The organism is Mesorhizobium sp. B2-3-12 (assembly GCF_006442205.1).
Lineage (GTDB): Bacteria > Pseudomonadota > Alphaproteobacteria > Rhizobiales > Rhizobiaceae > Mesorhizobium.
Window position 1 is genome coordinate 111949 of record NZ_VFVR01000003.1, and the last position, 113721, is coordinate 225669.

The window sequence follows — 113721 nt, forward strand, 5'->3', positions numbered from 1 at the left end:
GGCGTGAAAATCGGTCCAGGCCGGCATTAGCAGCAAGGTCGACGCCGCGCCATCCAGCCTTTCCACCGCGTGATGATGCCTGACCGGCTGCACCGCGCCGTCGCGAAAAGCGGTGCGCAGCGTTTCGACCAGTCCAGGAAAGGTCAGCGCGCGATCGACCTCGGCGGCCGAAATGGTCAGCATGAAAGGCTCCGTGAAAAGAATGCGCCGGCCCGCGGCTCAACCGGTCGGCTTCGGCAATGCCGGTCCCTGGGCCGGTCCCTGGGCCGGTCCTTGGGCCGACCCTTGGACCGGGGCGTGCGGCGCCGTCGGCGCGCGGCTGACCGCTTGGCGCAGGTTTTCCGCCTCGACGCCACGCTGGCGCGCCAGCTTGCGGTAGCGGCCCTGCTTGACCCAGGTTGCCAGGCTGCCGACGATCATGCCGATGGCGAGCGCCACGAACAGGAAGATGAACAGCGGCAAGGTCAGCGTCAGCTTCGGATTGCCGGGATTGAAAGGATCCAGCGTGAAGGCGACGAGTTCGCGGTTGGCAACAGCCAGCGCGATCAGAATGATCGCCAGGGGCACGAAGACCACGATGAGCATGAAACGATTGAGCATGATATTTTCCGTCGCAAGCGGGCCGCGATAAGGCCGTCCGGCGCCGACGCGCCTACTTGCCGCCGTTCAGCCTTTCACGCAGTTCCTTGCCGGTCTTGAAGAACGGCACCCATTTCTCCTCGACCTCGACGGATTCGCCGGTGCGCGGGTTGCGGCCGGTGCGGGCGGGTCGGTTCTTCACCGAAAAAGCGCCGAAACCGCGTAACTCGACCCGGTTGCCCTCGGCAAGCGCGTCGGTGATTTCATCGAAGATCGCGCCGACGATGTTTTCGACGTCGCGCAGGAAAAGATGCGGATTGCGCGTGGCAATAATCTGCACAAGCTCGGACTTGATCATCAGACGGGTCCCCGTGAAAGCAGTTCGGTCAATTTATCAGGATGATTTTATTTGCTTTTTCAGCTGTCCCAACGCGTCTCAAGGGTGCCAGACGGAAACGAGACCGTCAAGAAACAAGCGGTCGGCGCCAAGTTCATGGATGACGTCGCCGCCGGAGTCCGGCAGGCCGAGCGCGCCCGCGACCGTGCGTGCCATCGCCTTCGAGAACAGGAAGCCGCCGCGCCGTTCCGTGTCCTTCCACTCGACAACCTTGAGTTTGGCATCGACACCCTTGGTCGCCAGCCAGTCGATCGCCACGGACTCGCCGCCGACAGCGTCGATCAGCCCGTTGGTAACACCCTGGCGGCCGGTGAAGATCGAACCGTCTGCGAGCGCCAGCGCCTGTTCGCGGGTCATCTTGCGGCGCTCCGCGACGATGCCGACGAACCAGTCGTAGCTGTCGAGGATGAGCTTGCGGACCATGGCGCGCTCATCGTCATTGGTCGGCTTGAAGGGCGAGGGTGAGGCTTTCAGCGGCGAGGATTTAACCTCCTCCAGCTTGACGCCGAGCTTGTCCATCAGGCCGCTGACGTCAGGATACTGGATCAGCACCCCGATCGAGCCGACGATCGAGGTCTTGCGGGCGACAATATGGTCGGCGGCACTTGCGATCATGTAGCCCGCCGACGCGGCGAGCGTGCCGACCTCGGCCACGACCGGCTTGTCGGCGGCCACCTTGCGCACCTCCTCGTAGATCGATTCGCCGCCGACGGTGGTGCCGCCGGGAGAATCGATCACAAGGATCACGCCTTTCACCTTCGACGACTGACGGATCATCTCCAGCCGCTTGATCAGTTCGTCGTCCTCGGTGATGGTGCCTTCGATCCTGACCTTGGCGATGTGGTCGACGGCGGAGCCGCCGAGATCGTCGCGATAGAACCAGGCCGACAGTGCAATCACGCCGAGCGCCACGACGGCAAAGGCCGCGACGCGCCAGAAAGTCAGCTTGCGCCGCAAGCGGCGTCGGTCGATCAGGTCGTCGGCTCTCAATGCCATCGTCAGCCTCACAGTCAGCGGGAAGAGACGCTTTTAGACCATGATGTCCTCATCGGGAAGCAGTTCCGTCCCGCGCATGGCGCGGCAATCCGCGCGCGAGTGTTCCCATGCTGTCTGTTTTGTTACTGGCCTGTACGAGGGACGCAAGGTAAGTGGGAAGAACTTCGGTGAGGAAAAATGACGCAAGGGCGTCGATTTCTGCTATGAAGCACTGGCTGTTGCGCTGACCCGGGTTTCGTTTGTGCAACGGCAGCTGTCACATTTTTGCGGTTTTCGTCGGCTTGTGCTTGCTTGAGGGCGCTGGCGTCCCACCTATAGGCGGTGCTCCCGGGGGCAGGGTTTTAGAAGAAAGCAGTCATGTTAGCGCGACCGAACGAACCGACCAGCCCGGAGACGGAGTTGGATCCCCCGGCGGATGGCTGGACGCGTGGCGAGGCCTTCGACCGCGCGCAGCGTCATTCGCGCCGCGTGCGCGTGCTCAAATTCGCGGTGCCCTTGGCCGCGGCGCTGATCGCCGTCGCCTTTCCCGTCTATTCCTATCTCGCCGCGCCCGCCTCCGTCGCGGTGCAGGCGGAAGGTACGGCCTTTTCCAATGGCAAGCTGGTGATGGCCAATCCCAAGCTCAACGGTTTCACCAAGCTGAAGCAGCCCTATTCGATGACGGCGCTGCGGGCCATACAGGATGTGAGCACGCAAGGCATCATCGAACTCGAGGGCATCGACGCCAAGGTGCCGATCGCTCCCGACAATGTCGCCGCCGTGAAAGCCTCGCGCGGCACCTACGACCGCGACGGCAATACGATGAAACTGAACAGCGACGTCACCATCACCACGACCGACGGGCTGCAAGCCAAGTTCAAATCGGTCTTCCTCGACATGGGCAAAGGCACTATGAAGACGGATGATCCGGTCGATGTCAGCCGTGGCGGGTCACAGATCACGGCGGCTTCGATGTCGGTCCAGGACAATGGCAAGATCCTGGTGTTCGAGAACAAAGTGCGTGTCAACATTGATCCCGCCGTTCTGAAGGCGGCTGAGGCAAAGGGCGAAGAAGCGAATGTGGCTCAATAGTTCGACACGGCTTGCGGCCGCAACTTCGGCGCTGTTCCTGCTCAGCCTGGCGCCGTCGCTGGCGCAGTCCGGGGCGGCCAGCCAGGTGTCGGGTCTCAAACTGGCCGGCGACAAGCCGATCCAGATCGAAAGCGACAAGCTGGAAGTCCGCCAGGCCGACAGCGTCGCCATCTTCACGGGCAACGTCACCGTCGTCCAGGGGCCGACGCTGATGAAAGCCGGCAAGATGCTGGTCTACTACGTCAAGGATCCCAACGCGGGCGCCAAGGGCGCTGAAGCCGCCGGGGCGGCCGCCATGACCGGTTCGGCCAACATCGACCACCTGGAGATATCCGACAAGGTCTACATCAAGTCGGACCAGCAGGTCGCCACCGGCGATCAGGGCAGTTTCGACATGAAGAGCCAGGTGCTGGTGCTGTCGGGCAAAAAGGTCGTCCTGTCGCAGAACGACAATGTCCTGGTCGGCTGCAAGCTCACCGTGCAGATGAAAAGCGGGCTGGCCCAGGTCGATCCATGCGCCGGACAGCGTGTCCAGATGTCGATCACACCCCCGCCGAAATCGGATGCATCGAAATCGGGAGCGACGAACCCCTGATGGCCAGCCTGTCATCGCTGACGGCGCGTCTTCCGGGACGTGCCGCCGGCAAGGTTTCTGCGCCGGCCACGGTCACCGTCGATGCAGGAAAATTCAAGGGAACCCTGATCGCCAAGGGCCTGACCAAGAGCTACAAGGGCCGCAAGGTCGTCAGTGGCGTCACCATCGGCGTGCGCGCCGGCGAGGCCGTCGGTCTGCTCGGCCCCAACGGCGCAGGCAAGACGACCTGCTTCTACATGGTCACCGGCCTGGTGCCGGTGGATGAAGGCACGATCGAGATAGACGGCTTCGACGTCACCTCGATGCCGATGTACCGCCGCGCGCGCCTCGGCATCGGCTATCTGCCCCAGGAGGCCTCGATCTTTCGCGGACTCAACGTCGAGCAGAACATCCGCGCCGTGCTCGAAGTGGTCGAAAAGGACCGCAAGGTCCGCGAGCGCAACCTCGACGAACTGCTCGAGGAGTTCCACATCAGCCATTTGCGCAAGGCGCCATCCATGTCGCTCTCCGGTGGCGAAAGGCGGCGCCTGGAAATCGCGCGCGCGCTGGCGACGCGTCCGGCCTACATGCTGCTCGACGAACCCTTCGCCGGTATCGATCCGATTGCCGTCGCCGATATCCAGCAATTGGTGCGTCACCTGACGGCGCGTGGCATTGGTGTCCTCATCACCGACCACAATGTGCGTGAGACGCTCGGCCTGATCGACCGGGCCTATATCATCCATGCCGGCCAGGTGCTGACCCATGGCCGCGCCGACGAAGTGGTGGCAAATCCCGACGTGCGGCGGCTTTATCTCGGCGAGGGCTTCACGCTCTGAGCGGTTCACTGCCTGAAACGGCGAACGGCTCCGTCTCTTTTTAGGGAATTCCGGTCGGAGTTTTCCCGCCGCCGGAATCGGCCTGAGCGTGAAATTTGTTTCCTGACACGATTTTTTGGGCGGTGCGGCCTGTTTTCCCACGATTTTGCTCCGCGATAACGCTCCGGTAAGCGGGTTTTGCTAGGCTTTGCCTTGACAAGCAAAAGCCGGGCCAGTTTCTATGCCCGCCGTGAAATTCATTCCGGAAGTCCGGACGCGTTCAGGAGGCGTTTGAAACCTAGCCATGGCGTTGGCGGCGAAACTACAGCTCCGACAGTCGCAGTCGCTGGTGATGACGCCGCAGCTGATGCAGTCGATTCGACTGCTGCAATTCACCCATACGGAACTCGAGCACTTCATCGACGAGGAGATCGAGCGCAATCCCCTCCTGGAGCGTGCCGAGCCGCAGGACGATGCCGCGAGCGATCAGGCGCAGAAGCCCGAGGCGCAGCCACAAGCGGCCGCCGATGGCGGCGACTGGTTCGAGAGCGAGGCTGGATGGAGTGCCGAGGCAATCTCGGAAAAGCTCGACACATCGCTGGAAAATCTGTTTCCCGACGATCCAGGCACCAGCGAGCGGCTCGGGCCCGACCTGACGGCGCAATGGAAATCGGCTTCGGGCAATGGCGGCGGCTCCTCGTCCGAGGGGCTCGACGCCGGCGACATGGCGGCGAGCGCCATTACGCTGCGCGACCATGTCGGCGAGCAGGTCGCGCTCGCCTTCACCAATCCTGCCGCGCGACTGATCGCCGGGGAACTCGCCGATGGCCTCGACGAAACCGGCTACATGCGCGCGGATACTGCGGAGATAGCCGCGCGCCTGGGCACCGACGCCGCCGCCGTGGGCAAGGTGCTGGCGGTGTGCCAGACGTTCGAGCCGTCCGGCCTGTTCGCCCGCGACCTTGCCGAATGTCTTTCGCTGCAGCTTGCCGTGCGCGACCGTCTCGATCCGGCGATGAAGGCGCTGGTCGCCAATCTGGAGCTGCTGGCGCGGCGCGATTTCCAGGCGCTGAAGCGGCTCTGCGGTGTCGACGAGGAGGATCTGCTCGACATGCTGGCCGAAATCCGGGCGCTTGACCCGCGGCCTGGCATGGCGTTCTCGGGCGGTGCCAGCGACGCCATTGTCGCCGATGTCGAGGTTCGCGCGGCCAATGACGGCAGCTGGACCGTCGAACTCAATGCCGAAACGCTGCCGCGCGTGCTGGTCGACCATATCTATTTCGCCCAGGTGTCGCCGCAGGCGAAGAACCAGGCTGAAAAGGACTTCCTGGCCGAGTGCCTGCAGAACGCCAACTGGCTGACGCGCAGCCTCGACCAGCGGGCAAAGACGATCCTCAAAGTGGCCTCGGAAATCGTGCGCCAGCAGGACGCCTTCCTTGTCCATGGCGTACGCCAGCTGAAGCCGCTCAACCTGCGCACCGTGGCCGACGCCATCGGCATGCACGAATCGACCGTCAGCCGGGTCACCGCGAACAAATACATGCTCACCCCGCGCGGCGTGTTCGAACTGCGCTATTTCTTCACCGCCTCGATCGCGGCCTCGGGGGGCGGCGATGCGCATTCCTCCGAAGCGGTGCGCGACCGTATCAAGCAGATGATCGACGAGGAGAAGCCGGTCGACGTGCTGTCGGACGACGCCATCGTCGACATGCTGAAGGAAAGCGGCGTCGATATCGCCCGGCGCACGGTCGCCAAATACCGGGAAGGCATGAATATTCCCTCGTCGGTACAGCGCCGGCGCGAGAAACGGGCACTCGCCAGCGCCGGCCGCTAGCAATTCAATTGCGCCAAGACAAAGAGATGGAGCGGTTCTGCGTTTCCGTGAAACGATGGACAGCTCGATACGCTTGCGATTTCCACAGCTTTCGAGTTTCATTGACAAGCTGCGGTGAAGTGGCTAGAAGCCCGCCCGCATGAGACGGGCTGTTGCCCGCTAGCGGATGGTCCGTCACGACAATGGCCTCGGGACGGTCAAGAAGGCGGCTTGTGATCAACCGGAAAGTTCGGATTTAAATCGGCGCGAGTGACGCCGCAAAGCTTGTGCGCACGGATCACGAGTATAAACTCGGGCCAGTTTGAAGCCTGAGCAAGGAAGGTCAGTTTTCAGATGAATCTGCGCATATCGGGAAAGCACATGGATATCGGCGATGCGTTCCGCACACGCATCAACGATCGTGTCGGTGAAGCGATCGGCAAATATTTCGATCGGGGCTTCGCGGGGCATGTCACCGTCATCAAATCGGGCTCGCGCTATCAGGCGGACTGCATGATCCGGCTGGATTCCGGCGCCTCGCTGCAGGCCACCGGCGATGCCCAGGATCCGACGCTCGCCTTCGAGGCCGCGGCCGATCGGCTGGAGACCCGGCTTCGGCGCTACAAGCGCCGTCTGAAATCGCACAATTCCGGCAATGGCAATGGCGAGTTGACCGACATCGCCTATACGGTGATGGCGCCGCTTGCCGATGACGACGAGGAAATCCCGGAGGATTTCGCGCCCGCCATCGTCGCCGAATCGACCATGACGCTGAAGACCATGTCGGTGGCCTCGGCCGTCATCGAGCTCGACACCAAGGACAGCCCGGTGTTCGTTTTCCGCAATGCCGGAACCGACCATCTCAACATCGTCTATCGCCGGCCCGACGGAAATATCGGCTGGATCGACCCGTCCACGACCAAAGTCGCACAGGGATAAAAGCCAGCCGCACGAGGGGTGGGGACTGGCGCGGCAGGCGAACAAGGATTTTCAAGCATGGATCTGAGCGATCTTATCAGCGTCCCGGCGATTTTGCCGGCGTTGAAGGCGAACTCGAAGAAGCAGCTTCTGCAATTGCTCTCCGAAAGGGCCGCGGCGATTTCAGGCATTCCGGAGCGGGAAGTGTTCGACACCATCCTGCAGCGCGAGCGCCTGGGCTCGACCGGCGTCGGCAATGGCATCGCCATCCCGCATGGCAAGCTTGCCGGCGTGAAGCGCATCGCCGGCGTTTTCGCGCGGCTGGAAACGCCGGTCGATTTCGAATCGCTGGATGACCAGCCGGTCGATCTGGTGTTCCTGCTGCTGGCGCCGGAAGGCGCGGGTGCCGATCACCTCAAGGCGCTGTCGCGCATCGCGCGCGTGCTGCGCGACGCCGACACGGTGGCTAAGATCAGGGGAACGCGTGATGCCACGGCGATCCACGCGCTGTTGTCGGACACGCAGGCCTCGCACGCGGCCTAAAGCATCTGATTTAAGATATCAGCCCAAGGGCCGCCGTGAGCGGCCCTTTCGTTTCCACCCCGCCTTAATGAATGGCGACGGTGGTCAGGTCGTTTTCCATGGCGCCGGCGAGAGCACGGTCGCGCGCATCGGACAGCAGGATCGGCTGGCCGTTGGCGGCAAACAGGGCCCACAGTTCCATGCCGGGCGCAATTTCGCCGATGTTGGGGAAGCGGCCGAGCAGTTCGTCGCTCGAGACCTTGCGCAGATAGGCGACAGAGCCTTCGCCGAGATGGGCGAACTCGCCGCTGGTCATGGTGATGGTTTCGTCAGTTCTGGTCATTTCAAGCCTCCTTGGCGCGAGGACGCCGCTCAAGGCCATCCCGCATGAGAGCCATCGGTGAAGATCAGTCTTTCACCGATATATTTATTTTCCGTACCAGCCGTTCGGACTCCGGCCGATCGAGGTCGATCGACAAAAGACCGTTCTTCAGTTCCGCCGCGATCACGCGCATGCCGTCGGCCAGCACGAAACAGCGCTGGAACTGGCGTGCGGCAATGCCGCGATGAAGGAATTCGCGCTCGGTGTCGTCGGTCTGGCGGCCGCGCACGACCAGCTGGTTTTCCTCCGTAGTCACATCGAGATCGCTTTCGGCGAAACCGGCGACGGCGAGTGTTATACGCAGCCTTTCGGCCTTGCCGTCGGCACCGCTGAGGCGCTCGATGTTGTAGGGAGGGTAGCTGTCGCCGGACTTCGCCAGGCGCTCCAGCGTCTTTTCCATGGCGTCGAAACCCAGGAGAAGCGGGCTGGAGAAAGGCGTCATTCGGCTCATGTTACACTGTCCTCTCAAGAGCGACATAAACTGGAAAAACCCAAATGGCATTTTTCCCGATGGTCTTGATATGGTCCGCCCCGCGACCAAGTTCAAGCCATCGGAAGACCCGCCCAAAAGTCCCGGCCTTGGACTCACAGGAATAACCAAAAAAGGATCAGGTCGTGGACTCACAGGAATAATCGACATGGCGCTTGAAACGGCGCTCGGATGCAAGGAGAAGCGCCAAGGTCGCCCTCCAGGCGTGCGACCGGCCCGGTGATCTCGCGGCCAGCCAAACAAGGAATTGAAATGCCCCAATCCCGAAAGATCATCATCGACACGGATCCCGGCCAGGATGACGCCGTCGCCATTCTGCTGGCGCTCGGCAGTAGCGAACTGGACATCGTCGGCATTACCGCCGTTGCCGGCAACGTGCCGCTGAAACTGACCGAAAAGAACGCCCGCAAGATCTGCGAACTGGCCGGCCGGCCGGCCGTCAAGGTCTATGCCGGCGCCATCCGTCCGTTGGCGCGCGAACTGGTCACCGCCGAGGAAGTGCATGGCAAGACCGGCCTCAACGGGCCGGAATTGCCGGAGCCGACGATGAAGCTTCAGGACCAGTATGCGGTAGACTTCATCGTCGAGACGCTGATGCGAGAAGAGAGCGGCACGATTACGCTGTGCCCGCTCGGGCCGCTGACAAACATCGCGCTGGCGCTGATCCGCGAGCCGCGCATCGCCCCGCGCATCAAGGAAATCGTGCTGATGGGCGGCGGTTTCTTCGAAGGCGGCAACGTCACGCCGGCCGCCGAATTCAATATCTATGTCGACCCACAGGCCGCCGACCTGGTGTTCAGATCCGGTATCCCGATCGTGATGATGCCGCTCGACGTCACCCACAAGGCGCTGACCACCACCAAGCGCATACAGGCTTTTCGCGCGCTGGGCACCAAGGTCGGCACCGCGACCGCCGAGATGCTGGAATTCTTCGAACGCTACGACGAGGGCAAATACGGCACAGACGGCGGGCCGCTGCACGACCCCTGCGTCATCGCCTATCTCTTGAAGCCGGAGCTGTTCAAGGGGCGCCACTGCAACGTCAGCGTGGAGACCGCCTCGGAACTGACCATGGGCATGACCGTGGTCGACTGGTGGGGCGTCACCAAGCGGGAAAAGAACGCCATGGTGATGCGCGACATCGACCATGATGGGTTTTTCGCGCTGCTGGTGGAGAGATTGGGGCGGCTTTAGAGCCCCATTCTCGGCGATTGAGTAGTCTGACCTGGTAGTTCATGGCGTGTCGGCACACGACGAACCGCCCCTCAATCGGCAAACCGGTAGAAGACGGAGCCATTGTCGCGGGTGACGCGCTCAATTTTGACACGGGAGCCAATCAGGCGGGGTCGATCGTCGTCAACGAAAACCAGAGCATTGTTCTCTAGGAACAATCCATATTGAGACGTGCTGGTCCTGTGCCAGTAAACGCCCTCGATCGTAGCGTCGATCGGGTCAATTGATCGAATCGGCGCTGCGTCATTCTCCCACTGACTCTGGGCCAATATGAACATTATCGCAAAAAAACCGGCGAAGAAGACCACGCTAGGCGCGTTCCTCTTCAAACCCTCATAAGTCGACGGTGGATGCATGAATCCTCAATGTCGATTCATGTGGTAGCTGGAAAGTAGACTTTCAATCAGCCGGCGACGCAGCTTTAACGCGGCGCCGGCCTCGGCTGCCGTCACTTCGACTTTGAAAACGCCAGCCACAGGCCGCCGCCGATCATGAAGCTGCCGCTGATCCTGGACAGTAGCTTGATGCGGCTGGCCGACAGCATGCGGCCGGCGCGGCCGGCGGCCAGTGCATAGGTCGAGTCCGACATGGCGGCGAAGATCATGGCGGTGAGGCCCATGATGACGATCTGCAGCGGATAGTTGCCGGCGGGAGAGATGAACTGCGGGAAAAAGGCGCCGAAGAAGATCAGCGTTTTTGGATTGCTCAGCGCCACGGCCAAGCCCTGCAGGAAGAAGCCGCCACGCGGCTTCCTGGCGGTGCCGTCGGCGTTCAGCGTGCCCTTGGCGCGGAACATCTGAACGCCCATCCAGATCAGGTAGGCGGCGCCGATCAGCCGCACCCATTCGAACCAATGTCCCATGCCCGAGATCAGCGTGTTGAGGCCGATGCCGACGATGGCGATCATGACGGCAAGGCCGGCTTGCGTGCCGGCGACATTGGCGAGACCGGCGCGGGAACCGTGGCGGATGCTGTTGGCGATGATCAAGGTGACCGTCGGCCCCGGCACCAGGATGATGACGATGCAGGCAAGAACATAGGCGGCGTAGAGTTCCAGCGACATGATTTTCCCTCGCAATGCCGCGTCGCGGCCTGTCAGGCGACAATCAATGCATGACGGCGAGGACGACGCAAGCTGGCGCGACGCGCTGGGTTCAAGCCCCTGCCGGCCAGGGCAGCGTCGCCTCATAGGCGGCCGCGGCCTGCAACACGGCGAGGTCGCCGCGGGGGCGGCCGATGAGCTGCATGCCCATCGGCCGGCCGCTGTCGTCGAAGCCGACCGGGACGTTGACCGCCGGACAACCGCCCAAGGTGGCGAAGGCCGAAACCTGCATCCAGCGATGATAGCTATCCATTCCCCGCCCGGCGACCTCGCGCGGCCAATGGGTGCCGACATCGAAGGGGAAGACCTGCGCGGTCGGCAGCGCGATGAGGTCGAAGCGTTCGAAGATCGATAATAGCGTCCGGTGCCAGGAGGTGCGCACGACCGAGGCCGCGCGGATTTGCGGCGCCGTTATCCGCATGGCGTTTTCCACTTCCCAGATGGCTTCCGGCTTCAGCAGGCCACGCCTGGCCGGATCGTCATAGTGCACTTTCAGCGCGCAGCCGCTGCTGGCCTGGCGCAAGGTCACGAAGGCCTGCCAGAGCGCTTCGAAATCGAAGTCCGGCAGCAAGGGCTCGGTCACGAAGGATGCATCCGCGAACCGTGCGAGCGCCGCCTCGCACAGGTCGAGGATGCCGGGCTCGACCGGCAGATGGCCGCCGAGATCGCCAAGCCAGGCGACGCGGCCGCCAGTCGCCGCCGTCGCGAGCCCGTCAAGGAAGGATCCCGGCTTCTCATAGGAGAGAGGCGCTTGCGGATGGTACCCGGCCTGCACGTCGAGCAACAGCGCCATGTCACGGACATTGCGGCCCATCGGCCCTTCGACGCCCATCTGCGCGTGGAAGACCTCGACGTCGGGACCGCCGGGCACCAGCCCCTGCGAGGGCCGAAAGCCGTAGACATTGTTCCAGGCCGCCGGGTTACGCAGCGAGCCGCCGAAATCGCTGCCATCGGCGACGGGCAGCATGTCCAGCGCCAGCGCCACCGCCGCCCCGCCGCTCGAGCCGCCAGCGGTGAGCGCCGGATCGAAAGCGTTCAGCGTCGGCCCGAAAACGGTGTTGTAGGTGTTGGAGCCAAGCCCGAATTCGGGAACATTGGTCTTGCCGATGATGATGGCGCCGGCGTCGCGGATGCGTTGGACGAAGAAATCGTCTTCTTGCGGGATGAAATCGGCGAAGATGGGCGAGCCGAACGAGGTTCTGAGGCCCGTTGTGGAGGCAAGGTCCTTGATGGCGATGGGAAGGCCGAAGAGGGCGCCGGCTCCTTCCGTGCGCCCGGCATCGGCGGCGTCGGCCTCGCGCAGCATGTCGTCGCGGTCGCGCAGCGAGACGATGGCGTTGACCAGCGGGTTGACCGCATCGATGCGATCGAGGAACGCCGTCACCACCTCGCGCACGGAGAGCTTTTTTCGGCGGATCGCGCCGGCGAGTTCTACAGCCGACAGGCGGCAGATATCGCTGGCCGCGGGCACGGCATGCTTCGTGCGGGGGCGCATCAACCGGCCTCTTGCAAGGCCTGGTCGACGTCTTTCGCCAGCGGGATCGCCGGCTGGGCGCCGGGCTTGAGGCAAGCGAGCGAGCCGGCGGCGCCGGCACGCGCAAGTGCCTGTTCGAGCGCGAGGCCCGCCGAGAGGCCGGCGGCGAAATAGCCGCAGAAAGTGTCGCCGGCGCCGACCGTGTCGACCGGCGTGATCTTCAACGCGGGAACAGTCAGGAAATCGCTCGGCGTCGCCGCCATCACGCCTTCGCCGCCAAGCGTGACGACGATGGTGCGTCCGGTTTTCCCCGCAAAATCGCGCATGCGCGCCGCCCGGTCGCGGCCGCTAAGCGCCAGGGCCTCGCCATAGAGGTCGAACTCGGTTTCGTTGGCGACGACGTAATCAGCCTTGCCGAGGAAGCCGGACGCTTCGGCGTGGAACGGGGCCGTGTTGAGCACGGTGACCGCCCCGGCCGGCCTTGCCTGGTCGAGGGCCGCATCGACCGTGGCGAGCGGAATTTCATGCTGCAGCAGCACGACGTCGCCCTTCTTCAGAAAAGCCTTGGAGAGGTCGCCGGGCACTACGGAAGCGTTGGCGCCGGGCACCACGGCGATGATGTTTTCGCCGTCATCGCCGACCATGATCAGGGCCGTGCCTGTCGAGGCGAAGGTTTCTCCCACGCCCGACAGGTCGACCTTGGCCTCGCGCAGCAACGCCAGGGCTTCGGATGCGAAATTGTCCTTGCCGACGGCGCCGACCATGCGCACCGGAGCGCCGGCACGCGCGGCGGCCAGCGCCTGGTTGGCCCCCTTGCCGCCAGGCGCCGTCGAGAAACCAGAGCCGCTCACCGTTTCACCGGGGCTCGGCAAGCGCTCAACTTTGGCGATGAGGTCTAGGTTGATCGAGCCGACTACGATAATCAAGAAATGCCTCCTGCTGAATGCACGGAAGCTATCCTGCCAAGCGGTTCGATGCCAGACCACTCGAATGGTCCAGCACGATTACCGCCTCACTCGCAACGCACGGTGACCGTGCCCTGATAGCTGCCGGAGGGAAAGATACCGCTCGACTTGGTGGCCGTGAGATCGATCTGCATGGGGTGGGTGCCGTTGGTGACCCTTTGCGGCACGCTGCCGTTGTTGTCGACCCCCGAGCCATCGAGGCGGAAGACCGAGACGAAGGTCACGTTGGTGCCGCCGCCGCTCGGCGCGGACGAGAATGCGGCAGGCGCCGGCGCTGAAACCGAATAGCAGTCAAGCAAGTTGAGGATCGAGCACAGCAGGGAGCTTGCCACCACGGTGGCGCTGGCACTCGATCCGCCCGCCTGCTTGGAGCCCAGTATGCCGATGGCCGGATTCGTCGTCATCGTGCCCGATGCGCCGACCATGATGGTGCAGGTGCCGATGATCGCCGCATGCGCCGGAAAGCAGAAACCGGCAAGTACCGCCACCGCGAGCTGCGCGTGGTTATTTCTTCTTCTTTTTCTTGCCATCGCCATTTCCGGTCCTGATGCTCCAGCCTTCGTTGGCCCATCCGGGCGACGCGGCCGTGGGCGCGGCAGCGGGAGCGCTGGTGGTCACGCTCGCCGTCGGACCGTCGGCACCGAGGCCCATCTTGAGGAGCTTCAGCTCCAGTTGCAGGCGCTCGACCTCGAGCTCGTAGAGGCGGCTGCAATCGACGCGCTTCGGCGTCCGCCCGATCGGGATCACCACGCGGCCATATGTGGCGACGTCATTGTTGGACTGGTTGTTGCCTCTGATGATACCGAGGTCGAAATAGGCGCCGGTGCCCGATACGGCGGAGCGGCAGGTGGTGCCGTCCGATGCGTGGACCTCGTCCTGCCCCTGGGGCAACGTCACTCCAGGCAGGTTGAAGCCGCTCTCGTTCTGATTGAGATTGTAGACATCCTCGGCCAGAGCCGGCGAAATCCCCACCGTCATCGCCGCAAACGCGGCCGTCAGGACTTGCGGTGCCCAAAAAACTTTCCGCATATTTGTGCCCTTATCTGCGTCTGTTGATTGGGAAAGGGGATGCTCTCGGTACAGATACGCACTTTACGCTCGGCGGCGCCGCCGAAGGGCACGACCACAAGGACTGGGCGGGAAGCCTGCGACCCCAGTTGGAAGACACTCGGAGAGATCTTGGCGTCCACCGGCTGAAAATCCTGATCGTAGACGTGGATCTCGACCTTGATCTTCTGGTCGTATGGATTGGCGGGAAAAACGCGGACCGCGAAGACGTCGGTGAAACTGTTGACCTCGCCGCGCATCGGCGACATCGACTGGGCCTTGGCGGCAATGGTCGGCAGGCCGACAGCCAGGGCCGTCGCCAGGATTCGGGCATATTTCAAGGATCCCTCCTTCGCGACCGCCTATTCGCAGCGCAGTGTTACCGTTGCCTGGTAGTTTCCGGAGGCGAAGCGGTTGCTGCCGCCCTTGGCGCCGGCAAGATGGACCGAGACAAGGTCGGCGCCGGGGGCAGCCAGGGCGGTGGCGGATCCCGTTTCCGCGATCGTGTGGGCGCCGCTGGCCGAATAGGTCGGTGTCCAGGTGGTGGCCGTGCTGTCGGCGGCAGGCACGGTGGTGAGGGTCACCGGATCGACGCTCAGCGAGACGCCCCCGGTGGTGGTAAGCGTGACAGTTCCAGCCGATCCGCCACTGTTGTGAGAGCTCAGCGACTGCAAGTCCGCGCTTACCGTCATCGTGCCGTTGGTGCCGACAACAAGGGTGCAGGTCGCGGTGACCGTGCCGTTGAAAATGACGTTCTGCGTCGTGGCCATCGCGGCGTGGTCCAGGCACGCGGCCAGCAAGGCCGCACCGACGGTGGTGCGAAACAACTTCATCGAGACCCTCCTATTAAGTCGGATCGCCCGAATTAATATGGGTCATCATCGCTTTATCGTGGTTAATTTAGCGTAAACTGAAATAACGCTCTGGAACAAAAGCGACAAATAAACCGATGGTTGTCCCCGGTTGTATCCAGAAAATCCGAATATAAGCCGCACGAATACTTCGTAACGGGGAAGATTGATATATTTCTTGAGTGAAAATACAAATATCGACATTCAGGCCGAAATCTGCCCCGCTTCCCAGCCCAGGATGGCGCGCTTGCGGGTAAGGCCCCAGTGATAGCCGGTGAGATCGCCTGATTTGCCGATGGCGCGGTGGCAAGGCACCACGAAAGAGAGCGGATTGGCGCCGTTGGCGGCGCCGACCGCGCGGCTGGCGCTCGGCGCGCCGATGCTGGCGGCGATCGAGGAATAGGTGCGGGCCTTGCCCATCGGGATTTGCAGCAAGGCTTCCCAGACACGGACCTGGAAGTCGGTGCCGATCATGACGACGTGCAGCGGCTGGTCGGCGCGCCACAGCGTCGGCTCGAAGATGCGCGCGGCATAGGGGCCTGTCGCTTCCCTGTCCTCGGCATAGAGGGCGTTGGGCCAGCGGCCCGACATGTCGGCGAAGGCGGTGCGCTCCTCGCCGGCGTCGCAGAAGGCGAGGCCGGCAAGCCCGCGGTCAGTGGCCATGATCAGGGCGGTGCCGAACGGGGAGGGGTGATAGCCGTAGCGAATGGTGAGCCCAGCGCCGCGCGTCTTGTAGTCGCCAGGCGACATCGCCTCATGGGTGACGAACAGGTCGTGCAGCCGGCCGGGACCGGACATGCCCAGTTCAAAAGAGGTTTCGAGCAGCGGCATGCCGGAATCGAGCAGCTTGCGCGCATGGTCCAGCGTCACCGCCTGCAGAAAGGCCTTGGGCGACAGGCCGGCCCAGCGGGTGAAGAGTTTTTGCAGGCCGGTCGGCGTCTCGCCGACCTCTTCGGCCAGTTCTTCCAGGGATGGCTGGTCGCGATAGTCGAGGCTGATCTTCTCGATGGCGCGGCGCACGATTTCGTAGTCGCTGCCCTCGGGCGTGATGTCCTTCCTGAGGACTGCCGTGTGTGTGCTCATGGACCTGTCTCCTTGGGCTGGAATATCGCCCCTTGGGGCGCCGATCGCCACCCGAAACTTGCCTTCTTGCGGCGATGGCTGACGAACGAGCAAATTCCATCGAGGGATAAAAGGGCCGGTGCGCACGCGTGCAGGGATCAGCGCGCCTTGGCGGTCGCCAGCGCGCGCGCGAAGGCGGTGGCGAAGCTCTCGCGGGACTCGGGATCGAGGAAGCCGCCGATCGGCACGTTCTGGCCCTGTGCTTCCACGGTCATCCTGGTGATTCCGATCTCTGCGTGCCGGGCGACCGAAAACCGTGCCCAGAACGGATTGAAGCGGTGCGCTTCCGACTTTCCCGAGGGGGCGGTCTTGCGGATATCGAGGCTGGTTCGCGAGACCGATACTTCCTCGCGGGCGCGGGCGGCCCGATAGTTGACGCGGAAGGCGATGTAGACGGCGATCACATCGAGGCCGAAGAAACCGAACACCGGCCAGGCGCCGCGCGACAGGAAAAACGCGCCCGTCACCAGCCAGCCGAACATCAGCGCGCCCATCAGGATCAGGAAGCCCGTCCTGCCCAGCGACCGGTGTGGGGTCAGCAAGGCGTGGAAGAAGGGCTCGTCAGCCTGAAACGAGGCGTTTGTGTCGCTCATGACAGAATATTATAGGAGGGAAATGGCGCGCCCCAAGTCCAAAGATTCGTCCCTGCCCAAAAGTGAACCGTTGCCCGGACGCCGTGACGGCTCGAACGCCAAACCGCGCCCCAGGCCCGCGCGGTCAAGTTCGCTCTACAGCCCGGCGGAAGTGCACGAGATATTCCGGCGCTTTTCGGTGCAACGGCCGGAGCCGAAGGGCGAGCTCGAACATGTCAACGCCTTCACGCTGCTGGTGGCGGTGGTGCTTTCGGCGCAAGCAACCGATGCCGGCGTCAACAAGGCGACGCGGGCTTTGTTCAAGGCCGCCGACACGCCGCAAAAGATGCTGGCGCTGGGTGAAGCCGAGGTTGGCGACCATATCAGGACCATCGGCCTCTGGCGCAACAAGGCCAAGAACGTCATCGCGCTATCGCAGGCGCTGATCCGCGACCATGGCGGCGAGGTGCCGGACGACCGCGATGAGCTGGTCAAGCTGCCAGGTGTCGGGCGCAAGACCGCCAATGTCGTGCTGAACATGGCCTTCGGCCAGCATACGATGGCGGTCGACACGCACATCTTGCGCATCGGCAACCGGCTAGGCCTGGCGCCCGGCAAGACGCCGGAACAAGTCGAGCAGGGATTGTTGAGGATCATCCCGGACGAATATATGCGCCACGCGCATCACTGGCTGATCCTGCATGGCCGCTATGTCTGCAAGGCGCGCAAGCCGGATTGCCCGGCCTGCGTCATCGCCGATATCTGCAAGGCAGCGGTGAAGACGACCAGCATTCCGGCGCCGCTGGTGCCGATCGCTCCGCTCGAAACGGCCGCCGAAGATCAGATTCCGTAGCCGCGCGCCATCGCCGCGGCGAAGACGGGGATCAAGAGGAAGATGGCTCCTTCGGCGCGGATATAGGACTTCACCGAGGCCAGTTCGGCCGCCGGCACGGCGAAGGCGGGATTGGTGCTGGCCTGCCTGTTCCAGGAGATAAAACGCACGGTCGGGATGATCGACAGCAGGCCGACAATGCCGAACGCCGCCATCTTGGCCCAGAACACCCAGTTGTGGACGTAGAACTCCCAGCCCTTTAGGCCCCAGAAGACGCGGCCGATGCCGACGATGATGATGAGCGCGGCGATGATGCCGTAGTGGCCGTCGATGCCGGCGAGCCGCTTGAGCGTCGCTGCGGGCAGGTCGCCACGGATCAGCACGAATTCGGCGCCTATGATGGCCGCCAGCGAGAACACCAGCAGATGGTGGATGATGGCGAGCACGAGGTCCGTGGTGTCCATGCGGATTTCCCTGGATCGGCGGCACCGGCCGGCGCCTCAAAATTCGGGCGTGCTGAATCAGCCCACGTCGAAAATAACACCCCCGCGCAAAAATCCCATAGCGTGGCTTGGATGTCGTGAAGCGCTGCCGGAGTTTGCGTTTGGTGCTGGATGATGGTCCCCTGTTCCCTGGCTCTTGCACCGCGCCGGCGATTTGCTAACCGCAGGCGGCAACGCGAGGCAATCCAATGAGCACGACGCAGGCCGTCATCGCCCCGGTCATCGAGACGCCGCGAACCATCCTGCGGGCACACCGGCTGGGCGATTTCGACGCCTATGTCACGATGTGGGCCGATCCGGTCGTCACCCGTTTCATCGGCGGCAAACCGCGCACGCGTGAGGAAAGCTGGATGCGCTTCCTGCGTCACGCCGGCCTGTGGTCGCTGCTCGGCTACGGCTTCTGGGCCATCGAGGAGAAAGCGACCGGCCGCTTCGTCGGCGAGGCCGGGTTCCACGATCTGAAGCGCGACATGCAGCCGTCGATCGAAGGGGTTCCGGAGGCCGGCTGGGCGCTGGCGCCGTCGGTGCACGGGACGGGCCTTGCCACCGAGGTGGTCGGCCGTGTCCTGGCATGGGGCGAAGAGACGTTCGGGCGCTCCAGAACCGTTTGCATCATCGATCCCGAGAATGCCGCCTCCTTGAACGTCGCGACGAAATGCGGCTACCGGGAAGTGGTGCGAACCCTCTATCACGACGCCCCGATGATCCTGCTGGAGCGGCTGTCCTGAATATCTAGCTGGCCTTGCGACGCAGCTTTTTGGCCACATCGCCCCACGGGTCGGCGCTGGTCCGCGCGGCGGGCGCAATGGTTTGGCACAGCAGCACCGTCGAGGCATCGAAGGGCCGAGGCCTGGCGATCCCGTAGCCCTGCGCGTAGTCTACGCCGATCTCCTTCAAGGCGGTGGCGATGTCGTCGCTTTCGACGAACTCGGCGATGGTGCGCTTGCCCATGACCTTGCCGATATGATGGATCATCTCGACCATGGCCCGGTCGATGCGGTCGTCCAGCATGTCCTTGACGAAGCCGCCGTCGATCTTGAGGTAGTCGACGGGCAGGTGCTTCAGATAGGTGAAGGACGACATGCCGGAGCCGAAATCGTCGAGCGCGAAGCGGCAGCCCAACCCGCGCAGGTCGGCCATGAAGCGCATGGCGCTGGTAAGGTTGGCGATGGCGCTGGTTTCGGTGATCTCCAGGCAGATCATGGACGGCGAAATGCCATGGACAAGGAACTGCTCGCGCAGGAAGCCGAGAAATGTCTCGTCGCCGAACGTCGCCCCGGAAAGATTGATGGCGCATGTGGCGATCGGCGCCATGCGCTGATCAGCCTGCCGCGCGGCCAGGATGCGGAACGTATTGCGCACCACCCAACGGTCGATCGACGGCATCAGGCCGTAGCGCTCGGCGGCGGGAATGAAGCTCTGCGGGGTAACGAAGCCGCCGTCTTCATCGGTCAGCCGCAACAGGATCTCGATATGCGCTCCCGTCTCGGCGACATCGTCGTTGAGCGGCCAGATTTCCTGGGCATGGAGTCTGAAGCGATCTTCTTCGAGTGCCGCGTGCAGGCGTTGCACCCAGGCCATCTCGCCAAAACGCTCGCGCAAGTCCATGTCGCCGTCGCTATGGATCTGGACGCGGTTGCGGCCCTTCTCCTTGGCCATGTAGCAGGCGACGTCGGCGGCACGCAGGGCCTCCTCGATCGTCACATGCGCATTGGCGATCTCCACCATGCCGACACTGACGCTGGTGTTGAAAGGCCTGCCGTCCCAGGCGAAATGCAACTCCTGCACTGCGGCGCGCAGCCGTTCGGCGATGTCGGCGGCATTGTCAGCCTGGCAATCGATCAGCAGCACGCCGAATTCATCGCCGCCCAACCGGGCGAGCACGTCGCCGGGCCGCAATTCGTTGGCCAGCAGGGCGGAAATCTGGCGCAGCAACTCGTCGCCCGCGGCATGGCCGCACGTATCGTTGACCAGCTTGAACTGGTCGAGATCGAGATACATCAGCGCGTGGTGCCGGGACGCACCCTGCGATTCGACGATCGTGCGCTCCAGCCGGCTCTCGAAATCGCGCCGGTTGGCGAGCCCGGTCAGCGTATCATGCGAAGCCTGCCATGAAAGCCGCTCGATGTAGTCTTCTTCGCGCGTCATGTCGTGGAAGGCGAGCACGGCGCCGACGACCTCACCGGAAACGAGCAGCGGCGCGCCGGTCAGCGCGACCGGGACGACGGAGCCATCCGGCCGCTGCAGCATTTGCGGGCGGGCGCTGGAACGGCGTGGCTCACCCGCCAGGAGGCGTTCGATCAAACGGGGCTCTTCGACGCTGGTGTCCTTGTCGACCAGCCGAAACAGCGACGCCAGCGGCTTGCCTCTGGCAGAACCGAACGGGCATCCCAGCAATTTCTCGGCAACCGCGTTCATGTATTCCAGCCGCCCGTCTGGGCCGGTGCTGATGACGGCCTGGCCGATCGAAGCCAGGGTAACCTGTGCACGCTCGCGCTCGGCATTGAGCGCCAGCTGGAAGGCCTGGCGCTGCGCCAGCAGCTTGCGGGTGCGCCAGACGGCAAGCAATATCAGCAAGGCGGCGGTAACGAGATTGGCTGACGTGAGCAGCATCTTGATGAAGCGCGACCCTTCGCCGAGACTGTCCGAGAAGGCCTTGGAGAGCGGGCTGATCTGATGGTCGAGCTGGCGGATTTGCGTCTTCCAGCCACTGATCTGGGTCGCGGATGCCGGACCCTTGCTCAGCTCGTTGTGCATCGTGTCGGCGAGCTGCTGGATGGCGAGGATCATGGTGTCGGCCGCCGTCCAGTGCCGCACGGCGGCGTCGAGATAGCTGAAGCTGCGGAAATTCTGGAACAGCCAGATCATCCCGGCGATGTCCTCGGGATCATTTCTGCCGCGCAGAAAGCCCGTGCGGGCAGCCTGGGTGTCGGGCTCGGACTGCTCGAGGGCCAGGCGGGCCGACCGATCGGCCAGTGGAACGGCGATCGCCGTACGATACTCGCCGAAGAACTCCTCATTGCCGGTGTCGGCATAGAGGCTGAGGAAGTAGATGGCGTGCTTCTGCCCCTTGGACCACTGGCTTTCGCCGCCGACATAGGCGCGGACGGCCGAAAGCGTATAGAGGCTCAGGCTGGCGACCAGCGCCTGAATGAGGACGACGGCGATAAACGGCCACACAAGCCCCAGAAGACGAGGACTTGCGTTCATCGACGACAGCTTCATCGAATTCATGGACGTGCCATGATCCTGTGCGCGCCTGTCCGGCTGTTTTCATCCGCCGGTTGAGACGATGTTGTTCCCTCATGTCGCTCGGATGGCGACACAACCCGGTTATCATGAGGGGCTTAACAGCAAATAAATCGTTCGACTTTCGACAAGACTTTTTCTTGCCGTGCCGGCCAAATATTACGCGACGTCAAGTAATTGCTTCAAGTTGAATCAGTTTGTATTCGATACTTGGCGGGCGCTAGACCGCGAGGCTCGCCTGCTCCAGCATGGTGGCATCCTCGCCGAAGGCGCGGGTGGCGCGGGCCGCCGCCTCGAGCAGCGGGCGCTTCATGCGCTGCAGGAACGCGGCGTCGACGCGCGTGCTTGGACCAGCCAGCGTCAAGGCGCCGAGGAGCACACGTCCCGGCCCGAAAACCGGTGCCGACACGCCCGCCGTCTCGGGGTCGCGATCGCCCACGGCGAGGCAGTTGCAGGTTTTGCGGATGGTTTCGTAGGGTTCGCCCTGCTGTCCCGAAAACGCCGCCAGCACGCGGCCCCCGGAGCCGACCAGCAAAGGCAATACGTCGCCTTCGCGTATCGTGTAGCGGATCGGATGCTTGGATTCGACCCGGTAGAGACAGGTGCGCACGTCCCCCGAGCGGACGTAGAAGGCAACGCTCTCCCAGCTTCTTTCGGAGAGATCGCGCATGATCGGCAGCAGGATATCGACCGCCACGACCGAGCGCTGGTAGAGCGCGCCGAGCCGGAAAGTCGCGGCTCCGACACGGTAGCGGCCATCGTCCAAGCGCTCGAGCAATTGTCCGCGCAGCAGCGAATTCGCCAGCCGCAGGATCGTGCTCTTGTAGAGACCGGTGCGCGTCGCGATTTCAGCCAGACTGAGCGAGCGGTCTGCCGTGGTGAAGGCGTCGAGGATGGCGATCGCCCGATCGAGTGCGGCAACGCCTTCGGCGGGCGCTCGCCGGATTTCCGCGTCAGCCGATTTGCCTGCCAAGTCCATTGCGGTTCCCAATTCGAAGAAGGCCGAACGGAGCGACTGTGTCGCGCCGCCTGAACGTTCTGTCCAGCAGAATATCGTTCCCGTTGACAGAACTTGGTAACATCTGCTTGAACTCGATCACGGGCCTGAACTCAGGCGCGTTTTGGCAGGCACCGGAGGAGGTGTCGTGATCTGGAGGAATCCCATGCTGAACAGACGCAGATTTTTGACGGGGACGGCGGCCGTCGGCGCCACCGGCCTCGCAGGACTTCATTTCACGCCCGCTTTCGCCGAAGGCGCGCCGCAGATCCAGATTTTCGTGCCGGCGGCACCCGGCGGCGGCTGGGACCAGACAGGGCGCACGATAGATCAGGTGCTGCGCAGCGAGAAGCTCATCTCCGGCTCGCAGATCACCAATGTCGGTGGCGCGGGCGGCACGGTCGGGCTGCCGCAGTTCATCAGCCAGTGGAACGGCAAGGGCAATTCGCTGATGGTCGCGGGCATGGTCATGGTGGGCGCCATCATCGCCAACAAGGCAGCCAACAATCTGACGCAAGTCACGCCGATCGCGCGGCTCACCGGTGAGTTCGAGGCACTCGTCGTGCCGGCGGACTCGCCGTTCAAGACGGCCGCCGATTTCGTCGCCGCGCTCAAGGCCGATCCGACGAAGGTTCCAGTCGCGGGTGGTTCCGCCGGAGGCTCGGACCACATCCTGTTCGGCCTGATCGCCAAGACGGTTGGCGTTCCGGCTCCCAGCCTTTCCTATGTGCCGTTCGCCGGCGGCGGCGAGGCCTTGTCGGCGCTGCTCGGCAACCAGGTGGCGGCCGGCATTTCCGGTTTCGGCGAGTTCTCCGAACAGGTCAAGGCGGGCGCGCTCAGGCTGCTCGCCATCTCGGCCGACAAGCGCCAGGACGGCATCGACGCGCCGACGCTGAAGGAAGCCGGCATCGATGTCGAACTGTTCAACTGGCGTGGCGTTTTCGCGCCGCCCGGCGTTTCCGACGCGGACAAGGCGGCGATGATCACCCTGGTCGAGACCATGGCCAAGAGCGATGCCTGGGCAACCGAATGCAAGAACCGCAACTGGACGCCCATCCTGCTCACCGGCGACGACTATGCGAAATTCGTCACCGAGGACACGGCTCGCATCGAGGCCATTCTCAAGGATCTCGGCCTCGCCTGATTTTCCCCAGGGGGACGGCGCGAGCCGTCCCTCATTTTTCAATCGCAGCCGGCCGCAAGGAGGCGATCGGTCCACCGGCGAAGGTGCGGTGAAGGCTGGCCGTATCGGGCCGACCACAACGGGGAGGACGTTCATGAGCACCATCAACCAGCCGGCGGCGCCTTCTCGCCTTGCCGTGCCGGAATTGCTGATCGGCATCGGCCTTCTGGCCTGTGCCGGGGCCGTCGCCTGGCAGACGCTGGCGATCCCGATATCGCCGCTCTATTCCAAGGTCGGTCCGACCGTCTTTCCCTATCTCACCATGGTCGGCCTGATTGTGCTTTCCCTGCTGCTGATCCTCGCCGCATTGCGCGGCGGCTGGCAGCCGGAGGAGGAAAAGGAGACGCCGACCGACTGGAAGGCGATGGGCTTCGTCGTCATCGGTCTTGTGGCCAATCTTCTGCTCATCCAGCCGCTCGGCTTCACGGCCGCCTCGGTCATCATGTTCGTTCTCGTCTGCTACGGCTTCGGCAGCCGGCACACGCTGCGCGATGTGCTGACCGGCCTGGTGCTGGCGCTGGCCGCCTATTTCGGCTTTGCCAAGGCGCTCGGCGTCAATATCGGCGCCGGTTTCGTCGAGAACCAGCTGAACACGGTGATCGATGCCTTCACCAGCACGCTGGGAGGCTGAGACCATGGATACGCTCAGCCATCTCGCACACGGTTTCGCCGTCGCGTTCACCCCGACCAATCTGATGTGGTGCCTGCTTGGCACCACGCTCGGTACGGCCATCGGCGTGCTGCCTGGCCTGGGGCCGGCACTGACCATCGCGCTGCTCTTGCCGATCACCTATCAGGTGGCGCCGGAGGCGTCCTTCATCCTGTTCGCCGGCATCTATTATGGCGCCATGTATGGCGGCTCGACGACGTCGATCCTGCTCAACACGCCAGGCGAGAGCGCAACCATCGTCACCGCGCTGGAAGGCAACAAGATGGCCCGCTCGGGCCGCGGCGGCGCCGCGCTCGCCACCTCGGCGATCGGCTCCTTTGTCGCGGGCACGCTCGGCACGCTGGGCGTCGCCTTTCTGGCGCCGGTCGTGGTCAAGTTCGCGCTGGCTTTCGGTCCGGCCGAATATTTCTCGCTGATGGTGCTGGCCTTCATCACCGTTTCGGCCGTGCTCGGCTCGTCCTCGGTACGCGGCCTTACCAGCCTGTTTGCCGGCTTTGTCATCGGGATGATCGGCGTCGATCTGCAGACGGGCCAGCCGCGATTCACTTTCGGCATGACCGAGCTGCTCGACGGCGTCGACGTCATCATCGCCGCCGTTGGCCTGTTCGCGGTCGGCGAGACACTCTACATGGCCTCGCGCCGCTATGCCGGCAAGGACGAGATCGTGCCGCTGAAAGGCTCGCTCTACATGACGGCGGCCGAATGGGGGCGCTCCTGGAAGGCCTGGCTGCGGGGTGCGGCGATCGGCTTTCCGATCGGCGCCATGCCGGCCGGCGGCGCCGAGATCCCGACCTTCCTGTCCTATGCCATCGAGAAGAAACTGTCGAAACACAAGCAGGAATTCGGCACGGTCGGCGCCATCGAGGGCGTTGCCGGCCCCGAGGCCGCCAACAATGCATCCGCCGCCGGTGTGCTGGTGCCGATGCTGACGCTCGGCCTGCCGACCTCGGCGACGGCGGCGATCATGCTGTCGGCCTTCCAGAGCTACGGCATCAACCCCGGACCGCTGCTCCTGACGACACAGGCCAACCTTGTCTGGGGCCTGATCGCCAGCCTGTTCATCGCCAACGTCATCCTGGTCATCCTCAATTTGCCGCTGATCGGCCTGTGGGTGCGGCTCTTGAAAATCCCGGCGCCGCAGCTCTATGCCGGGATTCTGGTGTTCGCCACCGTCGGCACCTATGGCATTTCGCAGTCGCCGATCGATCTCGTCATCCTCTATCTCCTGGGGGCCGCCGGCTTCCTGATGCGGCGCTTCGATTTCCCGACCGCGCCCGTCATCATCGGCATGATCCTGGGGCCGCTCGCCGAAACCCAGTTCCGTCGCGCCATGACTATTTCGAACGGCGACTGGTCGGTGTTCTACACACACAAGCTGTCGCTGATCCTGTTGACTCTTGCCTTCATCGGCCTCGCCGGCCCGCATATCTGGGCCTTCATCGAGCATCGGCGTCGGCGCGGGCCCGAACATGTGCCGGGCGATGCCTGAGCGATTTGAGAAGATATGACAGACCTGCTTTCCGGTATCCGCGTGCTCGACCTGACCAATGTGCTCGCCGGACCTTATTGCGCCTATCAGCTGGCCTTGCTGGGAGCCGACGTGATCAAGGTCGAAGGTCCGCAAGGCGGCGACCTGGCGCGCCAGCTCGGCGGCTCGCCAAAGCTCAACGGTGCCGGCATGGGCGCGTCGTTCCTGGCGCAGAACGCCGGCAAACGATCCGTCATGCTCGACCTCAAGCAGGCGACGGATCGCGAGCGCTTCCTCGACCTGGTCGCCAGCGCCGATGCGCTGGTCGAGAATTTTCGTCCCGGCGTGATGAAACGCCTCGGCCTCGGCTATGACGAGCTCAAGTCGGTGCGGCCCGGCCTCGTCTATTGCGCGATATCGGGTTTCGGGCAGAGCGGGCCGATGCGCGACAACCCCGCCTATGACCAGATCATCCAGGGCCTTTCCGGGATCATGAGCATAACCGGCACGCCGGAAACCGCGCCGTTGCGCGTCGGCTATCCCGTTGCCGACACGCTGGGCGGCCTGGTCGGGGCGTTCTCGATCGCGGCCGCGTTGGTCAGGCAGAAGACGTCGGGCGAGGGTGCGTTCCTCGACGTGTCGATGCTGGAATGCACGCTCTCCGCGCTTGGCTGGCCGGTCTCCAACTATCTGACGGCAGGGGTCGATCCCAAGCCGATGGGCAATGAGAATATGACGGCGGCTCCATCAGGCGCTTTCCGTACCGGCGACGGGCTCATCAACATCGCCGCCAACAAGCAGGAGCAGTTCGTGACGCTGTGCGTGCTGATCGGGCGGCCGGAACTGGCGTCGGACCAGCGCTTTGCCGAGCGCGAGACGCGCAAGAAGAACCGCGCCGCACTCAAGGTCGAGATCGAGGACGCTCTGGCAAGCGCTCCGGCGGCGGTTTGGGAAGAAACGCTCAATCGGGCCGGCGTGCCGGCGGGCAGGGTTCTGACGATCCCGCAAGTGCTGGCCGAACCACAAGTGCTCGAACGCCAGGTCACGGCTCGTTTCGACGATGTGGCCGGCATGGACGGGCCGCTGACCGTTCTGCGCGGTGGCTTCATGGTGGATGGCACCGCACCGTTGCCGACACGGCCGCCGCCGGTGCTGGGGGAGCATATGGACGAGGTGTTCGCCGGCCTGCCGCCACGCACCAAGGCAAAGGCCAGGGCATGAGCGGCGTGGAGAGGAAAACAGGCCGCGAGCGCGGCGAGGAGTGGTGGCGGACCGACATCATCGAGATGAGCCCCGGCGTGATCCGGCTGCGCGGCTATGAGATCCAGGACCTGATCGGCCGTGTCAGCTTCCCCGCCATGATCTGGCTGATGCTGCGTGGCGAACTGCCCAGCGAGGACCAGGCGGCACTGCTCGGCATTGCTTTGGGGGCGGCCGTCGACCACGGGCCACAGGCGCCGTCGATCGCCATTGCCCGCATGGCTGCGACATGCGGCGTCGGTATCAACAGCGCCATGGCCTCCGCCATCAATGTGCTTGGCGACGTGCATGGCGGCGCCGGCGAGCAGGCGCTTTCCTTCTATGGCGATGTTGCCGTGGCGCTCGAGGGCGGCATTGCCCTCAACGAAGCGGTCTCGACACGTCTTGACCGGTTCTTCGCCGAGGAAGAGGGCTACGTGCCAGGGCTTGGCCACCGCTTTCACCCGGTCGATCCGCGCGCGCCGCGTCTGCTGGGACTGGTCAGAGATTTTGCCGCGCGCGGCGTGATCAATGGCCGCTTCGCCGACATCGCCGAGGCGGTCGAGGCCGACGTCGGGCGGCGCAAGGGCAAAAAAATCCCGCTCAACATCGATGGCGCCACCGCCGTCATCTATGGCGAACTCGGTTTTCCGCCGCCGCTGACGCGCGGGCTCTTCGTGCTGGCGCGGTCGGTTGGCATCCTGGCGCATGCCTGGGAGCAATCGCAGCAGGCCGAGCGGAACAAGGGGCCGCTGCCGCGCGAATGGCTGTGGGCCTATGGCGGCCCGCCGGCGCGGCCTTTTCCGGAAGATGACGGCAAGGGCGGATAAGCCTGCCTCAGGCAGCGCCGATCGGCGCAGGTCCGGGAATGGTCAATGTCGCCACCAGCGTCGAGAGGTCCGGCTCGTCGATCAGCATTGCTGCGTCGGCGGGCGCCAGCCAGGCCCGCTGCCGCCGCCTGGCTTCCTGCCAGTTGGCGAGTTCCTCGGTCACCTCGAGGAGATAGACGATGACGTCGACACGAATGAAGTTGTTGGCCAGCCGTTTCCAGTAGGAGTAGGTGCCCGCGGGCTCCTTCAGGGTCTTGCCGAGCACGCCGGCTTCTTCCATCGCCTCGATGGTGGCTGCCTTGCGGCCGCTCTTGCCTTTCATCGGCCATCCCTTGGGGACGATGAAGCGCTGCGTCGTCCTCGATGTGACCAGCATCACCTCGATGCCGCCATGCGCATTGCGCCGAAAGGGGATCGCCGCCACCTGGCGGATTCGTTCGCCCTTCTTGGCGCGGCGTACAGCCTTTTTCTTGGTGGCTACCATTCGCAAAAATCCAGACGGTGCAATGCCCCATAGCGTGATGCGGCGCCTTTGCAAAATGCAAACTGCCGCAGGGATACCCAATGGCCCCTATCATGTAAGTCGGCTAAATAAAAGTGGACCTACCTGTCAGCGGCAGGTGCTGACGGCGGTGTTGCCGATTATCTGCGTCTGGCAGCTCGGCCTGACCCGCGGAACGACAGGCGGCGGCTGCTGGACGATGACGCGATCCTGGGCACGATACTGCTGCTGCTGCTGCTGAAATTGCTGCCGCTGAACCCGGTTTTGCAAAGCCTGCAGGTCGTTCTGCTGCATCTGCGCATTGCCGTTTGCCGAGGGAATGAACACCTCGGCGGAGGCGGGCACACCAAACCCAGCCAGAACCAGCGTAGCCAGCACTGCCGATGCCAGAATCGTCGATGGGCTACGCAAAGACATCCGCTCGTTCCGCGAAAAGATCCTATTCATCCCTAGTATATAGGGCGCCTGTCTGGCGATGCGATGTTTCATGGCTAAAAAGAATGGAATTGATGCCGCGCACCGGACGGCAAGCCGTTGCCGTCATATTCGGACGTATAATCCGAGCATTACCGTCATATGACGACTATGAACCGACGGATGTGGCCATAGTATCTTCAGCTGCGGAGATCTCCACCAAATGGCTGATGCCAGCCGCCCGCGTATCGCCTAAACGCAACTTTCGGTTCCATCTGTTGCAAGTTAGTATATTCTAAAAAGGCCTGCGCTCCTCGACCACTCGCAAGAGCACCGGCCTTGATGCATCGAGCTTACTGCAGATTGCCAGCATTCTTATTGCATATCCATTGCATACGTAGATGTGGTTGCGGCGCCAAGCCCGGGGGCGGGTCAGGATGTCTGCAAACGGGGGCAAGTGTATGGCTTTGTTTTCAGGGCGCGTGGATGTCGTTGTAGGCGAAGCGCGCCCGGGCGCATGGATCGAATTTGGGGCTAACGGTGCCGGCAATTGCGGGCAGGCCGACGGGCAGACCGCTGGCCTTCGTGAAACGTTGCCTCCCCTTGCACCTTGCCGGTCCCATGCTGCGCACTCCAGGGTTTTGGCCGCTGTCGAGCCTGCTACGCGAGCATCGTCGACAGAGCGGGAAATTCGGCCATGGCGGTTATCTCGGCTGACGGCCTACACGGCGTTGGCCGGACTCGTCTGCCTGTTGCCGGCTCCGCTCCATGCCCAGGTTACGACCGTCGTCGGCACTGCGGGAAGTAATGGCTCCAATGTCGTGGTCGCGGGCACGAATGGTGGTACGGGTCATGCGCCGTCGCCTGATCCGCTCATTGTCAACAACAATCTGGTGATTTCCAGCGGGGGCCCCGTCTTTGGTGGGAGCTCGACAGGCGGGGCCGGCGGCACAGGCGGCAATGCCATCGGCGTCGGAATCTGCCCATTCTGTACCCCGGTGGCGCTTGGCGGCGATGGTAACAATGGCGCGGCAGGTGGAGGCGTCATTGCGGGCAATACGGGTGATTTGACCGGCAGTGCGGCCGGCGGTCACGGGTTGCTCGCAGAATCGATTGGCGGCCGGGGCGGCGATGGCGGATCCGTCACCGGCATAGGCAATGCGCTGGTTTCCTCGGGCGGCGACGCGGGCAACGGTGGCAATGGCGGTTCGGCGGAAGCCAATGCCGGCGTGGGAAGCGTCATCAACACTACGGGACCGAACGCATTTGGCATCCTGGCTCGTTCGGAAGGGGGATTGGGCGGTGACGGCGGTGGTATCAGCGGTCTCAGCCCACTATCGGCTCAGGATGCCGGCAATGGCGGCGGCGGAGGCTCAGGAGGCAGCGCCAGCGCGACGAACGACGGCGATGTGACAACCATCGGGAACTTTTCAACTGGTATGCTGGTCCGATCGGCCGGCGCATCCGGCGGTAGCGGCGGCAGCGCCGGCGGCATTATTCCCGGCATCATTGCAAGCGGTGGCAATGGCGGCCCGGCCACAATAGGCGGGACGGCGACCGGCACCAATAATGGCAAGATAGAGACCAGCGGTGACCATGCTAGCGGCATGGTCGTCCAATCGGTGGGTGGCGGTGGCGGCGACGGCGGAGGCGCCTTCGGACTGTTCGGCGGCGGCGGGGCAGGCAAGGGCGGCAACAATGGCGGTACGGTCACGGGCACGAATACCGGGACCATTATCACCAGGGGCGTCGGCTCGATTGGTATGCTTGTCGAATCCGTCGGTGGCGGTGGCGGTGACGGCGGTGGCGCGATTGGGTCAATCGCATTGGGCGGCTCGGGCGGCGGCGGTGGTAAGGGCGGTGACGTCTTCGCAGATATAGGCGGCAGCATCACGACCGGTGCCGATGGCAGCGGCGATGGAGCTCACGGTATCGTCATCCAGTCGGTCGGCGGTGGTGGCGGCAATGGCGGCTTCGCGATTGGTGTCGGCCCGGTCGCCGCTGTCGGCGTCGGCGGTTCCGGCGGAGCCGCCAGCAATGGCGGCAACGTCAACGTCCAGCAGGCCGCGGCCGGGCCGACGGTCGAAACGAGCGGAACCTCCGCTATCGGCATTCTGACGCAATCGGTCGGCGGCGGTGGCGGTAATGGGGGCGGAGCCTATACCGTCAGCGGCGCCGTCTCGGTTTCGGTTGGCGGTAAGGGGGGCGCGGGCGGCGCGGGCGGCGACATCATCTACAATGTCGGCACGTCGCATGTGACGACACACGGCTCCGACTCGACCGGAATCATGACCCAATCGGTTGGCGGCGGCGGCGGCAATGGCGGATTTGCCCTGTCCATCTCGGCGCTTGTCTCGGTCGGCGTCGGAGGCGAAGGCGGTCCAGGCGGCAAGGGCGGCACGGTCAGCATGACGACCGGCGGCAGCGTGGAAACATTTCAGGATCGCTCTACGGGCATCGTCGCGCAGTCGATCGGCGGCGGTGGCGGCAATGGCGGCGGCAGCATCGCGGGCAGCGCCGGCGTCAGCGTCGGCATCGGTCGCAAGGGCGCCGGCGGCGGCATCGGCGATGCTGTCACCTTCAACGGTACACAATCCGATGTGACGACGCATGGCGCGGATTCGGCAGGCATCATCGTGCAGTCGGTTGGCGGCGGTGGCGGCAACGGGGGCTTTTCGATCGCTGTCTCGGCAATCGTCTCGGTCGGTGTCGGCGGCAGCGGTGGGGCGGCCGGCGACGGCGGCGTTGTCGATGCGCGTTCCAATGGTAGCGTGACCACGTCCCAAGACCGCTCCGCGGGCATTATCGTGCAATCGATCGGCGGCGGCGGCGGCAATGCTGGCGTGGTGATCAGCGGCAGCACCGGTGTGAACGTCGGCGTGGGCGGCAGCGGCGGTGGCGGCGGCAAGGGTCTTGCCGCCAGCTTCGAGACGGACAATTCGGTCGTGAAGACGGACGGCGCCGATTCGATCGGCATCCTTGTCCAGTCTATCGGCGGCGGCGGCGGCAATGGCAGCTTCGTCGGTGGCATCGGTCTGGCAGCCTCCGTCGGTGTCGGCGGCAGCGGCGGCACGGCTGGCGATGCCGGCGCGGTCAAACTCACCGACAATGGCGGCTCCGTCACCACCACACATGACCGATCTTCAGCCATGGTGGCGCAGTCGATCGGCGGCGGCGGCGGCAATGGCGGCGGTGTCGTAGGGCTCGGCCTGGGCGTCAACATCGGGATCGGCGGCAAGGGTGCCGGTGGTGGCACGGCAGGCACCGTCGACGTCATCAACGCGGCTGCGTTGACCACCGGCGGATACAATTCGCACGGGCTGCTTGCGCAGTCGATCGGCGGCGGCGGCGGTTCGGGCGGCTTCAGCGTCACCGCCGGGGGGCCGTCCTTGTCGCTCGGCGGCTCGGGCGCGGCGGCCGGCAAGAGCATGAAGGTTTTCGTCAACAATTCGGGCAAGATCATTACGGGTGGCGACCTGTCCAACGGCATTTTTGCGCAGTCGGTCGGCGGTTCAGGTGGTGATGGTGGTTTTGCCTTGGCTGCCGGGCTTTTTGCCGCTGTCGGCGTCGGCGGCGCGGGTGGCGCTGGCGGCGAGGGCGGGATTGTCGAGGTCCTCAACAACAACAACATCAGCACCTCAGGCGCGCTCTCGAACGGCATCCTGGCGCAATCCATCGGCGGCGGCGGTGGCAATGGGGGCAGTACGGGAGCCCTTGCCGCCGGTGTGTTTGGCGCAGCCAGCGTGGCTATCGGTGGCGGTGGTGGTGACGCCAACCTGAGCAAGGAAGTTACCGTTACCCACAAAGGCGACATTCACGTCGCCGGCGTAGGCTCGAAGGGCATTCTTGCGCAATCGGTGGGTGGCAGCGGCGGCAATGGCGGCGCTGCTTACTCCGGGGCCTTCAGCGGCGGCCTCTACGCTTCCGCCGCCGTCGGCGTGTCTGTCGGCGGTGCCGGCGGTAATGGCGGGCCAGGCGGCAAGGTTACCGTCAAGGCGGATGGCAATATCCTCGCCGACACCGACGCGGTTGGCTCTGGTGGTATTGTTGCACAGTCCATCGGTGGCGGCGGCGGCAATGGTGGCCGCGCAGTCACCATGACCGGCGCGGTCAGCACCAACGCCAGCATCAGCCTCGGCGTGACGGTTGGCGGCTGGGGCGGCGACGGCGGCCTCAGCGATCTGGTGACGGTCGAAACTGGCATCAACGGCGGCGGCAGCATCGTTACGAAGGGCTATCAGGCCGTCGGCATTCTCGCCCAGTCGGTCGCCGGAAGTGGCGGCAATGGCGGTGATTCCTGGGCAGCAGCGGGCGGTTTCGGGTCCGATGTAAGCGTCAACGCGACGGTCAGCATCGGCGGCGGCGGCGGCAAGGGCAATGTCGCCGGCAACGTCGATGTCACCAACGCCATGACAATTCAGACCGCGGGCGACATGAGCGCGGCGATCATCGCGCAGTCGATTGGCGGCGGTGGCGGCAATGGTGGCTCCACCAACGGCGCTACGGCGGATCTCAGTGGCAGCGAAGTCAATGTCGCGGTCAATGTCGGTGTCGGCGGCGGCGGCGGCTCGGGCAATGTGTCGGGCGTGGTCGATGTGATCAACAGCGGCAAGCTGACGACGACGGGCGATTTCTCCTCGGGTATCGTGGCCCAATCGCTGGGCGGCGGCGGCGGCATGGGTGGGTCCAGCAACGCCAAGGCGTTCCACGTCGGCGGCACCAGTGACACCAGCGTCAGCGTCAATGTCGGCATTGGCGGCAAGGGCGGTTCGGGCAACGACGCCGCCTGCTCAAAACTGGACGGCGGCGGAAATATCATCTGCACCGGCGTGCATGTCGACAATTCGGGCGAGATACGGACCCACGGCTTCAATTCGATCGGCATCCTGGCGATGTCGGTCGGCGGCGGCGGCGGCGGCGGCGGTGCGGCCTCGACGGATGAGGAGATCGTTGGCGGGGGCAGCGAAGGCGACACGTCCGTCGGCATTGGCGCGGCCATCGGCCTTGCCGCCGGCGGCGCCGGCAATGGCGGCACGGTTTCGGTCACCAATAGAAGCCTGATCGTGACGGACGGCGCGGACTCGTATGGCATCAGCGCAAACTCCATTGGCGGTGGCGGTGGCGTCGGCGGCTCGGCGACGTCGGGCGTTATTGGCAAATATGCCATCGGCGGCGCGCTCGGTGGTGCCGGTGGCGGGGGGGGCAACGGCTTGCAGGTCGATGTCACCAATCTTGCCTCGGGCGAGATCTGGACCAAGCAGGAGCGATCCATAGGCATCTTCGCGCAGTCGGTGGGCGGTGGCGGTGGCGCCGGTGGCGCCGGCCAGAGCACCGGCAAGACGGACGCCTCGGAAGTCAGCGTCAACCTGTCACTGGGCGGATCAGGCAACGTCGGCGGCAATGGCGGCAAGGTCAACGTCACGAACGGCGGCTACATCCTTACCGAGAAAGCGTATTCACACGGCATCCTGGCGCAGTCGATCGGCGGCAGCGGCGGCGTCGGCGGCGCTTCGGGCACCTCGGCCAAGAACGCCAATGTGGCCATAACACTCAGTCTCGGCGGCGCCGGTGGCGACGGCGGCAAGAGCGATACCGTTCATGTGACCAACCAGGCGTCGGGCGAAATCCTGACGAAGGGAGACAATTCGCACGGCATCTTCGCGCAATCCGTCGGGGGCGGTGGTGGTGCGGCCGGCGCGGGCTCGACCGAGACCGGCAGCGCAGAGACGGCGGTGACGCTGGCGATCGGAGGCTCGGGCGGTTTGGGCAGCAGAGGCGGGGACGTGATCGTCGACAACCACGGCAAGATCACGACGGAGGGCTATCTTTCGCATGGCATTTTCGCGCAATCCATCGGCGGCGGTGGCGGCGCCTCTGGCGCGGCCGCGAGTGCTTCCAAAGCCGACATGACCATCGGCGGAGGTGCAAGCGGTATCATTCCTCCAATAAACGGCGATCCCGCCGAGAAGGCCAATGGCGGGTATGTCGAGGTCAACAATGACGGCGTGATCATAACGCACAAGGCTGGATCCTACGGCATCTTCGCACAGTCGGTCGGCGGCGGCGGCGGGTACGGCGGAACCGTGACCTCCGACGCGGCGGGCGACGATTCCGTGACGATCGGTCTAGGCGGCAAGGGCGGCAATGGCGGCGACGGCGGCGATGTGAAGGTCACCGTCTCCGGCTCGATTGAAACATTCGGCGACCGCGCGCATGGCGTTGTGGCGCAGTCGGTCGGCGGCGGCGGCGGTGTCGGCGGCGACGCAAAAGGCAAGACCTCGAACGCGCTCGGCATCGGTGGCCTTGGCGGCAAGGGTGGCGATGGCGGCGACGTCACCGTGATCCGCACCGGCACCATCACCACGCACGGTGTCGATGCGGTCGCCATCATCGCCCAGTCGGTCGGCGGCGGCGGCGGCATCGGCGGCGCCGGCTTCGGGCGCTTCGGTGCCACGGCCGACGGCGGCAGCGGCATCGACAACAACACTATCGGCTTCAACACGTTTGCAGGTGCCAAGGGCAATGGCGGCACGGTGATCATCGAACAGGATGGTGAGATCGTCACCGATGGCGAGCGGGCACATGGCATCGTGGCCCAAGCGGTCGGCGGCGGCGGTGGTCTGGCTGGCACGCTCTCTACCGGCGCTGCCGGTTCCGGTGGCGGCATCGGCGATGCGGCTGCGGCGTCGGCGACGGCGATGAGCCAGGTTTGGGTCAAGGGCGCGAGTTCCTATGCCATGTTCGGGCAGAGCGCGACAGGCAATGGCGACGCTCATACGGTCGACCTGACGGCGGGTGACAGCCTGTTCGCACAAGGCGCGGATTCGGTGGCTGTCTATGGCGAAAGCACTGCCAAGGGCGCCAAGGGCAACATCACCATCAATCTCAATGGGCAGTATACGATCGGTGGCGCCGGAACGGGTGTCGCGGCGATGCTGGTCGGCGGGGCCAACAACACGTTGACCAACCACAGCCTGCTCTATGCGATGGGCGCGAATCCGACATTCGACATCCAGGCATCGCAGTTCCAGGCATTTCAAGCCCTTCTGCTGGCGCCAGGCCCGGTGGTGCCGACAAACGCGATCCTGGAATCGCTGCTGGACGATTTCAGCCCGCTCGCCATCACCGGCACGTCGGGCGATGATCATGTCAAGAATTCGCCGACGGCCGACACGCTCGGGCGCGTCATCGGCAATATCGATCTGGGCGGCGGCAACAACAGCTTTGAAAACTTCGCCGACTCCTCGATGGTCGCTCTTAAGACCATCGATCTCGGTGGCGGGCTGTTCACCAATGACGGGCTTTATACCAACCAGGGCATCGGCGTGGTTGCCAAAGTCGATGTCGGAGGCGGTTTCACGCAGGACGCCAGCGGCAATTTCGTCACCGATATAGATCTCAACAACCAGATCACGGATGCCGTGGCACTGACGGGAGCCGGCGATTTCGACGGCACGGCGCCTCTCAACTTCCTTTCCATCGACAAGCTGTTTACCGCCTATACGGTGGCCAAGGGCGCTTCCATGACGGACGCTGGCATCGTTGCCGCGATGCCCGTGGAGCATCCGGCGGCGGGTTTCAATTTCATTTTCCAGGTCGAAAACGGCACCGATCTGGTGCTGACCACCGACAATGACACATTCCTGGAACTCGCGCAGGATCCGCAGTCCGGCGTCAACGATCCGGGCGTGTTCCAATTGGCGCAATATCTCGATGACATCGAGGCGGCGTCCACGCCGGACAACCCGATGGCGCGCCTGATCAATCTGGTTCGTTTCCTGCCAAGCAAAGCCGAGATCGGCGCGGCGTTGACGCGGCTGACGCCGCACTATGCCGTGCATACGTTCGACATGATCAACCGCGAAACCGACATCATGCTGGAAACGGCGCGCGAATGCACCGGCGTTCCCGCCTACAAGAACCCCGACGGCCGTTGTGTCTGGGCAACGATCAGCCCGCAGGCCGAATACACCCGCGATGCGGGTGCCGGAACCACGACCCGCGACGACGTGCTGAAGACGATGTCGCTCGGCGGCATCGGCGAGGTCGGCCAGAACTGGTCGCTTGGCGGCACGATCGGCCGCACGGAGTTCGATTCCCGGATCGGCTTCAATGGCGAGCCGCTGTCGCAAACCAGCGGCGAAGCCTGGCAGGCTTACGCGCTGGCGAAGTACGCCGACAAGAACTACTTCGTCGATTTCGCGCTCGGCGGCGGGACCGGTTCGTTCAAGGGCGAACGCGATACCCATATCGATCCGGCGTTCTTCGTTCCCGGCGAAACGCTGGAAGGCATCTATCTGGACGAGGAAATGCTGCCCGGGATCGGTAACAGCGTCACCTACACGCAGAAGACCGCGCAGTTCGGCGGCTCGGCGCGGCTTGGCTTCACGCAACAGATGGGCGCGTTCTACCTGCAGCCGACCTTGCAGTTCGACGCGCGCTGGCTGCGTGTTTCGGGCAAGGAGGAAGGGTCGGTTGCCGGTTTCAACTTCGACGGTTCGGCAAACACCTTCTATGCGGCGACGCCGGCGCTCGAGATCGGAACCGACATCCCACTCAGCGACATTGCCAGCATCCGCCTCTATGGAAAGGCCGGGGTGGAGTTTTCCACCAAGGAGTGGGAAATCGAAGGCCGCTTCGCCGCGGCGGAGAATCTGCCCGGCAACCCGGCATTGCACTTGACGGAAGCGATCGATTCGCCGCTCTATCGGGTCGGCGCCGGCCTCGAGCTGAATGGCGTCAATGGCGTCGGCATGTCCGTCAGGTATAATGGCGCCTTCGGCGAAACAGTGAAACAGAACGCAGTCAGCGCGTCTCTCAAGGTCAGTTTCTAGCTGGCTCGGGGCGGTGCCGGGCGGGAGGGTCTTGATGAGGAAGTACGCGTATTTCGCAGCAGTGCTGGGTGTGGCCTGTATCGCAGGCCTGCCGGCCATGGCGGCGCAAACCAAAGGCGACAAAGTGGCGGCAACGCCGCCCGCCGCGGCTGATGCGCCGCAACTGCCCGGTGGTGCCTCGGCATTGTCGGAAACCCATGGCGACTGGACCGTCAATTGCCAGATAGCGGGCACCAACAAGGTCTGCAGCCTGTCGCATCAGCAGTTCAACAAGCAAAACAACCAGCGGCTTCTGGCGATCGAGCTGTCGAGTAAGACTGGCGAGGATGCGACCGGAACGCTTGCCTTGCCGTTCGGTCTGGCGCTCGCCAAGGGCGTCACCCTGACCATCGACGACCAGAAGCTCGACGGCAGCCTGCCGTTCAACACCTGCCAGGTGGTCGGCTGCCTGGTGCCGGTGGCGTTCGATGCCAATGTCACGCCGCTGCTCAAGAACGGCACCACTCTCAAGATCGACGCGGTCGCGGCCGATACGGGCCAAGTCGTAAGTTTTTCCATTCCGCTCAATGGCTTTGGCGGGGCGCTTGCCCGCACGGCGGAGCTTTTGGCCAACTGACGGCTGGGTCGACCGTGGTGTGGCTAGAGCGGTTCAGCGTTTGATAGAATCGCCGAACCGCTCTAACTCTTTGTTTCCAAGCAATTCCCAAGGGGAAGCGCTACGCGCTTCTCCCGGGAAAACCGCTGCACATTTTTCCTGGAATTGCTCTAGCAAGTGTATTGGCGGCAGGGGGCTGCCGCCAATACACTTCAAACGACGATCGTTTTCAACCGCTCGGCGATGAGCGCGGCTAGCCGCGTCGCCACCTCGTCCTTGGTCATTTCAGGCCATTCCTCCACGCCCGCCTTCGATACGATCCGCACCCGGTTGCGATCGCCGCCCATCACGCCTGAAGGGCCGATGCCGCTTTCGTGCGACACGTCGTTGGCGACGATGAAATCGGCGCCTTTCTTGCTGAGCTTGGCCTCGGCGTTGCGCAGGAGATCCTGGGTCTCGGCGGCGAAGCCGACGACCAGGCCTGGTCGCTGCTCGTGGTGGCCGACGCCAGCCAGGATGTCGGGGTTCTCGACCATGCGCAGCACCGGCGGACCTTCGCCCGCCACCTTCTTGATCTTCTCGCCGGCGGAATTCTCGGTTCGCCAGTCGGCAACGGCGGCGACGAACACCGCGGCGTCGGCGGGCAGAAGCTGTTCAACGGCCTCGCGCATCTCCTGCGCCCGTCCGACATGGATGGTCTTCACCCCGGCCGGGTCGGCGATGGTGACGGGACCGGAGACGAGGCGCACATCGGCGCCGAGCCTTGCCAGTGCGGCGGCAATGGCGTGGCCCTGCTTGCCGGACGAGCGGTTGGCGATATAGCGCACGGGATCGATCGGCTCGTGCGTCGGGCCTGACGTGACGATGATCTTGCGTCCCGCCAGCGGCCTGGGGCCGGCATCGAGCAGCGCCTCGACGGCGGCGACGATTTCCAGCGGCTCGGCCATGCGGCCTTCGCCGGCCTCGTTGCTCTCGGCCATCTCACCCCTGGCGGGGCCGACGAAGCTGATGCCGTCCTTGCCGAGGGTCGCGCGGTTGCGGCGGGTGGCGGGGTGCGACCACATTTTCGGGTTCATCGCCGGGGCCATCAGCACCGGCTTGTCGGTGGCGAGGAGTACGGTCGAAGCCAGATCGTTGGCATGGCCATTGGCGAGCTTGGCCATCAGGTCGGCGGTAGCCGGCGCCACCACCAGCAGGTCCGCCTCGCGCGACAACCTGATATGGCCGACATCGTGTTCATCATTGCGATCGAACAGGTCGGTGAAGACATGGTCGGCGGACAGCGCGCCGACCGACAGCGTCGTGACGAATTCCTGGGCTGCGGCAGTCATCACCACTCGCACAGCCGCACCACGCTCGCGCAGCCTTCGGATCAGGTCGAGCGCCTTGTAGGCAGCGATGCCGCCGCCGATGATGAGCAGGATGCGCTTGCCGGAGAGGGTCATGCAGCTTCCCAAGGATTAACTATGTTGATGCCGCAATCGGCAAAATCGGCAACATTTCTGGTAACAACCGTAAAACCGTGTGACCGCGCAACCGAGGCGAGTTGGGCGTCGAATTCATGGACAGGATGTCCCAGAAATCGCCTTTTCGAAACAATCTCCGCATAGGTTTCTGCTTCTCGGTCACCGAATGCGAGCACCGGAGTCTTGAGCCAGGTGGCAAAGAAGGCCCCGATTACATCGCCCAGCGCAGCCTTGCGTTTTCCACCGGGCATAGACGCAAGTCCCAAAAGCAGTTCTGCCTTGGTCATCGCCGTGACGTATGAATGGATCGAAAACGAACTGTCCATCCAGGCAGCCACTCCTGCATCGGGTATTGGTTTGAAAATTTCCGAAATGACATTCGTATCCAGCACGAACATGGTCAGTCGAATTTCGGTGGCTCGCGCGCAGGACCGCGCTCGGGCAAGTGGATATCGAAACCACCATGGGGTTCCACCAACCTACGAATTACAGCGTAAAGCGACTCGCCTCGATCACTCTGGTCGGAGCCTTCTGAAAGAACGCTGGTGGCAAGAATATTACGAACCTCCTCCTCCATAGACACTCCCCTGACCGCAGCTCGCTGCCGCAATCTCTGCTTCACCCTGTCATCGAGATTGCGGACTGTTATCGTGCTCATAAGATCGCTCCTGTGTCCTAAATCTAGGCCACCGGTAGAATGATTGCAATGACAGCACCGCTGTCATTGCAATCGCTCAGAGCAGCTTCCAGGCGATATAGACCAGCGTCAGCGCGATCACCCACAGCGCCACGCGGCCGGAGCGGCTGTAGCGGGCCTCGGCCTTGCCGATGGCGCGGGCGGTGGTCTCGTCGAAGCGCAGCCCGTGCTCGGCCATCAGGTCGATCTCGCGCGACAGCCGGTCGGTTCGTGCGGCCAGTTCGGGCGCCTGGCGGGCGAGGGTCAGCAGCGCCTTGGCGCCGTCGCGCGCATCGATCATCATGCCGCGCGGTCCGAGGTTGCCGGCGATCCAGCCGCCCACCACCGGTTCGGCCGTCTTCCACATGTTGAAGGCGGGATCGAGCGTGCGCGCCACGCCCTCGACCACCACCATGGTCTTCTGCAGCAGGATCAGTTCGGGCCGCGTCGCCATGTCGAAGAGTTCTGTCACCTCGAACAGCAGCGTCAAGAGCTTGGCCATGGAGATGGTTTCGGCCGGTTGGCCGTGGATCGGCTCGCCGATCGCCCGGATCGCCTGGGCGAAAGCCGCGACATTGTGTTGGCGCGGGACATAGCCGGCCTCGAAATGCACCTCGGCGACGCGCAGATAGTCTCGCTGGATGAAGCCATAGAGGATCTCGGCGAGGAAGCGGCGCTCCTTCTTGCCCAGCCTGCCGGCAATGCCGAGATCGACGGCGACGATGGTGCCGTTGGCCTCGACGAACAAATTGCCCGGATGCATGTCGGCGTGGAAGAAGCCGTCGCGCAGCGTATGGCGCAGGAACGATTGGATGAGGTTGGCGGCGATCGCCTTGAGGTCGTGGCCGGCGGCTTCGAGGCCGGCGATGTTGTTCATCTTGACGCCATCGACCCATTCCATGGTCAGCACGTCGCGGCCGGTGCGCTCCCAGTCGACGGAGGGCACGCGGAAGCCGGGATCGTCCCTGGTGTTCTCGCCAAGTTCGGAGAGTGCGGCCGCCTCGAGGCGCAGGTCCATTTCGATCTTTGTGGTCTGGGCCAGCGTCTCGGTCACCTCGACCGGCCGCAGCCGGCGCGAGGAGGGGATGTATTTTTCCTGCAGGCGGGCGGCGAGGAAATAGCTCTCCAGGTCCTGGAAGAAGCGGCGGCGCACGCCCGGCCGGATGACCTTCACCGCGACCTTGGTCGCGGCGCCGTCATGGAGGGTTTCGGCGACGTGGACCTGAGCGATGGAGGCGGCGGCGACCGGGTCGCCGAACTCGGCATAGAGATCGCCGATCTTGCGCCCGAGCGAGGCTTCGATCGCTGCGACGGCCTCGGCTTTGGGGAAGGTGTGCATCTTGTCCTGCAGCATGGCGAGATCGAGCGCCATGTCGTTGCCGACGACATCGGGCCGCGTCGCCAGGAACTGGCCAAGCTTGACGTAGGACGGGCCGAGCCGGACCACCGCCTTGGCCAGCCGATCGCTGCGCTCATAGGCGAGCGCGCGGCGGCGGGTGAAGAGCCGCGCCAGCCGCCAGCCGAATTTCGGCAGGCCGGACAGTTCCTCGCCGGGCAAGGCGGCAACGACGCCCTCGCGCACCAGCACCCAACCGGCCCGTACCAACCGGAACCCAGCGCTGAGGGTGCTCATGGCCGCGTCCGCCCCGCCGGTTCATCGAACTGGCACAAGGTATATCGCATGTCGGAGATGGACGACGGCTTCAAAGCTTCCAGCCCGAATGCAGGGCCGCTATGCCGCCGGAATAATTGCGGAAGGAGACGCGGTCGAAGCCGGCGCGGGAAATCATCGCGGCGAAGTTTTGCTGATTGGGGAATTTCGCGATCGATTCGACCAGATAGGAATAGGGCTCGCCGTCGCCGGTGACCATCTTGCCGATCCTGGGGATGGCATTGAACGACCATGCTTCATAAGCCTTGTCGAGCAGCGGCATCTCGACCTCGGAAAACTCCAGGCACAGGAGCCGGCCGCCGGGCTTCAGCACGCGAAACGCTTCAGCCAAAGCAACTTCGATGCGCGGGACATTGCGAATGCCGAAAGCGATGGTGTAGGCGTCGAAACTGGCGTCAGGGAAGGGCAGCTCCTCGGCATTGGCCTCGACGAAATCGGTGTTGGCGGACAATCCCTTCTTTTCGGCCCGGTCGCGGCCGACGGCGAGCATCGAGCCGTTGATGTCGAGCACGGTGGCATGGGCATGGCCATGGCTGGCATCGACGATGCGGAAGGCGATGTCGCCGGTCCCGCCGGCCACGTCCAGGACCTTCCAGCCCGCGCGCTTGGGCGGATTGAGCCAGGCGACCATGGCATCTTTCCACAGCCGGTGCAGGCCAGCCGACATCAGGTCGTTCATCAGGTCGTAGCGGTTGGCGACCTTGTGGAAAACATCGTTGACCAGAGACTGCTTCTCGCCTTCCCCTACACGCTTGAAACCATAGGAGGTTTCCATGCCGCCGGCGGCCGTGGTTCTCTCAACTGACATTTTTTTGATCCGTCATAAAACCGGCGGGACCATAGCCGATCGATGGTGCGGGCGCTATTGTTTAAGGCGCGGTGTTCGGCCGCGCTTCCAGGTGGCGGGTTTTCAAGACCTGGACTGACCGACGGGATGTTTGAATGCCTTTGAAAGCGGAACTGCACTGCCACATTGAAGGGGCAGCGGCGCCCGATCTCGTCATCCGCCAGGCGCAGAAATACGGCAAGGACACCTCGCCCTATATCCAGAACGGTTCCTTCGTCTGGCACGATTTCACCTCCTTCCTCGCGGCCTACGACTTTTCCGCCGACCTGTTCCGGACGGAGGAGGATTATGCACGGCTGGCCGACCACTATCTGACCAGCCTGGCCCGCGACGGAGCGATCTATTCCGAGGTGTTCACGTCGCCGGACCACGCGGCGAAGGCCGGGCTATCGCCCAAGGCCTACACCGACGCGCTCGGCGAGGGCATGCTGCGCGCCAAGGCCAAGACCGGCATCGAGGGGCGCATGATCGTCACCGGCGTGCGTCATGTCGGTGTCGAGTCGATCGAACAGGCGGCGCGTTTCGCCGCGCGCTGCGGGCACCCGCTGGTCACCGGTTTCGGCGTCGCCGGCGACGAGCGCATGGGTGACATGGAAGACTATGTCAGGGCTTTCGAGATCGCGCGCGAGGCGGGGCTCGGCATCACCATCCATGCCGGCGAACTGACGGGCTGGGAGACCGTCCAGGCGGCTCTCGACCACATCCGTCCGTCGCGCATCGGCCATGGCGTGCGCGCCATCGAAAACCCCGACCTTGTCCGGCGCATCGCCGACGAGGGCGTCGTGCTGGAGTGCTGCCCCGGCTCCAACATCGCGCTCAAGGTGTTCGACAGTTTCGCCGATCATCCGTTCCCGGCCCTGCGGGCCGCCGGCTGCAAGGTGACGCTCAACTCCGACGATCCGCCTTATTTCTGGACCTCGCTGAAGCGTGAATACGATATCGCCGCGGAGCATTTCGCGATGAATGAGAAGGCGCTCGCAGCGGTCACCAGGACGGCTATCGAGGCGGCTTTCGTCGATAGGAAGACCAAAACGGCACTTCTTGCCCGGCTGAATGGTGCCTCTCGCTGATTTCGGCGAAATCTGTGGTCCGGTGAAGCCAGGCGGTTCCTTGCCCGGCGCATAGTCGCTAGGGTCTCCCGAGCTGCCTGCCGCGCACGCGCGCATCGGGCGACACCGCATCAGGAGAGAACATCATGAAGGGCGTCACCGTCGTCGACCATCCGCTTGTCCAGCACAAGCTGACCATCATGCGCAAGAAGGAGACCTCGACGGCAGGTTTCCGGCGGCTGCTGCGCGAGATATCGCTGCTGCTCGGCTACGAGGTCACCCGCAATCTTGAACTGACGACGACGACGATCGAAACGCCGATGGAAACCATGGAGGCGCCGACGCTCGAGGGCAAGAAGCTGGTCTTCGCCTCGGTGCTGCGCGCCGGCAACGGCCTGCTCGAAGGCCTGCTCGACCTGGTGCCGGCGGCCCGCGTCGCCCATGTCGGGCTCTACCGCGACCATGAAACGCTGGAAGCGGTCGAGTATTTCTTCAAGGCGCCGAGTGATCTGCACGACCGGCTGGTCATCGTCGTCGACCCGATGCTGGCGACCGCCAATTCGGCGATCGCGGCGATCGACAAGCTGAAAGAGCGCGGCGCCACCAACATCCGCTTCCTGTGCCTGCTGGCCGCGCCCGAAGGCATCGAGCGCTTCACCAAGGCGCATCCCGACGTCCCGGTCTTCACCGCGTCGATCGATCGCCAGCTCAATGAGAAGGGCTACATCATGCCCGGCCTCGGCGATGCCGGCGACCGCATGTACGGGACGAAGTAGCACCAGGCAAAGTTGCCTGGCACGATTTACCAAGCGTTTACGCAAAGACATGGTTTTGGCGCGCATTAAAGCGGCAAACACCATCCAGCGCTAGTGAATCGGCTCTCTTCCCGAAAATCACTTCCGATTTTCGGAGTCATGCGCCGAGGCCGATCCATGCTGCGCAAGCTTCTTGTTCTCAGCGTCTTTGCCGGTGCATCGGCGTCGATCCCGGTCGTCTACCAGTCGAATCCGCGAATATTCGAAAACCTGCTGAAATCGGCGGTGACGGCCAAGCCGCAAGCCGAGGCACAGCCCGAGGTCAGCCTGGCCTCCGTTCCCGACAAGCCGGTGGCGCCGCTGCCGACCGGGCGCAAGGTCGTGGTCGCGGCGGACGGGCGTGGGCACTTCTCGTCCACCTTCAAGCTCAACGGCCGTCAGGTCGACGGCATGATCGACACCGGCGCGACGCTGGTGGCGGTCAACACCTCGACGGCGCGCCGGATCGGGCTGTCGCTCAATCCCTCCGATTTCAGCCATGAGGTCAACACCGCCAACGGCACCATCAAGGCAGCCGTGGTGACGATCGACCGCCTGCAGATCGGCAGCATAAGCGTCGAGGGCGTGCAGGCGATCGTGCTCGACGACAAGGCACTGCGCACCAATCTGATCGGCATGAGTTTTCTCAACCGGCTCGGCAAATACCAGGCCGAGAACGGCACATTGCTGCTGGTCCAGTAGGATGCCGCTGGCGAGGTTCAGTGTTAGATAGAATCGCTGGTCCGCTCCAGCTCTTCGTTTCACGCAATTCCGGACGGAAAACCGTTACATACTTTTCCTGGGATTGCTCTAGCCGCGCGGCAGAATCCGGCGGATGACCGACTTGTCGGCGGCCGGCTTCGACGCACCGATCGCATAGGCTGAAAGCACGGTTGCGGCGGCTGCCTCCGCATCGGATGGCGAGCGCGCGTGGATCAGCGCCAGCGCATCGCCGGCGTTTACTTCCGCGCCTATGGGCAGCAGCCTGGTGATACCGACCGAGGGATCGATCTTGTCATCGGGCCGGGTGCGCCCGCCGCCCAGGCCGACCACGGCGAGGCCGATGTCGCGGGTGGCGATGCCAGTGACGAAACCCTGCGAAGTCGCCTTGACCGCGAATTCCGTTGCCGCCTCGGGCAGGTATTTCTCCGGCTTTTCGATGAAGTCCGCCGGGCCGCCGAGCACGGTCACCATGCGCGCGAAGGTGGCGGCGGCGCGGCCGCTGGCCAGCGTCTCGGTGGCGCGGCGCATGCCGTCCTGGTTGGACGATACCAGCCCCGCCGACTGGAGCATTTCGGCGGCAAGCGCCAGCGTCACGTCCTCCAGTCGCCGGTCACGCAAGCGGCCGGTCAGGAAATCGACGGCATTGCGCACCTCCACCGCATTGCCGGCGGCCAAGGCCAGCGGTTCGTTCATGCCGGTGATCAGCGCCGAGACCTTCAGCCCCGCACCGCTGGCGACCTCGACCAGGCTGTTGGCGAGCGCGGTCGCGTCGCGGGATTTCTCCATGAAGGCGCCGTTGCCGACCTTGACGTCGAGCACCAGCGATTGGAGGCCCGCCGCGAGCTTCTTCGACAGGATCGATGCGGTGATCAGCGGCACCGATTCCACGGTTCCGGTCACGTCGCGGATGGCGTAGAGCCGGCGATCGGCAGGCGCCAGATCGGCGGTCTGGCCGATGATGGCGCAGCCGGTTTCCAGCACCGCCTTGCGGAACAGCGCGATGTCGGGCTGGCTGGTATAGCCGGGAATGGCATCCATCTTGTCCAGCGTGCCGCCGGTATGGCCGAGGCCGCGTCCCGAGATCATCGGCACATAGGCGCCGCAGGCGGCGACGATTGGCGCCAGCATCAGCGAGACATTGTCGCCGACGCCGCCCGTCGAATGCTTGTCGGTGACGGGGCCTGGCAGATCCGACCAGTCGAGCACGTCGCCGGAATCGCGCATGGCAAGCGTCATAGCCACCGCCTCGTCGCGGTTCATGCCGTTGAAGAACACCGCCATGGCGAAGGCCGCGACCTGGCCGTCAGTCACGGTGCCCGACGTCACGCCGTCGATGAAGGCGGCGATCTCGTGAGGCGCCAGCCTGTGGCCGTCGCGCTTGTGACGGATGATTTCCTGGGGAAGCATCAGCTCTCCAGCAGCCCGTCACGGAACACACGCTGCAGCACCGTCGCCAGCCGCGATCCGCCAACCGGCGCCATGTCCTTGGTTTCCTGGTGCGAAAGCTCGGCTCCGGTCATGCCCGCGGCCAAATTGGTGATGACCGAGCAGGCGGCGACGCGCAGGCCGAGGAAGCGGGCGAGAATGACCTCCGGCACCGTCGACATGCCGACGGCGTTGGCGCCCATGATGCGCGCCATCCGGATCTCGGCCGGCGTCTCGAAGCAGGGGCCCGAGAACCACATATAGACGCCCTTGTGCAGCACCGTGCCGGTCGCCTTCGCCGCGCTTTCGATCGCCTGGCGCATGCCGGCATCATAGGCTTCGGTCAGGCCGACGAAACGACGGTCGCTCGGCTCGCCGATCAGCGGATTGGTGCCGGAGAAGTTGATATGATCGGTGAGCAGCATCACCGATCCCGGCGGCATGCCCGGATCGACCGAGCCGGCGGCGTTGGTGAGGATCAGTTTCGTGATGCCGATGCCGGCAAGCACTTCCAGCACCGGCCGCATCGCGGCCGCGTTGCCATGCTCATAGTAGTGGGCGCGGCCTGACAGCATCAGCACCGGGGTGCCGGCAAACTCCCCGGCGACCACTTCGCCGGCATGGCCGCTGACGCCGCTCCTGGGAAAGCCGGGGAGGTCGGCATAGGAGACACGGATCGGATTCTCGATCCGGTCGACCAGGCCGCCCAGGCCCGAGCCCAGCACCAGCGCGGTCGGCGGCGCGAGGCCGTCCAGTCTTTCGATAAGGTGGTCGACCGTTTTTTGCGTCATGGCAGCGAGCTTTTCATTTCAGGATGTCGCCCCGGAAGCCGTAGGGCAGCATGTCGCCCATGGTCACGGTTTCGGCCACGCCTGAGGCGTCACAGAGATAGAGCTTCGTTTCCGGGCGGCAGAACTCGGCCAGCCGCTGGCGGCAGCCGCCGCAAGGCGAGCATTTGGCCATGCGTTCGGCAAGGACGGCGATTTCGACGATCTTGCCGCCGCCGCCCATGATGTAGTGGCCAAGCGCGGTGGTCTCGGCGCACCAGCCCTCCGGATAGGAGGCGACCTCGATGTTGGCGCCGGTGAAGATGCGTCCGTCCTCGGTGCGCAAGGCAGCGCCCACCGGGAACTTGGAATAGGGGGCATAGGCCTTGGCCATTGCGGCCTTGGCCGCTTCGAACAGATCATGCGACATTCAGTTGTTCTCTCCGATGATCGTGTCCAAAACCCGGCCTGTCGCGTGTTGCCTAGCGTTCCTTGACGTAGGGCACGCCGCCGGCGCGTGGCGGGATGGCCTTGCCGATGAAGCCGGCGAGCAGGATGACGGTGAGGATATAGGGCAGCGCCTGCATGAACTGCACCGATACCTTGCCTACAATTGGCAGCGGTGTCCCCTGCAGGCGGATCGAGGCAGCGTCGAGGAAGCCGAACAAAAGGCAGGCGAACATGGCGTTGACCGGCTTCCATTTGGCGAAGATCAGCGCGGCCAGCGCGATATAGCCCTTGCCTGCCGTCATGTCCTTCACGAAGCCGCCATTCTGCACCATCGACAGATAGGCCCCGGCGACGCCGGTCAGGATGCCGGTGCACATCAGCGCGCGATAGCGCAGCCAGGCGACCGAGATGCCGGCGGTGTCGACCGCGGCCGGATTCTCGCCGACCGCGCGCAGCCTGAGGCCGAAGCGGGTGCGATAGAGCACCCACCAGGTGAACGGCACCATCGCAAAGGCGAAATAGACGAGGATGGAATGGCCCGAGATCAGTTCGGCATAGATCGGCCCGATGATCGGCACTTGCCTGGCCGCGTCTGCGCCGGGCCAGATGATCGCCTCGAAGCGCTCGCCCGGCTGGAGCGCCGGCGTGCGGCCGCCCTGCTGGAACCAGGCCTGGCCAAGGATGATGGTCGACCCGGCGGCGACGAAGTTGATCGCCACGCCCGAGACGATCTGGTTGCCGCGATGGGTGATCGAGGCAAAGCCGTGCACCATGGCGAACGCGACCGAGATCAGGATCGCCATGCCGAGACCGATAAACGCCGAATGGAACACGGAAGCCGCGGCAGCCCCCGCGAAGGCGCCGACCAGCATCTTGCCTTCGAGGCCGATGTCGAAAATGCCGGCCCGCTCCGAATAGAGGCCGGCGAGGCAGGCAAGCAGCAGCGGCACGGACAGGCGGATGGTCGAGTCCAGCACCTGGATGATGGCGTTGAAGATATCCATCTCAGGCACCCTTCCCCTTGACCGCTTCCATGCCGACCGATCTCGGACTGAACGAGGCGAACAGCGCCTGGATATAGGGCCTGAACATGTGCTCCAGCGCGCCGGCGAAGAGGATGACCAGGCCTTGAATGATGACGATCATGTCGCGGCTGATCGCCGGCATCTCGAAAGCGAGTTCGGCGCCACCCTGGTAGAGCATGCCGAACAGGATCGCGGCCAGCACGATGCCGACCGGATGCAGCCGGCCCATCAGCGCCACGGCGATGCCGACGAAGCCGGCGCCGGACACGAAGTCGATCGCGACATTGTGCTGGTCGCCCATCACCGGGTTGAGCGCCATCATGCCGGCCAGCGCGCCCGAGATCATCATCGCGGTGATGATGATGCGGGTTTCAGAAATGCCGGCATAGCGGGCCGCCTTCGGGCTGTGGCCATAGGTGCGCATTTCGTAGCCGAGCCTGGTGCGCCAGATCAGCAGCCAGACCAGGAAGGCCATCGCCAGCGCCAGCAGGAAGCAGATGTTGAGTGGCGCCGAGCGGATCTTGGCGCCGAACAGTTCGATGATCCAGTTGAGCTTGGGCAGTTCGGCGCCGGCGAGGAAGTTGCGCGTCTGCGGCGCCTGCGACCCCGCCGGTTTCAGCGGACCGACCAGCAGGTAGACCATGATCGAGGCGGCGATGAAGTTGAACATGATCGTCGTGATGACGATGTGCGAGCCGCGCTTGGCCTGCAGATAGGCGGGGATCAGCGCCCACAATGCGCCGACGAGCGCCGAGGCCACGATGGCCAGTGGAAAGGTCAGCCACCAGGGCAGTGTGCTGTCGAAGGAAAGACAGACGATGGCGATGCCGAGGCCGGCGATGTAGGCCTGGCCCTCGGTGCCGATGTTGAACAGGCCGCAATGCGCTGCCACCGCCACCGAAAGCCCGGTGAAGATGAAGGTGGTGGCATAGAAGAGGGTGAAGGCGATACCTGTTCCCTTGCCGAAGGCGCCCTCGACCAGGATGACGGCGGCACGGAATGGGTTCTCGCCGACCAGAAGCACGACGAAGCCGGCGACGATGAAGGCCACCGACAGATTGATCAGCGGGATCAGCCCATAGTCGGCCCAGGCCGGCAATTTGGCATAAGGCGTGCTCATGCGGCAGCCTCCTGCTCGACACCCGCCATCAGCAGGCCAAGCTCACCCTCTGTCGCCTCCGGGCCGCGCTCGCCGACGATACGGCCGGCGAACATCACCAGGATGCGGTCGGACAACGAGCGGATCTCATCGAGCTCGACCGAGACGACCAGCACGGCCTTGCCCTGGTCGCGCATGGCAATCAGGCGCTTGTGGATAAATTCGATGGCGCCGACGTCGACGCCGCGCGTCGGCTGGCCGACGATGAGAACGCCGGGGTCCTGTTCGATTTCCCGCGCGAGCACGATCTTCTGCTGGTTGCCGCCGGAGAAGTTGGCGGTCTTCAGGCGCGGATTGCCGGGACGGATGTCGTATTTCTCGATCTTGTCCCTGGCATCGGCCATGATGGCGTCGACGTTGAGGAATGGCCCTTTGAGATAGCGGGGGTCGTCGTGGTAGCCGAGGATGGAATTCTCGTTCTCCTCGAAGGCCAGCACCAGCCCGACATGATGGCGGTCTTCCGGCACGTGGGCCAGGCCGCGGTCGCGCAGTTCGCCGGGATCGGCCTTGCCGGTCAGATCGATCGGTTTGCCGTCGAGCATCACGGACCCGGAAACGGCATGCCTGATGCCGGAAATCGCCTCGAGCAGCTCGGATTGCCCGTTGCCGGCGACGCCGGCGATGCCGACGATCTCACCGGCCCTGATATCGAAGGAGATGTCGTCGACCATGGTGACGCCGCGCGAATCCCTGACCGTCAGGTTCTTGACCGCGAGCTTGACGCCGCCGGCCTCCGCCTCGCCCTTTTCGACCCTGAGCAGGACGCGGCGCCCGACCATCAGTTCGGCCAATTCCTCGACGGTGGTCTTGGCTGTCTCCCGGGTCGCCACCATCGTGCCCTGGCGCATGACCGACACGGTGTCGGTGATGGCCATGATCTCGCGCAGCTTGTGGGTGATCAGCACCACCGTCTTTCCTTGGTCCTTCAATTGCCTGAGGATGCGGAACAGGTGGTCGGCCTCGGCCGGCGTCAAGACGCCGGTCGGCTCGTCGAGGATCAGGATTTCGGCGCCGCGATAGAGCGCCTTCAGGATTTCGACACGCTGCTGCAGGCCGACCGGCAACTCCTCGATGATCGCGTCTGGCTCGACTTCCAGGCCGTATTCGCGTTCCAGCCGGTCAAGCTCGGAGCGCGCCTTGGCAATGCTGCGCTTCAGCAGCGCGTCGCTCTCAGCGCCGAGGATGATGTTTTCCAGCACCGTGAAATTGTCGACCAGCATGAAATGCTGGTGCACCATGCCGATGCCGAGCGCGATCGCGTCGTTGGGCGTCTTGATCGATGCCGGCTTGCCGCCAACCCGGATCTCGCCGCTGTCGGCCTGGTAGAAGCCGTAAAGGATCGACATCAGCGTCGACTTGCCGGCGCCGTTCTCGCCGACGATGCCGTGGATGGTGCCGCGCGCGATCTCCAGGTTGATATCGCGGTTGGCGCGCACGGCGCCGAAACTCTTGTTGATGCCGATCAGTTCGATTGCGGCCGGTTCGATCGTGGCTTGCGCCATGCAGCCTGTCCCACTCTTATTTTTTTATCGCTTGGTCAAAATGCCTAGCATGACGCTCCGCCCATGCCAATTGGCCGGGGCAGCATCCACTCTCGACAAATCCCGGTGTGCTTGTCAATTTGCAACGTGGCTCGGGCTCGCACATTCGCTAATATGGCGAGGTCGAAATTCGCATCGCGATGCAAGGCATTGTGATGCAAGATCAGGGATTGCGAATGATCATGCCCGCCGACCGGCTGACGACGCTGGAAATCCGCGCCGCCGAGCAGGAGAAGACAATCGAGGAACTGTCGGGCCAGATCGCCGAACAGTGGACGGTGATCGAACGCATGCAGCGCAAGCTCGATGCGTTGACCGAGCGCTTCCTGGCATTGGAGGAGCAGGCGGCGCCGGATGTGCCGGTGACCAAGCCGCCGCACTGGTGAGGAAAAGGGGAGGGTCCTGGCATGGCCGGTGAAAGCGACCGCATCGCAAGGGCCGGCGATTATGTGCTCGGCCTGATGAGCGATGCCGAGCGCCAACGGGCCGAGCGCGATCTCGAGATCGACCCCGCCTTCCGCGACGCGGTGGTGCAACTCGCCGAACGCATGCATGTCTTCGATCGTGCCGAAAAACCAGCCGGCGCCAGTCATTGGGCGCTGGTCACGCAACGCCTCGCCGAATTGCCGCAGATGCGCAACGCCGGCCTGGGCGGCATCGAGGCCAAGTCGCCGACAGTGATCCGGGGCCTTTCCCGACGACCATACGGCATTGGCGTGCACGCGCTTGGCGGCCGGCGTGGACTTGTCGTTGCCATCGGGCTGATAGCGGCCTTCGCGCTGGGTTATCTCTTGGGGAAACTTTGAGCCAGCCGGCGCGACATCAGCATCATCGGTTCGCCGTCCTGCTCGCAAACCTCGACGGCTTCCCATCCGAGCGCTTTGTAGAACGTACGCGCTTCCCATGTGTAGAGGTAGAGAATCTCGACGCCGGCTGATGCCGCATGCGCTTCGATCGCCCTGACCAGCGCGGTGCCGGTTCCCTTGCCTCGATGGCCGGCATCTACGACAAGTCCGGCCAGCCACGGTGTCAGATCATGCGCCGGTTCCAGTTCATGGCGAACCAGCAGGCAGGTGCCGACGGGCACATCGTTCACGCGGGCGACCAGAGCCGTTTCAAGGCCGTCGCTGGTCAGCAGGTTGCGGAGCCCTGCCGCATCCTCTTCCAGCGTCCTTCCCGTGCCCTCGAAGAAGGCGGCAATCCGCAGTCGCGCGACGACTTCGATGTCATGCCCGCGCATGGGGTCGATCGTTGACTGCATTCCTCGCTCCATGCCATTTGCAAGCTTCGTTCGATTGCCAAAGCAAAACCGCCAGGCTTGCGCCCGGCGGTTGCGGATCATGGCTGTATGTCGCCGCCGATCAGTATGGGCAGGCGTTGTCGGCCGTGTAGTCGTGCACCTGTATCTTGCCGGAGATGATGTCGGCCTTGGCCTTTTCGACGGCGGCCTTCATCTCGTCGGTCACCAGCGCTTTGTTGTTGTCGTCCATGGCGTAGTCGACGCCGCCTTCCTTGAGGCCGAGGTTCTCGACGCCACCCTTGAAGGTGCCGTTCTTGCCATCCATGAACGTGGTGTAGACGGCAACGTCGACGCGCTTCATCATCGAGGTCAGCACCTTGCCGGGCTGCAGGCCGTTTTGGTTGGAATCGACGCCGATACCGAGCTTGCCGGCATCAGCCGCCGCCTGCAGCACGCCGACGCCGGTGCCGCCGGCCGCGGCGTAGACCACGTCGGAGCCCTGGTCGATCTGCGTCTTGGCGATCTCGCCGCCCTTAGCCGGGTCGTTCCAGGCAGCCGGCGTGTCGCCGGTCATGTTCTGGATCACGTCGGTCGCGCCGGCGGCCTTGGCGCCGCCGACATAGCCGCATTCGAACTTGCGGATCAGCGGGATGTCCATGCCGCCGATGAAGGAGACCTTCTTCGACTTCGAGGCCATGCCTGCCAGGATGCCGACGAGATAGGAGCCTTCATTTTCCTTGAAGACCAGCGAGCGGACATTGGGCATATCGACGGCATCGTCGATGATGGCGAAGTTGAGGTCGGGATAATCTTTCGCGACCGCTTTCAGCGCATCTTCCCAGGCAAAGCCCGCCATGACGATTGGGTTGCGGCCGTCCTCGGCGAAGCGGCGCAGAGCCTGCTCGCGCTGCGAGGCGTTGGACACTTCGAACTCGACATAAGGCGTGCCGGTCTCGGTCTTGAACTTCTCGGCGCCATGATAGGCAGCCTCGTTGAATGATTTGTCGAACTTGCCGCCCAGATCATAGAGGATGGCCGGCTGGACATCCGCGGCGAAAGCCGGAAGAACCATTGCGGTTGCGGCCAGGAGGCCGAGAACGATACGTTTCATGTGATCCACACCCTGTCGGTTATTTTTTCCGTTACGCACCGTCTGTCTGCCCGGTTCTCCGGCAGGCAAACGACGTTAGCCAGGAGTGTATTCCCCTCCCGCTTGCGGGCAATCTGGCACGGCCCGAAACAAAATTCACGTGGAATTTTGACCTTTTGGAAAAGCGTGCCACGGGCAAGCCACGCCGCGATCCGATCGTTGCGTGCAAGCCGTCGGGAGGTGGCTGAAACGGCGCGGGCGATATCGATGGATCAGTTAGCCGCGAACTGGCCCGTGCGTCGCTGCCGCCGGTAGCCGATGGCGTAAAGCAGGAAGGCCAGCACCGCGAAGACGGCAAAGCCCGGCTGATTGAGCACCCAGGCGATGGCGCCGTCCCACAGCAGCGGACCGGCCTTGGTACGGACATAGGTTTCGAAGGCCGCCCGCGTATCGGGCGAGACGGCAAGCCAACTGGCGTTGAGCGGGGTCAGCACAAGGGTCGAAGCCGCCACGGTGCGCGTCGTGTCGAGCACCGCCATGATGACGGAGACCGACAGCGCGACCATGGCCGCAAGACGAAAAATGAAGCGAAACATCGAGGCCCTCCCAAGGCCGATCCTGGACACTGACCAGGAGACCGCCGGCACTTGTCCCTAAACCAGAAATAGAATGCGTGCGGCTCGTCCGCAATCGCGATACGCGAATTTGAAAGACCGCGCCTTGTGAACCTATGCGACTGGCTTGCGCCCGCGGCGGTGAACCAGCCAGACGGCAAGAATGCCGCCGGCGATCGCACCGACCACCAGCCCGGCCAGTCCGATGAAGGCGGCGAAATAGCCGCAGCCGCCCTCGAAGCAACTGACCTCGGCGACATCGGCGATCACCGAGCCGGCCAGGAAGCCACCAACGGCCCCGATGACCGCGCCCAGGATGATGCCGAGCAAGGCGGCGACGATGGAAACGAAGACCGATGGCGCCTCGGTCCGCGGTCTGGAATAGACGTCCTCGGCGCCGGAACCGAGGCGCAGCAGATAGATGCAGAGCAGGCCGATGGCGATTTCGGCGCCGCCGATGAGCAGGCTCCTGGCGGAGAAGACGAAATCGGGTATTGCGAGCGCGTAGGCCTGCCTCGCCAGCACCCAGGCGATGGTCGCTGCCTGCCAGATGATGAACTGGCGCGGGAAGCGTGCCGAACGGCCAAAGGCAAGACCGAGCAGGTAAAGGCCCCACAGGATGGTTATGATGTCGACGGCGAGCCCGCCTAGGAGGAAATAGAAGATCCTGTCCGGCAGGCCGGAATTGCCGGTCAACCACCAGGCCGAGGCCAGGCCATAGACGGACCACGCCATGACGAAGATGAGCCAGCCCACAGGGACATAAGACAGGTCGCTGCCTGGGCGCCCGACTGGTGCCTGCCCACTGCCCGGTTGTTCACTGCTTGATGTCACGTCGCGACAATGCCCCCCGCAAAGCCTCCGTCACTCGACAGGTGGCCAGCGGCGAAGTCAAGCGCGGCCGGCCTGACGGCCCTGGCTGTGCACATCATTCGGCGACGGCGGCCCAAAACGGGTGCGGCTGCGGCCTGGTCGAACAGTGTGTGGCCGGCAAAGCGAATAGACTGTCGTTATGGCTTGGCATTCGGCGCGGGATCGACTAGATGAGCCCCGCGCCTGTTGCTTTGACGGCTCCGGCGCAAGGGAAGGTGTTTGCTGGTTGGCGGCACCCACGGCGCTGATATCGCGTGCCGGCTCCCTGAAGGGACCGCATTGTCCCCAACCCGCGCGGCGAAACCGGCCATCGCGAACAATGCAAGGACGGAGAGGTGGCCGAGTGGTTGAAGGCGCACGCCTGGAAAGTGTGTTTACGGGAGACCGTAACGCGGGTTCGAATCCCGCTCTCTCCGCCATCCTGCCTCGCTCTTCGAGCTTCGCAGGATTTGCGCGATCCTTTGGACGAAGCAGGATGTCCTCCAAAGCTTTAGCTCAGCAGGGCGAATTCGAAGCGTCTTCCTTTCAGTAAATCATTCCGGTTGACCGCTATACACGGGACAGCATCCTCCGCTCCGGAGTTCACTCGTGCGTTCCGCAAAGTGTCCGGCTTGCTCGGGAACCTCTCGCCGCTCCGCGCGTTTCCCGGCGTCTCATCAGCAGATCCCGCCAGGATATCTCTCCGAGCACTGCGACCAATCAGGAGCCCATTTCATGCATGACAAGCTGTTTCATTCGCCCGTCGCGTTGACCGTCGGCCTTGGCTTCAAGCGCGAAATCGCCTCGCTGGCCGAAATGCACGATTTCCTGACGAACTGGACGACCTCCCGGCGTGGTCCGCTTTACCGCAATGCCGTCGAGGCCTGCGGCCTGGCGCTGGAAGGTTGCATCACCAGGGACGAGGCACGCCATGCGCTCGTTGAATTCGCGCAAGCCACCGGCATTCTCTGGCCCGAGATCGAACCCGTCATCGTGGCGCGCGCCGTCGCGCGCGGCTATGGCGGCTACGCCGCCTGATCGTTCGTGCCAATGATCGTGGCGGCCAGTTCGTACGGCCACCACCGAAAGCCCGGCTTGACCCTCCAAGCCGGGTTTTCGATTTCTTGCAGCGGGTTCGCGCGGACAGCGGTCAATCACACCAGCCGGACGAGATGACGAGCGATGCCTCGAAGATATGGCGCCCATTCTCGTCCCGCACCTTCACGGTTATGGCCGTCCGGTCGTTCTCGATCATCTCGTCGCGAATGATGTCGGGCAGGATCAGGATTGCCTCGCGCCGCAGACGCTCACGCGAGTCGAAGACCTGACCGTGGTCATCCACCGTCAGGCCATCACCATTGTAAAGGTCGAGAAAGTATCTGGGCATGATGCGGCCGAATCCCGATTTGCAAAAGAGACTTGATCGACAATTCGCGGGCTAAGCCGTTGTTCCATCAGAGATGATCTTCGCTGGCGAATAAGAGCCTTCTAACAAATGTTAATGCCCGTCAGCGTCCGAGGACCTAGTGCTTCGGCAGCCGCCCTTGCTTCGACAGAACAGCTGGCGATCGGCTCTGAGCCCTTTCGCTGGAGATAGCGGTGCTGGAATCCCTGTATCTGAATCTTGCCCAGCACGACGCCCTTTCCGACGCCGAAAAGGCGCTGCTGGCGGAAGCCATGACGTTCGAGCGGCATTTCGCGGTCGGCCAGGATATCGTCGCCTCGGGCGCGCGGCCGACCCATTCGACCCTGATCCTCGACGGCCTGGCGGCGCGCTACAAAGTGCTGGAGAATGGCGGCCGGCAGTTCACCTCCCTGCAGGTGCCCGGCGATTTCGTCGATCTGCACGCGTTCCTGCTGAAGACCATGGATCACGGCATCGTTGCCATGTCGCCCTGCCATGTCATGTTCGCCGATCACAGCCGGCTTCGCGCGATCACCGAGGAAGCGCCGCATCTGACGCGGCTGCTGTGGCTGGACACGCTGGTCGACGGCGCCATCCATCGCGAATGGATCGTGGCGATGGGCCGCCGCTCCAAGACATCGCACCTTGCCCATCTTCTCTGTGAGCTTTTCGTGCGGCTGCAAGTGGTGCAACGCACCAACGGCATGAGTTTCCATCTGCCGCTCTCGCAAGCCGAACTGGCCGATGTGCTTGGTCTTTCCGTGGTGCACATGAACCGCGTCATCGGTGCCTTGCGCAAAATCGGCGTCGTCAATTGGGCAAACCACACGGTGACCATCCTGGACTGGCACAGGCTCCAGGAAATCGCCGAGTTCGATCCGACCTATCTCAGCCTGACGCGGGAGCCGCGCTAGCGTAAGTTCAGCAAGGCCGCAAGGCGGTTGGGCGTCCAGACCGACAATGGCGTCGAGAGTCGTTCTTCGACGCTGAGTGGCGTCCGGAAATCTTTATAGAATTCCTATTTCTTTGCGCCTCGCCCCGTCTCGAAACTTTATGGCGATCGGGTCCATATCCACACAACCAAGTTTTTGACGTCACGTCGATGAACATGCGACGGGCGTTTTCACGGTATTGCGCGCCTTTCCAGGAAAGGCACGAAGTACAAGGCACAAAGGAACGGGCAAGATGGACATTATCGTTCTCGGCATAGGGGTTTTGTTTTTTGCTTTGTCCCTCGCCTACGTCAAAGTCTGCGACAAAATTTAAGCGGAAGGGTCGAAACCATGCTCGTCGACTACATGCTCGGTGGAGGCGTGACCTTGTTCCTGCTCGCTTACCTCACCTACGCCCTCATTCGCCCTGAACGTTTCTGACCAGCGCACGGAAAGCCCGTCATGACCATTAACGGATGGATTCAGATCCTCGTCTATTGCGGGATCATCGTTTTGCTGGTGAAGCCGCTCGGCGGCTACATGCACCGCGTCTTCAATGGCGATCACACGCTGCTTTCACCGATCTTCGGTCCGCTCGAGCGGGAGCTCTACCGAATTTGCGGAACCAGCGACCGGGAAGAACAACACTGGGCCACCTATGCGGTGGCCATGCTGCTCTTCAACCTGGCGGGCTTCCTGGTGCTCTACTTCCTGCAGCGCCTGCAGGGCAGCCTGCCCTACAATCCGGCAGGGATGAGCGCGATCGATCCGGCGCTCGCCTTCAACACCGCCGCCAGCTTCATCACCAACACCAACTGGCAGAATTACGGTGGTGAAAGCACGATGTCCTACCTCGTGCAGATGGCCGGGCTGACGGTCCAGAATTTCGTTTCCGCGGCCACCGGCATCGCCATCGCGATCGCGCTGATCCGCGGCTTTGCTCGCGCTTCCGGAAAATCGATCGGCAATTTCTGGGTCGACCTGACCCGCTGCACGCTCTACGTGCTGCTGCCGCTCTGCATCGTGCTCACGCTGGTCTATGTCTGGCTCGGCATGCCGCAGACGCTTGGGCCCTACATCGACGCCACAACGCTCGAGGGCGCCAAGCAGACCATCGCTCTCGGCCCGGTCGCCTCGCAGGTGGCCATCAAGATGCTGGGCACCAATGGCGGCGGTTTCTTCAATGCCAATGCCACGCATCCCTTCGAGAATCCCGATGCCATCTCCAACCTGATCCAGATGGTGACGATCTTCGCGCTGGGTGCCGCGCTGACCAATGTCTTCGGCCGCATGGTCGGCAACCAGCGCCAGGGCTGGGCAATCCTAGCCTCGATGGGCGTGCTGTTCATCGTTGGCGTCGCCGTCTGCTACTGGGCGGAAGCCGCGGGCAATCCGCTGGTCCATGCGCTGGGCATCGACGGCGGCAACATGGAAGGCAAGGAGAGCCGTTTCGGCATCGCCCTCTCGGCGCTGTTCGCGGTCATCACCACGGCCGCCTCCTGCGGCGCGGTCAACGCCATGCATGACTCATTCACCGCGCTCGGCGGCATGATCCCGCTCATCAACATGCAACTCGGCGAGGTCATCGTCGGCGGTGTCGGCGCCGGGTTCTACGGCATGCTGATGTTCATCCTGATCGCCGTCTTCGTCGCCGGCCTGATGGTCGGCCGCACGCCCGAATATCTGGGCAAGAAGATCGAGGCCAAGGAGGTCAAGATGGCGATGCTGGCCATCCTGTGCCTGCCGCTGGCGATGCTGGTCTTCACGGCCATCGCGGTGGTGCTGCCGAGCGCGGTGGCATCGATCGCCAATGGCGGGCCGCACGGCTTCTCCGAAATCCTCTATGCCTACACTTCGGCGGCGGCCAACAACGGCTCGGCCTTCGGCGGCCTCACCGGCAACACGCCCTGGTACAACATCACCATCGGCATCGGCATGTTGATGGGCCGCTTCCTGGTCATCATCCCGGCGCTCGCCATTGCCGGCGCGCTGGCGGCGAAGAAGACCGTGCCCGCCTCGGCCGGCACCTTCCCGACCGACGGTCCGCTGTTCGTCGGGCTGCTGGTCGGCGTCATCGTCATCGTCGGTGGCCTGACCTTCTTCCCGGCGCTCGCCGTCGGACCTGTTGTCGAGCACCTGGCGATGATCCATGGACAGACATTCTGAGGCCGACATGTCCTGGTTCAGCAACAAGCGCCGCAATGCCGGGCATCGGCCCGATCCGGAGAAGGAGGGGCTGCCGCCTCCTTTCCCGACCATGTCGACATTTCTCGGACTTGCCGGCGCCATGATCGCGCTTTGGCTGCTGGCCTACGGGCTTCCCCATCTGTTTTCGGCATCCGGTCACCCGGTGCCGCACACCAACACTGAAGCCGGAGCTTCAAAATGAGCCAGTTAAAATCAGCCAGCATCATGGATGCCCGCATCCTGTGGCCCGCCATTGGCGGCGCCTTCCGCAAACTCGATCCGCGCACGCTGGCCCGCAATCCGGTGATGTTCGTCGTCGCCGTCGTGTCGGCGCTGACATCGGTGCTGTTCGTCAAGGACCTCGTCACCGGGGGCGGCGACCTGCGCTTCACGCTGCAGATCATCATCTGGCTGTGGTTCACGGTGCTGTTTGCCAATTTCGCCGAGGCCGTCGCCGAAGGGCGCGGCAAGGCGCAGGCGGATTCGCTTCGCAAGGCGCGCACCGAGACCCAGGCCAAGCTCCTGGCCGGCGAGGATCGCACCAAATTCAAGCTGGTGCCTGGTACCAGCCTGAAGGTCGGTGACACCGTGCTGGTCGAGGCCGGCGACATCATCCCGTCCGACGGCGAGGTGGTGGAAGGCGTCGCCTCAGTCAACGAGGCGGCGATAACGGGCGAGTCCGCGCCGGTCATCCGCGAATCCGGCGGCGACCGCTCGGCGGTCACCGGCGGCACGCAGGTGCTGTCCGACTGGATCCGCGTGCGTATCACGGCGGCGTCCGGACACACGTTCCTCGACCGCATGATCTCGCTGGTCGAAGGCGCCGAGCGCCAGAAGACACCCAACGAGATCGCGCTCAACATCCTGCTCGTCGGCATGACGCTGATCTTCGTACTGGCCACCGCGACGATCCCGAGCTTTGCCTCCTATTCGGGCGGCTATATCTCGGTGACCGTGCTCGTCGCCCTGTTCGTGACGCTTATCCCGACCACGATCGGCGCGCTGCTGTCGGCCATCGGCATCGCCGGCATGGACCGCCTGGTGCGCTTCAACGTGCTGGCCATGTCGGGCCGCGCCGTCGAAGCCGCCGGCGATGTAGACACACTCCTCCTCGACAAGACCGGCACGATCACGCTCGGCAACCGCCAGGCGACGGAATTCCGCCCGGTCAAGGGCGTCACCGAGCAGGAACTGGCCGACGCGGCACAGCTTGCATCGCTCGCCGACGAGACGCCGGAAGGCCGCTCGATCGTGGTGCTGGCCAAGGAGAAATACGCCATCCGTGCCCGCGACATGGCGACATTGCACGCCACTTTCGTGCCTTTCACCGCACAGACCCGCATGAGCGGCGTCGACATAGACGGCTCCTCGGTGCGCAAAGGCGCGGTCGATTCGATCCTGACCTATGTCAGCCAGCCGACATCGGCCACGCACGGCACACGGCCGGGCAGCGATACCGTGCGCGAACTGCAGGCGATCGCCGACGAGGTCGCCAAGTCGGGCGGTACGCCGCTGGCGGTCGAGCGGGACGGGCGGCTGCTCGGCGTCGTCCACCTGAAGGACATCGTCAAAGGCGGTATCCGCGAGCGCTTCGCCGAATTGCGCAGCATGGGCATCCGCACGGTGATGATCACCGGCGACAATCCGATGACGGCGGCAGCCATCGCGGCGGAAGCCGGCGTCGACGACTTCCTCGCCCAGGCGACGCCCGAGGACAAGCTGAAGCTGATCCGCGACGAGCAGGCCAAGGGCAAGCTGGTCGCCATGTGCGGCGACGGCACCAATGATGCGCCGGCGCTCGCGCAGGCCGATGTCGGCGTGGCCATGAACACCGGCACGGTCGCCGCCCGCGAGGCCGGCAACATGGTCGACCTCGACAGCGATCCGACCAAGCTGATCGAGATCGTCGAAATCGGCAAGGCGCTGTTGATGACGCGCGGCTCGCTGACCACCTTCTCCATCGCCAATGACGTCGCCAAGTATTTTGCCATCATCCCGGCTATGTTCGCCGTCTTCTACGTCGCGCCTGGCCAGACCACCGGTCCGTTGCAGGCGCTCAACATCATGCATCTGGCGACACCGCAGAGCGCCATCCTGTCGGCCATCATCTTCAACGCGCTGATCATCATCGCGCTGATCCCGCTATCGCTGCGCGGCGTGAAGTATCGGGCGATCGGCGCCGGCGCGCTGCTCAGCCGCAACCTTCTCGTCTACGGCCTCGGCGGCATCATCGTGCCGTTCGTCGGCATCAAGATAATCGACATGGCCGTCACGGCCCTCGGCCTTGCATAAGGATCATTCCGATGCTCAAGCAAATCAGACCCGCGATCATCATGATCGTCTTCTTCACCGTGCTGACCGGGCTCGTCTATCCCATCGGCATGACCGGCATCGCGCAGGCGCTGTTCCCGCGCCAGGCCAATGGCAGCCTGATCGAGAAGGACGGCAAGGTGATCGGCTCCGAACTGATCGGCCAAGCCTTCGCCAGCGACAAGTATTTCCACGGCCGGCCTTCGTCCGCCGGCAACGGCTATGACGCCGGCGCCTCGGGCGGCTCCAATCTCGGCCCGAGCAACCCGAAGCTCATCGAGCGCATCAAGGGCGATGCCGAAAAGCTGAAGGCCGAGAATCCGAACGCGGCGGTGCCGATGGGCCTGGTGACCACGTCCGGCAGCGGTCTTGATCCGCAGATCAGTCCGGATGCCGCTTATTTCCAGGTTCCGCGCGTGGCCAAGGCCAGGGGCGTCGACGAAGCCAAGGTCAAGGCGCTGGTCGACAGCCAGGTCGAGGATCGGGAATTGGGCGTGCTCGGCGAGCCGGTGGTCAATGTGCTGGCGCTAAACCTGGCGCTGGATGCCGCGCAATAGTTGATGGCCGGCGCCGGGGATCGACACGGTCCCCGGCGCCATTCATGATCGGACCCGATGCCGGACGACAGAAGCAACGTCGAAAACAGACCATCCCCCGACGCGCTGCTCGAGCATGCCGAGCGGGAAGGGCGCGGGCGTCTGCGCATATTCCTGGGCGCGGCACCGGGTGTCGGCAAGACTTACGAGATGCTGATGTCGGGCCGTGCCAGGCTGGCCGACGGCATCGACGTTGTGATCGGCGTGGTCGAGACGCATGGCCGCAAGGAAACCCTAGCCCTTGTCGAGGGCTATGAGGTCATTGCCCGGCGCAAGGTCGACTACAAGGGGCGTGTCCTCGCCGAGATGGACATCGACGCCATCCTTGCCCGGCGTCCGGCGCTGGTCCTGGTCGACGAGCTCGCCCACACCAACGCGCCCGGCAGCCGCCACCCCAAGCGCTACCTCGATGTTCAGGAGATCCTGGCGCGAGGCATCGACGTCTATACGACGCTCAACGTCCAGCATGTCGAAAGCCTGAACGACATCGTCGCGCAGATCACCCAGGTCCGGGTGCGCGAGACTGTTCCCGATTCCGTCATCGACCGGGCCGACGATGTCGAAATCATCGATCTGACGCCCGACGACCTGATCAAGCGGCTGGAGGAGGGGAAGGTCTATTTCCCCAACACGGCGCAGCGTGCCGTCGAGAACTATTTTTCGCCGGGCAATCTGACGGCGTTGCGGGAACTGGCGCTGCGGCGCACCGCCCAGCGCGTCGACGAGCAGTTGCTCAACCACATGCAGTCCCACGCCATCCAAGGGCCGTGGGCGGCGGGCGAAAGGGTGCTCGTCTGCGTCGACGCGCGTCCGGGCGGGGCAGCCCGCATTCGCTACGCACGCAGGTTGGCCGACCGGCTTCGTGCGCCATGGACGGCGCTTCATGTCGATACGCCGCGCGCGGCCGGCATGTCCGAGGACGACAAGGACCGGCTCGCCACAGTCCTGCGCCTCGCCGAGCAGCTCGGCGCCGAGGTGACGACCATTCCGGGCCAGAGCGTCGCGCAGGACATTGTGCGCCATGCGACAGCCAACAACTTCACCCACATCGTGGTCGGCAGGCCGACCCGGTCGCGCTGGCGCGAACTGATCGAAGGGTCGCTCACCTACGATCTGATCCGCAATGCCGGCGACATCAGCGTCCATGTTATTTCGGGGACCGAGCGCAACCCCGATGCGCCCTCGAGAGCTGTCAAAGCGGCGACCGAGCGCAAGCCTTTTCAGATCTGGCCCTATCTGTTCGCCACCGGCTATGTCGCGGGCTCATTGGCGGTCAGTACGGTTCTCGACCAGTTTCTCGACGTTCGTAACCTGGCGATCGTCTTCCTGCTCTCCGTGTTGACATCGGCGGTGGCCGGCGGTCTCTGGCCGGCGCTTTATGCCTGTTTCCTCAGTGTCCTTGCCTTCAACTATTTTTTCCTCGAACCGCGCTATACGCTGACCATCCGCGATCCCGAGAGCATCGTCGCGATCGCCGTCTTCGTCGCCGTCGCGGTCATCGCCAGCAACCTGACGGCGCGCGTGCAGCGTCAGGCGGCGGCCGCCCGCTCGCGGGCGCGGGCAACGGAGGACATCTATCTCTTTTCCAAGAAGCTCGCCGGCGCCGGCACGCTCGATGATGTGCTCTGGGCCACTGCTTTCCAGATCGCCTCGATGCTGAAGCTGCGCGTGGTGCTGCTGCTGCCCGAAGACGGCACGATCACGGTCAAGGCAGGGTATCCGCCCGACGACACGCTGGCCGAGGCCGACATCGCCGCCGCGCGCTGGGCCTGGGAGCACAACCGTGCCGCCGGACGCGGCGCCGACACGCTTCCCGGCGCCAAGCGCCTCTATCTCCCCTTGCGGACAGGGCGAACCGCGATCGGCGTCGTCGGTCTCGACAACGACAAGCAGGGTCCGCTGTTGACGCCCGAGCAACAGCGGCTGCTCGACGCGCTGGCCGACCAGGCCGCGGTGGCGATCGAACGCATCCAGCTCGTCGCCGATGTCGACCGCGCCAAGCTAGCCGCCGAAGCCGACCGGCTGCGCTCGGCGCTGCTGACCTCGATTTCGCATGACCTGAAAACGCCGCTCGCGGCCATCATGGGGGCAGCGGGCACGCTCAAGGAATTCGCACCCGACCTGCCCGAGCAGGACCGGGCGGAGCTTCTGTCGACGGTGATCGACGAATCGGAGCGGTTGAACCGCTTCATCGCCAACCTGCTCGACATGACCAAAATCGAGTCCGGGGCGATGGAGCCGAATTACGCCCTCCATTATGTCGGCGATGTCGTCGGTACGGCGCTCGACCGTGCCCGCAAGATCACCAGCGAGCACAAGATCGAGGTCGATATTCCGACCGACCTGCCGATGCTGCGGCTCGATCCCGTGCTGTTCGAACAGGTCCTGTTCAACCTTCTCGACAATGCCTCGAAATATTCGCCGCCCGGCTCGACCATCCGCGTCCAGGCCTGGGGCGACAATGGCTCCGTCATCGTTCAGGTCATGGACGAGGGGCCGGGGATTCCGGCGCACGACCTGGAGCGCGTGTTCGACACCTTCTACCGGGTGCGCAAGGGCGACCAGGTGCGCGCCGGCACCGGGCTGGGCTTGTCGATCTGCCGTGGCTTCGTCGAGGCGATGGGCGGCACGATCGCGGCCGCCAACCGGACCGATCGCCCCGGTGCGGCCTTCACCATCAGGATGCCGGTGCCGGCGCAATCGCGTGCGATCGGCACCCGTGGCGACGAGCCCGGTACGGACCAGCCCCGATGACCAATTCGAATGTCAGCATACTGGTTGTCGATGACGAGCCGCCGATCCGCAAGCTGCTGCGGGTCGGTCTGGCCAGCCAGGGCTATGCGATCAGCGAGGCGCCGAATGCCAAGGTGGCGATCGAGTTGATGGAACAGGAAAAGCCCGACCTCGTGCTGCTCGATCTCGGCCTGCCCGGCATGGGCGGCCATGAGCTGCTGCGCAAATGGCGTGACGAGGGCCTCGACGTGCCGGTGGTTATTCTCTCCAGCCGCACCGACGAAGCCGGCATCGTCAGTGCGCTGGAACTCGGCGCCGACGATTATGTCACCAAGCCCTTCGGCATGAACGAATTGGTGGCGCGCATTCGCGTGGCGCTGCGGCACAAATTCCAGCAGCAAGGCGAGAGGCCGGTTTTCCAGAGCGGCGACCTCAGCGTCGATCTGGTCAAGCGCATCGTCAAGGTCGAGGGCAGGGAGGTGAAGCTCTCGCCGAAGGAGTACGACATACTGCGCATCCTGGTTCAGCACGCCGGCAAGGTGCTCACCCACCACTTCATCCTGAAGCAGATCTGGGACGATTCGACCGACGTGCAGTATCTCAGGGTCTATGTGCGCCAGCTCAGGCAGAAGATCGAAAAAACCCCCGACCAGCCGCGCTACATCACCACCGAAACCGGCGTCGGCTACCGCCTGCGCGTCGAGTGACACAATCCGGCGCTGGAACCCGCGTCAGCCGATGACCGCGAGCGGCCGATTTGCCGCCGCCGATGTCCTCAAGGCGGCGAGACAGCCGAGAATGCCGAGCGGCACGAAGGCGAGGAACAGCCAGCTCGCGACATTGGCCGCCGCGTCATGGTTCAGGCCTTGCGAAAAACCGCTGGCATTGGCGACGATGCCGGCAAGGGCGGCGCCCACGGCGTAGCCGATGCGCTGCATGGTCGGCACCGCGGCCGAGGCGATGGTCTGTTCGTCGTCCGGGGCCGAGGCGACGATGACGCGGGTCAGGAACGGCCAGGCGATGCCGAACCCACCGCCCTGCAACAGGGCGCAGACCAGGATCAACGGGATCGAGCCCAGGGGTATCGTGTAGGCGAAGCCGGCGATGCCCGCCGCGATCATCACCGCGCCGCAGACGATGATCAGCCGCTCGCGCTGCTGCGGCGCGTTGGCGACGAGGATCGACAGGATCGACCAGGCGATCGATTCGGCGGCGATGATGTAGCCAGTGGTCAGCAGCGGAATGTCGTGCAGGCTGGTCAAGAGCAGCGGTCCGTAGACGCCGAACGAGCAGGTCGCGATGGAAAAGGCGGCGACCATGGTCATGCCGGCGCCGACCGGCGTGCGCCATGAAAACAGCCGCGCCGGGAACAGCCGGGAGCGCGGCTTCAGCGCGTCGATGTAGAAGAACAGCGCCAGCCCGGCGAGGCCCAGCACGATCAGCAGCGAGGAACGCAACAGGGCGATGTCGACGCCGGCCGAGGCAATCAGCACCACGGCAATGGCAAGGCAGGCAAGCGCCATGAACGGGAAGGGCGGCGCCTTGCCCGCGCCGGTGCTGGGTTTCTTCGCCTCCGGCGTGTCGAGCACGAGGAAGCTTGCCAGCGCCATTGCGGTGCCGCCCAGGGTGAAGACGCCGAAGGCCCAGCGCCATGACAGCAACTCGGTCATAACAGCGCCGAGCAGGGGGCCGCTGAAGGCAGCGACGCCCCAGATCGCCGACATGATGCCGAAAAGCTGCGGCCAGATGGCACGCGAAAACAGCCGCTCGACCGAGACAAAGGCCAGCGACACCAGCGCGCCGCCGCCAAGCCCCTCGATCAGCCGGCCGGCCAGGAACAGTTGCATGGACGGCGAAGTGGCGCAGATCAGCGCCCCGGTAGCGTAAAGAAGCGCCGCGACCACCATGTTGGTGCGCAGCGCCACGTAGCTCACCAGCCGTCCGGCCGCGGCGCCGGCGACGATGGCGCCGAGTTCGTAGATCGCCAGCGACCAGCCGACGAGCTGCACGCCGGCCAGTTCGCCGACCATGGCCGGCATCACGGTCGCCACCATCGTCTCATTGGTGGCGTGCAGCAGGATGCCGAGGCTGATGAAGCAGAAGCGCGCGAGGTCGCCGCTCGCCCACAATGCGCGCCAATCGACCCTGTTCGTGCTGATCTCGGTCATGTCCATCCCTGACTCTGCATATCGCGATGCCGGCGCACGGCACCAGAAGCCAGCAAGGGTTTCCGGCAGGACCATGCGCACGCTGTTCCAGTCGGGGCGGGCTTGTAAAACCTCAAGCGTGGTTGAGTTCAAGCGGACTTTTGTCGAAATGCAAACATTCGCGATTGGCGGAAGCCTCTCAACCTCGTCATTCACGGGCGGAGAAGCCGCGAAGAAACCCGTTTCGACGCGACACGCCCTAGGATGATGAAGCGATGGGGGCGACCGTCCTGATCCTGCTGATCAATTCTCGGTGCTGCGCAGCTGGAACTGGCTGACGCCGATGGCGAGGTTGACGCCGGTTTGCGTCTGCAGGCTGAGCGGCTGCAAGGTGAAGGCTTGCGAGGAGCCGCCGACCAGGAGATTGGCGCCGGCGCCGACGGCTGCGGTCACTTCGGCGCTGGCGCCGATATAGTCACCCGCCAAGGCGCCCGGGGCGTAGATGTTCTTCAGCGGCGTCAGCACCAGCCAGCGCATCACCGCCTGCTTGGTCGTGCCGATGTCGAGGCCGTATTTGTTGACGGCGCCGAAATAGGCTTCCGGGGCGAAGGTCTTGTCGGCCGGAGTGAAGGTGCAGCTCAGATCCTTGCTCGAACCGAAAATGAAACCGGTGCCGCCCGATATGGCGCATTCAAGCGTGCCGAGTTCGATGCCCTGATCTTGCGCTCGTGCCGGGCCGGCAAGCACGGTTGCGATCACGGCAGCGGCAATGGCTGTCCTCGGCATGGCGTCCCCAAAAATCAAAAACGGCGCGGAACCATCCTATCGGGTTCCGCGCCGCGAAGTGAAGGGCTTGGAGTCGAGGCTCCAATCCGCTTATTTGAGCGAGTGGATCAGCTCCAGCGACGTCACGGCCACGGCGAGGTTGACGCCGGTCTGCGCCTGGACGCTGAGCGGCTCCAGCATGAAGGCGCTGTCGAAGCCGCCGACCAGCAGGTTGGCACCGCCGCCGGTCAGGACGCTCGCCTCGGCGTTGACGCCGTAATAGCTGCCGGCAAGGTCGCCAGCGTCACGGTCGCGGGTCGCGGCAAAAACGGCCCAGACGAGCTGGCCCTGATGCGTCTTGCCGAGATCGACGCCGATCTTGGAGATGACGCCGGTGTAAATTTCCGACGGACCGTGATGGTAGGGGCGGAAAACGCAGGACACACCCTTGTTGGAGGCGACGATATAGCCGGTGCCGCCATCGATGGTGCAGTCGAGGGTGCCGAGCTGCAGCTTGCCGGCGCTGGCCGGAGCGGCGGCGAACACGGTCGTTGCAAGGGCGGCGGCGCAGACGAGTTTCTTGATCATGGGAGGGTCCTTTCGCAGTCAGTCTTCGGTAACGTCTCGGGTCCCGCGACCGTTCCGCTGAAAACTTGGCGCGAACAAGGCAAGGGTCAACGGCTTGCCGCCGGGGTTAACGCGGGGTTGCCGGTTTGAGGGCGATATGCCTCGCCGCGTGTCCTTGTGGACACGCACACGATGTGGTGGAACGCTATGCGGGCTTGTAGAGGCCGATGTCAGCTGACGCGGGCGAGGCCGTCCTTGGCCGGCTGGTAGCTGGGGTTGAGGCGCACGGCCTCGCGATAGGACTTCGCCGCCTTGGCCTTGTCGCCGCGCCGTTCGTAGATCAGCGCCTGGTTGGCCCAGGCCTCGGCGTTCTGGCCGTCGAGCTTGATAGCCATGTTGAAATCGGAGAAGGCGTTGTCCTCGTCGCCCGTCGCCAGATAGGAGAGGCCACGGCCGTTATAGGGCTCGGCCGCGTCGGGGGCCAGGGAGATGGCTGTCGAGAAATCCTCGATGGCGAATTTGTGCTGGCCCTGGCTCTGATAGATCAGACCGCGATTGTGGTAGGCGCGGGCGTCCGTCGTGTCGAGCTGGATCGCCTTCTGGAAGTCGGTGAAGGCATCCTGGGTGCGGCCGGCCTTACGGTAGAGATTGCCGCGGCCGATATAGGCGGCGTCGTAATTGCCGTTGATCTGGATCGAGCGGTTGTAGTCCGCAAGCGCTGCTTCCTGGTTGCCGAGGAAGCGCTGGATGAGGGCCCGGTTCGAATAGGCCTGGTAGAAATTCGGATTGAGCTGGATGGCCTGGTTGAAGTCCTTGAGCGCCGCCTGGTACTGGCCGCCGCGGCCATAGGCCGAGCCGCGCACATTGTAGCCCTCGGGATCCTGGGGATTGCGCTGGATCACCGCCGACAGCGAGGAGATGTTCTCGCTCGACCCTTGCGCCTTGTCGATGTTGTTGAACTCGCCAGCCGGGCCCGATGTCTGGCAGCCGGCAAGCACCAATCCGGAAAGCAGGGCCGCTGTCAGGGCGAAACCACGCAATGCGGTCCCGCGCTCCACGCTCGTTGCGTTCATGTCTGCCCTGTCCTCACTTGCGCCGTCGTTCGGGTCCGGTTCCCCCCTCCGGGCCGGTCATATCAAAATAAAAGGGTGGCGGCGATTCCGCATCGCGCCACCCTGGTATCCTTCGAAAAGGACGAAATATTGGCGATAATCAGCGCGGCGGACGCGCTGCACCGGCGGCACCGCCAGCAGCGACCGGACGCGGGGTCATCGGCAGCAGGCCTTCGCGCTGTGCGCGCTTGCGGGCCAGCTTGCGGGCGCGGCGAACGGCTTCGGCCTTTTCACGGGCGCGCTTCTCGGAAGGCTTCTCGTAGTGGCCGCGCATCTTCATTTCGCGGAAAATGCCTTCGCGCTGCATCTTCTTCTTGAGCGCGCGAAGCGCCTGATCAACGTTATTGTCGCGGACGAGTACCTGCACGGGCAATCCTGTCTTTCGGGTTTGATATCAACAGGCAAGTAGCCATAGCCACAAGCCTCCGCGGCGCTCGACACCACGAATTGTGGCGGCTGATAGCAGAATCAAGCCTCGCTGTCCACAGTCGAAATGATGGACGGCAGCCAAATTGCCACGGTCGCCTGGAGATAGGGCGCCCGTTACGCCGTCGCCAGGTGCAGCCGCTCGAAATCCTCGAAGAACTCTCCGTAATCGCAGGTGATCTCCTCGCCGACGGCGATATCCCGGGTCGCGGTCGCGCCGCCATAGTGCGAAAAGTCGGTGTTCGGCGTGGCCGAATGGTTCATGAAGCGGCCATTGTCGACCTCGTAGACCATGAAACCGGGCTTGTCCGGGCTCGGATAGGCATAACGTTCGAGCAATTCCCTCAAGGGCTGCGAGGCCGTCTCGTATTTGTCCATCGGGATCAGCCGGTCGAAATCCGGATCGAGGCGCCAGATCGAGGCGCCTTTCGCGACCGGCTCGGCGGCGAACATGCCGACGCCTTCGATGGCGCTCTGAGCGACATAGGTTCGGATCAGCATCATGGCTTCAAGACCCGTTTTGGTAAAAGGACCCGTTTCGACAGGAAACGAAATCGCCAAATCGGGCGCAAAAAGCAAGACCGGCGGCCTGCGTCACAACGACGAACAGGCCTGTTCCCCGTAAAAATCCTTCACGTCCGGTTGATCGACACGCCGCCATCGGCAAACAGCGCGGTTCCCGTGGTGAAGCTCGAGGCGTCGGAGGCGAGGTAAAGCGCGGAGCGGGCGATCTCTCGCGGTTGCGCCATGCGCTTCAGGGCATGGAGGCCCTCGACAAAGGCGCGGGCCTCGGGCGTGGTCGTGGTCGCGCCTGGCGTGTCGGTGCCGCCCGGCAGCAGCGCGTTGACGCGCAGTCCCTTCGGTCCGTATTCGGCGGCAAGCACCTGCGTCAAACCGATCAGGCCGGCCTTGGCGGCGGCGTAGGCGGCCATGCCCGGCATGCCGGCTGTGTACCCGACAAAGCTCGACGTAAAGATCAGCGAGCCGCCGCAGCGCTCCAGCATGGCCGGTATCTGATACTTCGCGCCGAGAAAGGCGCTGGTCAGGTTGGTGTCCATCGTCCCGTGCCATGTCCGTGCCGACATGTCGGGGACTGATCCCATCAGTCCAACGGAGCCGGCATTGTTCAACGCGATGTCGAGTCCTCCGAAGCTGCCGACCGCCAGCTCGACGAGGGCTTTCGCGTAGGTCTCGTCGGTGACATCCCCCGCGAGGGCGACGGCCGTGCCGCCGGCGTCCTCGATTTCGGCGGCGAGCGCATCAAGCTCCGTCTGGCGGCGGGCGGAAATGACGAGCCTGGCGCCCTCCTCGGCGAACAGCTTTGCGGTGGCGCGGCCAATGCCGGAACTGGCGCCGGTGATGATGGCGATCTTGTTGGTGAGTGCGAGCATCTTTTGCATCCCTGTCCTTCGCGCCGGTCTCGCCGGCAATCGGGATGCTTGGTCACAGATCGGGCCGGGCAGAGCCACCCGATACGTGCCAATGTGCCGATGCCTTGCTTGCGTCTTTTTCAGCACGGCGCAAAACGGCAAGCGCCGTCGCAAACAGCGCAAGGATGGCAGCGCGGTTTCGCTAGTGATACACCTCGCGCGCCGGGGCTTGATGATGAACGCCCGGCTGCCATTTGCGAGGCTGGACCGTGAAGAAATACTCTGTATTCGCCATCGCCCGCGAGGCCATGCGCGGCCACAAGGGCTGGGAGGAGCAATGGTCCTCGCCCGAGCCGAAGAAGGAATACGACGTCATCATCGTCGGCGCCGGCGGCCATGGCCTGGCCACCGCCTATTATCTCGCCACGGTGCACGGCATCACCAATGTCGCGGTTCTGGAAAAGGGCTGGCTCGGCGGCGGCAATACCGGCCGCAACACCACCATCATCCGTTCGAACTATCTCTATGACGAGAGCGCCGGCATTTACGACCATGCCCTGAAGCTGTGGGATGGGCTCAGTCAGGAACTCAACTACAACGTCATGTATTCGGCGCGCGGCGTCATGATGCTGGCCCACAATGTGCACGACATCCAGGTGCTGAAGCGCCACGTGCATGCCAACCGGCTCAACGGCATCGACAATGAATGGCTGACGCCTGAGCAGGCAAAGGAATTCTGCCCGCCGCTCAACACCTCCAAGGACGCACGCTATCCGGTCGTCGGGGCTGCCTTGCAGCGCCGCGGCGGCACGGCGCGCCACGACGCTGTCGCCTGGGGCTATGCGCGCGGCGCCTCGGCGCGCGGCGTGCATATCATCCAGAACTGCGAGGTGACGGGCGTCAAGCGGGCTGCCAATGGCGCGGTGACGGGCGTCGACACGACGCGTGGCTTCATCGGCGCCAAGAAGGTCGGCGTCGTCGCCGCCGGCCATTCCTCGGTCATCATGAATATGGCCGGCGTGCGCATGCCGCTGGAAAGCTATCCGCTGCAGGCGCTGGTGTCGGAGCCGATCAAGCCGGTCGTGCCTTGCGTTGTGATGTCGAACACGGTGCACGCCTACATCTCGCAGTCCGACAAGGGCGAACTGGTGATCGGCGCCGGCACCGACCAGTATGTCTCCTATTCGCAGACCGGTGGGCTGCACATCTTGCAGCATACGCTCGACGCCATCTGCGAGATGTTCCCGATCTTCACGCGCATGAAAATGCTGCGCTCGTGGGGCGGCATCGTCGACGTGACGCCCGACCGCTCGCCGATCCTGGCCAAGACGCCGGTGCCCGGCCTCTATGTCAATTGCGGCTGGGGCACGGGCGGCTTCAAGGCGACGCCCGGTTCGGGCCATGTCTTCGCCCACACCATCGCCAAGGACGATCCGCATCCGATCAACGCGCCCTTCACCATCGAGCGCTTCCGCACCGGCCGCCTCATCGACGAAGCGGCGGCGGCGGCGGTGGCGCACTGATGATGATGGCGCAGATGGCTGTCGCCATGCCGCTGATGCTGGCGGGGGAACAGGGCATGTTCCATTTTCCTTCGGCGGACGAATTCCGCACGCAGCCGATCAGCCGCGCTGGAAACGAGGCCAACTGGCCATTTACCGTCGACGACGGCGTCCTGGCCTGCGTGTGGAGTGGCGGCCAGAGAGTGGTCATGTTCGTGGAGAACAGACCCGCCGATCTCGACGAGGACGAACCGTTCGAGCCACGTCGCGTCATCGTCACGACCGATCCGATGCAACTCACCATCGGCAACATGGCGTATCGCGATCTGTTTCGCCCGGCCGCAAGCGTGGAGGAGCGCATCCGGCTCGTCGCGCCATTTGCGGCTATGGGCCAAAGGCTTTGCGACCAACCGGCCGGCGCCCACGTCGGTCACGGCGAATTGTAGGAACAAACACGATGCTTCTCATCCGCTGCCCCTATTGCGAGGAAGAGCGCCCGGAACTCGAGTTCCGCAACGCCGGCGAGGCGCATATCGCGCGCTCGGCCAACATATCAGGCGAGAGCGACGACGACTTCGAGAAGTTCTTCTTCATCCGCTCGAACCCCAAGGGCATCATTTATGAGCGCTGGCGACACATGCATGGCTGCGCGCGCTTCTTCAACGCGGTGCGCGACACCGTGACCGACAAATTCGTCATGACCTACAAGGCCGGCGAGCCCAAACCCTCCAAGCTGCCCAAAAACTCCAACGAAGGAGTTGCGAAATGAGCGACGCGTTGCGCATTTCGGGCGCCGGGCGCCTCAGCCAGGCCAAGAGCGCGCGGTTCACTTTCGATGGCCAGTCCTATGCCGGCATCGAGGGCGACACGCTGGCCTCGGCGCTGCTGGCCAACGGCGTGCATCTGGTCGGCCGCTCGTTCAAGTATCACCGCCCGCGCGGCATCCTGTCGGCCGGCGCGGAAGAGCCCAACGCGCTGGTGCAGATCGTGCGCGACGATGCGCGAAAGACGCCGAACGTGCGCGCCACCGTGCAGGAGCTCTATGACGGTCTCGCCGCCAACTCACAGAACCGCTGGCCGTCGCTGTCCTTCGACGTCGGCGCGGTCAACGACCTGGCATCGCCGCTGTTTTCGGCCGGCTTCTACTACAAGACCTTCATGTGGCCGAAGGCCGCCTGGAAGAGCCTTTACGAGCCCAAGATCCGCGAAGCGGCCGGCCTCGGGGTCTCGCCCGACAAGCCCGATCTCGACCATTATTCCTCGCGCTACGCGCATTGCGACGTTCTGGTGCTGGGCGGCGGTGCGGCCGGTATCGTAGCGGCGCTTGCCGCGGCGGAGACCGGCGTGCGCGTCATCCTCGCCGATGAGCAGGCCTCGTTCGGCGGCAGTCTGCGCTTCGAGTCTGGTGCGAAGATCGACGGCCAGGACGGCTTTGCGTGGGCGCAAGTGGCGATCGCCAAGCTGAGTGCGATGGACAATGTCCGCGTGCTGCCGCGCACCACGGCGTTCGGCTATTACGCGCAGAATTTCATCGGCCTGGTCGAGCGCGTCAGCGACCACCTGAAGGCCCCGGGCCACGACCTGCCGCGCGAGCGGCTCTGGCAGGTTCGCGCCAAGCGCGTGGTGCTGGCCTCCGGCGCCATCGAGCGCCATATGGTGTTCGCCAACAACGACCGGCCGGGCGTCATGCTGGCGGGCGCGGCACGCACTTTCCTCAATCATTATGGCGTCGCGGTCGGCAGGAATGTCGGCGTCTACACCGCCAATGACTCGGCGTACGCGGCCGCGATCGACCTGAAGAAGGCCGGCGTCAGCGTGGCGGCGATCGTCGATCTGCGCGACAACCCGACCGGCCCGGTGATCGACGAGGCGAGGGCGCTCGGCATCGAGATCAATTTCGGCCGTGCGGTGATCCGCGCCGGCGGCAAGCTGCGGGTGTCGTCGATGACGGTGCAGCCGAAGAATGGCGGCGGCGAACGCACCATTCCCGTCGACGCGATCCTGATGTCGGCCGGCTGGACACCGTCGGTGCATCTGTTCTCGCAGTCGCGCGGCAAGGTCGCCTTCAACGACGAGACCAAGCGTTTCGTGCCCGGCACCTACGCGCAGGACTGCGTCTCGGTCGGCGCCTGCAACGGCACCGACGGCCTGTCGGCCTCGGTCGATGAGGCCTATGCGGCGGGTGCCAAGGCGGCCAAGGATGCCGGAGCCAAGACAACCAATGGCACCAAGCCGAAGGTGGATGCCTCCGAGAGCTGGTCGCGCGGCATGCTGGGCGCGGCGCCGGGCGCCGGGCCGGATACGACGGTGAAAGCCTTCGTCGATTTCCAGAACGACGTGACCGCCAAGGACATCCGCCAGGCGGTGCATGAAGGCATGCGCTCCATCGAGCACGTCAAGCGCTTCACCACCAACGGCATGGCGACCGACCAGGGGAAGACTTCCAACATGCACGGCCTGGCGATCGCCGCCGAGACGCTGGGCAAGCCGATCCCCGAGGTCGGGCTGACCACCTTCCGGGCGCCCTATACGCCTGTCACGTTCGGCGCGATCGTCAGTCATGCGCGTGGCCCGCTGTTCGACCCGACCCGCAAAACCGCGATCCATCCCTGGGCCGAGGCGCAAGGCGCGGTGTTCGAGGATGTCGGCCAGTGGAAGCGCGCCTGGTATTTCCCCAAACCCGGCGAGAACATGCATGCGGCGGTCGACCGCGAATGCGTTGCCGTGCGCAACCAGGCTGGCCTGTTCGATGCCTCGACGCTCGGCAAGATCGAAGTCGTCGGGCCGGATGCGGCCAAGTTCATGGAACTGCTCTACACCAATCCGTGGGAGAAGCTGGAACCCGGCCGCTGCCGCTATGGCATCATGCTGCGCGAGGACGGCTTCATCTATGATGACGGCGTCGTTGGCAGGCTGGCGCCGGACCGTTTCCATGTGACGACGACGACGGGCGGCGCGCCGCGTGTCATGAACCACATGGAGGATTATCTCCAGACCGAGTTCCCGCATCTCAATGTCTGGCTGACCTCGATCACCGAACAGTGGGCGGTCATCGCCGTGCAGGGACCCAAGTCGCGTGACATCATCGCGCCGCTGGTCGAAGGCATCGACATGTCCGACGAGGCGCTGCCGCATATGTCGGTGCGCGAGGGCAAGATTTGCGGCGTTCCGACGAGGCTGTTCCGCATGTCGTTCACCGGCGAGCGCGGTTTCGAGGTCAACGTGCCTGCCGACCATGGCCAGGCCGTCTGGGAAGCGTTGTGGGCGGAAGGCCAGAAGCATGGTGCCACCGCCTACGGCACCGAGGCGATGCACGTGCTGCGCGCCGAAAAGGGCTACATCATCGTCGGCCAGGACACGGACGGCACGGTGACGCCAAACGATGCCGGTCTCGACTGGGCGGTCGGCAAGAAGAAGACCGACTTTGTCGGCATTCGTGGCTTGAAGCGGCCGGATCTGGTGGCCAAGGGCCGCAAGCAATTGGTCGGCCTCAAGACCAAGGACCCCAAGGTGGTGCTGGAAGAAGGCGCGCAGATCGTCGAGGACCCAAAACAGGCCATCCCGATGAAGATGATTGGTCATGTCACATCGAGCTACTGGTCGCAAAATTGCGGCCGCTCCATCGCGCTGGCGCTGGTTGCCGGCGGGCGCGACCGGATGGGCGACACGCTCTACGTGCCGATGCCTGATGGGGTGATCGAAGTGGAGGTTACCGGCATGGTGTTCTTCGACGAGACGGGAGGGCGCCTCAATGGCTAAGGCTGCTGCAAAGACGACGGCGTCGTCCTCGGTCGGGCGGCGTCCGGCATTGGCCGGGCGCGCCATATCAGCGGCCGGCGTCAAGGTCGAGGTGCTGCCGGCGGCGGAGCGCATGTCGCTGCGGGCGCCGGAGGCTTCGCTTGCGGCGCTTTCGAAGGCGCTCGGCGTGACCTTACCGAAGAAGCCGAAAACATCCGCGTCCAAGGCGGGGCGTACCGCACTGTGGCTTGGCCCGGACGAATGGCTTGTCGTCGATGAAGCCGGCAAGGACCCGCTTGCCGATTGCGCGAAAGTTTCCGTCCTGCACTCGTCGGTCGGTATCTCGCACCGCAACATCGCGATTTCAGTTGCCGGCCCAGGGGCCGAGGCCACGGTCAATTCGGGCTGCCCGCAGGATCTGTCGCTCGAAGCCTTCCCGGTGGGCGCCGCTTCGCGCACCATCCTGGGCAAGGCCGAGATCGTGCTGTTGCGCACGGCCGAGGACGCCTTCAGGGTCGAGTGCTGGCGTTCCTTCTCGGACTATGTCTTTACTTTCCTGTCCGAGGGAGCCCGCGACGCCGCCGGCTGATCCGGAACGTTTTGCCGCCCGCATCCGTTGTGCGGGCGACAGGTCGAGGGAGAATGCCGATGTCGTCGAAGTCCGCGCCGAAATCGCTTGGGAAGACGACAGCGAAGACCGCGGCCGTCCGTTCGCTGGAGCATGAGCGGCACCACGACGCCGACGCCGAAGAAGAACTCGAGGAGGGCCTCGAGGACACGTTCCCAGCCAGCGATCCGGTGTCGATCACCAGTTCCGCCATTCCGGGCGCCCCGGCTAAACCCGGCAAGGCCAAGACCGTCCCCGGACGGAAGACCCGCAAGCCCTGATTTAGAAATTTTGGTTGAAGGCATCTTCCCAAGACCTCCATCGATGCGATATTCAAAGCGCTTTGGAGAGGAAAAATGCCTGTCAAAGCCGTAGTCTGGGGCGAAAACGTCCATGAACAGACCAATGCCGCCGTGCGCGACCTCTATCCCCTGACCATGCATGGCACGATTGCCGCCGCGCTCAACCAGGACAAGGGCATCGAGGCGACCACCGCCACCTTGCAGGAACCCGAGCACGGCCTGAGCGAGGCGCGCCTTGCCGCCACCGATGTCTTGCTGTGGTGGGGCCACGCCGCGCATGGCGAGGTCAAGGACGAGATCGTCGAGCGCGTGCAGAAGCGGGTCTGGGAAGGGATGGGTCTGATCGTGCTCCATTCCGGCCATTACTCGAAGATTTTCAAGCGGTTGATGGGCACGCCCTGTTCGCTGAAATGGCGCGAGGCGGGCGAGCGCGAGCGTGTGTGGGCGATCAACCGCGGCCACCCGATCGCGCAAGGCATCGGCGAGTGCCTGGAGATCGGCGAGACGGAAATGTATGGCGAGCCGTTCGCGGTGCCGGAGCCGCTGGAGACGGTGTTCATCTCCTGGTACGAGGGCGGCGAGGTGTTCCGCTCCGGCCTGACCTACCAGCGGGGCGCCGGAAAAATCTTCTACTTCTCACCGGGGCACGAGACCTATCCGATCTACCACAATGAAGGCGTTCAGCAGGTGCTGCGCAACGCCGTGCATTGGGCGCACAACCCGGCTCCGGCATGGTCCGGCATCACCAATGCGCCGAATGTACCGACGGACAAGGCCAAGGAGAAGATCGTCCAGAAAGGCCTGCGCCTGCATGCCGACGGTGACAGGGGGTTGAGCTGATGCATCGCCTGCTCTTGCTCGGCACCGGCTGGATCGCGGCCCATCATATCGAGGAGTTCGGTCAGGTTCCCGGCTGCGCCATCGTCGCTTGCGTGGACCAGCTGCCGGGCCGCGCGGCGGCGTTCGCCGCCGCCAACAAAATAGGTACTTTCTTCGAGAGCCTCGAAGCGGCGATCGCTTGGGGCGAGTTCGATGCAGCCATCAATGCGACGCCGGACCAGGTCCACAAGGCGACGACGCTGGCCCTGCTGGCCGCCGGGAAACATGTCTTCTGCGAGAAGCCGCTGGCGCCGACCTACGCCGATGCGCTTGCGATGAGCGAAGCCGCCGAGGCGGCCGGGCTCGTCAACATGGTCAACCTGACCTATCGCAACACACCGGTGATCCATGCGGCGCGGCGCATGGTGGAGGCCGGCGAGATCGGCGAGCTGCGCCATGTCGAGGCCAGCTACAGGCAAAGCTGGCTGGTCAGCAAGTTCTGGGGCGATTGGCGGGTCGACGACAAATGGCTGTGGCGCCTGTCGGGCCGACACGGTTCGACAGGTGTTTTGGGCGATGTCGGCATCCATATCCTCGACTTCGCGACCTATGGGGCGGCCGAGGATATTGTCTCCCTGCATGCCGATCTGGTGACGTTTCCGAAGGCCGAGGGCGACCGCATCGGCGATTATGTGCTCGACGTCAATGACAGTCTGGCGATAACGGCGCGGCTCAGGTCAGGCGCGCTGGCCACGATCATGGCCAGCCGCTACACGACAGGCCATGGCAATGATCTGTCGCTGGCCCTACACGGCACCAAGGGCGCGATCAAGGTCGAGACCGATGGCAAGGTTTCGCGACTGTCCGCTTGCCTGGGCGACGACGTCCATCAGCACCGTTGGCGAACGTTGACGCCGCCTGACGTCAAACACAATGCCCGGCGCTTCGCCGATGCGCTGGACGCGGGACAGAACGGCGATCCGTCGTTCCGGCGCGCCGCCGAGATGCAGAAGCTGATCGACGCGGCCTTCCAAAGTTCGGCGGCCAAGCTGCCGGTCTCGATCGCTTGAAATCATCATGTGGCCGGCTGAGCCGGCCACAACCAACCTTGCAAATCTCAGTAGGCGCTCGGCATGATCCACGGGTTCACCGTGATGCCGAGGCGCGGGCCCTTGCCTTCGGTCGTGGCTTCCGTGGAAGCCTTCTTGTCGACCGAGCCGGTCGAAGCGCAATCGAGCTTCACATTGGTCCTGGTGTCGACGCAGGCGGCGGGCACATGCTTGACCGCATGGGTCGTGTTGGCGGCAAAGGCCGAGCCAGAAAGTGCCAGCACGCCGGCGAGGGTGAGGAGGGTCTTTTTCATGGTCAGTCTCCGGTTTCGACGGTGAATTTATTCCGTACATGTACGTTACTTCGTACAAATACGTTCGTCGATCGCGGAGTTCAAGGGTAAATCGTACACGTACGGTAGTTTTCTGTTAACCGAGAAATCCGCCCCCGGTTTGGCTCGGAAAGGCGGCGCGGAAATCTGGAAACGAAAGGCTTGCAGATCAGCAGTTGACCGGTGTCTCGGTCAATGGCGGCACATCCTGCGTGCTGAGCGTGGCAAGGGTGAAGTCGCACATCCGTTTCACGAAAGCCTGCGCGTCCCCGAAGGGATAGAAGGGGAAGGTGATCAACAGCGAGATGGTGCCATGGCCGACCGCCCACAGCATGGTGGCGATGGCGCGCGGATCGCCATGCAATTTCCCGGCGGCGACACAGGCCTCGACCCTGCTGATCAGCACCTTCATCGCCGGATTGCCTTCTTCCATGTCCTCGTAGCTCCTGCCTTCCGGCAGCCTGGTCTTTTCGGTCATGAAGACGGTGCGGTATTCATTTGGGTTGCCGAGCCCGAAAGCGGCATATTCGGTCATCACCGCCCGCAAGGCCTCGATCGGATCGTCGGACGGGTGCTCCTCGATGCGCCGGGCAAGCGTTTCGAACGCGTCCTCGGCCAGCGCGAAGAGGATGTCCTGCTTGTCGGCGAAATAGGAATAGACCGACATCGGCGCGTAGCCGACCCGCCTGGCCAGCTTGCGGATGGTCAGGCCCTCGTAGCCTTCTTCCTGGACGAGCTTGTGCGCGGCCTCGACAAGCTCCGAGCGGAGTTCGGCCTTTTGTTTCTCGCGGCGTTTCTGGACGCTCAGCGGCAAGTCCGTTGCCCTTGTCTGGTTGGTGCCTGGCTAAATTATATACGCTGTACGGAAACGAACAAGGCCGCCGACGGTTCCCAAGCGGCAGGCGCCAGATCGCGGGGATCAGATCGCGCCGATACCGCCGTCGACGGCCAGCGCATGGCCGGTCATGAAGGAATTGGCCGGGTCGGCGGCAAACAGGATGGCGGTGGTGATTTCGTCGACTTCGGCCGCGCGCTTCATCGGCACGCCACGGGTCAGTTCGGCCAGCGCCTCTGCCTCCGGCGCGCGGGAGACGCGCACGAAACTGTCCACCATCGCCGTCCTGGTGTGGGCGGGGCAGATGGCGTTGATGCGCAGGCCCTTGCTGGCATATTCGACCGCCGCCGAGCGGGTCAGTCCGACGACGCCATGCTTGGCCGCGGCATAGACCGAAAGTTTCGGCGCGCCCGAAAGGCCGGCGGCCGAGGCGATGTTGACGATGGCGCCGCCCCTAGCCGTCGCCTTGAACTGCTGCTCCATCCGCGGGATCTGGTGCTTCATGGCATAGAACACGCCGAGCAGGTCGACCTCGAGCACACGGCGTGCTTCGTCCGATGGAACCTGGGGCAGGCGCACGAAACTCTGGACGATGCCGGCATTGTTGACGGCGACATCCAGGCGGCCAAATCTTTCGACCGCCAGCGCCACGAGCGCTTCCGACAACGCCTCGTCGGCAATGTTGCCGGCCAGCGTGGCCGTTTCGGCATCGAGCGTCCCGGCGAAACTCATCAGCGCCGTTTCATCCAGGTCCGAGAGAACCAGCCGGGCGCCTTCGGCGGCAAAGCCCTTGGCGGCGCCACGGCCGAGGCCGCCGGCCGCGCCCGTGATCAGCACCGTAGCTCCATCAAAGCGGCCCATTGCCTAGCTCTCCTTGTCGATCAACTCGGCGGCGAGGCGCGACAGCAGCTTCACCGCCTCGCCATAGGTCCTGGCCTTTTCGGGATTAGAGGCATTGCCGTCCAGCGCCCGCTTGTAGACACCCTGGCAGATTGCAGCCAGCCGGAAGAAGGAGAAGGCGAGGAAGAATGTCCAGTTGCCGATGCCGGTGAGCCCGCGTCGTCGGCAATAGGCAGCGACATAGTCTTCTTCGGTGGGCAGGCCGAGCGCCAAGCGATCGATGCCGCCCAGGCCGCGAAAGCCTGAGGCGTGCGGCAGGCGCCATTGCATGCACTGATAGGCGATGTCGGCGAAGGGGTCGCCAAGCGTCGACAATTCCCAGTCGAGCACGGCCAGCACATCCGGCCGGTCCGGCGCGAAAATCAAATTGTCCAGCCGGTAGTCGCCATGCACCAGCGCAATGCGGCCATCATCGGCCGGCACATGCGTCTCAAGCCAGGCGATCAGGCGGTCCATGTCGGCAATGGCGCCGGTTTCCGAGGCACGGTACTGGGTGGACCAGCGCGCCAGCTGGCGTTCGAAATAATTGCCGGGCCGGCCGAAATCGCCGAGCCCCACCGCCTCGACATCGACATCGTGCAGGGCGGCAAGCGTGGCGTTCATGGCGTCGTAGATGGCCGCGCGTTCATCGTCGCCGCGCGCCTCCGGCAATGCCGGATCCCAGAAAATGCGGCCATCGAGGAAGTCCATGACGTAGAACATGCGGCCGATCGGCGAGTCCTCGGTCGACAGGTGCAGCATTTCGGGCACGGGCACGGCCGTGCCGGCAAGCGCCTTCATCACGCGGAATTCACGGTCGACCTGGTGCGCCGATTTCAGGAGTTGGCCTGGCGGCTTAGCGCGCAGCACGTAACGGCCGCTTTCAGCCGTCAGGAGATAGGTCGGGTTGGATTGGCCGGACTTGAATTTTTCGATGGCCGCGAGCCCGGAGAAGCCCGGTATTTGCGCCTCGAGGTAAGGCGCGAGCGCCGTCTGGTCGAGCGCGTTCGGGTCGCTCATGCGGTCTCGGGCTGGCGTTCAAGCAAGGTCAGGGTCAACCAGCGGGCGGTCAGCGCCGGTTTCTTCGAGCCCTCGATCTCTATGGTCACGTCGTGCGCCGTCTGCACCCAGCCCGACGGCCTGACCTTGACGTCGGCCAGCACGAAACGGGTGCGGATGCGCGCGCCGGTCTTCACCGGTGCCAGGAAGCGCAGCGAATCGAAGCCATGGTTGACGCCCATCTTGCCGTTTTCCAGTGGCGGCATGGTCTCGAAGGTCATCGCCGACAGCAGCGACAGCGACAGGAAACCATGCGCGATGGTGCCGCCGAAGGGCGTCTCGCGCTTGGCCCGTTCCGGGTCGCAGTGGATGAACTGGTGGTCGTCGGTGGCGTCGGCGAACTGGTCGATCATACGCTGCGTGACCACGCGCCAGGGCGAGACGCCGACTTCCTTGCCGACGCTGGCCAGAAGCACATCGAGACTGATCGGTTCCACGCTCACGTCCTCCTGTTTTCACCTCCGGCTTCTGCGGCCGGAAAATGTCATTCCTTGAACAAGGTCAGCCCATGCTGCACCGACTGCCCGCCGTCAATCGGCAGGATGGCGCCGGTGACATAGCTGCCTGCACGGCTGCACAAATAGAGCGTTGCGCCGGCAATGTCATCCGGTGCGCCGATGCGGCCGATCGGGACATGGTTGCCGACATGCCTGGCCTGTTCGTCCGTGCCGGTGGCGAAAGCCGTCATGCGGCTCTGGAAGGGGCCGGGGGCAAAGGCGTTGACGGTGACGCGGCGGCCGGCAAGTTCGAGCGCCAGCGTGCGCGTCAGGTGATGCACAGCCGCCTTCGAGGCGGTGTAGGAATAGGCATCGTCGGCCAGCGGCTGCGTGCCCATCACCGATCCCAGATTGATCACCCGGGCCGGATCGGCGTCGCTGGCGCCGGCATCGAGCAGCGGCAGCAATTCGCGCGTCAGATGGAAGACCGCGGTGACGTTGACGCCGAACACCTTGGCCCAGGCGTGGTAGGGAAAGCTTTCCAATGGCGCGCCCCACGACACGCCGGCATTGTTGATCAGAATATGCAGTTTTTCGGTGCGCGCCCTGACCTCGCCGACCAGGGCGGCAATGCCAGCCTCGCTGGAGACGTCGCCGGCAAAGCCTTCCGCCTTGCCCGGGGCGCCAAGCCCGTTCAACTCATTGGCCACCTTGATGCAGTCGTCGCCCTTGCGCGAGGCGATCATCACGCTGGCGCCGGCCCTGACCAGCGCGGTCGCCGCCATGCGGCCGATGCCGGTCGCCGCTCCCGTCACCAGCGCGGTCTTGCCGGCAACCGAAAACAGCTCGTCGAGATAGCTCATCCGAATTTCTCCGCGCCTTGCCCCGCCTGCGGGCAAAACAGTTCGCGTTGACAAGGCTATCCGAAGTACGGTCATCCTTGCCACGGGTAAAATGCCTGGCCTGCATGAAGGGTTAGCGACCGATGACGCAGATGAATCTCGGCATGACCGAGCGGCTGAAGCCGATCCACGCACGCGTCGCGGCCATGGTGCGCGACGAGATCATGCCGCTCGACAAGGAATTCCTCGGCGAAGTCGGCAAGGAAGGCGACCGCTGGGTCTACAGCAAGCGCCAGAGCGAGATCCTCGAAGGGCTGAAGAAGACCGCCAGGGACCGCGGCCTGTGGAATTTCTGGCTGACCGGTTCGGAGCGCGGCTACGGCCTGTCCACCGTCGAATACGCCTATCTGGCGGAGGAGATGGGAAAGGCGCATCTGGGCGCCGAAACCTTCAACTGCTCGGCGCCCGACACCGGCAATATGGAGGTTCTGGAACGCTACGGCACGGCCGAGCACAAGCGGGAATGGCTCGAACCGCTGCTGGACGGAAAAATCCGCTCGGCCTATCTGATGACCGAGCCGGATGTCGCGTCCTCCGACGCCACCAACATTGCCATGCGCTGCGAGCGGCAGGGCGATGACTATGTGCTCAACGGCGAGAAATGGTGGGCATCGGGCGCCGGTGACCCGCGCTGCGCCATCTATATCGTCATGGCGCGGACCGGCGGCGATGAGGAGCCACAGCACCGCCGCCATTCCATGATCCTGGTGCAATCGGACGCCAAGGGCGTGACCAAGGTCCGCGCCATGCAGGTCTATGGCGACGATGACGCGCCGCATGGCCACATGCACCTACGCTTCGACAATGTCCGGGTGCCGGCCTCGAACCTGATCCTCGGCGAGGGCAAGGGTTTCGAGATCGCCCAGGGGCGGCTCGGTCCCGGCCGCATTCATCACTGCATGCGCGCCATCGGCCAGGCCGAGATGGCGCTGGGAATGCTGTGCCAGCGTTCGGTGCGCCGCGAGGCGTTCGGCCAGAAGCTGGCAAAACTTGGCGCCAATTTCGACATCATCGCCGAATGCCGCATGGAGATCGAGATGGCCCGGCTGCTCTGCCTCAAGGCGGCGTGGATGATCGACCAGGGCGACGCGCGCGCCGCTGCGCCCTGGATCAGCCAGATCAAGGTGATCGCGCCGCGCGTCGCGCTGAAAGTCACCGACGAAGCGGTGCAGATGTTCGGCGCCCAAGGCATCAGCCAGGATACGCCGCTCGCGCGCTCGTGGACGCATCTGAGGACCCTGCGCCTCGCCGACGGGCCTGATGCCGTGCATCGACGGCAGGTGGCGCGCACCGAGCTCAAGAAATACACGCAGGAAAAGATCTGAGCGCTGCCGGCCGTGTTGCCGCCGACAAACAAGGAATCCCGCCAATGACGATCCCCTCCGAAATGAAGGCGCTGCTCTTGATCGGGGACGGCTATACCAGGACGCCGAGCGGCAGCGTGCTCGAGGCGATGGAGCCGTATCTCGAGCGGGGTAGGATCGCGGTGCCGCCGCCCGGACCGAGCCAGGTGCTGATCAAGGTCAGCCTGGCCTCGATCAACCCCTCGGATGTCGCCTTCATCAAGGGCCAATACGGGCAGCCGCGCGCCAAGGGCCGGCCGGCCGGCTTCGAGGGTGTCGGCACGGTCGTCGCCGGTGGTGACGAACCTTGTCCCAAGAGCCTCGTCGGCAAGCGCGTCGCCTTCGCCACCGGTCTCAGCAACTGGGGTTCATGGGCTGACTATGCCGTCGCCGAGGCAGCGGCCTGCATTCCGCTGCTCGATACGGTGCGCGACGAGGATGGCGCGGCGATGATCGTCAATCCGCTGACCGCGATCGCCATGTTCGACATCGTCAAACAGGAAGGCGAGAAGGCCTTCATCATGACCGCCGGCGCCAGCCAGCTCTGCAAGCTGATCATCGGCCTGGCCAGGGAGGAAGGGTTTCGGCCTGTCCTCACCGTGCGCCGCGACGAGCAGATCGCATTGCTGAAAGAGCTTGGCGCGGCGCATGTCCTCAACGAGAAGGCGCCGGATTTCGAGGCCACGCTGCGCGATGTGATGAAGGCCGAGCAGCCGCGCATCTTCCTCGATGCGGTCACCGGGCCGCTGGCCTCGGCCATCTTCAATGCAATGCCGAAACGGGCGCGCTGGATCATCTATGGCCGGCTCGACCCCGAGGCCACGATCATCCGCGAGCCCGGCCAGCTGATCTTCCAGCACAAGCACATAGAGGGCTTCTGGCTGAGCGAATGGATGCGGCAATCCAGAGATCGGCGTGGCCCCGCGGTCCTCGAGGCGCAGAAGCGATTTTCCGATGGACGCTGGTCAACCGACGTAACCGCGATCGTGCCGTTCGCCGAAGCGATGGCGCGGGTGCCTGCGGAGCTGGCCAAGCCCAACGGCAAGGTGTTCATCCGGCCCTAGCGCCTCGAAAGACCGCCATCGAACCTGCCGGATCGTCATCTGCGCCATCAAGCCCCCTATGCCGCGCCGCTTTGTCCGTGATATGCCGCCGCCATCGAATGCCGGGACGAGGCTGAGGCGTCTTCCCCATTGGCGTGCGGGGTTTATTGATGACGATTTCCAAGCCGGTTTTCGACCGTTTGGGTCTGGGCCTTTGGATCGGGGCATTCCTGGTCGTTCTCGCCATGGTCCTGTGGTCGCCCCACACCCGCACCGTGATGGCAGCCTACACATATGGCAGCGACGCATTCCTGAATGGGCGGCCGCTCTACAATCTCCAATCCGAAATGGGATATCTCTACGCGCCCGCCTTCGCCGCGCTTTACGTTCCGGTGGCGAAGCTCGGACCTTATCTCGGCGGGCTGGTTTGGCATGTGCTGGGCTTTGCCGTGCTCACCTTCGCGGCGATGCGGCAGGTACGCAAGCTTGGCGGCGGCGAATTGACCTGGTTGCTTTCTTACGGTCTCTTCCTTGCCTTGCCGATGGCGCTGGGCGCGATCCGCAACGGCCAGGCGACGATCCTTCTGACCGGAGCCTGCTGGCTTCTCACTCTGTCGGCGCTCGAAGGGCGTCGCGCCGAGACCTTCTTCTGGGCTTCGGTCGCCATCATTGCCAAACCGACCGCCATCATCATGCTTTTGCTGGTGGGGGCTCTGCGCCCGCGGCTGATAGCCGTGCTGGCGCTATCGGTGCTGTTCGTGCTTGCCGTGCCCTACGCTTTCGCACCAGCTTCCTACCTCAACGCGCAATATGGCGATTTCGCCCGCATGCTGACTTCGATGGGCCTCGACAAATCAAGCCACTTTGTCCCCACCGACTTCACGGCGCCCTTCACCTCGGCGGGACTGCCCATGCCTGAATTCGCCGCGACGACCGTGCGTGTCGTCGTGGCACTGCTTACGCTATCGACCGTTCTCTGGTTCGACCGCAAGCTCCAGCCTGGAATGGCCGGACTGGCGATCTTCCTGACGGCAGCCTTCTATATGTGCGTGTTCAATCCGCGCGTCGAGCCCAACACCTATGCCATGATCGCCGTGCCCGCCGGCCTCGCTATTGCCACACTGTGGCGGGACGAGCGTGGCGGCGTCCTGGCCTCGGTGCTGGCGACGGTATTGTTCCTCACGGGTTTGACCGGCGTCGAGCGTCACATGCATGATTTCTTCTACCCTTGGTTCCGGCCGCTCGCGGTCACCTTCATCGCCTGTTCGCTGATCTGGTGGTTCTGGGCCAAGGCGCGCGAAAAGGCGGTGAATGTCGGACCCGTCGCCCATGGCTGAGTTGCGTCAGAAACTCGATATCGTGGCGCCTTTCTTCAACGAGGCGCAATCGGCGTCGGCCTTCGCCGCACTGCTCGACAGGCTCGAGGAAGCGGTATCGCGCCGTTTCGGCATGGCGGTCCACAAGATCCTGGTCGATGACGGCAGCCGCGACGACGGGGCCGAGCGATTTTCCCGCGCCCTGTCGGGATCTTGGGAGATCGTTCGCCTCAGCCGCAATTTCGGCAAGGAGGTCGCGGTGCTCGCCGGCCTCGACCAGTCGCGCGGCGACATGGTGCTGATCATGGATTCCGATCTGCAGCATTCCATGGACATCAGCCTGAAGATGATCGCCGAGCTGGTAGACGACCCCGAGATCGACGTCGTCTACGCGCAGAACGACCGGCGCGAGGCGAGTTGGCGGCGCAGCCAGCTGGCGAAGCTGTTCTATAGCCTGATCAACAGCAGCCAACGTTTCGACATTCCGGAGAACGCGGGTGATTTTCGCGTCATGCGCGGTACCGTCGCGCGCGCTCTGACGAGTTTGCGTGACAAGCGGCGCTTCAACAAGGGCCTGTTCGCCTGGGCCGGTTTCCGTCAGAAAGCCATATCCTATTCGCCGGAAAACCGCGCCATCGGCACGTCGAAGTGGAGCCGGCTCAACCTGATCGCCTTTTCGCTGGAAGGCTTTACGTCGTTTTCCGTCATCCCGCTGCGCATCATCAGCTTGAGCGGGATGCTGGCGGCGCTGGCGGGCATCGTTTACGGCGCCAAAGTGTTCTTCGAGGTGATGTTCTATGGCATTGCCGTGCCTGGCTATCCCAGCCTGATGGTCGCCGTCGTGCTGCTCGGCGGCCTCAATCTCACCTTGCTCGGCTTGATCGGCGAATATGTCTGGGTCACGCTGTCGGAGAGCAAGGACCGCCCCGTCTATCTGGTGCGCGATGTGGTGCGCAGCGACGTTTCGGACGGCGCCCCAGGCGCGTCCCGCGGATGACGCGGCGCATTCGCCTGATCGCCGACGATTACGGGCTGGCGCCAGGGGTTTGCGCCGGAATTCTCGATCTGCTCGACCGTGGACGCCTGACCGGTACCAGTTGCATGACCGGCTTTCCGGAATGGCCTGATGCGGCGGCGCGCATAAAGCGGCTATGCGGCCGCGCCGCGATCGGGCTGCATCTGACGCTGACCGACCAGCCGGCCGTCACAGGCAAATCGAGCCTGGCGCCGGAGGGCCGCTTGCCGCCGCTTCGTTCCCTGGCCTTGCCGGTCTTGCGCGGCCGGATCGACGCGCGCGACGTCCATGCCGAACTCGACGCGCAGTTCAGCCGTTTCGTCGAGGCGCTGGGCCGCAAGCCCGACTTCATCGACGGTCATCAGCACGTGCATTTCCTGCCCGTCGTGCGCGGATGGCTGCGTTCGCGTTTTCCCGAGGCCGCCGACAGGCCGATGCTGCGCGGCGCCCCGGCGCTGGGCGATGCCGCCGTCGCAGCGAAAATCGCGGCAATCGCCGCTGTCGCCGCCGGTTTCAACCAATCGATGCAGCACGCCGGCTTTGCGGTCTGGAAGCCACTCGTCGGCATCTATGACTGGCGGCAACCCGACAAATTCCGCCCGGTGCTGGAGGCCGCGGTCGACGCGCTGCCGGAGCATGGACTGTTCATGTGCCACCCCGGCCATGTCGACGAAACGCTGCGCGCGCGCGATCCGATGCAGGGCGTGCGCGAAGTGGAATTCGAGGTGCTGGCCTCCGATGCGTTCGGCGCGAGCCTGGCCCGCGCCGGTGTCGAGATCATGGACGGCATGGGATGAGCAGCAGTGACCAACCCCGGCGTTCGACCGGCAGCAAGATCGTCCGTTTCGCGCTTGTCGGACTGGCGAATGCAGCCATCGACTTTGCCAGCTTTTTCCTGCTGCTCAAGCTGCACCTCCCGCCGCTGCCCGCCAATGTCATTTCGTGGTCGATCGCCGTCGTCTTCTCTTTCGTGGCCAATGGCTTCTGGTCGTTCGAGCGCAATCAGGCCATCCGGCTGCATGATGCGTTCCTGCGGTTCGTCTCGCTCGGGGCGCTGATTTCGCTCGGCGTCTCCAGCCTGTCGATCGCGCTCTTTTCCGGCATCGCCGGCGTGTGGCCGGCAAAGATCGGCGGGGTCGTCGTGGCGGCGGTGCTGAACTTCCTCGCCGCGCGCTGGTCGATCGAGGGCCGGCTAATGAAGTAGCTATCACTAGAGAGGTTCAGCGTTTGGTGGAATCGCGGAGCCGCTCTAACACTTTGTTTTCATGCAATTCCGGGCGGAAAACCGTCATACACTTTTCCTGGAATTTGCTCTATTCCGCCGGCTCGATATTGGTGTAGGCGGCTTGCTCGAGTTCGCGCTTCAGCCGCGCCTCCTCATGGGTCTTGGGCGTGACGAAGCGGCCCAGCAGGAGATAGGCGACCGGCGTCAGGAACAGCGTCGAGATGGTGGCCAGGCCAAGCCCGCCGACGATCACCCAGCCCAGCGCCACGCGTGCCTCGGCGCCCGCACCGGCGGCCAGCACAAGCGGCACACCGCCAAGGATGGTGCAGATCATCGTCATCATCACCGGCCGCAGGCGGATCGTGGAGGCCTGCTCGATCGCTTCGCGCACGCCGAGGCCGCGATCGCGCAGCTGGTTTGCGAATTCGACGATCAGGATGCCGTTCTTGGCCATGACGCCGACCAGGAGCACCAGGCCAATCTGGCTGTAGGCGTTGAGGCTGGTGCCGGACAAGAGCAGCGCGAAGATGGCGCAGGCAAGCCCGAGCGGCACCGTGGCCATGATGATGACGGCGCTGACGAAGCTCTCGAACTGGGCGGCCAGCACCAAAAGGATGATGACCAGCGCGAAGCCGAAGATGGTGACCATGGCGCTGTTTGTTTCGCCCAAGGTCGCGGCTTCGGCCAGCGGCAGGATACGGCTGCCCGGCGGCAGCAGCGGCGTGGCAATTTGCTCGGCGCGCGCCAGCGCATCGCCGAGCGCGAAATTGCCTGACAGATTGGAGGTGATGGCTACCGACGGCTGCTGCTGCTCGCGCGACAGCGACGGCGGCACGGCACGTTCGGTCAGCGTGGCGATCGTCGACATCGGCACGAAACGGCCGTCAGCCGTCTTCAGGAAGACATTTTCCAGATCGGTCGGGTCGTTGATCGGATTGGTGGTCGAGACAAGCTTCACCCCGTAGCTGCGGTCGGCGATGTAGACATCGACGACGTCGTTGCCGTCGAGCATGGCTTGCATGGTGTTGGCGAGACCCGTGATGTCGATGCCGAGATCGGAAGCGCGCTCACGGTCGATGGCCACGGCCAGCTGCGGCTGCGTCGGGTCGATCGACAGCCGCGGCGTCTGGAAGCGCTGATCCTTCTGCATCTCGGCGATGATCTTGACGGCCGCGTCTCCGAGCGCCTTGCGATCGTTGCCGACCAGCGCGAACTGCAGGCCGTTGCCGGCGCCGCGGATGCCGAGACTGTTGGGCTGGACCGGGAAGATGCGCACGCTGGGCACCTGCCTGGTCAACTGGCTGATCTCGGCCATGATCTCCTGCTGGCTGCGGCTGCGCTCGTCCCACGGCGCCAGCGTCATCACCATGAAGCCCGAATTGTAGGAGCCGTTCTGGCCGGCGTTCTCGAAGGTCGAGCGGATCTCGCCGGAATCGCGCATCGGCTGGATCAGCCGCTCGATCTTCTGCATCTGCTGCGTCGTGTAGTCGAGGCTGACGCCTTGCGGGGCGTTGATGCGCAACAGCACGGCCGCACGATCCTCGGTTGGAGTCAGCTCCTGGCGGATCGTGCCGAACAGGCTGACGGCAATGCCGGCAAACAGCGCCGCGACAAGAACCACGATCCAAGGCGCGTCGAGACATGCATGGAGCGCGCGCTTGTAGCCGGCATTGAGGACGCCGCCGATGCGCGCACCGATGCCATGGCCGCCTTCGTGCTGAAGCGATGCGCCGGTCAGCATGCGCGAGGCAAGCATCGGGCAAAGCGTCAGCGCCACCACGCAGGACAGAAGCACCGACATGGCGAGCACGAAGCCGAATTCGCGGAACAGGCCGCCGGTCTGGCCAGGCAGGAACGAGATAGGCACGAAGACGGCGACCAGCGTCAGCGTCGTGGCGACGACGGCGAAGAACACTTCCTGCGCGCCGAGCACGGCGGCCGCGCGCGGCCCCATGCCCTCGTTGCGCCGTCGCACAATGTTTTCCAACACCACGATGGCGTCGTCGACGACAAGTCCGGTGGCCAGCACCAAGGCGAGCAGCGTCAGGATGTTGACCGAGAAACCGGCCAGATAAATGGCCGCTATGGTGCCGATCATGGCGACCGGCATCGACAGGCCCGGGATCAGCGTGGCACGCCAGTCGAGCAGGAAGACATAGATCACGATCAGCACCATGGTGACCGACAGGCCGAGCGCGATCTCGACCTCGTGCACCGCGCCCTTGACGAAGACCGCGTCGTCGCTGGTGATCTTGATCGACATGCCCTCGGGCAGGTTCTGCTGCAGCTTGGCGACGGCGGCCTGCACGCCGGTCGAAATGTCCAGCGTGTTCGATTCCGCCTGGCGGATGATGCCGAGCCCGATGCCGGTCTTGCCGTCCGAACGCAGCGCGGTCTGGCCGACATCGGGGCCGAGCGTGACGGTGGCGACATCGCGGATGCGCGTCGTGCCGCCGATGATGATGTTTTCGAATTCGGCGGGCGTGGTCACGTCAGCCGTCGTGCGCACGATCAGATCCTGGTTGGTCGTGGTGATCGACCCGGCCGGGGAATCGAAGGCAACCGAGGCAAGTGCTGCCCGAAGATCCGCGACCGTGAAGCCGAGGCTGGCGAGCTTGTTCTGGTCGACATCGATGCGGAAGATCTTGTCGCGGTCGCCATAAACCTGGACGTCGGCGACGCCGGGCACGGCGGCCAGTTCATCCTCGATCTGGTCCTGAACCACCACCGTCATGTCCTGGATCGACATGCTGTCCGATGTCACCGCCAGGCGCATCACCGCGTCGGAATTGGCGTCGGCCTTGACGATGCGCGGCGGATCCGCGGTATCCGGCATCTGGTTGGCGACACGGCCAACCGCGTCGCGCACGTCCGAGGCCGCGACGTTGAGATCGACGCCGTCGTTGAACTCGATGGTGACGCGGCTCGAGCCGAAAGAGGAGGAGGACGAGATCGACTTGACGCCGGAGACGCGGGCAACGGCGCCCTCGATCGTGTCGGTCAATTCGCGGTCGACGGTTTCGGCGGCCGCGCCATTGAAAGTGGTGGACACGGTGACGACGGCGCGATCGACGTCGGGCAGTTCGCGGATCTCGACACCGTAGAAGGCGGCGAGGCCGGCAACGGCGATAAGGGTGTTCAGCACGAAAGCCATGACCGGCCTGCGGATGAACAGGGCGGTGAAGCCGGTATCGCTGGCGGCGTTGACGGTGCCGGTCATGAGCCTTCCACGGCGTTCGCGGCAGGAGGCTTCTGGCCGGCGATGCGGACCTCGCCGCCCTCGCTGACGCTCTGGGTGCCTTCGGTGACCACCATGTCGCCGCTGTCGATCTCTGCGTCGATCAGCACCGTCTCGGTGTTGCGCTGGATGATGCGCACCGGCACGCGCCTGGTCTTGCCGTCCTCGACCTGCCAGACATAGGCGCCGTCCGATCCCCACAGGATCGCCAGCGGGCTGACGGCCGGATAGGTCTCACCGGGGAATTTCATGGTGATGCCGAAGGACATGCCGGCGCGCAGGGAATCGGCGGGGTTGGCGATCTTGGCCTTGACCAGAAGCGTGCGGCTCTTTTCGTCGATGTGGTTGTCGATGGCCCAAACCGTCCCGGTATAGGCATTGCTCGGATTGGCGATCGGCGTCGCCGTCAATTGCGCCCCGACCTTGATGGCGGCGGCGAAACGTTCGGGCACCTGGAAATCGACCAGGATGGAGGAGCGGTCATCGAGGGTGGCGATCGCCGATTGGTTGGTTACATAGTTGCCGGCCGAGATCGGCAGGATGCCGACCGTACCGGCGATGGGGGCCAGGATCGAGCGGCGCTGCAGCGCGAGCTCGGCGTCCTGAAGCGCCAGCCTGGCGCCCGCCAACACCACTTCGGCGTCAGCGACCGCGACCGGGGTCGCGGCGTTGGAGGCGCGCAGCGACTTGACGCGGTCGAGCTTGGCCTGGGCGTCCTGCAAGGCGAGCTTGGCGCGGTCCTGGGCGATGATCTCCGTCTCGGAATCGAGCGTGGCGATAATTTGTCCCTTGTCGACATGGCTGCCGGAGTCGACCAGCAGTTCGGCGAGGCGGCCGGAGCTGTAGGGATTGACGGTCACCGAGGCGTCGGCGCGGCCGGTGCCGATGGCCTGCAGGCGGTCGTTGATAACAGCCGAAACGGCAGGCAAGGCGACGACGTTGACCGGGCGGGCGCCATTGCGATTGCCAGCCTGTTTCGCGTCGGTCGCACCGCTCCCGGCCGGGGGCGTCGCCGCGTAGGCCCAATCCATCCCCCAGCGCGCCAGCACTTCCGGCGCTCCGGGATAAAAGCGCGCCCACGCAGCCGCGGCGGCGACCACGATCACAAGCGCAACGGCAATTTGCTTCCAGGTCCGCATCGATACTCCGGTTCAGGAATCGTCAGCCATTCCCAAAGGAGCGGCACAGCGACGATGCGGGCGGCGGCAAGATCCGGCCACGCCACACCGAATATCAGCGGTTTATGGCAATTATCACGCAATCGTGCACATTAAATCTCGGTAACGTGAAGCCGCACATGCGGTCGAGGCGGACGCGATTGGCTGGGATCGGCCTATCGCAGGCCCTCCATCTCGCGGATGCGCCGTGCGCCGTCGGCCTCGAGCTGCAGGGTGACGGCCCCGATCAGCGTTTCGGCGACGACGAACAGTGCCGCCGAGGAATCCCATGCGGAAGGCACAGCGGTGCGCCCGGCGATGACATGGCGGGCAAAGCGGGCGATGGGCGACAACCACTGATCGGTGAACAGCACGATCTGGACGCCACGCTGATGCGCCTTCTCGGCGAAGCGGACGAGGCTGTCCTGGTAGCGCCTGATGTCGAAGATCACCAGCACGTCGCGCTTGCCCATGTCGATCAGCCTGTCGCGCCACATGCTTTCCTGCCCGGCGAGATGAAACACATCGGGCTGGATGACGGCGAGGTGGGCGGCCATGTAGCGCGCCAGCGGGTCGGTAAAACGACCGCCGATCAGGAAGGTCTTGCCGCGCCGCTCGGCAAGCCGCGCGGCGATGTCGGCGAGCTGCTTGTCGGAGAGATGGCGGAAGGTCTCGCGCATATTGTCGAGCGTGGCTTCCAGCATCGGCGAGGCGCTGCCGCCGGCGGGCGCGGGCGGATTGAGTGTACGGATCGCCGGTGACTGCAATTGCGCCGCCAATTCGTCCTGCAGGCTCGACTGGAACTCGGAATAATTCTGGAATCCGAGCCGGGCAACGAAGCGCAGGATCGTCGGCGAGGAGACGCCGGCCGCGGCCGAGAATTCGGCGACCGTCTTCAAGCCGATCAACGGATAGCTGGCGATCAGCGTTTGGGCCGCCCGCCGCTCACCAGCGGGCATCGCGCCGATGCGGTCGGCGATCAATTCGGCAATGCTGGATATCATCGTTCCCCACCTTTGGCTCGCCGACGGTCTTTTCCCCAGATCGCATTTGACAAAGCCGGACAAACTGTATGAAATCATCCGTAGGGACGCAATGAGGCAAAATACGTAACATACGATACAGCGCTCCCCGGGGACGGCAGACTATGGAGAAAGCACGGCCCGCCAGCCTTGCATCGTCTGATACCGTGAGGGTGACCAACCCCGGCGGATCAAGCCCTTTCATCCTGACCTGCGACCACGCTTCCAATTTCCTGCCGCCCGAATTCGGCACGCTCGGCCTCGCCGCAGAGGACCTGTCGCGTCACATCGCTTGGGATCCCGGCGCGCTGCCGGTTGCGCTGCGCATGGCGCGGGCGCTCGATGCGACGCTGGTCGAGACCCGCGTTTCGCGGTTGGTCATCGACTGCAACCGGCCGCTCGACGCGCCGGATCTGGTGCCGCCGGTCAGCGAAACCACAGCCATACCGGGCAATACCGGTTTGTCGGAAAAACAGCGCGCGGCGCGGGTCGCCCTGTCCTGGCAGCCGTTTCATGGCACCATCGAGCGCATTGTCGAAGACCGGCTGGCGCGCGGTCAGGAGACGCGGCTGGTTTCCGTCCATTCCTTTACGCCGGTCTACAAGGGCCACAACCGGCCCTGGCATATCGGCATCATCCATGACGAAGACCGCAGGTTGGCGAAGCCGCTGATTTCGGCGCTGCAACGGCTTGCCGGGGTCACGGTCGGGGTCAACGAACCCTATTCGCCCGCCGACCGCGTCTATTTCACGCTGGAGCGGCACGCGCGTTCGCGCGGCTTGCCCTGCGCGATGATCGAAATCCGCAACGATGAAATCTCCGGCGAAACCGGGCAGCGGAAATGGGCGGATCTGCTCACCGGCATTTTTTCGGATCTGGAACCAGAGGAGGCCACGCGGCCCAGATCGCATTCAGTCAGAAAGTCAGTCCAATCGGCCAGCTGAGAATCAAAACAGGGGACTTCCAATGGCAGCACCGGGTTATACAGACGTCGACAAGGCGGAGGACGTAAAGGCCCTCCACAGCATGGGCTACGCCCAGGAACTGGAGCGGCGTCTCAGCCGCTTTTCGAACTTCGCGGTTTCCTTCTCCATCATCTGCATCCTGTCGGGTGGCATCAATTCGCTGGCTCAGGCAACCTCCGGTGCCGGCGGCATTGGCATCGGCATCGGTTGGCTGGTCGGCTGTTTCATCTCGCTGACCTTCGCGGTCGCCATGTCGCAGATCAGCTCGGCCTATCCGACGGCCGGCGGCCTCTATCACTGGGGCTCGATCCTCGGCAATCGCGGCACAGGCTGGGTGACCGCCTGGCTCAACCTGCTCGGCCTGATCACCGTGCTCGGCGCCATCAATGTCGGCACCTGGACGTTCTTCGTCGGCGCCTTCGGACCGGCGCTCGGCATCGAGGGCACGCTGACCAACCAGATGATCTTCCTGGTCGTCATCACCGGCGCCCAAGCCCTGATCAACCATTTAGGCATCAAGCTGACGGCGAAACTCACCGATTTTTCGGGCTACCTGATCTTCTTCGGTGCGATCCTGATCGCGGTGGTCTGCCTGATCTCGGCGGAACATTGGGATTTCAGCCGGCTGTTTACGTTCCACAACTACTCCGGCGATGCCGGCGGCGGGGTCTGGCCGCAGGTTTCGAACGCCTGGGTATTCGCGCTCGGGCTCTTGCTGCCGATCTACACGATCACCGGCTACGACGCTTCGGCGCACACCTCCGAGGAAACCATCAAGGCGGCTTCCTCGGTGCCGCGCGCCATGGTCATGTCGGTGATCTGGTCGGCACTGTTCGGCTATCTGTTCCTGGCTGCTTTCGTGCTGATGATCCCCAACATGGACGACGCCGCCAAGCAGGGCTGGAACGTGTTCTTCTGGGCCTTCGACCAGCGCGTCAGCCCCGGCCTCAAGGAGTTCGTCTATCTCGTCGTGTTCATCGCGCAGCTGCTGTGCGGTCTCGCCACGGTGACCTCGGCTTCGCGCATGATCTTCGCCTTCTCGCGTGACGGCGGCCTGCCGGGCTCCTCGGCGCTCGCCAAGGTCAGTCCGACCTACCGCACGCCGGTGGCGGCGATCTGGACGGCCTCGATCCTGTCGGTGCTGTTCGTCTGGGGCTCGACGCTGGTTTCGGTTGCCGGCACCTCGGCCTATACCATCGTGGTGTCCTGCACCGTCATCTTCCTGTTCCTCTCCTTCATCGTGCCGATCGTGCTGGGCATGCTGGCCTGGGGCACGCCGAAGTGGGACAAGATGGGGCCATGGAATCTGGGTCGCGGCATCTTCATGCTGTTCGGCTTCCTGTCGATCGTGTCGATGATCCTCATCTTCATCATCGGCATCCAGCCGCCGAACGACTGGGCGCTCTACATCACCGTCGGCTTCTTCATCCTGACGGCGATCGTCTGGTTCGCCTTCGAACGCAACCGCTTCCAGGGGCCGCCGCTGGGCGACATCATCGCCGCCCGTCAGGCCGCCATCAAGGCAGCAGAGCAGGCGGTCGGCGAAACCGGCCACTGACGTCAAGCATCACCAATTATGGCCGGCATCGTGCCGGCCATGGTTGGGGTTTTCCCTTTCAACGACCAAGCACTGGAGTGCCACAGGAATGGCCGGAAATTTCTCGTTCGATCAGTTGAAGAAAGCGGTCTCCAATGGCGAGATCGACACGGTGCTGGCCTGTATCGTCGACATGCAGGGCCGGCTGGCGGGAAAGCGGTTCCTGGCGCAATATTTCGTCGATTCCGCGCATGACGAGACGCATGGCTGCAACTACCTGCTGGCGGCCGACATCGATATGGAGCCGGTGCCGGGCTACAAGGCGGCAAGCTGGTCGAAAGGCTATGGCGACTTCGTCATGAAGCCGGACCTCGCCACCCTGCGGCGCATCCCCTGGCTGGAAAAGACGGCGCTGGTGATCTGCGACGTGCTCGACCACCACACGCATGACGACCTGCCGCACTCGCCGCGCGCCATGCTGAAGAAGCAGGTCAAGCGGCTGCAGGAGCGTGGCTATATCGGCTATTTCGCTTCCGAGCTCGAATTCTATTTGTTCAACGAGACCTACCATTCCGCCCGAAAGAAGCACTGGCAAGGTCTCGACACCGCGTCGCCCTATATCGGCGATTATCAGATCGGCATCACCACCAAGGAAGAAGGCGTCATGCGCCGGCTTCGCAACGAGATGGAAGCGGCCGGTATCCCGATCGAGAATTCCAAGGGCGAGTGGGGCCCGGGCCAGGAAGAGATCAATGTGCGCTATGCCGAAGCGCTCGACATGGCCGACCGCCACGTCATCCTGAAGAACGGGGCCAAGGAAATCGCCGAGTCCGAGGGCAAGGCGATCTCCTTCATGTCCAAATACAATTATGGGCTCGCCGGCAATTCCAGCCACATCCACAATTCGCTGTGGAGCGCCGACGGCAAGACGCCGCTGTTCTTCGACAAAAAGGCTGAATGGACGTTGTCGACGCTCGGCCAGCAATGGGCGGCCGGGCAGTTGAAATACGCCAAGGAGTTCACCTGGTTCCTGGCGCCCTACATCAATTCCTACAAGCGCTTCCAGGCCGGCACCTTCGCGCCGACCAAGATCATGTGGAGCGAGGACAACCGCACCGCCGGCTTCCGCCTGTGCGGCGAAGGCACAAAGGGCATCCGCATGGAATGCCGCATCGGCGGCGCCGACTTGAACCCCTATCTTGCTTTCGCCGCGCTGATCGCGGCGGGCCTCGCCGGCATCGACGAGAAGCTGGATCTGCAGAAGCCCTTCGTCGGCGATGCCTATCAGGCCTCGCGCCTGCCCGAGATCCCGAAGACCCTGCGCGATGCCACCGAAACGCTGGCCAGGTCGAAGATGCTGAAGCAGGCGCTCGGCGAGGACGTGCTCGAACATTATGTCCACACGGCGAAATGGGAGCAGTTCGAATACGACCGCCGCATTACGGATTGGGAACTGCACAGGGGGTTCGAGCGGTATTAAAGCTTAATGCAGCTTTAATGTTGACAATTTGGTTAAAGTGGCTCATGTAAAGGTTGCAAACTGCAATTGTTGAGGAGTTCGCAATGTCCAAATATGCGCCGCTGAAGGAATTTCTGGTCGCCCAGAATGCCGACCGTATTCCTATGTCATTCGATGAGATCGAGAGTGTGCTTAGTCTGCCGTTGCCTGCATCCAAGCAATACCCTGCGTGGTGGAGCAACAATCCGAGCAACAACCCCATGACCAGGGAGTGGCTCGAGGCTGGGTTCGAAACCGAATCCGTCAACGTAGGCACTGGCAAGCTTGTCTTTCGCCGCGTTCGCAAGATGCCGACTGGTGACGGCGCACCCGCGGTGCGTACACACCGCCACCCTGGATTTGGTTTCATGAAGGGCTTGATAGCAATCGAGGCGGGGTTTGATGTCACCAAACCGTTCGATGACGAGCCTTGGGATCGGGGCTATCTGGGCGGTGAAACTCAGCATGACAAACACGTGATGCGCAAATGAGTGAAGAGCCGGGCCTGCTTCTGGACACGTGCGCGGTGATATTCATCGCCAACGACAGCAAAATCGATCCTCAGGCAAGTCAGCAGATTTCGGACGCGGCCTATGATGGCCGCCTCTACCTCTCGCCGATGTCTGCATGGGAGATCGGCATCGGTGTGGCCAAGGGCCGGCTTAACTTGCCCATAGCGCCGCTCGATTTCGTAGAGCGATTCATAGAGCGCATGTCGGCAAAACTCTGCGCGATTTCGCCGGCCATTCTGATTGCGTCTTCCAACTTGCCAGGTTCGCCTCATGGCGATCCCATGGATCGAATACTGATTGCCACTGCAAGGGCTTTGGACATGGTTCTTGTGACGCGAGACGAGCCCATCCTTCGCTACAGCCGCAATGGTCATCTGCGTGCATTAGCCTGCTAAATGGAGCATCTTTTGGAAACCGTAAAACTCAAATCCCCCATCGACGGCTCGATCTATGCCGAACGTCCGATCGCGACGGACCAGGCGATCAATGCCGCGGTCGAACGGGCCAAGGCGGCGCAAGAGAAATGGGCGCGGACGCCGATCGTCGAACGCGGCAAATACATGCTGGCGATGCTGGAAGCGCTGGTCGCGATGACAGATGAGATCGTGCCCGAGATCGCCTGGCAGATGGGACGGCCGGTGCGCTACGGCGGCGAGTTCGGCGGCGTCAAGGAACGCACCAACTATATGGTCGAGATTGCCGAGCAGGCGCTGAAGTCCGTGCCGGCCTCCAACCCCAAGGACGGCTTCCGCCGCTATGTGAAGAAGGATCCGCTCGGCGTGGTCATGGTGATCGCGCCGTGGAACTATCCTTATCTGACCGCCGTCAACACCATCGTGCCCGCGCTGATGGCCGGCAACGCCGTCATCCTGAAACATGCCGCGCAGACGCTGCTGGTCGGCGAGCGCTTCGCCCAGGCCTTCGACAAGGCCGGCCTGCCCAAGGGCGTGTTCCAGAATGTCGTTCTCAACCACGCCCAGACCGAAAAACTGCTGGGTTCCGGCAAGATCGACCATGTCAATTTCACCGGCTCTGTCGCCGGCGGCCGCGCCATCGAGAAGGCGGCGGCGGGCACCTTCATGACGCTCGGCCTCGAGCTGGGCGGCAAGGATCCGGCCTATGTGCTGCCCGACGCCAAGATGGATCACGCGGTCGCCAATCTGGTCGACGGAGCGTTCTTCAATTCCGGCCAGTGCTGCTGCGGCATCGAACGCGTCTATGTGCACGAGAAGGTCTATGACGAGTTCGTCGAGGGCTTCATCGCCGAGACCAGGAACTATGTCGTCGGCAATCCGCTGGAGCAGGCGACGACGATGGGGCCGATGGCGCAGGCGCGCTTCGCCGACCTGGTCCGCGAACAGAAGGCCGAAGCGCTGCGCAAGGGTGCCAAGGCGCATATCAACATGAAGGTCGAAAACGACAGAGCGGGTTCGCCCTATCTGGCGCCCGAGGTCCTGACCGAAGTCGACCACCAGATGAGCGTCATGCGCGAGGAAAGCTTCGGCCCGATCGTCGGCATCATGAAGGTGCGCAACGACGAGGAGGCGATCGCGCTGATGAATGACAGCCCCTACGGCCTGACGGCCTCGCTCTGGACGCGAGACACGGAGCGGGCAATCGCGATCGGCGATCGCGTCGAGACCGGAACGGTGTTCATGAACCGTTGCGACTATCTCGATCCGGCGCTGGTGTGGACCGGCGTCAAGGACACCGGCAAGGGCGTAGCACTCTCGGCGCTGGGCTACGACAATCTGACCCGGCCGAAATCCTTTCACCTGCGCGAAACCATCTGATTTTTCGAAAGACAAAAAATGTCCAAGCTGATCTCCAAATGGAACTATCCCACCACTGTCCGCTTCGGCGCCGGCCGCATCAAGGAATTGCCCGAGGTGCTGGCTGCCACCGGCATCAAGCGGCCGCTGTTCGTCACCGATCCGGGCCTGGCGAAACTGCCGGTCGTGGCCTCGACGCTGAAAATCCTCGACGATGCCAAGGTTCCCTATGGGGTGTTTTCCGAGGTGAGGCCGAACCCCGTCGAGTCGAACCTCACCGCCGGTATCGCCGTGTTCAAGAAGGGCAAGCATGACGGCGTCATCGCTTTCGGCGGCGGTTCCGCGCTCGATCTCGGCAAGCTGATCGCCTTCCAGGCCGGGCAGGTCAGGCCGGTGTGGGATTTCGAGGATGTCGGCGACTGGTGGACGCGCGCCAATTCCGACGCCATCGCCCCGATCATCGCGGTGCCGACCACGGCCGGCACCGGGTCGGAAGTCGGCCGCGCCGGGGTCATCACCAACGAGGAAACCCATACCAAGAAGGTCATCTTCCATCCCAAGCTTCTGCCGGCCATCGTCATCGCCGATCCCGAACTGTCGGTCGGGATGCCGGGCTTCATCACCGCCGGCACCGGCATGGACGCGCTGGCGCACTGCCTGGAAGCCTATTGCGCGCCTGGCTACCATCCGATGGCTGATGGCATTGCCGTGGAAGGTGTGCGGCTGGTGTTCGAGAATCTGCCGAAGGCCTTTGCCAACGGCAAGGACCTTGTCGCTCGCGCCCATATGATGAGCGCGGCGGCCATGGGCGCCACGGCCTTCCAGAAGGGGTTGGGCGCCATTCACTCGCTGTCGCACCCGATCGGCGCGCTCTACGACACCCATCACGGCATGACCAACGCCGTGTTCATGCCCTACGTGCTCGCCTTCAACCGCGACTCCATCGAGGAGCGCATTGGCCGGCTCGCCGCCTATTGCGGCATCAAGGGCGGCTTCGACGGCTTCGCCAAGGCTGTTATCAAGCTGCGCAAGGAACTGAAGGTGCCGCACGCGCTGCCGGGCCTGATCAAGGGGCTCGACATGGACAAGAAGCGCAAGGCGCTGATCGCCGACATGGCGGTGGTCGATCCGACGGCTGGCGGCAACCCGGTCAAGCTGACCAAGAAGGCGGCACTGACACTGCTCGAAAACGCTATCGCCGGGACGGTCTGAGGCCGCTCCCGGGATGCGAAACTTGATCGGAAAACGAGGGGAAAGGAAAGGGGAAGGGGCGAAAGACGGGCGGATTAATGATTAGCCGGAAAATTAAGTGATGGCTAATTGCTACAGCCGGTTAAAAAGAGTTAACTTTTCGCGCTGCTGGCGGCTGGTTTCACAAAGCTTTCATCTGGCTGTCACACGAAAACGATACCGCATCGCAGGCGTCCAACGGCGCCAGTTCAACGGAGAGAACACATGTTCAAATTCACGGGGAAGGTGCTTTCCCTTTCGGCCGCGACCCTTATGGTGTCGTCGGTGATTTCGTCCGCGGCTTCGCTGGACGATCTCGTCAAGGCCGCGAAGGCTGAAGGCCAGCTCACGACCATCGCTTTGCCGCATGACTGGTGCGGTTATGGCGACGTCATCGCCGGTTTCAAGGCGAAGTATCCGGAAATCACCATCAACGAACTCAACCCCGACGCCGGTTCCGGCGACGAAGTCGAGGCGATCAAGGCCAACAAGGACAACAAGGGCCCGCAGGCTCCCGACGTCATCGACGTCGGCCTCTCCTTCGGCCCGACCGCCAAGGCCGACGGCCTGCTGATGCCTTACAAGGTGTCGACCTGGGACTCGATCCCGGACAGCGCCAAGGATGCCGACGGCGCCTGGTACGGCGACTATTACGGCGTGCTGTCGTTCATGGTGAACAAGGACCTGATCAAGGAATCGCCGAAGGACTGGGCCGATCTCCTGAAGCCGGAATTCGCCAACGCGGTCGCCGTTGCCGGCGATCCGCGCGCTTCGAACCAGGCCATCCAGGCAGTGTATGCCGCTGGCCTGTCGTCGGGCGCCGCCGCTGGTGAAGCCGCCGGCACCGCCGGCCTCGACTTCTTCAAGAAGCTCAACGCCGCCGGCAATTTCGTCCCGGTCGTCGGCAAGCCGGCAACGCTTGCCCAGGGCCAGACCCCGATCCTGATCAACTGGGATTACAACGCGCTTGCTGGCCGCGATACGCTGAAGGGCAATCCGCCCGTCGACGTCATCGTGCCGAAGACCGGCGTCGTCGCCGGTGTCTACGTGCAGGCCATCAGCGCCTTCGCGCCGCATCCGAACGCAGCCAAGCTCTGGATGGAATATCTCTATTCCGACGAAGGCCAGATCGGCTGGCTGAAGGGCTATTGCCACCCCATCCGCTTCAACGACCTCGCCAAGAACGGCAAGATCCCGGCGGACGTGCTGGCCAAGCTGCCGCCGGCGGAATCCTATGCCTCGGCCGCCTTCCCGACGCTCGAAGAGCAGGGCAAGGCCAAGGAAGTCATCAGCAAGAACTGGGACGCCGTTGTCGGCGCCAACGTCAAGTAAGGTTTGAAATCCACCGGGCGGCCGCGAGGCCGCCCGGCTTCCCCTCGAAGACGGTAGCCGGCGCATGACCGATCTTACGCTTTCAAATCAGGCACTTGCCACCAGGCCCGCGCCGCCGAACGAGGCGACCGCTTTCCGTCTGCCGACGCAGTGGATTGGGGTTGCGCCCTTCTTCATCTTCGCCCTGATGTTCCTGATCCTGCCGACGATTTATCTCGTCGTGGGCGCGTTCCAGCGTAGTGACGGCTCGTTCACCCTGGACAATATCCTGCAACTGCTAAGCGATCCGTCGATCAGCAGCTCCTATTGGGCCTCGATCAAGATCAGTTTCTGGTCGGCCATCATCGGCGCCTTTGCCGGGCTTGCCATTGCCATCGCCATCGTGCGCGGCGGACTGCCGAACTGGACACGTTCCGCGACCCTGACTTTTTCGGGCGTCGCCTCGAATTTCGCCGGCTTGCCGCTGGCTTTCGCGTTCCTGGCAACCCTTGGCCGCGTCGGCATCGTCACAACGCTTTTGCGCGACGTTCTCAATATCAACATCTATGCGATGGGCTTCAATTTCCTAACCACCTCGGGGCTGATCGCGGTCTATCTGTTCTTCCAGATTCCGCTGATGGTGGTCATCATCGTGCCGGCCATCGATGGCTTGAAAAAGGAATGGGGCGAGGCGGCCGCCACGCTTGGGGCCACTCAATGGCAGTATTGGCGCATGGTGGTCATCCCGGTGATATGGCCGAGCTTTCTCGGCACCGTCATCCTTCTGTTCGCCAATGCCTTCGGCGCCATCGCCACTGCCTATGCGTTTGCCGGCCCGGCGCTCAACATCGTCCCCATCAAGCTCTACTCGCAGATAAACGGCGACGTGCTGCACAACCCGCAGCTCGGCTATGCCATCGCCTTCGGCATGATCGTCATCACGGGCTTGGCCAACGTCTTCTACATCTGGTTCCGGACCCGGTCCGAAAGGTGGCTCAAATGAAGTCGGGCAAATTCTGGGCCTGGGTCGTCTTCATTGTCGGCGCGGCCTATTTCTTCATCCCGCTGATGGCGACGGTCGAATTCTCGCTGCGCATGCGGCGCGGCGTGCATTCCTTCGACGCCTACCAGATCGTGCTGGGCGACGCGCGCTTCCAGTCGACCTTCCTGTATTCCGTGGTCGCGGCCATCTTCACCATCATCCTCGGCGTGCTGATCGTCGTGCCGGCCGCCTACTGGATCCGGCTGCGTCTGCCGCAGCTCAGGCCGATCGTCGAATTCATCACGCTGTTGCCGCTGGTCATTCCGGCCATCGTCATCGTTTTCGGCTATATCAGGATGTACGGATCGAACTCACCGCTGCCGTTCCTGGGCAGCAATATGGGTGCCAACGCCCTGCTGGTCATCGGTTATGCGACACTGGCTCTGCCCTATATGTATCGTGCCGTCGATACCGGCCTGCGCACCATCGATGTGCGCACGCTGACGGAAGCGGCGCAGATCCTGGGCGCCGGCTGGGGCACGATCATTGGCCGGGTGATCCTGCCCAATGTGCTGATCGCCGTACTGTCGGGCGCGTTCCTGACCTTTGCCATCGTCATCGGCGAGTTCACCATGGCCAGCCTGCTCAACCGGCCGGCCTTCGGCCCGTATTTGCAGAATATCGGCGCCAACCGCGCCTATGAGCCGGCAGCCCTTGCCATCATCGCCTTCGCCATTACCTGGGGCTGCATGTCGCTGATCCAGATCCTGTCCCGCTTCGCGCCGAAATCGGCGAACCGCCCGAATTGATCGAAAAGCATTGACCTGAGAGAAAAGCCATGGCCGAGCCATTCCTGTCGATCCAGCATGTGCGAAAGTCCTACGGTTCCAACACCGTGGTGCAGGATTTCAGCCTCGACGTCGAGCCGGGCGAGTTCGTCTCGTTCCTCGGACCGTCCGGTTGCGGCAAGACGACTGTGTTGCGCATGGTCGCCGGCTTCGAGGAGCCCTCGGCCGGCAAGATCGTCGTCGCCGGCAAGGACATCACGCGGTTGAAGCCCAACCAGCGCAATGTCGGCATGGTTTTCCAGGCCTATGCGCTGTTCCCGAACCTCACCGTGGCGCAGAACATCGCTTTCGGACTGAAGGTTGCCGGCATGCCGAAGGCCGACGCCGACAAGCGCGTCGCCGAGATGCTCGACATGATCAAGCTGCCGCAGATGGCGGATCGCTATCCCTACCAGCTCTCCGGCGGCCAGCAGCAGCGTATTGCCTTGGCGCGAGCGATCGCACCGAAGCCAAAACTCCTGCTGCTCGACGAGCCGCTGTCGGCTCTCGACGCCAAGGTTCGCGTGTCGCTGCGCGAGGAAATCCGCTCGATCCAGAAGAAGCTCGGCATCACCACCATCTTCGTCACCCATGACCAGGAAGAGGCGCTGTCGATCTCCGACCGCATCGCCGTCATGTATGGCGGCAAGGCCGAGCAGGTCGCCACGCCGTTCGAGATCTACAACCGGCCGGCGACCAAGTTCGTCGCCAATTTCGTCGGCACGCTGAACGTGCTCGAAGGCAAGGTCACCGATGCCGCATCCGGCACGGTGCAGGTCAACACGCAGCAAGTCTCGCTCAAGGGCAAGCTCAACGGCTCGAAGTCCGGCGATACGCTGTCGCTGGCGCTGCGGCCGGAGGCGATTTCGCTTGGCAGCCAGCCCGGCCATGATTCCCGGCTGACCGGGGAGATTTCCGAAGTGCATTTCCTCGGTTCGGTGATCCGGGTCCGCGTCGGCATCGGCAACAACACGGTCTCGCTCGACACCTTCAACAACTCCGCCACCCCGCCGCCCGCCGTCGGCGAGAAGGCCGAGATTTCGTTCTCGTCGAGCGACATGCTGGTGCTGCATTAGCTATTCCACGGTCGGTTGGCGCGGCCAAACGGGTCCTTCAGCCGCCAGGATTTTTCGTGCTGTCCGCGGCGACACGGCCCGTGCCAGACGTGTCGCCTTGCGGTTTCATGGCCATGACTTTGGTACTGCCAATCGCCTCGTTCGACGGCTACGATAGAGCATGGCTCTTTTCGAACTCACCCTTGTCCTGCTTTTGACCGCCGTCGCGCTGACGGCACTGTCGCGACGGCTGGAGATACCCTATCCGTCCCTGCTGGCCCTGGCCGGTGTCGCGATTGCCTTCGTGCCTGGTGCGCCGACGATCGAGATCGATCCGGAACTGGCGCTTGCCCTGTTCATCGCGCCAGTGCTTCTCGACGCCGCCTATGACACCTCGCTGCGCGACCTGAAGCGCTACAGGTTGTCGCTGGTGCTGCTGGCGCTCGGCGCCGTGGTCTTCACCACGCTCGTGGTTGCCTTCGTCGGCTGGAAGATGGCCGGACTGCCGATCGCGGCGGCGATCGCGCTTGGCGCCATCGTGGCGCCGCCGGACGCGGTGGCGGCATCGGCCGTGCTCAGCCAGTTCAAGGTGCCGCACCGCATCACCGCCATCCTGCAGGGCGAGAGCCTGCTCAACGATGCCACGGCGCTGCTGATCTACCGGCTGGCGGTTTCGGCGGCGCTCGGCTCGATCATGCTCAGCAACGCCATTCCGACGATCTTGCTGTCAACCGTGGGTAGCCTTGTCGCGGGTTACGTGTTTGGCCGCGTCTCGCTGCTGACCCTCACCCGGATCGACGATGCCGCCAGCAGCACCGTGGTGCAGTTCGCCGGGACATTCGGCGTGTGGATACTGGCCGACAGGCTCGGTCTTTCAGCCATCATCACCATTGTCGTCTATGCCATCACCCTTGCGCGCAGGGCACCGCGCCGCATGTCGGCAAGAAGACGCGTCAGCACCTATTCGGTGTGGGAGTCGGCCGTCTTCGTGCTCAACGTGCTGGCCTTCGTGCTGATGGGCCTGCAGGCGCGATCGATCGTCGGCAGGCTTTCCGGCGACGGGCAGGGTGACGCCTTTCTCTTTGCCGCGACGGTGCTGGTCGTCGTCATCGTCGCGCGTCTCGTCTGGGTGGCCAGTTACGTTGCGATCATCCGATGGTTCGCCCGCTTCGGCGGCGAAGACAGAAAGCGAGAAGCACCGACGTTTCGCGGGGGCGTGCTCGTCGGCTGGTGCGGCATGCGGGGGCTGGTGACGCTGGTGGTGGCGATTGCCCTGCCGGCCGACTTCCCGGGCCGCGATCCAATCGTGCTTGCCGCCTTCGCTGTGGTGCTCGGCACGCTAGTGCTGCAAGGCATGACCTTGAAGCCCTTGCTGCGAATACTCGCCTTCGAACGCGACACGACAATAGACCGTGAGGTGGCGCAGGCGCGCGTTGCCATCATGCAGGCCGCCCTTGATGTGTTGAGCCGCAAGACGTCGTCAGCCGCGGCTGTCGTGCGCGAGCAGTACGAAGCGCAGCGGCTGATCGCTGAGAACCCGGAAGACGCGCAGGCGGCAACCGAATATGACCGGCTGCGGCTATACGCCATCAACCGCCAGCGTGACACGCTCGAGGAATTGCGCAGCAACGGCACGATCGGCGACGAAGCCTATCACCGGCTGGAGGAAGAGATCGATTGGGCGGAACTGGCCGCATCGCCGGCCGGGCGCTTCCAGCCGCTGACCACGGATTAGTTGGCAAGTCTTGCGATCGCCTTGCTGGCCCAAGCCCCGTCCGTCTTCCTGCACATTGCAAGCAATCGACCGAACCGTTACTGCCAACGCCGAGAAGTGAGCCGGATAAGCAATGAAGCTCGTCAGCTACAACATTCAGTACGGGTTCGGCAGCGACGGACGCTACGATCTTTCGCGCGCCGCGCGCATCATTGCCGGCGCCGACATCATCGCCTTGCAGGAGGTCGAGCGGCACTGGCAGCGCAGCAATTTCGACGACCAACCCGAAATCCTGTCTGACCTTCTGCCGGGCTATCACTGGGTCTATGGGCCGGCCTTCGACATGGACGCCAGCGAATGGCGGGACGGCCGCCTGGTCAATCGGCGCCGGCAATTCGGCACCATGGTGCTGTCGAAGCTGCCGATCGCCTGGTCGCGGCTCCACGCGCTGCCGATGCGCCGCACGCTGCGGCCGCTCAACACCCGCAACGCCGCGCTCGAATGCATGATCCGCACGCCGGCCGGGCCGATCAGGGTGCTCTCGCTGCATCTCGCGCATATCGCTGCGGAAGAGCGGCTGGACCAGATTGATTATCTCGTGGCCGAGCACCGCCGGGCGCCATCGGAAGGCGGACCGTGGAGCGGCGCGGACGACGAGCCTTCGCGGAACTGGACGCATGGAGAACCGGAGCCGGAAAACCCGCTGGCGGCGATCTGGCTGGGCGATTTCAACATGGAGCCGGGCAGCGCTGAGTATCGCCGCATTGTCGGCAGCACGCCCTATCATCGGGGTGCCGCCTATCTCGACGGCTTCGTCGATGCCGCCGCGGTGACGGTTGAGCCGGCTGGCGACTTCCACACGCATGAGAAGATCATCGACGGCAGGCTGGCAAAGCGCCGGCTCGACCATTGCTTTGTCGGCGGCATGTTGGCGGGGCGGGTGAAATCGATCGGCGCCGACATCGGCGAGATGGCGTCCGATCACTTTCCGGTCCGGGTCGACCTCGACCTCGAAACGCCATTCGGCCCGGGAGTTCGATGAAACCCGCATGACGCTTTTCGTCTTCTTCGCCGTGCTTGCCGCGGCCGCCATGCATGCGATCTGGAACGCGCTGGTCAAGGTGCATCTCGACCGCTTCCTGTCGATCACGCTGATGACGTTGGGTATGGGGGTCGCGGGCCTCGTGGTGCTGCCTTTCGTCGAGGTGCCGAAGGCGGAAGTCTGGCCCTACATCATCGCTTCGGTGATCTTTCATATGGGCTACCGTACCTTCCTGATCGGCGCCTATCAGGCCGGCGATTTCGCGCAGACCTATCCGTTGGCGCGCGGCACGGCCCCGCTGCTGGCGGCGATTGGCGGCATGTTCGTCGTCGCCGAGGTGCCGGCGCCGCTCGCCATCGTCGGCATCCTGCTGTTGTCGGCCGGCACGCTGGTGATGTCGTTTCGCGGCGGGGCGCATCTGGAGAAACTGAACCTGCGCGCCGTCGGCTTTGCCTTCGGCACCTCGGTGTTCATCGCCAGCTACACGCTGTCCGACGGCAGCGGCGCGCGGCTGGCGGCAACGGCGCAGAGCTATGCCGCCTGGCTGTTCATCTGCGATGCGCTTGGCGCGTTGGTGCTGTGCCTCATTTTCCGGGGACCCAAGGCGCTGCCAGTGTTGGCGCGCGACTGGAAGACCGGGCTGTTCACCGGCGTGCTCAGCGGTGCCGCCTACTGGATCGTGATGTGGGCGATGACCAAGGCGCCGATCGCCTCGGTGGCGTCGCTGCGCGAGACCTCCATCCTGTTCGCCATGATGATCTCGGTCTACGCGCTCGGCGAGAAGATGACGGGCTGGCGCGGTGCGGCCGCGCTCAGCATTGTCGCCGGCGTTATCGCACTCCGGCTGGGGTGATCCGAGCTCAACCCAGCACGGTCATAACCTGGCCGCGCCGCTCCGGACTGAAGCGGATGACGACGATGATACAGACGGCGACCACGCCGGCGAACAGCGCCAGCGCGTAGCCGTAGCTGCCGCCGGCTGCCTCGGCGATCCCCGCCTGATACGGACCGCCATAGGAGGCGGCGAGATTGCCGGCCTGGTAGATGAAGCCGGGCAAGGTCGCGCGCACCGCGCCCGGCGAAAGCTCGTTGAGGTGCACCGGGATGACGCCCCAGGCGCCCTGGACCGCGACCTGCATGACGAAGGCGCCGACGGCCAGCATGAAGGGCGTGGAACTGTAGGCCCATAGCGGGATCGCCGGCAGGGCGATGATGCAGGCCAAAGTGATGGCGTTGACGCGGCCGATCTTCTCCGACAGCGCGCCGAAGGCCAGGCCGCCGACAATGGCGCCGATATTGGCGACGATGGTGATCCAACTCACCGTATGCGGGTCAAAGCCGTGCTGCTTCTTCAGGAAAGTCGGGTAGAGATCCTGCGTGCCGTGGCTGAAGAAATTGAAGAACATCATCAGCACCACGGCATAGAGCGCGACGCCCCAGTGCTTCTGCAGCGTCTCCAGAAGCCCCGGCCGGGCCTGTTTCCGTGCCTCGACGAAGGCCGGCGACTCCGGCACGTGCGAGCGGATGAAGAGGACGATCAACGCCGGAATGAAGGAGAGCAGGAACATGGCGCGCCAGCCGACGGTATAGCCGCCGATCGTCTGCTGGTAGAGCAGGCCGTAAACCACTGCCGCCAGGAGGTAACCTGCCGGATAGCCGCATTGCAGGATGCCCGAGACGAGGCCGCGAGCGCTGGGCGGAATGGATTCCATGGCGAGCGAGGAGCCAAGCCCCCATTCGCCGCCCATGGCGATGCCGAACAAAGCGCGCAGCGCCAGGAAGATGCCAAGATTGGGCGAGAAGGCGGCGAGCGCCCCGATCACCGAATAGCTGACGATGTTGAGCATGAGGATCGGCTTGCGCCCATATTTGTCGGCGAGCATGCCGAAGAAGAACGCGCCGATGAAGCGTGTCGCCAAGGTCAGGAACAGTGCCTTGGAAACTGCCGGGACATCGGTCTGGAATTCAGCCGCAATATCGGTGAGCAGGAATGTCAGGAGGAAGAAATCAAACGCATCCAAGGTCCAGCCCAGGAACGAGGCCAGCACGGTTTTCTTCTGCGCTGCAGTGAGATTCAAGGCGTCCTCCTTTGTGCCCCCAAAGGAACGATATGTCGCCCTGTCGGCAAAAGAGAACAGCGATCAGCCGGCTTTCGAAAGGCCGGCGGTCACTTTTTCGTAAGGTCGAGATCGAAGACCATCAATCCTTCGGTGCCGCCTTCGAGTGCCGCGACCAGCCGTGCCCCGGCGCGCTGATGCGCCTCATGCACGAGATAGGCGTCGCGCGCCGCGGCGTCGCGGAAATCGATGGTGAAGCCATGGCTGAAACCCCGCGCGAACGGCTCGGGGCTGACATTGGCGCTGAACTGGACGGTGTCCATGCCGTCGATCACCTGCCGCAGCGCTTCGAGGTCGGCATGGATTGCCTTGCGTTCGCTGTCGGGGACATCGTTGCGAAACCTGACGAAGACACAGTGGCGGATCATCTTCATATTCCCTTCAAGCAGCCCGGTTTCCCGAAAACACCGCCGGCGGCAGCGGCTCGCGGCCGAGGATCAGGTCCGAGCCCTTTTCGCCGACCATGATGGTCGGCGCATTGGTGTTGGAGGAAGGCACGCGCGGCATCACCGAAGCGTCGCAAACGCGCAGCCCCTCGATGCCGCGCAGCCTGAGATCCGGCGTCACCACGGCCATCTCGTCATGGCCCATGCGGCAGGTGCCGACCGGATGGTGATCGGTCTTGGAGGTGCGGCAGGCATAGTCGATCAACTCGTCGTCGCTGGCGAGCGAGGGGCCAGGCAGCACTTCCCGCATGATGTAGGGGCTAAGCGCCTTCTGCCGCATGATCTCGCGCGCCAGCCGCAGCCCCTTGAGCGACATGGCGCGGTCGTAGGGATCGGACCAGTAGTTGGGGTCGATCAGCGGATGGTCGGCAGGGTTGGCGCTTTTCAGTCGCACCGTGCCGCGCGAGCGCGGCCGCAGGAAGGCCGAGTTCAAGGTGACGCCGGGGTTCTTCAATTTCTCCACGCCGGCCTCGATGCCGGATCCGAGGCCCAGATGGAACTGGATGTCGGGCGAGGCGGCGGTCGGGTCGGCGTACCAGAAGCCACCAGTCTCGAACAGGCTGGAGGCCACCGGTCCCTTCTTCAACAGCAGATATTGCAGGCCGGCCCAGGCGGTGCGGTGCAGCTTGGCGTAATTGTCATAGCTGTGATCGCCGGTGCATTCGGCGATGACGAACAGGTCGAGATGGTCCTGCATGTTGGAGCCGACGC

General features: G+C 64.0%; 113 protein-coding genes and 1 tRNA gene (2 of these 114 cut by a window edge). 59 read left to right on the forward strand and 55 right to left on the reverse strand.

Going from position 1 to position 113721, the window contains the following annotated elements:
- From FJ948_RS10830 to sppA, 4 genes are all read right to left on the reverse strand, one after another.
- Positions 1-183: the beginning of an ornithine cyclodeaminase family protein gene (locus FJ948_RS10830; protein WP_140704168.1), read on the reverse strand. Its footprint begins 783 nt before the window's first position; 183 of the gene's 966 nt are visible here — the first part of the coding sequence; the start codon lies at positions 181-183; the stop codon falls past the left edge of the window.
- A gap of 36 nt (positions 184-219) precedes the next feature.
- Positions 220-600 carry a LapA family protein gene (locus FJ948_RS10835; protein WP_140704170.1) on the reverse strand — a complete coding sequence of 127 codons (381 nt, stop codon included), beginning with the start codon at positions 598-600 and terminating at the stop codon, positions 220-222.
- Between the two features lie 52 nt (positions 601-652).
- Complete coding sequence (locus FJ948_RS10840) at positions 653-937, reverse strand: integration host factor subunit beta (protein WP_006200394.1); 285 nt, start codon at positions 935-937, stop codon at positions 653-655.
- 78 nt (positions 938-1015) lie between these two features.
- The gene (sppA, locus tag FJ948_RS10845) at positions 1016-1972 is read right to left on the reverse strand and encodes a signal peptide peptidase SppA (RefSeq protein WP_140704172.1); all 957 of its coding nucleotides are present in this window, start codon (positions 1970-1972) and stop codon (positions 1016-1018) included.
- A gap of 357 nt (positions 1973-2329) precedes the next feature.
- On the opposite strand from sppA, the gene lptC reads away from it, so the two are divergent.
- The 6 genes from lptC to ptsN all read left to right on the forward strand — a co-directional run bounded on the left by lptC (position 2330) and on the right by ptsN (position 7709).
- Positions 2330-3043: an LPS export ABC transporter periplasmic protein LptC gene (gene lptC / locus FJ948_RS10850; RefSeq protein ID WP_140704173.1), complete on the forward strand. Its 714-nt coding sequence runs from the start codon at positions 2330-2332 to the stop codon at positions 3041-3043.
- Positions 3030-3638, forward strand: a complete 609-nt coding sequence (locus FJ948_RS10855; RefSeq protein ID WP_140704175.1) for an LptA/OstA family protein — start codon at positions 3030-3032, stop codon at positions 3636-3638. Before lptC ends, FJ948_RS10855 begins: the two co-directional genes overlap by 14 nt.
- A complete protein-coding gene (lptB, locus tag FJ948_RS10860) occupies positions 3638-4456 on the forward strand; it encodes an LPS export ABC transporter ATP-binding protein (protein WP_140704177.1) in 819 nt (272 codons plus the stop codon). Before FJ948_RS10855 ends, lptB begins: the two co-directional genes overlap by 1 nt.
- Before the next feature lie 283 nt (positions 4457-4739).
- Positions 4740-6269: an RNA polymerase factor sigma-54 gene (gene rpoN, locus FJ948_RS10865; RefSeq protein WP_140704179.1), complete on the forward strand. Its 1530-nt coding sequence runs from the start codon at positions 4740-4742 to the stop codon at positions 6267-6269.
- Positions 6270-6602: 333 nt separating this feature from the next.
- Positions 6603-7187, forward strand: coding sequence for a ribosome-associated translation inhibitor RaiA (gene raiA / locus FJ948_RS10870; RefSeq protein WP_137932810.1), 585 nt, complete (start codon positions 6603-6605; stop codon positions 7185-7187).
- A 57-nt stretch (positions 7188-7244) separates the two neighbouring features.
- A complete protein-coding gene (gene ptsN / locus FJ948_RS10875; protein ID WP_010911486.1) occupies positions 7245-7709 on the forward strand; it encodes a PTS IIA-like nitrogen regulatory protein PtsN in 465 nt (154 codons plus the stop codon).
- Between the two features lie 64 nt (positions 7710-7773).
- Here the strand turns inward: ptsN and FJ948_RS10880 are convergent, their stop codons facing one another.
- Positions 7774-8031: a DUF1150 family protein gene (locus FJ948_RS10880; protein WP_137932812.1), complete on the reverse strand. Its 258-nt coding sequence runs from the start codon at positions 8029-8031 to the stop codon at positions 7774-7776.
- 64 nt (positions 8032-8095) lie between these two features.
- Positions 8096-8521: an Hsp20 family protein gene (locus FJ948_RS10885; RefSeq protein ID WP_013893014.1), complete on the reverse strand. Its 426-nt coding sequence runs from the start codon at positions 8519-8521 to the stop codon at positions 8096-8098.
- Positions 8522-8812: 291 nt separating this feature from the next.
- On the opposite strand from FJ948_RS10885, the gene FJ948_RS10890 reads away from it, so the two are divergent.
- Complete coding sequence (locus FJ948_RS10890) at positions 8813-9754, forward strand: nucleoside hydrolase (RefSeq protein ID WP_140704181.1); 942 nt, start codon at positions 8813-8815, stop codon at positions 9752-9754.
- A gap of 71 nt (positions 9755-9825) precedes the next feature.
- On the opposite strand, the gene FJ948_RS10895 is transcribed toward FJ948_RS10890, so the two are convergent.
- The 10 genes from FJ948_RS10895 to FJ948_RS10940 form a co-directional block, all read right to left on the reverse strand.
- Positions 9826-10101, reverse strand: coding sequence for a hypothetical protein (locus tag FJ948_RS10895; RefSeq protein ID WP_246677499.1), 276 nt, complete (start codon positions 10099-10101; stop codon positions 9826-9828).
- Positions 10102-10241: 140 nt separating this feature from the next.
- Positions 10242-10856, reverse strand: coding sequence for a LysE family translocator (locus tag FJ948_RS10900; protein ID WP_140704185.1), 615 nt, complete (start codon positions 10854-10856; stop codon positions 10242-10244).
- A gap of 91 nt (positions 10857-10947) precedes the next feature.
- The gene (locus FJ948_RS10905) at positions 10948-12393 is read right to left on the reverse strand and encodes an amidase (RefSeq protein WP_140704187.1); all 1446 of its coding nucleotides are present in this window, start codon (positions 12391-12393) and stop codon (positions 10948-10950) included.
- Positions 12390-13295: a ribokinase gene (locus FJ948_RS10910; protein WP_140704189.1), complete on the reverse strand. Its 906-nt coding sequence runs from the start codon at positions 13293-13295 to the stop codon at positions 12390-12392. The genes FJ948_RS10905 and FJ948_RS10910 overlap by 4 nt, the downstream gene beginning before the upstream one ends.
- 86 nt (positions 13296-13381) lie before the next feature.
- Positions 13382-13864: a hypothetical protein gene (locus FJ948_RS10915; protein ID WP_181173634.1), complete on the reverse strand. Its 483-nt coding sequence runs from the start codon at positions 13862-13864 to the stop codon at positions 13382-13384.
- A complete protein-coding gene (locus FJ948_RS10920) occupies positions 13839-14363 on the reverse strand; it encodes a hypothetical protein (RefSeq protein ID WP_140704192.1) in 525 nt (174 codons plus the stop codon). The genes FJ948_RS10915 and FJ948_RS10920 overlap by 26 nt, the downstream gene beginning before the upstream one ends.
- Positions 14330-14722, reverse strand: a complete 393-nt coding sequence (locus FJ948_RS10925) for a hypothetical protein (RefSeq protein ID WP_140704194.1) — start codon at positions 14720-14722, stop codon at positions 14330-14332. The genes FJ948_RS10920 and FJ948_RS10925 overlap by 34 nt, the downstream gene beginning before the upstream one ends.
- Positions 14723-14743: 21 nt before the next feature.
- Positions 14744-15214, reverse strand: a complete 471-nt coding sequence (locus tag FJ948_RS10930) for a hypothetical protein (RefSeq protein WP_140704195.1) — start codon at positions 15212-15214, stop codon at positions 14744-14746.
- A 222-nt stretch (positions 15215-15436) separates the two neighbouring features.
- Positions 15437-16315, reverse strand: coding sequence for a bifunctional helix-turn-helix domain-containing protein/methylated-DNA--[protein]-cysteine S-methyltransferase (locus tag FJ948_RS10935; protein ID WP_140704197.1), 879 nt, complete (start codon positions 16313-16315; stop codon positions 15437-15439).
- A gap of 137 nt (positions 16316-16452) precedes the next feature.
- Positions 16453-16947: a DUF2244 domain-containing protein gene (locus FJ948_RS10940; RefSeq protein ID WP_140704199.1), complete on the reverse strand. Its 495-nt coding sequence runs from the start codon at positions 16945-16947 to the stop codon at positions 16453-16455.
- Between the two features lie 22 nt (positions 16948-16969).
- Between FJ948_RS10940 and nth the strand changes: the two genes are divergently transcribed.
- Positions 16970-17779, forward strand: a complete 810-nt coding sequence (nth, locus tag FJ948_RS10945) for an endonuclease III (RefSeq protein ID WP_140704201.1) — start codon at positions 16970-16972, stop codon at positions 17777-17779.
- On the opposite strand, the gene FJ948_RS10950 is transcribed toward nth, so the two are convergent.
- Positions 17767-18222 carry a DUF2214 family protein gene (locus tag FJ948_RS10950; protein WP_140704203.1) on the reverse strand — a complete coding sequence of 152 codons (456 nt, stop codon included), beginning with the start codon at positions 18220-18222 and terminating at the stop codon, positions 17767-17769. The genes nth and FJ948_RS10950 overlap by 13 nt on opposite strands.
- 227 nt (positions 18223-18449) lie before the next feature.
- Between FJ948_RS10950 and FJ948_RS10955 the strand changes: the two genes are divergently transcribed.
- Positions 18450-18989 carry a GNAT family N-acetyltransferase gene (locus tag FJ948_RS10955; RefSeq protein WP_140704205.1) on the forward strand — a complete coding sequence of 180 codons (540 nt, stop codon included), beginning with the start codon at positions 18450-18452 and terminating at the stop codon, positions 18987-18989.
- 4 nt (positions 18990-18993) lie between these two features.
- Here the strand turns inward: FJ948_RS10955 and FJ948_RS10960 are convergent, their stop codons facing one another.
- Positions 18994-21495 carry an EAL domain-containing protein gene (locus FJ948_RS10960; RefSeq protein WP_140704207.1) on the reverse strand — a complete coding sequence of 834 codons (2502 nt, stop codon included), beginning with the start codon at positions 21493-21495 and terminating at the stop codon, positions 18994-18996.
- 235 nt (positions 21496-21730) lie between these two features.
- On the reverse strand, positions 21731-22489 hold the full coding sequence (locus FJ948_RS10965; RefSeq protein ID WP_140704209.1) for an IclR family transcriptional regulator: 759 nt from the start codon (positions 22487-22489) through the stop codon (positions 21731-21733).
- 184 nt (positions 22490-22673) lie between these two features.
- On the opposite strand from FJ948_RS10965, the gene FJ948_RS10970 reads away from it, so the two are divergent.
- From FJ948_RS10970 to FJ948_RS10990, 5 genes are all read left to right on the forward strand, one after another.
- Complete coding sequence (locus FJ948_RS10970; RefSeq protein WP_140704211.1) at positions 22674-23651, forward strand: tripartite tricarboxylate transporter substrate-binding protein; 978 nt, start codon at positions 22674-22676, stop codon at positions 23649-23651.
- Between the two features lie 133 nt (positions 23652-23784).
- On the forward strand, positions 23785-24321 hold the full coding sequence (locus tag FJ948_RS10975; protein ID WP_140704213.1) for a tripartite tricarboxylate transporter TctB family protein: 537 nt from the start codon (positions 23785-23787) through the stop codon (positions 24319-24321).
- A gap of 4 nt (positions 24322-24325) precedes the next feature.
- Positions 24326-25849 (forward strand): tripartite tricarboxylate transporter permease, encoded by a 1524-nt coding sequence (locus FJ948_RS10980; protein ID WP_140704215.1) that lies wholly within the window; start codon positions 24326-24328, stop codon positions 25847-25849.
- Between the two features lie 15 nt (positions 25850-25864).
- Complete coding sequence (locus FJ948_RS10985) at positions 25865-27049, forward strand: CoA transferase (protein WP_140704217.1); 1185 nt, start codon at positions 25865-25867, stop codon at positions 27047-27049.
- Positions 27046-27897 (forward strand): citryl-CoA lyase, encoded by an 852-nt coding sequence (locus FJ948_RS10990; RefSeq protein ID WP_140704219.1) that lies wholly within the window; start codon positions 27046-27048, stop codon positions 27895-27897. Before FJ948_RS10985 ends, FJ948_RS10990 begins: the two co-directional genes overlap by 4 nt.
- Before the next feature lie 7 nt (positions 27898-27904).
- On the opposite strand, the gene FJ948_RS10995 is transcribed toward FJ948_RS10990, so the two are convergent.
- Together FJ948_RS10995 and FJ948_RS11000 are read right to left on the reverse strand one after the other, a co-directional pair.
- Positions 27905-28381, reverse strand: coding sequence for an NUDIX hydrolase (locus FJ948_RS10995; protein WP_140704221.1), 477 nt, complete (start codon positions 28379-28381; stop codon positions 27905-27907).
- Between the two features lie 126 nt (positions 28382-28507).
- Positions 28508-28816 (reverse strand): hypothetical protein, encoded by a 309-nt coding sequence (locus FJ948_RS11000; protein WP_140704223.1) that lies wholly within the window; start codon positions 28814-28816, stop codon positions 28508-28510.
- A 749-nt stretch (positions 28817-29565) separates the two neighbouring features.
- On the opposite strand from FJ948_RS11000, the gene FJ948_RS11005 reads away from it, so the two are divergent.
- Entirely contained in the window at positions 29566-37647 is an 8082-nt protein-coding gene (locus FJ948_RS11005) for an autotransporter outer membrane beta-barrel domain-containing protein (protein WP_281405355.1), read from the forward strand.
- Between the two features lie 34 nt (positions 37648-37681).
- Positions 37682-38263, forward strand: a complete 582-nt coding sequence (locus FJ948_RS11010) for an invasion associated locus B family protein (RefSeq protein ID WP_140704225.1) — start codon at positions 37682-37684, stop codon at positions 38261-38263.
- Positions 38264-38454: 191 nt separating this feature from the next.
- Here the strand turns inward: FJ948_RS11010 and coaBC are convergent, their stop codons facing one another.
- The 4 genes from coaBC to ubiE all read right to left on the reverse strand — a co-directional run bounded on the left by coaBC (position 38455) and on the right by ubiE (position 42864).
- Positions 38455-39687: a bifunctional phosphopantothenoylcysteine decarboxylase/phosphopantothenate--cysteine ligase CoaBC gene (gene coaBC / locus FJ948_RS11015; RefSeq protein ID WP_140704227.1), complete on the reverse strand. Its 1233-nt coding sequence runs from the start codon at positions 39685-39687 to the stop codon at positions 38455-38457.
- Positions 39684-40106 (reverse strand): type II toxin-antitoxin system VapC family toxin, encoded by a 423-nt coding sequence (locus tag FJ948_RS11020; RefSeq protein ID WP_140704229.1) that lies wholly within the window; start codon positions 40104-40106, stop codon positions 39684-39686. The genes coaBC and FJ948_RS11020 overlap by 4 nt, the downstream gene beginning before the upstream one ends.
- Positions 40107-40442: 336 nt before the next feature.
- Positions 40443-42017 (reverse strand): 2-polyprenylphenol 6-hydroxylase, encoded by a 1575-nt coding sequence (ubiB, locus tag FJ948_RS11030; RefSeq protein WP_140704233.1) that lies wholly within the window; start codon positions 42015-42017, stop codon positions 40443-40445.
- Positions 42018-42087: 70 nt separating this feature from the next.
- Positions 42088-42864 (reverse strand): bifunctional demethylmenaquinone methyltransferase/2-methoxy-6-polyprenyl-1,4-benzoquinol methylase UbiE, encoded by a 777-nt coding sequence (ubiE, locus tag FJ948_RS11035; protein WP_140704234.1) that lies wholly within the window; start codon positions 42862-42864, stop codon positions 42088-42090.
- Between the two features lie 134 nt (positions 42865-42998).
- On the opposite strand from ubiE, the gene FJ948_RS11040 reads away from it, so the two are divergent.
- From FJ948_RS11040 to FJ948_RS11050, 3 genes are all read left to right on the forward strand, one after another.
- Positions 42999-43973: an adenosine deaminase gene (locus FJ948_RS11040; protein ID WP_140704236.1), complete on the forward strand. Its 975-nt coding sequence runs from the start codon at positions 42999-43001 to the stop codon at positions 43971-43973.
- A 125-nt stretch (positions 43974-44098) separates the two neighbouring features.
- Positions 44099-44728, forward strand: a complete 630-nt coding sequence (gene upp / locus FJ948_RS11045; protein ID WP_140704238.1) for a uracil phosphoribosyltransferase — start codon at positions 44099-44101, stop codon at positions 44726-44728.
- 156 nt (positions 44729-44884) lie between these two features.
- A complete protein-coding gene (locus tag FJ948_RS11050) occupies positions 44885-45448 on the forward strand; it encodes a TIGR02281 family clan AA aspartic protease (protein ID WP_140704240.1) in 564 nt (187 codons plus the stop codon).
- A 108-nt stretch (positions 45449-45556) separates the two neighbouring features.
- Here FJ948_RS11050 and deoA read toward each other — a convergent pair whose 3' ends face one another.
- Genes deoA through FJ948_RS11080 form a run of 6 tightly spaced genes read right to left on the reverse strand, consistent with a single transcriptional unit; the run spans position 45557 to position 51782 of the window.
- The gene (gene deoA, locus FJ948_RS11055) at positions 45557-46876 is read right to left on the reverse strand and encodes a thymidine phosphorylase (RefSeq protein ID WP_140704242.1); all 1320 of its coding nucleotides are present in this window, start codon (positions 46874-46876) and stop codon (positions 45557-45559) included.
- Positions 46876-47685, reverse strand: coding sequence for a purine-nucleoside phosphorylase (locus tag FJ948_RS11060; protein WP_140704244.1), 810 nt, complete (start codon positions 47683-47685; stop codon positions 46876-46878). Before FJ948_RS11060 ends, deoA begins: the two co-directional genes overlap by 1 nt.
- A gap of 13 nt (positions 47686-47698) precedes the next feature.
- The gene (cdd, locus tag FJ948_RS11065) at positions 47699-48091 is read right to left on the reverse strand and encodes a cytidine deaminase (protein WP_140704246.1); all 393 of its coding nucleotides are present in this window, start codon (positions 48089-48091) and stop codon (positions 47699-47701) included.
- Positions 48092-48143: 52 nt separating this feature from the next.
- Positions 48144-49115, reverse strand: coding sequence for an ABC transporter permease (locus tag FJ948_RS11070; RefSeq protein WP_140704248.1), 972 nt, complete (start codon positions 49113-49115; stop codon positions 48144-48146).
- 1 nt (position 49116) lies between these two features.
- Positions 49117-50256 carry an ABC transporter permease gene (locus tag FJ948_RS11075; RefSeq protein WP_140704249.1) on the reverse strand — a complete coding sequence of 380 codons (1140 nt, stop codon included), beginning with the start codon at positions 50254-50256 and terminating at the stop codon, positions 49117-49119.
- Positions 50253-51782, reverse strand: a complete 1530-nt coding sequence (locus FJ948_RS11080) for an ABC transporter ATP-binding protein (RefSeq protein WP_140705017.1) — start codon at positions 51780-51782, stop codon at positions 50253-50255. Before FJ948_RS11080 ends, FJ948_RS11075 begins: the two co-directional genes overlap by 4 nt.
- Positions 51783-52015: 233 nt before the next feature.
- Here FJ948_RS11080 and FJ948_RS11085 point away from each other — a divergent pair, with 233 nt between their 5' ends.
- Together FJ948_RS11085 and FJ948_RS11090 are read left to right on the forward strand one after the other, a co-directional pair.
- On the forward strand, positions 52016-52222 hold the full coding sequence (locus FJ948_RS11085; RefSeq protein ID WP_181173652.1) for a SlyX family protein: 207 nt from the start codon (positions 52016-52018) through the stop codon (positions 52220-52222).
- Between the two features lie 21 nt (positions 52223-52243).
- Entirely contained in the window at positions 52244-52642 is a 399-nt protein-coding gene (locus FJ948_RS11090) for a hypothetical protein (RefSeq protein ID WP_140704251.1), read from the forward strand.
- Here FJ948_RS11090 and FJ948_RS11095 read toward each other — a convergent pair.
- The 4 genes from FJ948_RS11095 to FJ948_RS11110 form a co-directional block, all read right to left on the reverse strand.
- Positions 52621-53178 carry a GNAT family N-acetyltransferase gene (locus FJ948_RS11095; RefSeq protein WP_246677502.1) on the reverse strand — a complete coding sequence of 186 codons (558 nt, stop codon included), beginning with the start codon at positions 53176-53178 and terminating at the stop codon, positions 52621-52623. The two genes, FJ948_RS11090 and FJ948_RS11095, sit on opposite strands and share 22 nt — an antisense overlap.
- 19 nt (positions 53179-53197) lie before the next feature.
- Positions 53198-54187, reverse strand: a complete 990-nt coding sequence (locus FJ948_RS11100; protein ID WP_140704252.1) for a BMP family ABC transporter substrate-binding protein — start codon at positions 54185-54187, stop codon at positions 53198-53200.
- A 251-nt stretch (positions 54188-54438) separates the two neighbouring features.
- Positions 54439-54762: a hypothetical protein gene (locus FJ948_RS11105; RefSeq protein ID WP_140704253.1), complete on the reverse strand. Its 324-nt coding sequence runs from the start codon at positions 54760-54762 to the stop codon at positions 54439-54441.
- A 132-nt stretch (positions 54763-54894) separates the two neighbouring features.
- The gene (locus FJ948_RS11110) at positions 54895-55515 is read right to left on the reverse strand and encodes a DUF2569 family protein (RefSeq protein WP_224542070.1); all 621 of its coding nucleotides are present in this window, start codon (positions 55513-55515) and stop codon (positions 54895-54897) included.
- A gap of 467 nt (positions 55516-55982) precedes the next feature.
- Between FJ948_RS11110 and FJ948_RS11115 the strand changes: the two genes are divergently transcribed.
- Both FJ948_RS11115 and FJ948_RS11120 read left to right on the forward strand, forming a co-directional pair.
- Positions 55983-56072: transfer RNA gene (locus FJ948_RS11115), tRNA-Ser, on the forward strand.
- Between the two features lie 295 nt (positions 56073-56367).
- Positions 56368-56670, forward strand: coding sequence for a DUF982 domain-containing protein (locus FJ948_RS11120; RefSeq protein ID WP_140704254.1), 303 nt, complete (start codon positions 56368-56370; stop codon positions 56668-56670).
- Positions 56671-56782: 112 nt separating this feature from the next.
- Here the strand turns inward: FJ948_RS11120 and FJ948_RS11125 are convergent, their stop codons facing one another.
- On the reverse strand, positions 56783-57019 hold the full coding sequence (locus tag FJ948_RS11125; protein WP_140704255.1) for a hypothetical protein: 237 nt from the start codon (positions 57017-57019) through the stop codon (positions 56783-56785).
- 212 nt (positions 57020-57231) lie between these two features.
- Between FJ948_RS11125 and FJ948_RS11130 the strand changes: the two genes are divergently transcribed.
- From FJ948_RS11130 to FJ948_RS11165, 8 genes are all read left to right on the forward strand, one after another.
- Positions 57232-57951, forward strand: a complete 720-nt coding sequence (locus FJ948_RS11130; protein ID WP_140704256.1) for a Crp/Fnr family transcriptional regulator — start codon at positions 57232-57234, stop codon at positions 57949-57951.
- Positions 57952-58320: 369 nt separating this feature from the next.
- Complete coding sequence (gene kdpF / locus FJ948_RS11135) at positions 58321-58410, forward strand: K(+)-transporting ATPase subunit F (RefSeq protein ID WP_140704257.1); 90 nt, start codon at positions 58321-58323, stop codon at positions 58408-58410.
- Between the two features lie 21 nt (positions 58411-58431).
- Positions 58432-60135, forward strand: coding sequence for a potassium-transporting ATPase subunit KdpA (gene kdpA, locus FJ948_RS11140; RefSeq protein ID WP_140704258.1), 1704 nt, complete (start codon positions 58432-58434; stop codon positions 60133-60135).
- The gene (locus FJ948_RS11145) at positions 60119-60358 is read left to right on the forward strand and encodes a hypothetical protein (protein WP_246677503.1); all 240 of its coding nucleotides are present in this window, start codon (positions 60119-60121) and stop codon (positions 60356-60358) included. The genes kdpA and FJ948_RS11145 overlap by 17 nt, the downstream gene beginning before the upstream one ends.
- Complete coding sequence (gene kdpB, locus FJ948_RS11150) at positions 60355-62448, forward strand: potassium-transporting ATPase subunit KdpB (protein WP_140704259.1); 2094 nt, start codon at positions 60355-60357, stop codon at positions 62446-62448. Before FJ948_RS11145 ends, kdpB begins: the two co-directional genes overlap by 4 nt.
- Positions 62449-62459: 11 nt before the next feature.
- A complete protein-coding gene (gene kdpC / locus FJ948_RS11155; RefSeq protein ID WP_140704260.1) occupies positions 62460-63023 on the forward strand; it encodes a potassium-transporting ATPase subunit KdpC in 564 nt (187 codons plus the stop codon).
- 57 nt (positions 63024-63080) lie between these two features.
- Positions 63081-65816, forward strand: coding sequence for a sensor histidine kinase KdpD (locus FJ948_RS11160; RefSeq protein WP_140704261.1), 2736 nt, complete (start codon positions 63081-63083; stop codon positions 65814-65816).
- The gene (locus FJ948_RS11165; protein ID WP_140704262.1) at positions 65813-66502 is read left to right on the forward strand and encodes a response regulator transcription factor; all 690 of its coding nucleotides are present in this window, start codon (positions 65813-65815) and stop codon (positions 66500-66502) included. The genes FJ948_RS11160 and FJ948_RS11165 overlap by 4 nt, the downstream gene beginning before the upstream one ends.
- A gap of 24 nt (positions 66503-66526) precedes the next feature.
- Here FJ948_RS11165 and FJ948_RS11170 read toward each other — a convergent pair whose 3' ends face one another.
- The 7 genes from FJ948_RS11170 to FJ948_RS11200 all read right to left on the reverse strand — a co-directional run bounded on the left by FJ948_RS11170 (position 66527) and on the right by FJ948_RS11200 (position 72203).
- Entirely contained in the window at positions 66527-67963 is a 1437-nt protein-coding gene (locus FJ948_RS11170; RefSeq protein ID WP_140704264.1) for an MFS transporter, read from the reverse strand.
- 282 nt (positions 67964-68245) lie between these two features.
- Complete coding sequence (locus tag FJ948_RS11175) at positions 68246-68728, reverse strand: DUF992 domain-containing protein (protein WP_140704266.1); 483 nt, start codon at positions 68726-68728, stop codon at positions 68246-68248.
- A gap of 90 nt (positions 68729-68818) precedes the next feature.
- Positions 68819-69295, reverse strand: a complete 477-nt coding sequence (locus tag FJ948_RS11180) for a DUF992 domain-containing protein (RefSeq protein WP_140704268.1) — start codon at positions 69293-69295, stop codon at positions 68819-68821.
- Between the two features lie 209 nt (positions 69296-69504).
- Positions 69505-70347, reverse strand: coding sequence for a tetratricopeptide repeat protein (locus FJ948_RS11185; RefSeq protein WP_140704270.1), 843 nt, complete (start codon positions 70345-70347; stop codon positions 69505-69507).
- Positions 70348-70486: 139 nt separating this feature from the next.
- On the reverse strand, positions 70487-70753 hold the full coding sequence (rpsU, locus tag FJ948_RS11190) for a 30S ribosomal protein S21 (protein WP_010911429.1): 267 nt from the start codon (positions 70751-70753) through the stop codon (positions 70487-70489).
- A 176-nt stretch (positions 70754-70929) separates the two neighbouring features.
- Positions 70930-71316, reverse strand: coding sequence for an SET domain-containing protein-lysine N-methyltransferase (locus tag FJ948_RS11195; protein ID WP_140704272.1), 387 nt, complete (start codon positions 71314-71316; stop codon positions 70930-70932).
- Positions 71317-71444: 128 nt separating this feature from the next.
- Positions 71445-72203 carry an SDR family oxidoreductase gene (locus FJ948_RS11200; protein ID WP_140704274.1) on the reverse strand — a complete coding sequence of 253 codons (759 nt, stop codon included), beginning with the start codon at positions 72201-72203 and terminating at the stop codon, positions 71445-71447.
- A gap of 248 nt (positions 72204-72451) precedes the next feature.
- Here FJ948_RS11200 and FJ948_RS11205 point away from each other — a divergent pair, with 248 nt between their 5' ends.
- From FJ948_RS11205 to FJ948_RS11240, 8 genes are all read left to right on the forward strand, one after another.
- The gene (locus FJ948_RS11205; RefSeq protein ID WP_023793829.1) at positions 72452-73705 is read left to right on the forward strand and encodes a sarcosine oxidase subunit beta; all 1254 of its coding nucleotides are present in this window, start codon (positions 72452-72454) and stop codon (positions 73703-73705) included.
- Between the two features lie 2 nt (positions 73706-73707).
- The gene (locus FJ948_RS11210) at positions 73708-74130 is read left to right on the forward strand and encodes a hypothetical protein (protein ID WP_140705023.1); all 423 of its coding nucleotides are present in this window, start codon (positions 73708-73710) and stop codon (positions 74128-74130) included.
- Positions 74131-74141: 11 nt separating this feature from the next.
- Complete coding sequence (locus FJ948_RS11215; protein ID WP_140704276.1) at positions 74142-74453, forward strand: sarcosine oxidase subunit delta; 312 nt, start codon at positions 74142-74144, stop codon at positions 74451-74453.
- Entirely contained in the window at positions 74450-77443 is a 2994-nt protein-coding gene (locus FJ948_RS11220; protein ID WP_140704278.1) for a sarcosine oxidase subunit alpha, read from the forward strand. The genes FJ948_RS11215 and FJ948_RS11220 overlap by 4 nt, the downstream gene beginning before the upstream one ends.
- Positions 77436-78011, forward strand: a complete 576-nt coding sequence (locus FJ948_RS11225; protein WP_140704280.1) for a sarcosine oxidase subunit gamma — start codon at positions 77436-77438, stop codon at positions 78009-78011. The genes FJ948_RS11220 and FJ948_RS11225 overlap by 8 nt, the downstream gene beginning before the upstream one ends.
- A 59-nt stretch (positions 78012-78070) precedes the next feature.
- Entirely contained in the window at positions 78071-78310 is a 240-nt protein-coding gene (locus FJ948_RS11230) for a hypothetical protein (RefSeq protein WP_140704282.1), read from the forward strand.
- 75 nt (positions 78311-78385) lie between these two features.
- A complete protein-coding gene (locus FJ948_RS11235) occupies positions 78386-79171 on the forward strand; it encodes a ThuA domain-containing protein (protein ID WP_140704284.1) in 786 nt (261 codons plus the stop codon).
- A complete protein-coding gene (locus tag FJ948_RS11240; RefSeq protein WP_140704286.1) occupies positions 79171-80220 on the forward strand; it encodes a Gfo/Idh/MocA family oxidoreductase in 1050 nt (349 codons plus the stop codon). The genes FJ948_RS11235 and FJ948_RS11240 overlap by 1 nt, the downstream gene beginning before the upstream one ends.
- A gap of 47 nt (positions 80221-80267) precedes the next feature.
- Here FJ948_RS11240 and FJ948_RS11245 read toward each other — a convergent pair whose 3' ends face one another.
- The 6 genes from FJ948_RS11245 to FJ948_RS11270 form a co-directional block, all read right to left on the reverse strand.
- Complete coding sequence (locus tag FJ948_RS11245; RefSeq protein ID WP_140704288.1) at positions 80268-80513, reverse strand: DUF680 domain-containing protein; 246 nt, start codon at positions 80511-80513, stop codon at positions 80268-80270.
- 187 nt (positions 80514-80700) lie between these two features.
- On the reverse strand, positions 80701-81345 hold the full coding sequence (locus FJ948_RS11250) for a TetR/AcrR family transcriptional regulator (protein WP_140704290.1): 645 nt from the start codon (positions 81343-81345) through the stop codon (positions 80701-80703).
- A 105-nt stretch (positions 81346-81450) separates the two neighbouring features.
- On the reverse strand, positions 81451-82227 hold the full coding sequence (locus FJ948_RS11255; RefSeq protein ID WP_140704292.1) for an SDR family oxidoreductase: 777 nt from the start codon (positions 82225-82227) through the stop codon (positions 81451-81453).
- A 3-nt stretch (positions 82228-82230) separates the two neighbouring features.
- Entirely contained in the window at positions 82231-83265 is a 1035-nt protein-coding gene (locus FJ948_RS11260; RefSeq protein WP_140704294.1) for a phosphotransferase, read from the reverse strand.
- On the reverse strand, positions 83262-83747 hold the full coding sequence (locus FJ948_RS11265; protein WP_023770549.1) for a MaoC family dehydratase: 486 nt from the start codon (positions 83745-83747) through the stop codon (positions 83262-83264). The genes FJ948_RS11260 and FJ948_RS11265 overlap by 4 nt, the downstream gene beginning before the upstream one ends.
- Positions 83748-83788: 41 nt before the next feature.
- Positions 83789-84604 carry an SDR family oxidoreductase gene (locus tag FJ948_RS11270; RefSeq protein WP_140704296.1) on the reverse strand — a complete coding sequence of 272 codons (816 nt, stop codon included), beginning with the start codon at positions 84602-84604 and terminating at the stop codon, positions 83789-83791.
- A 122-nt stretch (positions 84605-84726) separates the two neighbouring features.
- Here FJ948_RS11270 and FJ948_RS11275 point away from each other — a divergent pair, with 122 nt between their 5' ends.
- The 6 genes from FJ948_RS11275 to FJ948_RS11300 all read left to right on the forward strand — a co-directional run bounded on the left by FJ948_RS11275 (position 84727) and on the right by FJ948_RS11300 (position 90564).
- On the forward strand, positions 84727-85968 hold the full coding sequence (locus FJ948_RS11275; RefSeq protein WP_140704298.1) for an acyl-CoA dehydrogenase family protein: 1242 nt from the start codon (positions 84727-84729) through the stop codon (positions 85966-85968).
- Positions 85969-86012: 44 nt separating this feature from the next.
- Positions 86013-87050, forward strand: coding sequence for a zinc-binding dehydrogenase (locus tag FJ948_RS11280; RefSeq protein ID WP_140704300.1), 1038 nt, complete (start codon positions 86013-86015; stop codon positions 87048-87050).
- Between the two features lie 149 nt (positions 87051-87199).
- Positions 87200-88366 carry a glycosyltransferase family 87 protein gene (locus FJ948_RS11285; RefSeq protein WP_140704302.1) on the forward strand — a complete coding sequence of 389 codons (1167 nt, stop codon included), beginning with the start codon at positions 87200-87202 and terminating at the stop codon, positions 88364-88366.
- Positions 88359-89342: a glycosyltransferase family 2 protein gene (locus FJ948_RS11290; RefSeq protein WP_140704304.1), complete on the forward strand. Its 984-nt coding sequence runs from the start codon at positions 88359-88361 to the stop codon at positions 89340-89342. The genes FJ948_RS11285 and FJ948_RS11290 overlap by 8 nt, the downstream gene beginning before the upstream one ends.
- A complete protein-coding gene (locus tag FJ948_RS11295; protein ID WP_140704305.1) occupies positions 89339-90157 on the forward strand; it encodes a ChbG/HpnK family deacetylase in 819 nt (272 codons plus the stop codon). Before FJ948_RS11290 ends, FJ948_RS11295 begins: the two co-directional genes overlap by 4 nt.
- Positions 90154-90564 carry a GtrA family protein gene (locus FJ948_RS11300; protein WP_140704306.1) on the forward strand — a complete coding sequence of 137 codons (411 nt, stop codon included), beginning with the start codon at positions 90154-90156 and terminating at the stop codon, positions 90562-90564. The genes FJ948_RS11295 and FJ948_RS11300 overlap by 4 nt, the downstream gene beginning before the upstream one ends.
- A gap of 109 nt (positions 90565-90673) precedes the next feature.
- On the opposite strand, the gene FJ948_RS11305 is transcribed toward FJ948_RS11300, so the two are convergent.
- The 3 genes from FJ948_RS11305 to FJ948_RS11315 form a co-directional block, all read right to left on the reverse strand.
- Complete coding sequence (locus tag FJ948_RS11305; RefSeq protein ID WP_140704308.1) at positions 90674-93805, reverse strand: efflux RND transporter permease subunit; 3132 nt, start codon at positions 93803-93805, stop codon at positions 90674-90676.
- Positions 93802-94962, reverse strand: coding sequence for an efflux RND transporter periplasmic adaptor subunit (locus tag FJ948_RS11310; protein WP_140704309.1), 1161 nt, complete (start codon positions 94960-94962; stop codon positions 93802-93804). Before FJ948_RS11310 ends, FJ948_RS11305 begins: the two co-directional genes overlap by 4 nt.
- 194 nt (positions 94963-95156) lie before the next feature.
- Positions 95157-95984 carry a MurR/RpiR family transcriptional regulator gene (locus FJ948_RS11315; RefSeq protein WP_140704310.1) on the reverse strand — a complete coding sequence of 276 codons (828 nt, stop codon included), beginning with the start codon at positions 95982-95984 and terminating at the stop codon, positions 95157-95159.
- 143 nt (positions 95985-96127) lie between these two features.
- Here FJ948_RS11315 and FJ948_RS11320 point away from each other — a divergent pair, with 143 nt between their 5' ends.
- The 14 genes from FJ948_RS11320 to FJ948_RS11385 all read left to right on the forward strand — a co-directional run bounded on the left by FJ948_RS11320 (position 96128) and on the right by FJ948_RS11385 (position 111300).
- The gene (locus FJ948_RS11320; protein WP_140704312.1) at positions 96128-96946 is read left to right on the forward strand and encodes an N-formylglutamate amidohydrolase; all 819 of its coding nucleotides are present in this window, start codon (positions 96128-96130) and stop codon (positions 96944-96946) included.
- A 22-nt stretch (positions 96947-96968) separates the two neighbouring features.
- Entirely contained in the window at positions 96969-98525 is a 1557-nt protein-coding gene (locus FJ948_RS11325) for an amino acid permease (RefSeq protein ID WP_140704314.1), read from the forward strand.
- An 88-nt stretch (positions 98526-98613) separates the two neighbouring features.
- Positions 98614-99984: a glutamine synthetase family protein gene (locus FJ948_RS11330; RefSeq protein ID WP_140704315.1), complete on the forward strand. Its 1371-nt coding sequence runs from the start codon at positions 98614-98616 to the stop codon at positions 99982-99984.
- 83 nt (positions 99985-100067) lie between these two features.
- A complete protein-coding gene (locus FJ948_RS11335) occupies positions 100068-100493 on the forward strand; it encodes a hypothetical protein (RefSeq protein WP_140704317.1) in 426 nt (141 codons plus the stop codon).
- Positions 100490-100909, forward strand: a complete 420-nt coding sequence (locus FJ948_RS11340; protein WP_140704319.1) for a type II toxin-antitoxin system VapC family toxin — start codon at positions 100490-100492, stop codon at positions 100907-100909. The genes FJ948_RS11335 and FJ948_RS11340 overlap by 4 nt, the downstream gene beginning before the upstream one ends.
- A complete protein-coding gene (locus FJ948_RS11345; RefSeq protein ID WP_140704320.1) occupies positions 100910-102307 on the forward strand; it encodes an aldehyde dehydrogenase family protein in 1398 nt (465 codons plus the stop codon).
- A gap of 18 nt (positions 102308-102325) precedes the next feature.
- Positions 102326-103498, forward strand: a complete 1173-nt coding sequence (locus FJ948_RS11350) for an iron-containing alcohol dehydrogenase (RefSeq protein WP_140704321.1) — start codon at positions 102326-102328, stop codon at positions 103496-103498.
- Positions 103499-103741: 243 nt separating this feature from the next.
- Positions 103742-104848 (forward strand): ABC transporter substrate-binding protein, encoded by a 1107-nt coding sequence (locus FJ948_RS11355; RefSeq protein ID WP_140704323.1) that lies wholly within the window; start codon positions 103742-103744, stop codon positions 104846-104848.
- A 187-nt stretch (positions 104849-105035) separates the two neighbouring features.
- Positions 105036-105830: an ABC transporter permease subunit gene (locus FJ948_RS11360; RefSeq protein ID WP_246677511.1), complete on the forward strand. Its 795-nt coding sequence runs from the start codon at positions 105036-105038 to the stop codon at positions 105828-105830.
- Positions 105827-106618, forward strand: coding sequence for an ABC transporter permease (locus tag FJ948_RS11365; RefSeq protein ID WP_140704326.1), 792 nt, complete (start codon positions 105827-105829; stop codon positions 106616-106618). Before FJ948_RS11360 ends, FJ948_RS11365 begins: the two co-directional genes overlap by 4 nt.
- A 29-nt stretch (positions 106619-106647) precedes the next feature.
- Positions 106648-107712: an ABC transporter ATP-binding protein gene (locus FJ948_RS11370; protein WP_140704328.1), complete on the forward strand. Its 1065-nt coding sequence runs from the start codon at positions 106648-106650 to the stop codon at positions 107710-107712.
- Positions 107713-107872: 160 nt separating this feature from the next.
- The gene (locus FJ948_RS11375) at positions 107873-109426 is read left to right on the forward strand and encodes a sodium:proton antiporter (protein ID WP_140704330.1); all 1554 of its coding nucleotides are present in this window, start codon (positions 107873-107875) and stop codon (positions 109424-109426) included.
- Positions 109427-109538: 112 nt separating this feature from the next.
- Positions 109539-110447, forward strand: a complete 909-nt coding sequence (locus FJ948_RS11380; RefSeq protein WP_140704332.1) for an endonuclease/exonuclease/phosphatase family protein — start codon at positions 109539-109541, stop codon at positions 110445-110447.
- Between the two features lie 7 nt (positions 110448-110454).
- Positions 110455-111300, forward strand: a complete 846-nt coding sequence (locus FJ948_RS11385) for an EamA family transporter (protein ID WP_140704334.1) — start codon at positions 110455-110457, stop codon at positions 111298-111300.
- A 7-nt stretch (positions 111301-111307) separates the two neighbouring features.
- On the opposite strand, the gene FJ948_RS11390 is transcribed toward FJ948_RS11385, so the two are convergent.
- The 3 genes from FJ948_RS11390 to FJ948_RS11400 all read right to left on the reverse strand — a co-directional run.
- A complete protein-coding gene (locus FJ948_RS11390) occupies positions 111308-112525 on the reverse strand; it encodes an MFS transporter (RefSeq protein ID WP_140704336.1) in 1218 nt (405 codons plus the stop codon).
- A gap of 89 nt (positions 112526-112614) precedes the next feature.
- A complete protein-coding gene (locus FJ948_RS11395) occupies positions 112615-112932 on the reverse strand; it encodes a Dabb family protein (RefSeq protein ID WP_140704338.1) in 318 nt (105 codons plus the stop codon).
- A gap of 13 nt (positions 112933-112945) precedes the next feature.
- Positions 112946-113721 carry the end of a choline dehydrogenase gene (locus FJ948_RS11400; protein WP_181173654.1) on the reverse strand. The gene runs 856 nt beyond the window's last position, so only the last 776 of its 1632 coding nucleotides appear in the window; the start codon falls outside the window, past its right edge — the gene reads right to left on this strand; its stop codon occupies positions 112946-112948.

Bases quoted from the DNA above. Each gene is read 5' to 3' on its own strand.
- FJ948_RS10835 (WP_140704170.1), bottom strand. From the start codon at position 600: ATGCTCAATCGTTTCATGCTCATCGTGGTCTTCGTGCCCCTGGCGATC.
- FJ948_RS10840 (WP_006200394.1), bottom strand. From the start codon at position 937: ATGATCAAGTCCGAGCTTGTGCAGATTATTGCCACGCGCAATCCGCAT.
- sppA (WP_140704172.1), bottom strand. From the start codon at position 1,972: ATGGCATTGAGAGCCGACGACCTGATCGACCGACGCCGCTTGCGGCGC.
- lptC (WP_140704173.1), top strand. From the start codon at position 2,330: ATGTTAGCGCGACCGAACGAACCGACCAGCCCGGAGACGGAGTTGGAT.
- FJ948_RS10855 (WP_140704175.1), top strand. From the start codon at position 3,030: ATGTGGCTCAATAGTTCGACACGGCTTGCGGCCGCAACTTCGGCGCTG.
- lptB (WP_140704177.1), top strand. From the start codon at position 3,638: ATGGCCAGCCTGTCATCGCTGACGGCGCGTCTTCCGGGACGTGCCGCC.
- rpoN (WP_140704179.1), top strand. From the start codon at position 4,740: ATGGCGTTGGCGGCGAAACTACAGCTCCGACAGTCGCAGTCGCTGGTG.
- raiA (WP_137932810.1), top strand. From the start codon at position 6,603: ATGAATCTGCGCATATCGGGAAAGCACATGGATATCGGCGATGCGTTC.
- ptsN (WP_010911486.1), top strand. From the start codon at position 7,245: ATGGATCTGAGCGATCTTATCAGCGTCCCGGCGATTTTGCCGGCGTTG.
- FJ948_RS10880 (WP_137932812.1), bottom strand. From the start codon at position 8,031: ATGACCAGAACTGACGAAACCATCACCATGACCAGCGGCGAGTTCGCC.
- FJ948_RS10885 (WP_013893014.1), bottom strand. From the start codon at position 8,521: ATGAGCCGAATGACGCCTTTCTCCAGCCCGCTTCTCCTGGGTTTCGAC.
- FJ948_RS10890 (WP_140704181.1), top strand. From the start codon at position 8,813: ATGCCCCAATCCCGAAAGATCATCATCGACACGGATCCCGGCCAGGAT.
- FJ948_RS10900 (WP_140704185.1), bottom strand. From the start codon at position 10,856: ATGTCGCTGGAACTCTACGCCGCCTATGTTCTTGCCTGCATCGTCATC.
- FJ948_RS10915 (WP_181173634.1), bottom strand. From the start codon at position 13,864: ATGGCAAGAAAAAGAAGAAGAAATAACCACGCGCAGCTCGCGGTGGCG.
- FJ948_RS10920 (WP_140704192.1), bottom strand. From the start codon at position 14,363: ATGCGGAAAGTTTTTTGGGCACCGCAAGTCCTGACGGCCGCGTTTGCG.
- FJ948_RS10930 (WP_140704195.1), bottom strand. From the start codon at position 15,214: ATGAAGTTGTTTCGCACCACCGTCGGTGCGGCCTTGCTGGCCGCGTGC.
- FJ948_RS10935 (WP_140704197.1), bottom strand. From the start codon at position 16,315: ATGAGCACACACACGGCAGTCCTCAGGAAGGACATCACGCCCGAGGGC.
- FJ948_RS10940 (WP_140704199.1), bottom strand. From the start codon at position 16,947: ATGAGCGACACAAACGCCTCGTTTCAGGCTGACGAGCCCTTCTTCCAC.
- nth (WP_140704201.1), top strand. From the start codon at position 16,970: ATGGCGCGCCCCAAGTCCAAAGATTCGTCCCTGCCCAAAAGTGAACCG.
- FJ948_RS10950 (WP_140704203.1), bottom strand. From the start codon at position 18,222: ATGGACACCACGGACCTCGTGCTCGCCATCATCCACCATCTGCTGGTG.
- FJ948_RS10955 (WP_140704205.1), top strand. From the start codon at position 18,450: ATGAGCACGACGCAGGCCGTCATCGCCCCGGTCATCGAGACGCCGCGA.
- FJ948_RS10960 (WP_140704207.1), bottom strand. From the start codon at position 21,495: ATGAATTCGATGAAGCTGTCGTCGATGAACGCAAGTCCTCGTCTTCTG.
- FJ948_RS10965 (WP_140704209.1), bottom strand. From the start codon at position 22,489: ATGGACTTGGCAGGCAAATCGGCTGACGCGGAAATCCGGCGAGCGCCC.
- FJ948_RS10970 (WP_140704211.1), top strand. From the start codon at position 22,674: ATGCTGAACAGACGCAGATTTTTGACGGGGACGGCGGCCGTCGGCGCC.
- FJ948_RS10975 (WP_140704213.1), top strand. From the start codon at position 23,785: ATGAGCACCATCAACCAGCCGGCGGCGCCTTCTCGCCTTGCCGTGCCG.
- FJ948_RS10980 (WP_140704215.1), top strand. From the start codon at position 24,326: ATGGATACGCTCAGCCATCTCGCACACGGTTTCGCCGTCGCGTTCACC.
- FJ948_RS10985 (WP_140704217.1), top strand. From the start codon at position 25,865: ATGACAGACCTGCTTTCCGGTATCCGCGTGCTCGACCTGACCAATGTG.
- FJ948_RS10990 (WP_140704219.1), top strand. From the start codon at position 27,046: ATGAGCGGCGTGGAGAGGAAAACAGGCCGCGAGCGCGGCGAGGAGTGG.
- FJ948_RS10995 (WP_140704221.1), bottom strand. From the start codon at position 28,381: ATGGTAGCCACCAAGAAAAAGGCTGTACGCCGCGCCAAGAAGGGCGAA.
- FJ948_RS11000 (WP_140704223.1), bottom strand. From the start codon at position 28,816: ATGTCTTTGCGTAGCCCATCGACGATTCTGGCATCGGCAGTGCTGGCT.
- FJ948_RS11010 (WP_140704225.1), top strand. From the start codon at position 37,682: ATGAGGAAGTACGCGTATTTCGCAGCAGTGCTGGGTGTGGCCTGTATC.
- coaBC (WP_140704227.1), bottom strand. From the start codon at position 39,687: ATGACCCTCTCCGGCAAGCGCATCCTGCTCATCATCGGCGGCGGCATC.
- FJ948_RS11020 (WP_140704229.1), bottom strand. From the start codon at position 40,106: ATGTTCGTGCTGGATACGAATGTCATTTCGGAAATTTTCAAACCAATA.
- ubiB (WP_140704233.1), bottom strand. From the start codon at position 42,017: ATGAGCACCCTCAGCGCTGGGTTCCGGTTGGTACGGGCCGGTTGGGTG.
- ubiE (WP_140704234.1), bottom strand. From the start codon at position 42,864: ATGTCAGTTGAGAGAACCACGGCCGCCGGCGGCATGGAAACCTCCTAT.
- FJ948_RS11040 (WP_140704236.1), top strand. From the start codon at position 42,999: ATGCCTTTGAAAGCGGAACTGCACTGCCACATTGAAGGGGCAGCGGCG.
- upp (WP_140704238.1), top strand. From the start codon at position 44,099: ATGAAGGGCGTCACCGTCGTCGACCATCCGCTTGTCCAGCACAAGCTG.
- FJ948_RS11050 (WP_140704240.1), top strand. From the start codon at position 44,885: ATGCTGCGCAAGCTTCTTGTTCTCAGCGTCTTTGCCGGTGCATCGGCG.
- deoA (WP_140704242.1), bottom strand. From the start codon at position 46,876: ATGCTTCCCCAGGAAATCATCCGTCACAAGCGCGACGGCCACAGGCTG.
- FJ948_RS11060 (WP_140704244.1), bottom strand. From the start codon at position 47,685: ATGACGCAAAAAACGGTCGACCACCTTATCGAAAGACTGGACGGCCTC.
- cdd (WP_140704246.1), bottom strand. From the start codon at position 48,091: ATGTCGCATGATCTGTTCGAAGCGGCCAAGGCCGCAATGGCCAAGGCC.
- FJ948_RS11070 (WP_140704248.1), bottom strand. From the start codon at position 49,115: ATGGATATCTTCAACGCCATCATCCAGGTGCTGGACTCGACCATCCGC.
- FJ948_RS11075 (WP_140704249.1), bottom strand. From the start codon at position 50,256: ATGAGCACGCCTTATGCCAAATTGCCGGCCTGGGCCGACTATGGGCTG.
- FJ948_RS11090 (WP_140704251.1), top strand. From the start codon at position 52,244: ATGGCCGGTGAAAGCGACCGCATCGCAAGGGCCGGCGATTATGTGCTC.
- FJ948_RS11095 (WP_246677502.1), bottom strand. From the start codon at position 53,178: ATGATCCGCAACCGCCGGGCGCAAGCCTGGCGGTTTTGCTTTGGCAAT.
- FJ948_RS11100 (WP_140704252.1), bottom strand. From the start codon at position 54,187: ATGAAACGTATCGTTCTCGGCCTCCTGGCCGCAACCGCAATGGTTCTT.
- FJ948_RS11105 (WP_140704253.1), bottom strand. From the start codon at position 54,762: ATGTTTCGCTTCATTTTTCGTCTTGCGGCCATGGTCGCGCTGTCGGTC.
- FJ948_RS11110 (WP_224542070.1), bottom strand. From the start codon at position 55,515: ATGGCGTGGTCCGTCTATGGCCTGGCCTCGGCCTGGTGGTTGACCGGC.
- FJ948_RS11120 (WP_140704254.1), top strand. From the start codon at position 56,368: ATGCATGACAAGCTGTTTCATTCGCCCGTCGCGTTGACCGTCGGCCTT.
- FJ948_RS11125 (WP_140704255.1), bottom strand. From the start codon at position 57,019: ATGCCCAGATACTTTCTCGACCTTTACAATGGTGATGGCCTGACGGTG.
- kdpF (WP_140704257.1), top strand. From the start codon at position 58,321: ATGCTCGTCGACTACATGCTCGGTGGAGGCGTGACCTTGTTCCTGCTC.
- kdpA (WP_140704258.1), top strand. From the start codon at position 58,432: ATGACCATTAACGGATGGATTCAGATCCTCGTCTATTGCGGGATCATC.
- FJ948_RS11145 (WP_246677503.1), top strand. From the start codon at position 60,119: ATGGACAGACATTCTGAGGCCGACATGTCCTGGTTCAGCAACAAGCGC.
- kdpB (WP_140704259.1), top strand. From the start codon at position 60,355: ATGAGCCAGTTAAAATCAGCCAGCATCATGGATGCCCGCATCCTGTGG.
- kdpC (WP_140704260.1), top strand. From the start codon at position 62,460: ATGCTCAAGCAAATCAGACCCGCGATCATCATGATCGTCTTCTTCACC.
- FJ948_RS11160 (WP_140704261.1), top strand. From the start codon at position 63,081: ATGCCGGACGACAGAAGCAACGTCGAAAACAGACCATCCCCCGACGCG.
- FJ948_RS11165 (WP_140704262.1), top strand. From the start codon at position 65,813: ATGACCAATTCGAATGTCAGCATACTGGTTGTCGATGACGAGCCGCCG.
- FJ948_RS11170 (WP_140704264.1), bottom strand. From the start codon at position 67,963: ATGACCGAGATCAGCACGAACAGGGTCGATTGGCGCGCATTGTGGGCG.
- FJ948_RS11175 (WP_140704266.1), bottom strand. From the start codon at position 68,728: ATGCCGAGGACAGCCATTGCCGCTGCCGTGATCGCAACCGTGCTTGCC.
- FJ948_RS11180 (WP_140704268.1), bottom strand. From the start codon at position 69,295: ATGATCAAGAAACTCGTCTGCGCCGCCGCCCTTGCAACGACCGTGTTC.
- FJ948_RS11185 (WP_140704270.1), bottom strand. From the start codon at position 70,347: ATGAACGCAACGAGCGTGGAGCGCGGGACCGCATTGCGTGGTTTCGCC.
- FJ948_RS11195 (WP_140704272.1), bottom strand. From the start codon at position 71,316: ATGATGCTGATCCGAACCTATGTCGCTCAGAGCGCCATCGAAGGCGTC.
- FJ948_RS11200 (WP_140704274.1), bottom strand. From the start codon at position 72,203: ATGCTCGCACTCACCAACAAGATCGCCATCATCACCGGCGCCAGTTCC.
- FJ948_RS11210 (WP_140705023.1), top strand. From the start codon at position 73,708: ATGATGGCGCAGATGGCTGTCGCCATGCCGCTGATGCTGGCGGGGGAA.
- FJ948_RS11215 (WP_140704276.1), top strand. From the start codon at position 74,142: ATGCTTCTCATCCGCTGCCCCTATTGCGAGGAAGAGCGCCCGGAACTC.
- FJ948_RS11220 (WP_140704278.1), top strand. From the start codon at position 74,450: ATGAGCGACGCGTTGCGCATTTCGGGCGCCGGGCGCCTCAGCCAGGCC.
- FJ948_RS11225 (WP_140704280.1), top strand. From the start codon at position 77,436: ATGGCTAAGGCTGCTGCAAAGACGACGGCGTCGTCCTCGGTCGGGCGG.
- FJ948_RS11230 (WP_140704282.1), top strand. From the start codon at position 78,071: ATGTCGTCGAAGTCCGCGCCGAAATCGCTTGGGAAGACGACAGCGAAG.
- FJ948_RS11235 (WP_140704284.1), top strand. From the start codon at position 78,386: ATGCCTGTCAAAGCCGTAGTCTGGGGCGAAAACGTCCATGAACAGACC.
- FJ948_RS11240 (WP_140704286.1), top strand. From the start codon at position 79,171: ATGCATCGCCTGCTCTTGCTCGGCACCGGCTGGATCGCGGCCCATCAT.
- FJ948_RS11245 (WP_140704288.1), bottom strand. From the start codon at position 80,513: ATGAAAAAGACCCTCCTCACCCTCGCCGGCGTGCTGGCACTTTCTGGC.
- FJ948_RS11255 (WP_140704292.1), bottom strand. From the start codon at position 82,227: ATGGGCCGCTTTGATGGAGCTACGGTGCTGATCACGGGCGCGGCCGGC.
- FJ948_RS11260 (WP_140704294.1), bottom strand. From the start codon at position 83,265: ATGAGCGACCCGAACGCGCTCGACCAGACGGCGCTCGCGCCTTACCTC.
- FJ948_RS11270 (WP_140704296.1), bottom strand. From the start codon at position 84,604: ATGAGCTATCTCGACGAGCTGTTTTCGGTTGCCGGCAAGACCGCGCTG.
- FJ948_RS11275 (WP_140704298.1), top strand. From the start codon at position 84,727: ATGACGCAGATGAATCTCGGCATGACCGAGCGGCTGAAGCCGATCCAC.
- FJ948_RS11280 (WP_140704300.1), top strand. From the start codon at position 86,013: ATGACGATCCCCTCCGAAATGAAGGCGCTGCTCTTGATCGGGGACGGC.
- FJ948_RS11285 (WP_140704302.1), top strand. From the start codon at position 87,200: ATGACGATTTCCAAGCCGGTTTTCGACCGTTTGGGTCTGGGCCTTTGG.
- FJ948_RS11290 (WP_140704304.1), top strand. From the start codon at position 88,359: ATGGCTGAGTTGCGTCAGAAACTCGATATCGTGGCGCCTTTCTTCAAC.
- FJ948_RS11295 (WP_140704305.1), top strand. From the start codon at position 89,339: ATGACGCGGCGCATTCGCCTGATCGCCGACGATTACGGGCTGGCGCCA.
- FJ948_RS11300 (WP_140704306.1), top strand. From the start codon at position 90,154: ATGAGCAGCAGTGACCAACCCCGGCGTTCGACCGGCAGCAAGATCGTC.
- FJ948_RS11305 (WP_140704308.1), bottom strand. From the start codon at position 93,805: ATGACCGGCACCGTCAACGCCGCCAGCGATACCGGCTTCACCGCCCTG.
- FJ948_RS11310 (WP_140704309.1), bottom strand. From the start codon at position 94,962: ATGCGGACCTGGAAGCAAATTGCCGTTGCGCTTGTGATCGTGGTCGCC.
- FJ948_RS11315 (WP_140704310.1), bottom strand. From the start codon at position 95,984: ATGATATCCAGCATTGCCGAATTGATCGCCGACCGCATCGGCGCGATG.
- FJ948_RS11320 (WP_140704312.1), top strand. From the start codon at position 96,128: ATGGAGAAAGCACGGCCCGCCAGCCTTGCATCGTCTGATACCGTGAGG.
- FJ948_RS11325 (WP_140704314.1), top strand. From the start codon at position 96,969: ATGGCAGCACCGGGTTATACAGACGTCGACAAGGCGGAGGACGTAAAG.
- FJ948_RS11330 (WP_140704315.1), top strand. From the start codon at position 98,614: ATGGCCGGAAATTTCTCGTTCGATCAGTTGAAGAAAGCGGTCTCCAAT.
- FJ948_RS11335 (WP_140704317.1), top strand. From the start codon at position 100,068: ATGTCCAAATATGCGCCGCTGAAGGAATTTCTGGTCGCCCAGAATGCC.
- FJ948_RS11340 (WP_140704319.1), top strand. From the start codon at position 100,490: ATGAGTGAAGAGCCGGGCCTGCTTCTGGACACGTGCGCGGTGATATTC.
- FJ948_RS11345 (WP_140704320.1), top strand. From the start codon at position 100,910: ATGGAGCATCTTTTGGAAACCGTAAAACTCAAATCCCCCATCGACGGC.
- FJ948_RS11350 (WP_140704321.1), top strand. From the start codon at position 102,326: ATGTCCAAGCTGATCTCCAAATGGAACTATCCCACCACTGTCCGCTTC.
- FJ948_RS11355 (WP_140704323.1), top strand. From the start codon at position 103,742: ATGTTCAAATTCACGGGGAAGGTGCTTTCCCTTTCGGCCGCGACCCTT.
- FJ948_RS11360 (WP_246677511.1), top strand. From the start codon at position 105,036: ATGTTCCTGATCCTGCCGACGATTTATCTCGTCGTGGGCGCGTTCCAG.
- FJ948_RS11365 (WP_140704326.1), top strand. From the start codon at position 105,827: ATGAAGTCGGGCAAATTCTGGGCCTGGGTCGTCTTCATTGTCGGCGCG.
- FJ948_RS11370 (WP_140704328.1), top strand. From the start codon at position 106,648: ATGGCCGAGCCATTCCTGTCGATCCAGCATGTGCGAAAGTCCTACGGT.
- FJ948_RS11375 (WP_140704330.1), top strand. From the start codon at position 107,873: ATGGCTCTTTTCGAACTCACCCTTGTCCTGCTTTTGACCGCCGTCGCG.
- FJ948_RS11380 (WP_140704332.1), top strand. From the start codon at position 109,539: ATGAAGCTCGTCAGCTACAACATTCAGTACGGGTTCGGCAGCGACGGA.
- FJ948_RS11385 (WP_140704334.1), top strand. From the start codon at position 110,455: ATGACGCTTTTCGTCTTCTTCGCCGTGCTTGCCGCGGCCGCCATGCAT.
- FJ948_RS11395 (WP_140704338.1), bottom strand. From the start codon at position 112,932: ATGATCCGCCACTGTGTCTTCGTCAGGTTTCGCAACGATGTCCCCGAC.